General features: G+C 72.2%; 92 protein-coding genes and 5 pseudogenes (1 of these 97 only partly in view). 42 read left to right on the top strand and 55 right to left on the bottom strand.

All coding sequences use genetic code 11. The features are described 5' to 3' along the window. Together ACIP4Z_RS02090 and ACIP4Z_RS02095 are read left to right on the top strand one after the other, a co-directional pair. On the top strand, positions 1 to 1,824 hold the 3' portion of the coding sequence (locus ACIP4Z_RS02090) for an ABC transporter ATP-binding protein (RefSeq protein WP_401305024.1). 96 nt of this gene lie to the left of the window's left edge; only the last 1,824 of its 1,920 coding nucleotides appear in the window; the start codon falls outside the window, past its left edge; it ends in the stop codon at positions 1,822 to 1,824. 141 nt (positions 1,825 to 1,965) lie between these two features. Beyond that, entirely contained in the window at positions 1,966 to 3,843 is a 1,878-nt protein-coding gene (locus ACIP4Z_RS02095) for a phosphatidylglycerol lysyltransferase domain-containing protein (protein WP_401304325.1), read from the top strand. Positions 3,844 to 3,866: 23 nt separating this feature from the next. On the opposite strand, the gene ACIP4Z_RS02100 is transcribed toward ACIP4Z_RS02095, so the two are convergent. Next, entirely contained in the window at positions 3,867 to 5,045 is a 1,179-nt protein-coding gene (locus tag ACIP4Z_RS02100) for a sigma-70 family RNA polymerase sigma factor (protein ID WP_391160217.1), read from the bottom strand. 120 nt (positions 5,046 to 5,165) lie between these two features. After that, positions 5,166 to 7,109: a DNA primase gene (gene dnaG / locus ACIP4Z_RS02105; protein ID WP_355344725.1), complete on the bottom strand. Its 1,944-nt coding sequence runs from the start codon at positions 7,107 to 7,109 to the stop codon at positions 5,166 to 5,168. Positions 7,110 to 7,260: 151 nt separating this feature from the next. On the opposite strand from dnaG, the gene ACIP4Z_RS02110 reads away from it, so the two are divergent. After that, a complete protein-coding gene (locus ACIP4Z_RS02110) occupies positions 7,261 to 9,189 on the top strand; it encodes a glycoside hydrolase family 9 protein (protein WP_401304329.1) in 1,929 nt (642 codons plus the stop codon). A 36-nt stretch (positions 9,190 to 9,225) separates the two neighbouring features. Here ACIP4Z_RS02110 and ACIP4Z_RS02115 read toward each other — a convergent pair whose 3' ends face one another. The 4 genes from ACIP4Z_RS02115 to ACIP4Z_RS02130 all read right to left on the bottom strand — a co-directional run bounded on the left by ACIP4Z_RS02115 (position 9,226) and on the right by ACIP4Z_RS02130 (position 13,463). Then, positions 9,226 to 9,714 carry a GNAT family N-acetyltransferase gene (locus tag ACIP4Z_RS02115; protein WP_355344719.1) on the bottom strand — a complete coding sequence of 163 codons (489 nt, stop codon included), beginning with the start codon at positions 9,712 to 9,714 and terminating at the stop codon, positions 9,226 to 9,228. Between the two features lie 53 nt (positions 9,715 to 9,767). Then, positions 9,768 to 11,030, bottom strand: a complete 1,263-nt coding sequence (locus ACIP4Z_RS02120; RefSeq protein WP_355344716.1) for an FAD-dependent oxidoreductase — start codon at positions 11,028 to 11,030, stop codon at positions 9,768 to 9,770. Between the two features lie 315 nt (positions 11,031 to 11,345). Beyond that, the gene (locus ACIP4Z_RS02125; protein WP_391047653.1) at positions 11,346 to 12,596 is read right to left on the bottom strand and encodes a deoxyguanosinetriphosphate triphosphohydrolase; all 1,251 of its coding nucleotides are present in this window, start codon (positions 12,594 to 12,596) and stop codon (positions 11,346 to 11,348) included. 435 nt (positions 12,597 to 13,031) lie between these two features. Next, entirely contained in the window at positions 13,032 to 13,463 is a 432-nt protein-coding gene (locus tag ACIP4Z_RS02130) for a gamma-glutamylcyclotransferase (RefSeq protein WP_401304333.1), read from the bottom strand. Between the two features lie 140 nt (positions 13,464 to 13,603). On the opposite strand from ACIP4Z_RS02130, the gene ACIP4Z_RS02135 reads away from it, so the two are divergent. The 4 genes and pseudogenes from ACIP4Z_RS02135 (at position 13,604) to ACIP4Z_RS02150 (ending at position 15,744) form a co-directional block, all read left to right on the top strand. After that, a complete protein-coding gene (locus ACIP4Z_RS02135; protein WP_401305026.1) occupies positions 13,604 to 14,329 on the top strand; it encodes a vancomycin high temperature exclusion protein in 726 nt (241 codons plus the stop codon). Positions 14,330 to 14,336: 7 nt separating this feature from the next. Beyond that, positions 14,337 to 14,540 (top strand): annotated as a pseudogene (locus tag ACIP4Z_RS02140) (hypothetical protein); the annotation flags it as partial. Between the two features lie 62 nt (positions 14,541 to 14,602). Continuing rightward, entirely contained in the window at positions 14,603 to 15,238 is a 636-nt protein-coding gene (locus ACIP4Z_RS02145; protein ID WP_355344707.1) for a GntR family transcriptional regulator, read from the top strand. Positions 15,239 to 15,261: 23 nt separating this feature from the next. Further along, a complete protein-coding gene (locus tag ACIP4Z_RS02150; RefSeq protein WP_391047407.1) occupies positions 15,262 to 15,744 on the top strand; it encodes an OsmC family protein in 483 nt (160 codons plus the stop codon). An 8-nt stretch (positions 15,745 to 15,752) separates the two neighbouring features. On the opposite strand, the gene ACIP4Z_RS02155 is transcribed toward ACIP4Z_RS02150, so the two are convergent. Further along, positions 15,753 to 16,466, bottom strand: a complete 714-nt coding sequence (locus tag ACIP4Z_RS02155; RefSeq protein ID WP_401304337.1) for a hypothetical protein — start codon at positions 16,464 to 16,466, stop codon at positions 15,753 to 15,755. A 238-nt stretch (positions 16,467 to 16,704) separates the two neighbouring features. Here ACIP4Z_RS02155 and ACIP4Z_RS02160 point away from each other — a divergent pair, with 238 nt between their 5' ends. The 6 genes from ACIP4Z_RS02160 to ACIP4Z_RS02185 all read left to right on the top strand — a co-directional run bounded on the left by ACIP4Z_RS02160 (position 16,705) and on the right by ACIP4Z_RS02185 (position 23,425). Further along, the gene (locus ACIP4Z_RS02160) at positions 16,705 to 17,814 is read left to right on the top strand and encodes a LacI family DNA-binding transcriptional regulator (RefSeq protein WP_355344695.1); all 1,110 of its coding nucleotides are present in this window, start codon (positions 16,705 to 16,707) and stop codon (positions 17,812 to 17,814) included. Positions 17,815 to 18,110: 296 nt separating this feature from the next. Further along, complete coding sequence (locus ACIP4Z_RS02165) at positions 18,111 to 19,553, top strand: endo-1,4-beta-xylanase (RefSeq protein ID WP_401304341.1); 1,443 nt, start codon at positions 18,111 to 18,113, stop codon at positions 19,551 to 19,553. 243 nt (positions 19,554 to 19,796) lie between these two features. Beyond that, positions 19,797 to 20,405 carry an isochorismatase family protein gene (locus ACIP4Z_RS02170; protein ID WP_355344689.1) on the top strand — a complete coding sequence of 203 codons (609 nt, stop codon included), beginning with the start codon at positions 19,797 to 19,799 and terminating at the stop codon, positions 20,403 to 20,405. Further along, positions 20,402 to 21,328 carry a GlxA family transcriptional regulator gene (locus tag ACIP4Z_RS02175; protein WP_401304345.1) on the top strand — a complete coding sequence of 309 codons (927 nt, stop codon included), beginning with the start codon at positions 20,402 to 20,404 and terminating at the stop codon, positions 21,326 to 21,328. Before ACIP4Z_RS02170 ends, ACIP4Z_RS02175 begins: the two co-directional genes overlap by 4 nt. 344 nt (positions 21,329 to 21,672) lie before the next feature. Beyond that, a complete protein-coding gene (locus ACIP4Z_RS02180) occupies positions 21,673 to 22,590 on the top strand; it encodes an oxidoreductase (protein ID WP_401304348.1) in 918 nt (305 codons plus the stop codon). 112 nt (positions 22,591 to 22,702) lie between these two features. Further along, a complete protein-coding gene (locus ACIP4Z_RS02185; RefSeq protein ID WP_355344680.1) occupies positions 22,703 to 23,425 on the top strand; it encodes a DUF4230 domain-containing protein in 723 nt (240 codons plus the stop codon). Between the two features lie 272 nt (positions 23,426 to 23,697). Here the strand turns inward: ACIP4Z_RS02185 and ppdK are convergent, their stop codons facing one another. Continuing rightward, the gene (gene ppdK / locus ACIP4Z_RS02190; RefSeq protein ID WP_401304351.1) at positions 23,698 to 26,421 is read right to left on the bottom strand and encodes a pyruvate, phosphate dikinase; all 2,724 of its coding nucleotides are present in this window, start codon (positions 26,419 to 26,421) and stop codon (positions 23,698 to 23,700) included. Between the two features lie 412 nt (positions 26,422 to 26,833). After that, positions 26,834 to 27,991 carry a tRNA dihydrouridine synthase DusB gene (dusB, locus tag ACIP4Z_RS02195; RefSeq protein WP_391047420.1) on the bottom strand — a complete coding sequence of 386 codons (1,158 nt, stop codon included), beginning with the start codon at positions 27,989 to 27,991 and terminating at the stop codon, positions 26,834 to 26,836. 153 nt (positions 27,992 to 28,144) lie between these two features. On the opposite strand from dusB, the gene ACIP4Z_RS02200 reads away from it, so the two are divergent. The 3 genes from ACIP4Z_RS02200 to ACIP4Z_RS02210 all read left to right on the top strand — a co-directional run bounded on the left by ACIP4Z_RS02200 (position 28,145) and on the right by ACIP4Z_RS02210 (position 31,093). After that, a complete protein-coding gene (locus ACIP4Z_RS02200) occupies positions 28,145 to 29,566 on the top strand; it encodes a DHA2 family efflux MFS transporter permease subunit (protein ID WP_391047423.1) in 1,422 nt (473 codons plus the stop codon). After that, positions 29,563 to 30,156, top strand: a complete 594-nt coding sequence (locus tag ACIP4Z_RS02205) for a MarR family winged helix-turn-helix transcriptional regulator (protein WP_401304355.1) — start codon at positions 29,563 to 29,565, stop codon at positions 30,154 to 30,156. The genes ACIP4Z_RS02200 and ACIP4Z_RS02205 overlap by 4 nt, the downstream gene beginning before the upstream one ends. 121 nt (positions 30,157 to 30,277) lie before the next feature. Further along, on the top strand, positions 30,278 to 31,093 hold the full coding sequence (locus tag ACIP4Z_RS02210) for a DeoR family transcriptional regulator (RefSeq protein ID WP_391047428.1): 816 nt from the start codon (positions 30,278 to 30,280) through the stop codon (positions 31,091 to 31,093). 60 nt (positions 31,094 to 31,153) lie between these two features. On the opposite strand, the gene ACIP4Z_RS02215 is transcribed toward ACIP4Z_RS02210, so the two are convergent. The 13 genes from ACIP4Z_RS02215 to ACIP4Z_RS02275 form a co-directional block, all read right to left on the bottom strand. Then, positions 31,154 to 34,159, bottom strand: coding sequence for an FAD-binding and (Fe-S)-binding domain-containing protein (locus tag ACIP4Z_RS02215; protein ID WP_401304358.1), 3,006 nt, complete (start codon positions 34,157 to 34,159; stop codon positions 31,154 to 31,156). A gap of 171 nt (positions 34,160 to 34,330) precedes the next feature. Further along, complete coding sequence (locus tag ACIP4Z_RS02220; RefSeq protein WP_401304360.1) at positions 34,331 to 34,573, bottom strand: ferredoxin family protein; 243 nt, start codon at positions 34,571 to 34,573, stop codon at positions 34,331 to 34,333. Positions 34,574 to 34,734: 161 nt separating this feature from the next. After that, positions 34,735 to 36,195, bottom strand: coding sequence for an aldehyde dehydrogenase family protein (locus ACIP4Z_RS02225; protein WP_391047433.1), 1,461 nt, complete (start codon positions 36,193 to 36,195; stop codon positions 34,735 to 34,737). A gap of 166 nt (positions 36,196 to 36,361) precedes the next feature. Next, the gene (locus tag ACIP4Z_RS02230) at positions 36,362 to 37,414 is read right to left on the bottom strand and encodes a cyclase family protein (protein ID WP_401304364.1); all 1,053 of its coding nucleotides are present in this window, start codon (positions 37,412 to 37,414) and stop codon (positions 36,362 to 36,364) included. Then, on the bottom strand, positions 37,411 to 38,442 hold the full coding sequence (locus tag ACIP4Z_RS02235; protein ID WP_401304367.1) for an alcohol dehydrogenase catalytic domain-containing protein: 1,032 nt from the start codon (positions 38,440 to 38,442) through the stop codon (positions 37,411 to 37,413). The genes ACIP4Z_RS02230 and ACIP4Z_RS02235 overlap by 4 nt, the downstream gene beginning before the upstream one ends. Further along, a complete protein-coding gene (locus ACIP4Z_RS02240; RefSeq protein ID WP_391047439.1) occupies positions 38,442 to 39,329 on the bottom strand; it encodes a shikimate dehydrogenase family protein in 888 nt (295 codons plus the stop codon). The genes ACIP4Z_RS02235 and ACIP4Z_RS02240 overlap by 1 nt, the downstream gene beginning before the upstream one ends. Then, positions 39,326 to 40,783: an FGGY family carbohydrate kinase gene (locus tag ACIP4Z_RS02245; RefSeq protein ID WP_401304370.1), complete on the bottom strand. Its 1,458-nt coding sequence runs from the start codon at positions 40,781 to 40,783 to the stop codon at positions 39,326 to 39,328. The genes ACIP4Z_RS02240 and ACIP4Z_RS02245 overlap by 4 nt, the downstream gene beginning before the upstream one ends. 89 nt (positions 40,784 to 40,872) lie before the next feature. Further along, positions 40,873 to 41,817, bottom strand: coding sequence for a 2-deoxy-5-keto-D-gluconate 6-phosphate aldolase domain-containing protein (locus tag ACIP4Z_RS02250; RefSeq protein ID WP_401304372.1), 945 nt, complete (start codon positions 41,815 to 41,817; stop codon positions 40,873 to 40,875). 50 nt (positions 41,818 to 41,867) lie between these two features. Continuing rightward, positions 41,868 to 42,953 carry an ABC transporter permease gene (locus tag ACIP4Z_RS02255; RefSeq protein ID WP_401304375.1) on the bottom strand — a complete coding sequence of 362 codons (1,086 nt, stop codon included), beginning with the start codon at positions 42,951 to 42,953 and terminating at the stop codon, positions 41,868 to 41,870. After that, entirely contained in the window at positions 42,950 to 44,524 is a 1,575-nt protein-coding gene (locus tag ACIP4Z_RS02260) for a sugar ABC transporter ATP-binding protein (RefSeq protein ID WP_401304378.1), read from the bottom strand. The genes ACIP4Z_RS02255 and ACIP4Z_RS02260 overlap by 4 nt, the downstream gene beginning before the upstream one ends. Then, a complete protein-coding gene (locus ACIP4Z_RS02265) occupies positions 44,521 to 45,705 on the bottom strand; it encodes a sugar ABC transporter substrate-binding protein (protein WP_401304381.1) in 1,185 nt (394 codons plus the stop codon). Before ACIP4Z_RS02265 ends, ACIP4Z_RS02260 begins: the two co-directional genes overlap by 4 nt. Positions 45,706 to 45,764: 59 nt before the next feature. Beyond that, positions 45,765 to 46,559, bottom strand: coding sequence for a DeoR/GlpR family DNA-binding transcription regulator (locus ACIP4Z_RS02270; protein WP_401304383.1), 795 nt, complete (start codon positions 46,557 to 46,559; stop codon positions 45,765 to 45,767). 379 nt (positions 46,560 to 46,938) lie between these two features. Continuing rightward, entirely contained in the window at positions 46,939 to 47,877 is a 939-nt protein-coding gene (locus tag ACIP4Z_RS02275) for a helix-turn-helix transcriptional regulator (protein WP_401304386.1), read from the bottom strand. A gap of 245 nt (positions 47,878 to 48,122) precedes the next feature. Between ACIP4Z_RS02275 and ACIP4Z_RS02280 the strand changes: the two genes are divergently transcribed. The 3 genes from ACIP4Z_RS02280 to ACIP4Z_RS02290 all read left to right on the top strand — a co-directional run bounded on the left by ACIP4Z_RS02280 (position 48,123) and on the right by ACIP4Z_RS02290 (position 51,505). After that, a complete protein-coding gene (locus ACIP4Z_RS02280) occupies positions 48,123 to 49,601 on the top strand; it encodes an MFS transporter (protein ID WP_391160256.1) in 1,479 nt (492 codons plus the stop codon). A gap of 211 nt (positions 49,602 to 49,812) precedes the next feature. Then, positions 49,813 to 50,814 carry an aldo/keto reductase gene (locus ACIP4Z_RS02285; RefSeq protein WP_401304390.1) on the top strand — a complete coding sequence of 334 codons (1,002 nt, stop codon included), beginning with the start codon at positions 49,813 to 49,815 and terminating at the stop codon, positions 50,812 to 50,814. 106 nt (positions 50,815 to 50,920) lie between these two features. Beyond that, the gene (locus tag ACIP4Z_RS02290; protein WP_401304393.1) at positions 50,921 to 51,505 is read left to right on the top strand and encodes a TetR family transcriptional regulator; all 585 of its coding nucleotides are present in this window, start codon (positions 50,921 to 50,923) and stop codon (positions 51,503 to 51,505) included. Positions 51,506 to 51,581: 76 nt separating this feature from the next. Here ACIP4Z_RS02290 and ACIP4Z_RS02295 read toward each other — a convergent pair whose 3' ends face one another. Then, entirely contained in the window at positions 51,582 to 52,964 is a 1,383-nt protein-coding gene (locus tag ACIP4Z_RS02295; RefSeq protein ID WP_355344566.1) for a glycine--tRNA ligase, read from the bottom strand. Positions 52,965 to 53,136: 172 nt separating this feature from the next. Between ACIP4Z_RS02295 and ACIP4Z_RS02300 the strand changes: the two genes are divergently transcribed. From ACIP4Z_RS02300 to ACIP4Z_RS02315, 4 genes are all read left to right on the top strand, one after another. Beyond that, entirely contained in the window at positions 53,137 to 54,126 is a 990-nt protein-coding gene (locus ACIP4Z_RS02300) for a metal ABC transporter substrate-binding protein (protein WP_401304396.1), read from the top strand. A 14-nt stretch (positions 54,127 to 54,140) separates the two neighbouring features. Continuing rightward, positions 54,141 to 54,950, top strand: coding sequence for a metal ABC transporter ATP-binding protein (locus ACIP4Z_RS02305; protein WP_401304399.1), 810 nt, complete (start codon positions 54,141 to 54,143; stop codon positions 54,948 to 54,950). After that, complete coding sequence (locus ACIP4Z_RS02310; protein ID WP_401304402.1) at positions 54,950 to 55,849, top strand: metal ABC transporter permease; 900 nt, start codon at positions 54,950 to 54,952, stop codon at positions 55,847 to 55,849. The genes ACIP4Z_RS02305 and ACIP4Z_RS02310 overlap by 1 nt, the downstream gene beginning before the upstream one ends. Positions 55,850 to 55,914: 65 nt before the next feature. Then, positions 55,915 to 56,328: a Fur family transcriptional regulator gene (locus tag ACIP4Z_RS02315; protein ID WP_355344554.1), complete on the top strand. Its 414-nt coding sequence runs from the start codon at positions 55,915 to 55,917 to the stop codon at positions 56,326 to 56,328. Positions 56,329 to 56,709: 381 nt separating this feature from the next. Here ACIP4Z_RS02315 and ACIP4Z_RS02320 read toward each other — a convergent pair whose 3' ends face one another. From ACIP4Z_RS02320 to leuA, 6 genes are all read right to left on the bottom strand, one after another. After that, positions 56,710 to 57,540: an isoprenyl transferase gene (locus ACIP4Z_RS02320; RefSeq protein WP_188280782.1), complete on the bottom strand. Its 831-nt coding sequence runs from the start codon at positions 57,538 to 57,540 to the stop codon at positions 56,710 to 56,712. A 29-nt stretch (positions 57,541 to 57,569) separates the two neighbouring features. Next, complete coding sequence (gene recO / locus ACIP4Z_RS02325; protein ID WP_355344550.1) at positions 57,570 to 58,319, bottom strand: DNA repair protein RecO; 750 nt, start codon at positions 58,317 to 58,319, stop codon at positions 57,570 to 57,572. A 70-nt stretch (positions 58,320 to 58,389) separates the two neighbouring features. Next, positions 58,390 to 59,082, bottom strand: a complete 693-nt coding sequence (locus tag ACIP4Z_RS02330; protein ID WP_355344548.1) for a response regulator transcription factor — start codon at positions 59,080 to 59,082, stop codon at positions 58,390 to 58,392. Then, positions 59,079 to 60,302 (bottom strand): histidine kinase, encoded by a 1,224-nt coding sequence (locus ACIP4Z_RS02335; protein ID WP_391047656.1) that lies wholly within the window; start codon positions 60,300 to 60,302, stop codon positions 59,079 to 59,081. Before ACIP4Z_RS02335 ends, ACIP4Z_RS02330 begins: the two co-directional genes overlap by 4 nt. A 338-nt stretch (positions 60,303 to 60,640) precedes the next feature. Beyond that, the gene (locus tag ACIP4Z_RS02340; protein WP_401304409.1) at positions 60,641 to 61,357 is read right to left on the bottom strand and encodes a TerB family tellurite resistance protein; all 717 of its coding nucleotides are present in this window, start codon (positions 61,355 to 61,357) and stop codon (positions 60,641 to 60,643) included. A gap of 173 nt (positions 61,358 to 61,530) precedes the next feature. After that, positions 61,531 to 63,294, bottom strand: a complete 1,764-nt coding sequence (leuA, locus tag ACIP4Z_RS02345) for a 2-isopropylmalate synthase (RefSeq protein ID WP_401304412.1) — start codon at positions 63,292 to 63,294, stop codon at positions 61,531 to 61,533. A 303-nt stretch (positions 63,295 to 63,597) separates the two neighbouring features. Here leuA and ACIP4Z_RS02350 point away from each other — a divergent pair, with 303 nt between their 5' ends. Next, a complete protein-coding gene (locus ACIP4Z_RS02350) occupies positions 63,598 to 64,716 on the top strand; it encodes a M4 family metallopeptidase (RefSeq protein ID WP_391047474.1) in 1,119 nt (372 codons plus the stop codon). Positions 64,717 to 64,724: 8 nt separating this feature from the next. After that, positions 64,725 to 64,988, top strand: coding sequence for a protealysin inhibitor emfourin (locus ACIP4Z_RS02355; RefSeq protein ID WP_401305029.1), 264 nt, complete (start codon positions 64,725 to 64,727; stop codon positions 64,986 to 64,988). A 175-nt stretch (positions 64,989 to 65,163) separates the two neighbouring features. Here the strand turns inward: ACIP4Z_RS02355 and ACIP4Z_RS02360 are convergent, their stop codons facing one another. Continuing rightward, positions 65,164 to 65,979: a transglycosylase SLT domain-containing protein gene (locus ACIP4Z_RS02360; protein WP_355344534.1), complete on the bottom strand. Its 816-nt coding sequence runs from the start codon at positions 65,977 to 65,979 to the stop codon at positions 65,164 to 65,166. A gap of 300 nt (positions 65,980 to 66,279) precedes the next feature. Beyond that, entirely contained in the window at positions 66,280 to 67,755 is a 1,476-nt protein-coding gene (locus ACIP4Z_RS02365; RefSeq protein WP_391160267.1) for a DHA2 family efflux MFS transporter permease subunit, read from the bottom strand. 177 nt (positions 67,756 to 67,932) lie between these two features. Between ACIP4Z_RS02365 and ACIP4Z_RS02370 the strand changes: the two genes are divergently transcribed. Next, the gene (locus ACIP4Z_RS02370; RefSeq protein WP_391047478.1) at positions 67,933 to 68,976 is read left to right on the top strand and encodes an AsnC family transcriptional regulator; all 1,044 of its coding nucleotides are present in this window, start codon (positions 67,933 to 67,935) and stop codon (positions 68,974 to 68,976) included. 47 nt (positions 68,977 to 69,023) lie between these two features. Here ACIP4Z_RS02370 and era read toward each other — a convergent pair whose 3' ends face one another. Further along, positions 69,024 to 69,965, bottom strand: coding sequence for a GTPase Era (gene era, locus ACIP4Z_RS02375; protein WP_355344525.1), 942 nt, complete (start codon positions 69,963 to 69,965; stop codon positions 69,024 to 69,026). A 212-nt stretch (positions 69,966 to 70,177) separates the two neighbouring features. Here era and ACIP4Z_RS02380 point away from each other — a divergent pair, with 212 nt between their 5' ends. After that, positions 70,178 to 71,503, top strand: coding sequence for an ammonium transporter (locus ACIP4Z_RS02380; RefSeq protein WP_391047480.1), 1,326 nt, complete (start codon positions 70,178 to 70,180; stop codon positions 71,501 to 71,503). Further along, the gene (locus ACIP4Z_RS02385) at positions 71,500 to 71,838 is read left to right on the top strand and encodes a P-II family nitrogen regulator (RefSeq protein WP_355344523.1); all 339 of its coding nucleotides are present in this window, start codon (positions 71,500 to 71,502) and stop codon (positions 71,836 to 71,838) included. The genes ACIP4Z_RS02380 and ACIP4Z_RS02385 overlap by 4 nt, the downstream gene beginning before the upstream one ends. Positions 71,839 to 71,906: 68 nt before the next feature. Here ACIP4Z_RS02385 and ACIP4Z_RS02390 read toward each other — a convergent pair whose 3' ends face one another. Further along, a complete protein-coding gene (locus ACIP4Z_RS02390) occupies positions 71,907 to 72,257 on the bottom strand; it encodes a cytidine deaminase (protein ID WP_355344520.1) in 351 nt (116 codons plus the stop codon). A gap of 139 nt (positions 72,258 to 72,396) precedes the next feature. Here ACIP4Z_RS02390 and ACIP4Z_RS02395 point away from each other — a divergent pair, with 139 nt between their 5' ends. Further along, on the top strand, positions 72,397 to 72,591 hold the full coding sequence (locus ACIP4Z_RS02395) for a hypothetical protein (RefSeq protein ID WP_355344517.1): 195 nt from the start codon (positions 72,397 to 72,399) through the stop codon (positions 72,589 to 72,591). Between the two features lie 150 nt (positions 72,592 to 72,741). Here the strand turns inward: ACIP4Z_RS02395 and ACIP4Z_RS02400 are convergent, their stop codons facing one another. Then, on the bottom strand, positions 72,742 to 73,566 hold the full coding sequence (locus tag ACIP4Z_RS02400; protein WP_401305031.1) for a helix-turn-helix transcriptional regulator: 825 nt from the start codon (positions 73,564 to 73,566) through the stop codon (positions 72,742 to 72,744). Between the two features lie 163 nt (positions 73,567 to 73,729). Between ACIP4Z_RS02400 and ACIP4Z_RS02405 the strand changes: the two genes are divergently transcribed. Continuing rightward, on the top strand, positions 73,730 to 75,211 hold the full coding sequence (locus tag ACIP4Z_RS02405) for an MFS transporter (RefSeq protein ID WP_401304420.1): 1,482 nt from the start codon (positions 73,730 to 73,732) through the stop codon (positions 75,209 to 75,211). Positions 75,212 to 75,222: 11 nt separating this feature from the next. Here the strand turns inward: ACIP4Z_RS02405 and ACIP4Z_RS02410 are convergent, their stop codons facing one another. Then, positions 75,223 to 75,576 carry a YybH family protein gene (locus ACIP4Z_RS02410; protein WP_401304422.1) on the bottom strand — a complete coding sequence of 118 codons (354 nt, stop codon included), beginning with the start codon at positions 75,574 to 75,576 and terminating at the stop codon, positions 75,223 to 75,225. A 107-nt stretch (positions 75,577 to 75,683) separates the two neighbouring features. Here ACIP4Z_RS02410 and ACIP4Z_RS02415 point away from each other — a divergent pair, with 107 nt between their 5' ends. Continuing rightward, entirely contained in the window at positions 75,684 to 76,580 is an 897-nt protein-coding gene (locus ACIP4Z_RS02415) for a LysR family transcriptional regulator (protein WP_401304424.1), read from the top strand. A gap of 65 nt (positions 76,581 to 76,645) precedes the next feature. Here ACIP4Z_RS02415 and ACIP4Z_RS02420 read toward each other — a convergent pair whose 3' ends face one another. The 4 genes from ACIP4Z_RS02420 to ACIP4Z_RS02435 form a co-directional block, all read right to left on the bottom strand. Next, a complete protein-coding gene (locus ACIP4Z_RS02420) occupies positions 76,646 to 77,938 on the bottom strand; it encodes a CNNM domain-containing protein (protein WP_391047492.1) in 1,293 nt (430 codons plus the stop codon). Between the two features lie 19 nt (positions 77,939 to 77,957). After that, positions 77,958 to 78,452, bottom strand: coding sequence for an rRNA maturation RNase YbeY (gene ybeY / locus ACIP4Z_RS02425; protein ID WP_355344834.1), 495 nt, complete (start codon positions 78,450 to 78,452; stop codon positions 77,958 to 77,960). Between the two features lie 13 nt (positions 78,453 to 78,465). Beyond that, entirely contained in the window at positions 78,466 to 79,509 is a 1,044-nt protein-coding gene (locus ACIP4Z_RS02430; protein WP_188280805.1) for a PhoH family protein, read from the bottom strand. Positions 79,510 to 79,728: 219 nt separating this feature from the next. Then, positions 79,729 to 80,859, bottom strand: coding sequence for a carbohydrate kinase family protein (locus ACIP4Z_RS02435; RefSeq protein ID WP_401304429.1), 1,131 nt, complete (start codon positions 80,857 to 80,859; stop codon positions 79,729 to 79,731). A 153-nt stretch (positions 80,860 to 81,012) separates the two neighbouring features. Here ACIP4Z_RS02435 and ACIP4Z_RS02440 point away from each other — a divergent pair, with 153 nt between their 5' ends. Together ACIP4Z_RS02440 and ACIP4Z_RS02445 are read left to right on the top strand one after the other, a co-directional pair. Continuing rightward, the gene (locus tag ACIP4Z_RS02440; protein WP_401304432.1) at positions 81,013 to 82,326 is read left to right on the top strand and encodes a 6-phospho-beta-glucosidase; all 1,314 of its coding nucleotides are present in this window, start codon (positions 81,013 to 81,015) and stop codon (positions 82,324 to 82,326) included. Positions 82,327 to 82,547: 221 nt separating this feature from the next. Beyond that, positions 82,548 to 83,348: an HAD family acid phosphatase gene (locus ACIP4Z_RS02445; RefSeq protein WP_401304435.1), complete on the top strand. Its 801-nt coding sequence runs from the start codon at positions 82,548 to 82,550 to the stop codon at positions 83,346 to 83,348. A gap of 14 nt (positions 83,349 to 83,362) precedes the next feature. Here ACIP4Z_RS02445 and ACIP4Z_RS02450 read toward each other — a convergent pair whose 3' ends face one another. From ACIP4Z_RS02450 to ACIP4Z_RS02460, 3 genes are read right to left on the bottom strand one after another with little or no spacing between them, the layout of a single operon-like run. Continuing rightward, complete coding sequence (locus ACIP4Z_RS02450; RefSeq protein ID WP_401304438.1) at positions 83,363 to 84,376, bottom strand: adenosine deaminase; 1,014 nt, start codon at positions 84,374 to 84,376, stop codon at positions 83,363 to 83,365. A gap of 29 nt (positions 84,377 to 84,405) precedes the next feature. Beyond that, positions 84,406 to 85,311 (bottom strand): ribonuclease Z, encoded by a 906-nt coding sequence (locus ACIP4Z_RS02455; protein ID WP_391160282.1) that lies wholly within the window; start codon positions 85,309 to 85,311, stop codon positions 84,406 to 84,408. A gap of 10 nt (positions 85,312 to 85,321) precedes the next feature. Continuing rightward, positions 85,322 to 85,678 carry a histidine triad nucleotide-binding protein gene (locus ACIP4Z_RS02460; protein ID WP_355344491.1) on the bottom strand — a complete coding sequence of 119 codons (357 nt, stop codon included), beginning with the start codon at positions 85,676 to 85,678 and terminating at the stop codon, positions 85,322 to 85,324. 612 nt (positions 85,679 to 86,290) lie between these two features. Between ACIP4Z_RS02460 and ACIP4Z_RS02465 the strand changes: the two genes are divergently transcribed. Next, complete coding sequence (locus tag ACIP4Z_RS02465; protein WP_401304444.1) at positions 86,291 to 87,316, top strand: hypothetical protein; 1,026 nt, start codon at positions 86,291 to 86,293, stop codon at positions 87,314 to 87,316. Between the two features lie 669 nt (positions 87,317 to 87,985). Continuing rightward, a pseudogene (locus tag ACIP4Z_RS02470) lies at positions 87,986 to 88,332 on the top strand (transposase); the annotation flags it as partial. Between the two features lie 79 nt (positions 88,333 to 88,411). Here the strand turns inward: ACIP4Z_RS02470 and ACIP4Z_RS02475 are convergent. After that, the gene (locus tag ACIP4Z_RS02475) at positions 88,412 to 88,906 is read right to left on the bottom strand and encodes an HAD family hydrolase (protein ID WP_401304447.1); all 495 of its coding nucleotides are present in this window, start codon (positions 88,904 to 88,906) and stop codon (positions 88,412 to 88,414) included. A gap of 316 nt (positions 88,907 to 89,222) precedes the next feature. Between ACIP4Z_RS02475 and ACIP4Z_RS02480 the strand changes: the two are divergent. Further along, positions 89,223 to 90,701: pseudogene (locus tag ACIP4Z_RS02480) on the top strand (NF041680 family putative transposase). A gap of 9 nt (positions 90,702 to 90,710) precedes the next feature. Here the strand turns inward: ACIP4Z_RS02480 and ACIP4Z_RS02485 are convergent. After that, positions 90,711 to 91,265, bottom strand: a complete 555-nt coding sequence (locus ACIP4Z_RS02485; RefSeq protein ID WP_401304450.1) for a hypothetical protein — start codon at positions 91,263 to 91,265, stop codon at positions 90,711 to 90,713. 324 nt (positions 91,266 to 91,589) lie between these two features. Between ACIP4Z_RS02485 and ACIP4Z_RS02490 the strand changes: the two are divergent. The 3 genes and pseudogenes from ACIP4Z_RS02490 to ACIP4Z_RS02500 form a co-directional block, all read left to right on the top strand. Beyond that, positions 91,590 to 92,834, top strand: a pseudogene (locus tag ACIP4Z_RS02490) (transposase); the annotation flags it as partial. 533 nt (positions 92,835 to 93,367) lie between these two features. After that, positions 93,368 to 94,021 (top strand): hypothetical protein, encoded by a 654-nt coding sequence (locus tag ACIP4Z_RS02495; protein WP_401304453.1) that lies wholly within the window; start codon positions 93,368 to 93,370, stop codon positions 94,019 to 94,021. Between the two features lie 116 nt (positions 94,022 to 94,137). Beyond that, positions 94,138 to 94,883, top strand: a pseudogene (locus ACIP4Z_RS02500) (transposase); the annotation flags it as partial. 252 nt (positions 94,884 to 95,135) lie between these two features. Here ACIP4Z_RS02500 and ACIP4Z_RS02505 read toward each other — a convergent pair. The 7 genes from ACIP4Z_RS02505 to hrcA all read right to left on the bottom strand — a co-directional run bounded on the left by ACIP4Z_RS02505 (position 95,136) and on the right by hrcA (position 104,054). Then, on the bottom strand, positions 95,136 to 95,663 hold the full coding sequence (locus ACIP4Z_RS02505) for an NUDIX domain-containing protein (protein WP_401304456.1): 528 nt from the start codon (positions 95,661 to 95,663) through the stop codon (positions 95,136 to 95,138). Between the two features lie 322 nt (positions 95,664 to 95,985). After that, positions 95,986 to 99,324, bottom strand: coding sequence for a S41 family peptidase (locus ACIP4Z_RS02510; RefSeq protein ID WP_401304458.1), 3,339 nt, complete (start codon positions 99,322 to 99,324; stop codon positions 95,986 to 95,988). Positions 99,325 to 99,346: 22 nt separating this feature from the next. Continuing rightward, positions 99,347 to 99,691, bottom strand: coding sequence for a hypothetical protein (locus tag ACIP4Z_RS02515; protein WP_401304461.1), 345 nt, complete (start codon positions 99,689 to 99,691; stop codon positions 99,347 to 99,349). A 137-nt stretch (positions 99,692 to 99,828) separates the two neighbouring features. Then, positions 99,829 to 100,563, bottom strand: a complete 735-nt coding sequence (locus ACIP4Z_RS02520; protein WP_391047518.1) for a 16S rRNA (uracil(1498)-N(3))-methyltransferase — start codon at positions 100,561 to 100,563, stop codon at positions 99,829 to 99,831. Further along, a complete protein-coding gene (locus ACIP4Z_RS02525) occupies positions 100,560 to 101,633 on the bottom strand; it encodes a nitronate monooxygenase (protein ID WP_391047520.1) in 1,074 nt (357 codons plus the stop codon). Before ACIP4Z_RS02525 ends, ACIP4Z_RS02520 begins: the two co-directional genes overlap by 4 nt. Positions 101,634 to 101,903: 270 nt before the next feature. Then, positions 101,904 to 103,037, bottom strand: a complete 1,134-nt coding sequence (gene dnaJ, locus ACIP4Z_RS02530) for a molecular chaperone DnaJ (RefSeq protein WP_355348854.1) — start codon at positions 103,035 to 103,037, stop codon at positions 101,904 to 101,906. Then, entirely contained in the window at positions 103,038 to 104,054 is a 1,017-nt protein-coding gene (gene hrcA / locus ACIP4Z_RS02535; RefSeq protein ID WP_355348857.1) for a heat-inducible transcriptional repressor HrcA, read from the bottom strand. 263 nt (positions 104,055 to 104,317) lie between these two features. On the opposite strand from hrcA, the gene ACIP4Z_RS02540 reads away from it, so the two are divergent. Beyond that, positions 104,318 to 105,070: an MBL fold metallo-hydrolase gene (locus ACIP4Z_RS02540; RefSeq protein ID WP_391047523.1), complete on the top strand. Its 753-nt coding sequence runs from the start codon at positions 104,318 to 104,320 to the stop codon at positions 105,068 to 105,070. 23 nt (positions 105,071 to 105,093) lie between these two features. After that, positions 105,094 to 105,918 (top strand): DUF3097 domain-containing protein, encoded by an 825-nt coding sequence (locus ACIP4Z_RS02545; RefSeq protein ID WP_355348863.1) that lies wholly within the window; start codon positions 105,094 to 105,096, stop codon positions 105,916 to 105,918. A gap of 22 nt (positions 105,919 to 105,940) precedes the next feature. On the opposite strand, the gene hemW is transcribed toward ACIP4Z_RS02545, so the two are convergent. The 4 genes from hemW to lepA form a co-directional block, all read right to left on the bottom strand. Further along, the gene (gene hemW, locus ACIP4Z_RS02550; RefSeq protein WP_355348866.1) at positions 105,941 to 107,173 is read right to left on the bottom strand and encodes a radical SAM family heme chaperone HemW; all 1,233 of its coding nucleotides are present in this window, start codon (positions 107,171 to 107,173) and stop codon (positions 105,941 to 105,943) included. A gap of 124 nt (positions 107,174 to 107,297) precedes the next feature. Beyond that, positions 107,298 to 109,214, bottom strand: coding sequence for a SpoIIE family protein phosphatase (locus tag ACIP4Z_RS02555; protein ID WP_401304468.1), 1,917 nt, complete (start codon positions 109,212 to 109,214; stop codon positions 107,298 to 107,300). Between the two features lie 173 nt (positions 109,215 to 109,387). Beyond that, a complete protein-coding gene (locus ACIP4Z_RS02560; protein WP_401304471.1) occupies positions 109,388 to 111,271 on the bottom strand; it encodes an AMP-dependent synthetase/ligase in 1,884 nt (627 codons plus the stop codon). A 174-nt stretch (positions 111,272 to 111,445) separates the two neighbouring features. Then, on the bottom strand, positions 111,446 to 113,317 hold the full coding sequence (lepA, locus tag ACIP4Z_RS02565) for a translation elongation factor 4 (RefSeq protein WP_355348872.1): 1,872 nt from the start codon (positions 113,315 to 113,317) through the stop codon (positions 111,446 to 111,448). A 251-nt stretch (positions 113,318 to 113,568) separates the two neighbouring features. Here lepA and rpsT point away from each other — a divergent pair, with 251 nt between their 5' ends. Further along, on the top strand, positions 113,569 to 113,829 hold the full coding sequence (gene rpsT, locus ACIP4Z_RS02570; protein WP_188280821.1) for a 30S ribosomal protein S20: 261 nt from the start codon (positions 113,569 to 113,571) through the stop codon (positions 113,827 to 113,829). Positions 113,830 to 114,094 lie beyond the last annotated feature (265 nt).

A 114,094-nucleotide genomic window follows, 5' to 3' on the forward strand; every position in this document is an offset into this window, starting at 1 on the left:
GACCGTTTCCTGCTCTGCCTGGTGCTGGTCCTCGGCACGGCGAGCGTCGCGCTCGCGGTGACCGGGCCGCGCATCCTCGGTCACGCCACCGACCTGATCTTCGCCGGGGTGATCGGACGGCGGTTCCCCGGCGGCACCAAGCAGCAGGCGCTCGACGCGCTGCGCGCGCACGGTGACGGCCGGGTCGCCGACATGCTCAAGGGCATCGGTTTCACGCCGGGCCAGGGCATGGACTTCGACGCCATCGGCAAGGTGCTGCTGGTGGTCCTCGCGGTGTACGTGGCCGCGGCCGTCTTCAGCGTCTTCCAGATGCGCACCGCGACCAAGGTGATCAACCGGGCGATGTTCCGGATGCGCTCCGACGTCGAGGACAAGCTGGCGAAGCTGCCGCTGTCGTACTTCGACCGGCAGCCGCGCGGCGAGGTGCTGAGCCGGGCCACCAACGACATCGACAACATCGGCCAGACGATGCAGCAGACCATGGGCCAGCTGGTGAACTCGCTGCTGACCATCGTGGGCGTGCTGGCCATGATGTTCTGGATCTCCTGGCTGCTGGCGCTGATCGCGCTGGTCACCGTGCCGGTGACGCTGCTGGTGGCCACGCGGGTGGGCAAGCGCGCGCAGCCGCAGTTCATCCAGCAGTGGAAGACCACCGGCAAGCTCAACGCGCACATCGAGGAGATGTACACCGGCCACTCGCTGGTGAAGGTCTTCGGGCGCGCGGAGGAGTCGGCGGCGGCCTTCGAGGAGCAGAACGAGGCGCTGTACCGCTCGGGCTTCAAGGCGCAGTTCATCTCCGGCACGATCCAGCCGATGATGATGTTCATCGGCAATCTGAACTACGTGCTGGTGGCCGTCGTCGGTGGCCTGCGGGTCGCGTCGGGCGCGCTGTCCATCGGTGACGTCCAGGCGTTCGTGCAGTACTCGCGGCAGTTCAGCCAGCCGCTGACGCAGGTGGCGAGCATGTCGAACCTGATCCAGTCCGGCATCGCGTCGGCCGAGCGGGTCTTCGAACTCCTCGACGCCGAGGAGCAGTCGGCGGAGCCGGCGAAGCGGGACGTCCCCCGGGTGCCGGTGCGGGGCCGGGTAGCGCTGGAGGACGTGAGCTTCCGCTACGACCCGGACAAGCCGCTGATCGACCACCTGTCGCTGAAGGTGGAGCCGGGCCACACCGTCGCGATCGTCGGCCCGACCGGCGCGGGCAAGACCACGCTGGTCAATCTGCTGATGCGGTTCTACGAGGTGTCCGGCGGCCGGATCACCCTGGACGGCACCGATGTGGCCACGCTCTCCCGCGAGGAGCTGCGCTCCTCGATCGGCATGGTCCTCCAGGACACCTGGCTGTTCGGCGGCACGATCGCGGAGAACATCGGCTACGGCAGCGAGGGGGCGACCGCCGGGCAGATCGAGGAGGCGGCGCGCGCCGCGCACGCGGACCGCTTCATCCGCACGCTGCCCGAGGGCTACGACACGGTGATCGACGACGAGGGCGCGGGGGTCAGCGCGGGTGAGAAACAACTCATCACCATCGCGCGGGCGTTCCTGTCCGATCCGACGATCCTGGTACTGGACGAGGCGACCAGCTCCGTCGACACCCGTACCGAGGTGCTGATCCAGCGGGCGATGGCCAAGCTCAGCCACGGCCGTACCAGCTTCGTGATCGCGCACCGGCTGTCCACGATCCGCGACGCCGACGTCATCTTGGTGATGGAGTCCGGCGCGATCGTCGAACAGGGCACGCACGAGGAGCTGTTGGCGGCCAAGGGCGCGTACGCGCGGCTGTACGCGGCGCAGTTCGCGCAGGCCGTCGCGGAGGTCGACTGAGGTACGAGGGCCGGCCGGGACGGGTGTTCCGTCCCGGCCGACCGGCCGGAGCGGGGGGCCGGAAAACCCGAGGAGCCAGCGGGTACGGCGGCGCGGGGCGTTGGTAGCCTGTGCCGCCGTACCTCCGGAAGGGCAGAAGTGATGAGCAGCGCCACCACCGCGGCGTCGGTCGCGGGTACCGGCACGCGGGCGGGTACGAGTACCCGTATGGGTACGAGCACGGATTCGGGTACGGGTACGGGTACGAGTACGGCCGAGGGGCCGCGGCAGGGGCGACCGGGCGGTTCCGACCCGGTGCGCTGCCCCGCGCGGCGCGAGACCTCGACGCTGGCGCGGCGCAGCGCGCGGGTGCCGATCTGGTACCTGCGGGTGATCGGCGTCGTCGATCTGCTGTCCGCCGTATCCCTGACGATCCGTCAAGAGATGTCGAACCACAACACCGGTGAGCTGTTCACGCCGTTCATGCTCTTCGCGGGCTTCGGCTCGGCCGCCGCGACGCTCTTCATGGCCATGATGCTGGCCCGCCACAAGCGCGTGGCCTGGATCGTCTTCATGGCGCTGTGCGGCGGCTACGCGGCCCTGTCGGTGTGGGCGCTGTGCTACGACGACCTGCGGCGGCACCCGTTCAACTGGGTCTCCACCGCGCTCACTTTGACCGTGCTGTGCTTCGGCGCGCTCGGCCGCCGCGAATTCCACGGCAAGGGCGACCGCACCAACCCGCAGCTCGCGCTCGCCGTCCTCGGCGTCGGCGCGCTGCTGTCGGTCCTGGTCGGCACCACCCTGGTCACGGCCGTCGGCCCGGAGCGCGCCAGCGTCGGCGACCGCGTCTGGTACGTGGCGCTGCGGCTGACGACGCTGAGCCGCGACTCCGACATCGAGCCGAATCTGCACATCAGCCCGTGGGTCAGCAGCGGCCTCAACCTGGCGGGCCTCGGTCTGCTGCTCGCCGTGCTCTACGCGCTCTTCCGCTCCCCGCGCGGCCGGGACCTCCAGAGCCGCGACGACGAGGACCGGCTGCGCGAACTGCTCGCCCGGCACGGCGCCCGCGACTCGCTCGGCTACTTCGCGCTGCGCCGCGACAAGTCCGTCATCTTCTCGCCCAGCGGCAAGGCCGCCGTCGCCTACCGCGTGGTCGGCGGTGTGGCCCTGGCCTCCGGTGACCCGATCGGCGACGTCGAGGCATGGCCGGGCGCCATCGACGCCTGGCTGGTGGAGACCCGCGACCACGCCTGGATCCCCGCGGTGATGGGCGCCAGCGAGGAGGGGGGCACCGTCTACGCCCGGCACGGCCTGGACGCGCTGGAATTGGGCGACGAAGCCATCGTGGAGACCGACGAGTTCACCCTGGACGGCCGCGCGATGCGCGGCGTGCGGCAGGCGTACAACCGGGTGCGGCGCGCCGGTTACACCACCCGTATCCGGCGGCACCGCGACATCCCGGCCGACGAGACGGCCGCGCTGATCGAGGCGGCGGACCGCTGGCGGGACGGCGCCACGGAACGCGGCTTCTCGATGGCGCTCGGCAGGCTCGGCGACCCGGCCGACGGCGACTGCGTGATGATCGAATGCCTCGACGGCGAGGGCGAGTTGAAGGCGCTGCTCAGCTTCGTGCCGTGGGGCCCGAAGGGGCTGTCGCTGGACTTGATGCGGCGCGACCGGGACAGCGAGAACGGCCTGGTCGAGTTCATGGTCCTCGACCTGATCGAACGCGCCGCCGACGTCGGCGTGGAGCGGGTGTCGCTCAACTTCGCGATGTTCCGGTCGGTGTTCGAGGACGGCGCCCGGCTGGGCGCGGGCCCGGTGCTGCGGCTGTGGCGCTCGGCCCTGATGTTCTTCTCCCGCTGGTGGCAACTGGAGTCGCTGTACCGCGCGAACGCCAAGTACCGGCCCATCTGGGAGCCGCGCTTCCTGCTCTTCGCCAAGAGCGCGCATCTGCCGCGGATCGGGCTGGCGAGCGCGCGCGCCGAGGGGTTCGTGGTGGCGCCGAGGCCGCTGGCGCGGCTGCGCAGGGACGGCTAGGGCCCGGGGGGCTCCGGGGGGTCTCAGTCGAGGTAGCCGCGGAGCTGGTCGGCGAAGGCGTGGTCGCGGAGCTTGTTGAGGGTCTTGGACTCGATCTGGCGGATGCGTTCGCGGGTCACGCCGAAGATGCGGCCGATCTCCTCCAGGGTGCGGGGGCGGCCGTCGGCGAGGCCGTAGCGGAGCTGGACGACCTTGCGCTCGCGCTCGCCGAGCGTGGACAGCACCGCTTCCAGGTGCTCGCGCAGCAGCAGGAAGGCCGCGGACTCCACGGGCGAGGCGGCGTCGCCGTCCTCGATCAGGTCGCCGAGCGCGACGTCCTCCTCCTCGCCGACCGGCGCGTGCAGCGACACCGGCTCCTGGGCCAGCCGCAGCACCTCGCTGACCCGCTCCTCCGGCAGGTCGAGCTGGGCGGCGACCTCCTCGGTGCTCGGCTCGTAGCCGCGCTCCTGGAGCAGCCGCCGCTGCACCCGCACCACCCGGTTGATCAGCTCCACCACGTGCACGGGGACCCGTATCGTCCTGGCCTGGTCGGCCAGCGCCCGCGACATCGCCTGGCGGATCCACCAGGTCGCGTACGTCGAGAACTTGTAGCCGCGCGCGTAGTCGAACTTCTCCACCGCCCGGATCAGCCCGAGATTGCCCTCCTGGACCAGGTCGAGCATGGTCAGGCCGCGGCCGATGTACCGCTTGGCGACCGAGACGACCAGCCGCAGATTGGCCTCGATGAGGCGGCGCTTGGCCATCCGGCCGAGCACCACCAGGCGGTCGAGGTCGACGGCGAGCTGCGAGTCCAGGTCGGGGAAGGCGCCGAGCTTCTCCTCGGCGAAGAGTCCGGCCTCCACCCGGCGGGCCAGGTCCACCTCTTCGGCCGCCGTGAGCAGCGGGATACGGCCGATCTCGCGCAGATACTGCCGGAAGAGGTCGGCGGACGGGCCCGCGGACTCCTCGCGCGGCGGCCGTACCGGCACCGCGTCCTCGTCGTCCCGCTCGTCGGTGACCACGCGTTGCTCCGGCACCCGCGACCCCGTGAGGTTCCCTGGCGGTTCCGCCTGGGGCTCCATCGCCACCACCTCGGCCGCGGTCGTGAGGGTCTGGATCTGGGTGTGGATCTGGGTCTGGGTCTGCACGGAAGCGACCTCCAGAAGTGAGCGCGTCCTCGGGCTCGCAGCGCGTCTTGCCGGACAGGCCCTGGGCGCCGTCACCCAGTGTGGCCCACGACGCGGCTCCGCTACGAGGGGCGTGCGCTCCCTTTTTCACACAAGGTCACCGCTCAGGTCCGTGCGGTGACGCAAGGCATATGCCCGGGCGTACGCCCGCGGCGGCTACAGCCCCGCCGCGCCCTGTTCGCGCAGCCGCTGGCCGTACTGCTGGAGCGCCCACAGCTCGCCCAGCGACGCGGTGACCTCGGGCGAGTCCTGCGGGACGCCCTGGGCGGCGAACCGCGCCTGTGTGGCGTGCACCTGGGCCACGCGCCGCTCCACCGCGTTGATCCGCACCCGGACCAGCACCTCGCCCGCGTAGAACTCGGGCGACTTGTGCATCACCGGCTCGACGGCCAGTTCGGTGACCATCATCCGTACGGTGTCGTCGGGCGCGGCCTCGCGGACCCGTACGAGATAGTCGCCGTCGGCCGCCTCGACGCCGCCCGCCTCGGCGATCACCCGGCGCACGGCGGCGTAGGGCGGTCCGGTGAACTCGTCCTCGCCGTACGCGTCGAAGGCCGGGGAGACCAGCTTCGGGTACTGGAGGGCGAGCTTGAGCAGCTCGCGCTCGACGCGGTGGGCGGGGCTGCGCAGGTCCAGGCGGGGGCCGCGCGGCGCGTTCTGCGCGGGGACGCCGGAGGACTGCCGGTCGCCGCCCGCGTACGGACCGCCCTGGCCCTGGCGGCCGTACTGCGGGCGGTTGTCGGTGCTGCCGCCGCCCGCCGCGCGGGCCCTGGCCATCGCGCGGACCCGGCGGATGATCGACTGTTCCTCGGACTGCGTGCCGATCCCGGCCATGCCGACCAGCCGGATCGCGTAACGGTCGCGCAGCGCCTGGTTCTTGATCGCGGCGACCACGGCGACCCCCGCGTCCACGGCCGCCACCCGGCCCTCGTCGGTGTCCAGGTTGTAGCGGGACACGATGGAGCGCAGCGCGAAGGCGAACAGCGGGGTGCGGCCGTCGATCAGCCGCTGGATGGCCGCGTCGCCCTCGGCGAGCCGCAGTTCGCACGGGTCCATCCCGCCGGGCGTGATCGCGATCGACGTCTCGGCGGCGAATTTCTGGTCGTCCTCGAACGCCCGCAGCGCGGCCTTCTGGCCCGCCTCGTCGCCGTCGAAGGTGAAGACCACCTCGGCGGTCGAATTGTCCATCAGCAGCCGGCGCAGGATCTTGATGTGGTCGCCGCCGAAGGAGGTGCCGCAGGTGGCGATGGCCGTGGTGACCCCGGCGAGATGGCAGGCCATCACGTCGGTGTACCCCTCGACGACCACCGCCCGCCCGGTCTTGGCGATCTCCTTCTTGGCCAGGTCGATGCCGTACAGCACCTGGGACTTCTTGTAGAGCGGCGTCTCGGAGGTGTTCAGGTACTTCGGCCCCTGGTCGTCCTCGCGCAGCTTGCGCGCGCCGAAGCCGATGACCTCGCCGGTGATGTCCCGGATCGGCCAGATCAGCCGCCCCCTGAAGCGGTCGATCGCCCCGCCCCTGCGGCTCTCGGAGGCCAGTCCCGCGGTGATCAGCTCCTTGTCGGTGAAGCCCTTCCCCCGCAGATACCGCACCAGGTGGTCCCACCCGGCGGGCGCGTACCCCACCCCGAAGTGCTCCGCCGCCGCCTGGTCGAAGCCGCGCTCGGCCAGGAACCTCCGGCCGATCTCCGCCTCCGCCCCGCCCAGTTGCTCCACATAGAACTGCGCGGCGGCCTTGTGCGCCTCGACCAGCCGGATCCGCTCGCCCTGCTGCCGCCCGGGGACATGGCTGCCCTCCTCGTACCGCAGCGTGATCCCGGCCTGCCCGGCCAAGCGCTCGACGGCCTCGGTGAACGACAGATGGTCGAGCTTCATGACGAACGCGAGGGTGTCCCCGCCTTCCCCGCAGCCGAAGCAGTGGTAGAGGCCCTTGGAGGGGCTGACCTGGAAGGAGGGGGATTTCTCGTCGTGGAAGGGGCACAGGCCCTTGAGATTGCCGCCGCCGGCGTTCTTGAGCTGGAGGTATTCGGAGACGACGGCGTCGATCGGGACCGCGTCCCGTACCGCCTTCACGTCTTCGTCTCTGATCCTGCCCGCCACTCGCGCAAGTCTACGGCGCTGGTGGGACAGCGGAGCGCCGGGCGGTGGGTGGCGACGAAGGTCTTGACCCGGGCGGGGGTGAGGACTAGCTTCGCCAATCGTTAGGAACCTTTCCTATTGGGGTTCCGAAGTCGTGGGGAGACACAGCCGCATGCCCGAGCTTCGCAGAAGGCCGCTCCGCAGATGGACCACCGCCGCGGCGACGGCTGTCACCGCGACCGCCGTGCTGGCGGCGCTGTCGCTGGCGGGCGGCGCGGACACCGCCCAGGCCGCGACCACCGGCGAGGTCCGGGTGAACCAGGTCGGCTACGCGGGAAGCGGCGCCAAAGAAGCGTTCCTGCTGGCCAAAAGCGCGGTCGGCGAGGCGTCGTGGAAGCTGGTCGAGCGCGGCGGCCGGGTCGTCGCGCACGGCAGCACGGGGGCGAGCCTGGGCCGCTGGAACAGCGCGTATCCGGCCGTCTACTTGATCGACTTCAGCGCGGTGCGCACGCCCGGCACCTACCGGCTGGTGGTCGGCGGCACCGCCACCGCCTCCTCCCCCGCCTTCACCATCGGCTCGGCGAAGGCCGTCTTCGGCCGTCCCGCCGCCGACGCCACCGCCTTCTTCCAGGCCCAGCGCGACGGCGCGAGGACGATCCCCGGGCAGCTGCGGCGCAAGCCGTCGCATCTCAACGACGCGCACGCCGCCGTCTACGCGTGGCCGTCGTTCACCGACCCCGAAGGCGACACGATCAAGGCCGCGCCGAAGAAGATCGCGGGCGCGGCCCCGGTGGACGTCTCCGGCGGCTGGTTCGACGCGGGCGACTACCTGAAGTTCACCGAGACCACCTCGTACGCCGTCGCCGCGCTCCAGATCGCCGCCCGGCAGACCGGCGCGGGCCCCGCCTCGGCCCTCGGCGGCGAGGCGCAGCACGGCCTGGACTGGCTCGACAAGATGTGGGACGGCACAACGAAGACGCTGTACATCCAGGTCGGCCTCGGCTCCGGTACGGACAGCGGCAGCGTCGTCGGCGACCACGACGTGTGGCGGCTGCCGGAGAAGGACGACAAGGACTCCGCGCACCCGTTCCTGAAGAACCGCCCGGTGTTCAGGGCGGGCGCCCCCGGCGCGAAGCTCAGCCCCAACCAGGCGGGCCGGCTCGCCGCCGACTTCGCGCTCGCCGCCCAGCGGTACGCGGCCACCGCGCCCGCCAAGGCCCGCGCGTATCTCAACACCGCGGCGCAGATCTACGGCCTGGCCGACACCCGCCCTGGCACGCTCGTCACCACCGTGCCGTACGGCTACTACCCCGAGACGAGCTGGAAGGACGATCTGGCCTTCGGCGGGGCCGAGTTGGCGCTGGCGGCGCAGCGGCTGCACGACCGGCGCGGCGCGGACTGGCTGAAGCAGGCGGCGAGTTGGGCGAAGGCGCACCAGAGCGAGGCGGGCGCGGACACGCTGAACATGTACGACACCAGCGCGCTCGCCGACCTCGACCTGGCGCGGGCCATCAGCGCGGCCGGGCACCCGCGCGGACTCGCGGTGACGTACGCCGACCTGGTCGGTTACGTGAAGGGCCAGATCGCCGCCGGGCAACGGCGGGCGGCGGCTGACCCGTTCCACGCGGGCGCGGTCTACGACGACTTCGACGCGGACTCGCACACGCTGGGTCTCGCGGCCACCACGCGGCTGTACCGCTCGGTGACCGGCGACACCTCGTTCGACCGCTTCGCGGTGCAGCAACTCGACTGGCTGCTGGGGGCGAACGCCTGGGGCACGTCCTTCATGGTCGGCCAGGGGCAGACGTTCCCGCGCTGCACGGCGGGCGAGTTGGGCAACCTCGCGGGGAGCCCGACCGGTTCACGACCGCTGGAGGTGGGCGCGATCGTCAACGGGCCCAACGGCGCGGAGCAGTTCAGCGACGGCCTCGGCGACTACCTGGACGGCATGCGGCCGTGCCCGCCCGGCGGCGCGGACCCGTACAGCGCCTTCAACGGGCGCGGCAGCCGGTACGTGGACGACGTGCGGTCGTGGCAGAGCTCGGAGCCGGCGCTGGACATGGACGCGTCGGGGCTGCTGGCCTTCTACCTGTCGAAGTAGCGTTCGGGGACAGGCGGAGAGGCGCTGGGCGACGGCCTACGCGGGACCCCGCGCGAGGTCCTTGGTGACGAACACGTAGTGCGGGCCGATCGGTTCCACGACGAATTCCTCGCCGATCGCCGTGAAGCCGAAGTGCTCGTAGAAACCGGCGGCGGACGTACGGCCGTTGCACCAGGCCAGTTCGGCGCCGCGGGCCGCGGCCTCGCGCAGGCCCGCGATCAGGGCCGCGCCGCCGAACCCCTGGCCGCGGACCTCGGGCGCGCTGCCCATGCCGCGGAAGCGGTACGCGGACGCCCCGGCCGTATCCGCGTCCGCGAGGGCGTCGTCCCCCGACAGCGGCTCGGGGAAGAAGGTGGCGCAGCCCCGTACCGCGCCTTCCTCGTCGTAGGCGGCGATGTGGAACGTGCCGTCGCGCGAGTCCTCCGGATAGACGGCGGTCTCGCGCGGCAGGCCGGTCCGCAGCACCGCCCAGCGCAGGGCGAAGATCTCCTCGACGGGCACGACGGCGGTACGGGTGACGGGCACGGCGGGGTGTCCCTTCCTGGTCGGTCCGGCCGGTCCAGGAAGGAAGCTCCTGGTCAGTCCAGGAACGAGGTTAGTGGCACCGCCGGATCGGACAGCCGCTCGGGGTCGACCGCGCGGCCGGAGCGGATGAGCTGCTGGATCGGCTCGGTGACGTCCCACACATTGACGTTCATCCCCGCCAGCACCCGCCCCTCGTTCAGCCAGAAGGCGATGAACTGCCGCTTGCCCACATCGCCGCGGCACACCACCTGGTCGTACGAGCCGGGCGCCGCGTTCCCCGAGAACTCCATGCCCAGGTCGTACTGGTCGGAGAAGAAGTACGGAACCCGGTCGTACGACACCGGGCGGCCGAGCATGGCGCGGGCCGCGGCGGGGCCGCCGTTCAGCGCGTTCGCCCAGTGCTCGACGCGCAACCGGCCGCCGAGCAGCGGGTGTTCGGCGTTGGCGACATCGCCCGCGGCGAAGATGTCGGGGTTCGAGGTGCGCAGCGAGGCGTCCACGGCGATGCCGCCGCCCTCGGCCGGGTCGACCAGGTCGAGTCCCGCGCTCTCGGCCAGCGCGGTGCGCGGGGCGGCGCCGATCGCGGCGAGCACGTCGTGCGCCGGGTGCTCCTCGCCGTCGTCGGTGAGGGCGGCGAGCACCATGCCGTCCTGGCCGGTGATCTCGGTGAGCCGGGCGCCGAAGTGGAAGCGGACGCCGTGCTCGGCGTGCAGGTCGGTGAAGACCGCGCCCAGTTCGGGGCCGAGCACCGAGTGCAGCGGGGTCGGCGCGGACTCCACGACGGTGACCTCGGCGCCGTAGCCGCGGGCCGCGGCGGCGACCTCCAGGCCGATCCAGCCCGCGCCCGCCACCACCAGGTGGCCGTTCTCCCGGCCGAGGCTGGTCAGCACGTGCTTGAGCCGGTCGGCGTGCGCGAGCCTGCGCAGGTGGTGCACCCCGGCCAGGTCGGTGCCCGGGATGTCCAGGCGGCGCGGCTCGGAGCCGGTGGCGAGCAGCAGCTTGTCGTACATCAGCGTCGTGCCGTCGCCGAGGCGGACGAATTTGGCGGCCGGGTCCAGGTGCACGACCGGCTGGCCCAGGTGCAGCTCGATGTCGTGCTCGGCGTACCAGGAGGTGTTCTGCACGAAGACCGAGTCGCGCTCGTCGGCGCCGGTCAGATAGCCCTTGGACAGGGGCGGGCGTTCATAGGGGTGGTCGCGCTCGTCGCCGATCAGTATCACCCGGCCGGTGAAACCCTCGGCCCGGAGCGTTTCGGCCGCCTTCGCCCCGGCGAGCCCTGCTCCGACGATCACGAAGGTTTCGTGTGCGTCCACCACGGTGGCCCTCCAGGCGGGTCGGCGATCGGTACGTGTGCGAGCGTACGTGTACGTGTCGTGCGGTGCTGCGTGCGTGGTGCTTGTGCGTGGTGCTTGTGCGTGGTGCTTGTGCGTTCTGTTCGTGCGTCGTGCGGTGCGTCTGAGGGCGCGTCGTGCTCGTGCGTCCTGCTTGTGCGTACATACGAGCGTCCCGCACGTCAGGGCCGTCCGGAAGAGCGCCGCGCCGTCCATCCCCTCGTGCTTCTTCTGCCCAGTGGGCATCCGGCCATATGCCGGGCGGGTATCCCGGCGTACCGGACGCCCCGTTTCCGGCGGTTACGCGTGCAGCCGGGCGTGCAGGGCGGTGGCCGCCGCGTCGGTGAGGGAGGCGATCTGGTCGACGACGGCGCGGCGGCGGGCGCGGTCGTCGGGGGCGGCGTCGAAGATCCCGCGGAACTGCGGGTCAAGGCCCTCGGGGGCCCGCTCCAGCAGCCGCTGCGCCAGCTCGCCGATCACCACGCGCTGCTCGGCCCGGCGCTTGGCCTGCGCGGCGCGCTGCATGACGTACCGGTCGGCGACCGCCTTGAGAACGGCGCATTCGAGCCGCTGCTCGCGCGGCACGACGAGCTCCGCGCGGTAGCGGGTGAGGCGGCCGGTGCCGTAGCGCTCGCGGGTGGCGCTCTCGGCCGCCAGGCAGAAGCGGCCGATGAGCTGGGAGGCGGCGTCCTTGAGCCGCGCCTGGGCGAGGGCGGTGCCGTCGTAGCCGTGCGGCCACCAGGGCTGGTCGAGCAGCCGGTCGAGGGCCGCGGCCAGCTCGGCCGGGTCGGTGCCGGGCGGCACATAGCGGGCGGCGGCGCAGCCGAACACCTCGGCGCGCTCGGGGGCGGAGGTCAGCGCGCCGGGGTCGATGTGCCCGGCCTGGAGGCCGTCCTCCACGTCGTGCACCGAATACGCGACGTCGTCGGCCCAGTCCATGACCTGCGCCTCGAAGCACTGGCGGCCGTCGGGCGCGTCCTTCCGCAGCCAGCCGAAGACCGGCAGGTCGTCCTCGTACGCGCCGAATTTGGGGCTGCCGGGCGTGGTGGGGTGGCCGCCGCGCGCCCACGGGTACTTGGTCGCCGCGTCCAGCGCGGCGCGGGTGAGATTGAGGCCGACGCTGACCAGCGCGTCGCCGCCCGCCGGGTCCGGCACGAATTTCTTCGGCTCGATCCGGGTCAGCAGCCGCAGGCTCTGCGCGTTGCCCTCGAACCCGCCGCAGTCCTCGGCGAATTCGGCCAGGACCAGCTCGCCGTTGTGCCCGAACGGCGGGTGCCCGAGGTCGTGCGCCAGACACGCCGTCTCCACCAGGTCGGGGTCGCAGCCGAGCGCCGCGCCCAGTTCCCTGCCGACCTGCGCGCACTCCAGCGAGTGCGTCAGCCGGGTGCGCGGGCTGGTGTCGATCGCCGCCGCGCTGTTGACGCCCGGGTCCACGACCTGTGTCTTCCCGGCCAGCCTGCGCAGCGCCGCCGAGTGCAGCACCCGCGCCCGGTCACGCTGGAACGCGGTACGGCCCGGCCTCTTGTCCGGTTCCGTGACATACCGCTCCATATCGGCCTCGCCGTAGGGCCCGTACCGCTCGTACGGGCCCAGGTGCGCGGATGCCGCCCGCTGTGACCGGTCCTTCTCTTCCATACCCGTGACGGTAACCGGCCCCGGTGACCGGCGGCGTACGCGCGGGTGGCGGACCGGGCGCGCGACCGGCGGCCGGGCCGCCGTGGCCCGCGCTGACCTGCCCCGACGGCGGGCGTCGGCGCCCAGGAGCGTTCCGTCGTAGCGGAGGGCTTCGTCGTAGCGGAGGGCTTCGTCGTAGCGGAGGGCTTCGTCGTACCGGCGCAGTACGAGTTCGGCCATTGAGCGCGACCACGGCCTCGGCGACGGTCGGCGCGGCGGCGGAGGCGTACGCGGGCAGCACGGGCACCCCGTCGAGGCGCGCGCCGGATTGCCTCGTCGTTCGCGCGGGCGCGACAGCCGGTTGCGGTGCTCTCACCCGGCCGCGGGTCCGCTGTGAGGCCACCGGCCGCCGGAGACCCGCTCGCCGGAGAGCAGCAGCTCACGGGCGGTGCGGCCGGCCGCGAAGTACACCCAGGCGGGGGTCGGTCCGCCCGCCGTGCGCACGTGCGTACGGCGGCGCTCGTAGAGGTTGGCGGGGGCGCCCGGCGCGTACTCCTCCAGCCGGTCGAGGTCGGCGAGGACGTCCGCGTACGCCTCGGGGCCGACCGCCGTCAGCGCCCCGTGGACGACGCCCTCGCCCGCCGGGTCGGGGACGGCGTACGGGTAGCCGGGGCCGTGGAAGAGCAGCGCGCCGGGCAGTTCGGCCGGTGTCCAGGTCAGGGCCCGGCCGCGCAGCACGCCGTGGTTGCGCCCGCCGGGCAGCAGCGTGCCGTAGAGGAAGAAGGGGAGGCGGGGGTCGGTCACGCGGGCGCTCCGGGGGCGTTGTCAGTGGTGGGTCCTACTGTGATCCATGACGCAACCGGGCGGGGGTGTCCGGCGTCGGTCACGGAGGGGGCACGGGTCGGCGAGGGGCGGGTGCGATGGCGGGTCAGGGGGTGGACGGTATGACGTGGGCGCGGGCGTGGGGGGCGCGGGTCCGGGGGTGGAAGCCGTCATGGGCGCGGTTGCCGCGCACGCGGCGGGGGTGGCGGCGGCTGCTGCGGTGGAGCGTGGCCGGGTGCGTGCTGGCGCTGCTGCCCGCGACGTGGCTGCGGCTGGCCGACGGCGGGCGCGTCCGGACGCTTGCCGACGTGCCGAAGGAGCCGGTGGCCGTGGTCTTCGGCGCCGGGCTCTGGGACGGTAAGCCGTCGCCGTATCTGGCGCACCGGCTGGACGCGGCGGCGACGCTGTACCGGACGGGCCGGATACGCGTGGTGCTGGTCACCGGCGACAACAGCCGTACGTCGTACAACGAGCCGGGTGCCATGCGCACCTACCTGGCCGCGCACGGCGTGCCCGCCGACAAGGTCGTCCTGGACTACGCGGGCTTCGACACCTGGGACTCGTGCAGCCGCGCCAAGCGCGTCTTCGGGGTCGACCGGGCCGTCCTGGTCAGCCAGGACTTCCACATACGCAGGGCCCTGGCGCTCTGCGAGGCCGCCGGGATCGACGCCTACGGGATCGCCGTCGACGAGCCGCACGACGCCACCTGGTACGCGGGCGGCGTACGGGAGTTGCTGGCCGCGGGCAAGGCGGCGGCGGACGTGGTGATTCGCCCGAACCCGCACTTCCTGGGGCCGCGCGAGCCGGGGGTCGCACGCGCCCTCACCGCGGGCGGGGCCGTGCGCTGAGGCGGACGGGCCGGAGGTGGTGGAGCGGACGGCGTTCCCGGTGAACCGGGGGGCGTTGTGCGGCGAGGGCCGCGCCTCGACCGAGGTGCTGTCCACGGCGGTGCGGCTGACCGGGCCGCTGGTACGGGGCGCGGACGGCGAGTCGGCGCCCGCGAGCTGGGAGGAGGCGCTGGACCGGGTCGCGGCGGGGCCGCTGCGGGTCCGGGCGGAGGAGTACACCCCGGCCTTCTGCATGCATTGCATGCAATGCATGCAGAAGCTAGCCTCGGCCGTGTGCAGCAGACCGATGCCGCCCGCGCGCGGCTGCGTGACCTGATCCTGGACGGCGCTTACGCGCCGGGCCAGCGGCTCACCGAGACCGAGGTCGCGCTGTCGCTGGAGATGAGCAGGACGCCGGTGCGCGAGGCGTTCCGCGCGCTGGTCGCCGACGGGCTGGTCCACTCGGCGGGGCGCGGTGTGCGGGTGGTCGCGCTGGACGCGGAGGCGCTGCGCCACGCCTACCAGGTGCGGGCCGCCCTGGAGGCGCTCACCGCCGAGCTGGCCGCCGGGCGCCAGGCCGAGGGCCGGATCGCCCCCGCCGACCTGGCCGAGCTGGTCCGCGAGGCGGACCGTACGGAAGAGGCCACGCTGGCCGGGCGCCTCGCCGAGGCCGTCGCCCACAACCGCCGCTTCCACGGCCGGATTGCCGTACTCGCCGCGAACCCCGTGGCGCTCGCCTCGCTCGACCGGCTGTGGGACCAGATCCTCGTCTCCACCCGCGCCTCCCTCGACCCGCCCCACCGGCCCGCCCAGGTCAACGCCCAGCACCGGGAGCTGCTGGCCGCGATCACCGGGGGCCGGGCGCGCGAGGCGGCCGAGGCGGCCCGCCGCCATGTCCTGGACACCTGCGGCGCCCGATTCACCGACTGAGCGACCCGAAGGGACGTCGAGCCATGCCGTCAGCCCGTCAGCACTCCTACGAGACCGAGGTCGTCTGGACCGGCAACCGCGGCACGGGCACCAGCTCCTACCGCGACTACGACCGTACGCACGAGGTCACCGCGGCCGGACTCCCCGCCATCTCCGGCTCCGCCGACCGCGCCTTCCGCGGTGACGCCGACCGCTGGAACCCCGAGCAGCTGCTCCTCGCCGCGCTCTCCCAGTGCCACCTGCTGTCGTACCTCCACGTCTGCGCCGTCAACGGCGTGGTCGTCACCGGCTACACCGACCACGCGACCGGCACGATGCGGGAGACCGGCGACGGCGGCGGCCACTTCACCGAAGCCGTGCTCCGGCCCGCCGTCGAGGTCGCCTCCCCCGCGATGGCCGCCGCCGCCCAGGCCCTCCACGAGGAGGCCCAGCGGCTGTGCTTCATCGCCAACTCGGTGAACTTCCCGGTGCGGCACGAGCCGTCGGTGACGGTCTCGGCCCCATGAGCGTCCGGTTACGCGCCCGGTGCGGTGCCGGGTGCGGTCTCGGGATCCCCGTCCCCGTCCCCGTCCGCTTCGGCGTCGCCGACCGTCAGCGTCCTCGTCACGTAGCTGTAGCCGTCCTCGTCCTCGGGGTCCTCGTCCTGCGGCCACAGGCGGACCGCCCGGCCGCCCGCCGCCCGGATCGCCGCGCCGTCCAGTTCCACCGACGCTTCACGCACCCCGGCGTCGAGCCACGAGGTGAAGACGGTCACCGGGCCGTCCGGCGGCAGCGGATACGTCCAGAAGCTCGCCTCCCATGTCAGACCGCTGCCGCCGCCGCCCTGGCTGATCAGGCGGATCGCCTCCGTGTCGTCGTCGCCCGGCCAGGGCACCGGCATCCCGCCCTGCGTCGCGACGCGTCGGCCGTCCGCGTACCGCAGGCCGAGCCGCAGATTGCTCTGCGGCTCGGGCGGACGCAGCGGGTTGGACCGGCCGTCGAGGGGATTGCCCAGCCAGGCTCCGTTGGCCGGGGTCCTTCGCAGGACCGCGCGCAGGTGGAACACGAAGCCGTTGGGGTACGCCCGCAGCCCGCCGATCCAGACCGCCGCCCGGACCGAGCGCAGCAGCACCACGTCACCCGGCACCGACGCGGGAAGCACGTAGACGGACCGTTCCCACGGGGGACGCGGCCGGGGCTCCGGCTCCGGCGCGGTCGGCGGTTCTGGCACGTCCTGGAAGAAGCTCATCCCGTCACCGTCGCACTCTCGCTCCCCCTGCCGCCCGCCCGGAATCGGCCATGCCACCCCCGTTTCCGGCCGCGCGGCGTCACGGCTGGCCGTGCGGCTCCCCGCGCCCCGAGGGGCACAGGTAAGCAGTGAGGGACGACGCGGAGAATAATTCGAGTCGGTTACCGATTGTTGCCGGGGAAACAGGGGGCACCCCGGGGTCGGACGGATGGGGCGGCGGCGGGCTACGATCGCAGGCATGAGCGCCGCAGACGTACCGTCCAGGACAGCCGACCAGCCCGACACGCCGTCGAACGGCGCGGCGGGAGCGGCGGGCCGCGCGAGCGCGGGCGGAAACGCGGGCGGCAGCGCCGGCGCGGCCACCCTCGCCGAGATCGCCCGGGCCGCGGGCGTCTCGGCTCCGACTGTTTCGAAGGTGCTCAACGGCCGCGGCGATGTCGCGCCCGCCACGCGGAGCAGGGTGGAGGAGCTGCTGCGCCTCCACGGCTACCAGCGGCGGCGCGGCAACGCGCAGCCCGCGCCGCTGCTCGACCTGGTCTTCCACGAGCTGGAGAGCGCGTGGGCGATGGAGGTCATCCGGGGGGTGGAGAACGTGGCGCGGGTCGAGGGCCTGAGCGTGGTGCTCTCGGAGTCGGCGGGCCGCCTGAGCCCCGGTCAGACGTGGGTGGACGGGGTGCTGGCCCGGCGTCCGACCGGCGTCATCCTCGTACTGTCCGGGCTCGACCCGGCCCAGCGGGCGCAGCTCACCAGCCGGGACATCCCGTTCGTGGTGATGGACCCGGCGGGCGACCCCGGCGAGGACGTGCCCGCGATCGGGGCGACCAACTGGCAGGGCGGGGTGGCCGCCACCCGGCACCTGCTGGAGCTGGGGCACCGGCGGATCGGTGTGATCGGCGGCCCGGCGGGGATGATGTGCAGCCGGGCCAGGATCGACGGGTACCGCGCCGCGCTGGAGACCGCGGGGGTCGCCTTCGACCCGGCACTGGTCAGGGCGGGCGACTTCCACCACGAGGCCGGTTACACCGCGGGACTCGAACTGCTGCGGCTGCCGGAGCGGCCCACCGCCGTCTTCACCGGCAACGACCTCCAGGCGCTCGGACTGTACGAGGCGGCGCGCGAGCTGGGGCTGAGCATTCCGGGCGACGTGAGCGTGATCGGCTTCGACGACCTGCCGCTGTCGCGCTGGATCAGCCCGCCGCTGACCACGGTCAGGCAGCCGCTGACCGAGATGGCGGAGGCCGCCGCCCGGCTGGTGCTCGACCTGAGCCGCGGCAAGCAGCCGAGCACCCTGCGGGTGGATCTGGCGACCCGGCTGGTCGAGCGCAGCAGCACGCAGTCCCCCGCCTAGGCGTCCTCGCACCCCCGCGCGCTCACCCACCCGCGAGCCCGCACACTCACACGCCCGCATGCCCGCATGCACGCCCGCACGCCCGCACGCCGAGGCGTACGCACACCGCCCCCGTCCGAAGTGCGGTGATTGCCGGGGGTGTTGACGGCCGGGTGGGGTGCCCGTAGGGTCTGCGCCGCAGTCGGAATTCGTATCGAAACATTCGATGCGTTCCTCCCTCGTCCCACGCGCATCGCTCGCAACCACGCGTACCGAACTGCCTGCTCCAATCCCCCACTTGGAAGAGGTATTCACACATGTTCTCCAAGCGAGCCCTCAGATCCGCCATCGGCGGATCCGGCGCGGCGCTGCTGGCGGCGACGGCGGCGCTGATCGCCGTCACCGTGCCGTCGGCGCACGCCGCGGACCCGCCGCTGCGCGACCTGGCCGCGGCCAAGGGCATCTACATGGGCACCGCCCTGACCGCGAGCGAGGCCACAGGCACCAGCGGGCCCATCGCGGGCGCCCAGTTCGGCATGGTCACTCCCGGCAACGAGATGAAGTGGGACACCGTCGAGCCGAGCCGCGGCACGTACAACTGGGCGCCGGGCGACTCGATCGTCAACTTCGCGCAGGCGCACAACATGCAGGTCCGCGGCCACAATCTGGTGTGGCACAGCCAGCTCCCCAACTGGCTGACCTCCGGCAGCTTCAGCAACACCGAGCTGCACAACATCCTGATCAAGCACGTCACCGACGAAGCCACGCACTACAAGGGCAAGGTCGTCCACTGGGACGTGGTCAACGAGCCGTTCAACGAGGACGGCACCTTCCGCCAAGACCTCTGGTACAACCAGCTCGGCTCGTCGTACATCGCGGACGCGTTCACGGCCGCCCGCGCCGCCGACCCGGGCGCCAAGCTCTACCTCAACGACTACAACGTCGAGGGCACGGGCCCCAAGAGCGACGGCATGTACAACCTGGTCAAGTCGCTGAAGCAGCAGGGCGTTCCGATCGACGGCGTCGGCTTCCAGGCGCACCTGATCCTCGGCCAGGTGCCGTCGACCTTCAAGGCCAACCTCCAGCGCTTCGCCGACCTCGGCGTGGACGTGGCCATCACCGAGCTGGACATCCGGATGCAGACCCCGTCGGACGCCGCCAGGCTCCAGCAGCAGGCCAATGACTACACCTCGGTGGTCAACGCCTGCCTGGGCGTGTCGCGTTGTGTGGGCATCACGGTGTGGGGCGTCTCCGACGCGACCTCGTGGATCCCGGGTGTCTTCCCCGGCCAGGGCGCGGCTCTGCTGTACGACGACAACTACCAGCCCAAGCCCGCCTACACCGCGGTGCGTACGGCGCTCGGCGGCAGCACGACCACCACACCGCCGACCACACCGCCCACCACGCCCCCGACCACTCCGCCCACCACACCGCCCGGCGGTGGCGGCTGCGCGGTGTCATACGGGGTCAACCAGTGGAACACCGGCTTCACCGCGAATCTGACGGTGAAGAACAACGGCTCCGCGCCGGTCAACGGCTGGACGCTGAAGTGGACTTTCGCGCCGGGCCAGACGGTCACGCAGGCGTGGAACGCGACGGTCACCCAGAGCGGCACCGCGGCGACGGCCACGAATCTGTCCTACAACGGGACGATCGCGGCAGGCGGCACGGTGGACTTCGGCTTCAACGCCAACTGGTCGGGCAGTAACCCGAAGCCGACCGGCTTCACTCTCAACGGCGCCGCCTGCACGGTGAGTTGAGAGCCGGGCGAGCGGGCGGCTACTCCTCGACGACCTGATGCACCGGCACCGCCACCGCGTCGTCGTCGAGACACCGCCCGCTCGCCGAACGCGGCGATGTCGAGGGGCGGGGCGGCGTCGGGCGGTCCGCGGGCGAGTCCGACGCGGGGGCGTACCCCGGTGCCCCGCCGGGTGACCGGATCGTTCCGCAGCGGGGCATGATCGGGTCTACCCGCGGGCCCGCGCCGGAGGCACGATCGAGTCATGGCTGACAACACGAACCCCGCGAGCGCGACCGCGCTCATCGTCATCGACGTCCAGGAGTCCTTCCGGCAGCGGGAGAGCTGGCAGGCCGCGTCCGACCCCGAGGTGGCCACGCGGGTGGCGCGGCTGGTCGACCACGCCCGCGAGCAGGGGCACCCGGTGATCTGGGTGCTGCACTCCGAGCCGGGCTCGAACACGGTCTTCGACCCGGAGAGCGGCCACGTACGGCTGATCGACGGGCTGACCCGCGCCGAGGGCGAGCCGCTGCTCGTCAAGACCGCGCACAACGCCTTCACGACCACGAATCTCCAGCAGATCCTCACCGCGCGCGGCATCCGCTCGCTGATCACCTGCGGCATCCGCACCGAGCAGTGCGTGGAGACCACGACGCGGCTGGCCTCCGACCTCGGCTACGACGTCACCTTCGTGGTGGACGCGACCGCCACCGAGCCGATCGAGCACCGCGACGCGCCGGCGGGCCGCCCGCTCGCCGAGGTGCTGGCCGACCCGCGCACGCTGCTCCCGGCGGACATCATCGCGCGCACCGAGTACGCTCTCGCGGGCCGCTTCGCCACCGTCTCGACCGTCAAGGAGCTGACCGGATCGTGACCCGGGTCGTCTTCCTGCTCGTGCCCCACCTGCATCTGCTCGACCTCGCGGGTCCCGCCCAGGTGTTCTCGACGGCCGCCGACTACGGCCTCGGGTACCGGCTGGACTACGTCGCCGAGCGGGATGACGTCCCCACCGCCCAAGGGGTCGCGCTGCGCGCGGCCACCGAACCGCCCGCGCTGACGGCCGACGACCTGATCGTCGTACCGGGCTGGCGGGCCCACACGCTGCACGAGAACGGCGCGCTCACGCCCGCGACCCTGGAGTGGCTGCGCGCGCACCACGCGGGCGGCGGCACCGTCGCGAGCGTGTGCGCGGGGGCGGACGCGCTCGGCCGGGCCGGGCTGCTCGACGGCCGCCGCTGCACCACCCACCACGACGTGCAGGACGAACTCGCCCGCGACTATCCGCGGGCCACCGTCGTACGCGACGTCCTCTACGTCGTGGACGACCGCGTCGTCAGCTCCGCCGGGATCGCCAGCGGCATCGACCTCGCGCTGCACCTGGTCGCCGTCCGCCACGGGCCGGGCGCCGCTGCCCGCGTCGCCCGGCAGATGGTCGTCTACGCCCGGCGCAACGGCGACGAGCTCCAGACCAGCGCCATGCTCCGGCACCGCGGGCACCTCAGCGACGCCGTGCACCGGGCCCAGGATCTGATCGACGCCCGCTTCGCCCACCACCTCGCCCTCGCCGACCTCGCCGCCTCCACCGGGCTCAGCGAGCGCACCCTCACGCGGCGCTTCACCGCCTCCACCGGGCTCACGCCGCTCCGCTACCAACAGGAGCTGCGCATCGAGCGCGCCGAGCATCTCATCGGGCAGGGGGCCACGCTCGAAGCCGCGGCCCGCGCCGTCGGTTTCCAGGACGCCCGCATGCTCCGGCGCCTCCGCGCCCGTCGGCGCCCGGACCTCGCCTCCGCGTGAGGCCGTGGCCCCTTTCGCGCTCACCTTGCGCACGGCTCGTGCCCCGTCGGAGCGCGGGGAGCTGCGCGGCCCACCCCCACCCGCCGGTGGTCCGGGACCAACCGAACTGCCCCGCCGGGGCGGGTGGTGACCTGCGGGAGCGCGGTGGTTGGTCGCGCAGTTCCCCGCGCCCCTAAAGATCGGCCCACCGCCCGCAGCAGAGGAACCGTCCCGGGGCCGCGCCCCTGAAGACCGGCCCACCGCCCATCGCGAAAGAACCGTCCAGGACGGGACCCTTCGGGGGCACCGTACGCCGCCAAGGGTCCTACCCTGACGGGTAGTCAGGTGTGAGGGAGGGGGACGTCATGAGCTGGACGGCGGAGAGCGTTCCGGACCAGTCCGGAAGGACGGCCGTGGTGACGGGCGCGAACACCGGCATCGGTTACTGCACGGCCAGGGAACTGGCCCGCCGCGGCGCCCGCGTGACGCTGGCGTGCCGGGACGCGGAGCGCGCGACGGCGGCGCTGAAGCGCCTCCAGGCCGAAGTGCCCAACGCCCAGGCGGTGTTCAGGCCGCTGGACCTGGCCGACCTGGGAAGCGTGCGGGCGTTCGCGGAGGCGTACGAGGAGCCGTCGCTGGACCTGCTGGTCAACAACGCCGGGGTGATGGCACTGCCGTACGGCCTGACCTACGACGGCTTCGAGAAGCAGTTCGGGGTGAACCACCTGGGGCACTTCGCGCTGACGGGCCTGCTGCTGCCACGACTGCGGGCGGCGGACCGCGGGGCCCGGATCGTCGTGGTGTCGAGCGTGGCGCACGTGCTGGCCGGGGTGCGTCTCGGCGACCTCAACGCGACCCGCGGGTACCGCCGTTGGACGGCGTACGGCCAGTCGAAGAGCGCGAATCTGCTCTTCGTGCACGAGCTGTCGCGGCGGCTCGCGGCGGCCGGTTCGGGGATCGTGGCCGCGGCGGCGCACCCCGGTTACGCGGCGACGGACCTGCACACGCGTTGGGCGCTGATGGAGGGCCGCAGGGGCGTGGAGCGCGTCTACGTCTTCGGCAACCGACTGCTGGCGCAGTCGGCCGAGCGCGGGGCGCTGCCCACGCTCTACGCGGCGACGGCGCCCGGTGTCGCCCCCGACTCCTTCACCGGCCCGCGCGCGCCGGGCCTGCGCGGCGCGCCCGCCCGCGCCTGGCGGCTGCCCAGGACCCGTGACGACGTGACCGGCGAGCTGCTGTGGGAGGCGTCGGAGCGGCTGACGGGGGTCACGTACGCCCTGTGAGCCGCCGGGCGCGACCCCGGACCGGCCGTACCAACTCACCTATGTCGAGCGCACGTTCGGCTCATGGAATCGCCGAGCGCGGGTACCCGGCACTTCAGGAGGTGACGCGGTCATGGCGATCAGTGGTGCTGCGGGACGTATGCCCTGGTGGGCGCGGACAGCTATCGGAGTGGTCGTACTCGCGCTGCTGTTCCTGTTGCTCGGCAAGGCCAATCTGCTGCCCGGTATACCGAATCCGTTCGCGGAGAAGGACAAGGACCGCAGCGGTCCCGTCCTGTTGAAGTCCATCCAGGACATGAACCGCTTCGAGGGCGCGAGCGGCAACTTCGAGGTCGTCGTCGACCTGGAGAAGGACGCCAAATTCCTGCCGTCCGCGGTGCGCGGCAAGCGCACGCTGTACGTCGGCGCGGGCAGCGTCGACGCGTACGTCGATCTCGGTTCCGTCGGCAACGACGCGGTGAAGGTCTCCGCCGACCGCAAGTCCGCGACGATCCGCCTGCCGCACGCGGCACTTGAGCGGACCTCGCTGGACACCAAGCATTCCTACGTCGTCTCGCAGCAGCGCGGCTTCTTCGACCGGATCGGCGACTTCTTCGGCGACAATCCGGGCAACGCCCAGCAGCTCAACGAGCTGGCCGCGCAGAAGATCCAGGACGCCGCCAAGCAGACCGAGTTGGGCGCGCGGGCCGAGACCAACACCAAATTCATGCTGGAGCACCTGCTGACCTCGCTCGGCTTCGAGCACGTGAACGTCGTCTTCGGCCCGCCCCCGAAGACCGCCCCGACGCCCAGCGGCAGCGCGACTCCCACCACGGCCAGCCCCACGTCCTCCTGACCCCGTCTCAAACGGTCGCCAGGTCCGCACCGCTACGGTGCGGCCCTGGCGACCTTCTTTGTGCTCATCGCGGGTGCGCGCCTCGGATCGTGGGCGTGGGACGCCGCGGCGCCGGCATGGCCGGGCCGTGCCCCGGCGTACGTGAAAGCGCCGGGGGCGGCGCTTCCGCACGAAGCGTCGCCCCCGGCGGGGTGGGGTCGGGAACGGGTCGCCGGTCGGTGAGGGTGCCCCCAGGGCAAGGGGCGTCCGGCGGCGGTCCGGGCCCGGCCCGGTCAGGTGGTCGGCGTGGGGGGACGGGCGGCGGCGCGGCCGGCCTCCAGGCGGGCGACGGGGATGCGGAAGGGCGAGCAGGAGACGTAGTCGAGCCCGACGTCGTGGAAGAAGTGGACGGACTCGGGGTCGCCGCCGTGCTCGCCGCAGATGCCGAGCTTGAGGCCGGGGCGGGTGGCGCGGCCGGCCTCGCACGCGGAGCGGACCAGCGCGCCGACGCCGTCGCGGTCGATGGTCTCGAACGGGGAGACGCCGAAGATGCCCTTCTCCAGGTAGGCGGTGAAGAAGGACGCCTCGACGTCGTCGCGGGAGAAGCCCCACACGGTCTGGGTGAGGTCGTTGGTGCCGAAGGAGAAGAACTCGGCGGCCTCCGCGATCTGACCGGCCGTCAGCGCGGCGCGCGGCAGCTCGATCATCGTGCCGATGGCCATGCCGAGCGAGGCGCCGGTGGCCGCCTCGACCTCGGCGATGACGCGGTCCGCCTCCTCGCGGACGATCTCCAGTTCCTGCACGGTGCCGACCAGCGGGATCATCACCTCGGGGCGCGGGTCGCCCTTGACGGACTTGCGGTGCGCCGCCGCCTCCGCGATGGCCCGTACCTGCATGGCGAACAGGCCGGGGATGACCAGGCCGAGGCGTACGCCGCGCAGGCCCAGCATCGGGTTCTGCTCATGGAGCTTGTGAACGGCCTGGAGCAGCCGCAGGTCGTTCTCGTTGGCGTCCCTGCGGGACTCGGCGAGCGCGACCCGTACCGACAACTCCGTGATGTCGGGCAGGAATTCGTGCAGCGGCGGGTCCAGCAGCCTTACGGTCACCGGCAGTCCGTCCATCGACTCGAACAGCTCGATGAAGTCGGCCTTTTGCAGCGGCAGCAGCGCGCCGAGCGCCTCTTCCCGCTCGGTGTCGGTGTCGGCGAGGACCAGTCGCTCGACCAGCTCGCGGCGCTCGCCGAGGAACATGTGCTCGGTACGGCACAGGCCGATGCCCTGCGCGCCGAAGCGGCGGGCGCGGTTGGCGTCCTCGGCGTTGTCGGCGTTGGCGCGTACTCGCAGCCGGCGGACCCGGTCGGCGTACGCCATGATCCGGTGCACCGCCTGGACGAGTCCGTCGGCCTCGTCGGCCCCCGCGTGCATGCGGCCCTCGAAGTACTCGACCACCGGGGACGGTACGACGGGCACCTCGCCGACGTACACCTTGCCCGAGGAGCCGTCGATCGAGATGAGGTCGCCCTCCTCTATCACCACGCCCCCCGGCGCGGTCAGCCGTCGCCGCTTGGTGTCGACCTCCAGCTCCTCGGCGCCGCACACGCAGGTCTTGCCCATCCCGCGGGCGACGACGGCGGCGTGCGAGGTCTTGCCGCCGCGGCTGGTGAGGATGCCCTCGGCGGCGATCATGCCGTTGAGGTCGTCGGGGTTGGTCTCGCGGCGGATCAGGATGACCTTCTCGCCGGACCGCGACCACTTGACGGCGGTGTACGAGTCGAAGACCGCCTTGCCGACGGCGGCGCCGGGCGAGGCCGCGATGCCCCAGCCGATCCGGCGTACGTTCCCGCTGTCGGCGACCGTGTCGTCGAAGCGCGGGAACATGAGCTGCGCCAACTGCGCGCCGTTGACCCGTTGCAGCGCCTCCGCCTCGCTGATCAGGCCCTGGTCGACGAGCTGGGTGGCGATCCTGAAGGCCGCCGCCGCGGTCCGCTTGCCGACCCGGGTCTGGAGCATCCACAGCTTGCCGCGCTCGATGGTGAACTCGATGTCGCACAGGTCGCGGTAGTGCGTCTCCAGCGTCTCCATGATCGAGATGAGCTGGTCGTACGACGCCTTGTCGATGCCTTCGAGGTCGGCGAGCGGCACGGTGTTGCGGATACCGGCGACGACGTCCTCGCCCTGGGCGTTCTGCAAATAGTCGCCGTACGTGCCCTGGTGGCCGCTGGCCGGGTCGCGGGTGAAGGCGACGCCGGTGCCGGAGTCAGGGCCGAGGTTGCCGAAGACCATCGAGCAGACGGTGACGGCGGTGCCCAGGTCGCCGGGGATACGTTCCTGGCGGCGGTAGAGCTTGGCGCGCTCGGTGTTCCAGGAGTCGAAGACCGCGCGCACGGCGAGGTCCATCTGCTCGCGCGGCTCCTGCGGGAAGTCCCGGCCGGCCTCCTTGGCGACGATCGCCTTGAAGTCGTCCACGAGCTGTCGCAGATCGGCCGCGTCCAGACCGAGGTCGCTGTCCGCGCCCTTGTGCCGCTTGGCCTCGTCCAGCGCGTCCTCGAAGAGGTCGCCGTCCACACCGAGCACGGTCTTGCCGAACATCTGCACAAGACGCCGGTAGGAGTCCCACGCGAAGCGCTCGTTGCCCGCCTGCTGGGCGAGCCCGGCAACCGACGCGTCGGACAGGCCGATGTTGAGGACGGTGTCCATCATGCCGGGCATGGAGAACTTCGCGCCCGAGCGGACCGAGACCAGCAGCGGGTCGTCCGGCTGGCCGAGCCTCTTGCCCATCCGCTGTTCCAGCGCGTCGAGGTGCGCACTCACCTCGTCGCGCAGCGCGGAGGGTTCCGCGCCGGTTTCCAGATAGACCCTGCACGCCTCGGTGGTGATGGTGAAACCCGGAGGGACGGGCAGGCCGAGGTTGGTCATCTCGGCGAGGTTCGCTCCCTTGCCGCCGAGCAGGTCCTTGAGGTCTTTGTTGCCCTCAGTGAAGTCGTAGACGAACTTCTGCTTCTTCTGTCGTGCCGACACGGGACTCGACTCCTCGCGACCGGGATGCCCTGACGGCGGGGAGCGTACCCAGGTCGAAGGCGCCGCAGTGCGTCCATGACCTCGACACACGGCGGTAACCGCCCGTCTGCCGGTGTCTCCCGTGCGGGGGGCTCGCCGACCGGTGTTCGCGCTCCGTTCACGAGTCGAACGGACGGTTTCACTCCGGTGGTCGCTTCGGCGACGCGGTCTACGGAGCGTCACGTGGCGCCGTGCCGCGTGGACACAGCGGGGGTGGCACCGCGTGCCATGCCTTCGGAAGGTGCGACACCCCTCTTTGCGCTCGTTTGAGCGCGAGCCCTATCAACCGTGGCGCGAATCACGCCACGCGTCTCACATGCTGGACGGCGGCCAGGGCCCGCTCCGGCCGTGCGCGGCCGGCGTTACCGGACGGTTAGCCGCCCGAGGTGTCGGATTCGGCGTCCTCCGTGAGCACGGCGCAGTCGTACGGGTCGTTGAGCCAGCCGTCCGGGAGGACGACCCGCTTGCCGGGGGCGGTACGGCCGCGCGGGCCGTCGGCGTGCGCGGGCCAGGGCTGGGTGAGGTCGAGGCCGCCGAGGTGCTCGTCCATCTCGGCCAGCGACGAGGCCGTGGCCAGCGCCCGGCGCGCGTCCGAGCCGACCGAGAAGCCCTTGGTGTACCAGGGCACGTGCTTGCGGAAGTCGACGACACCGCGTGCCTCGTCCCCGATCCACTCCCCCAGCAGCTCCGCGTGCCGCCGCATCACCCGCGCGACCTGCCCGAAGTCGGGGGTGGCGGGCGCGGCGCCACCCTCGAAGGCGGCGACCAGGTCGCCGAAGAGCCAGGGCCGCCCGAGGCACCCCCGGCCGACCACGACACCGTCGCAGCCGGTCTCCCGCATCATCCGCACCGCGTCGTCCGCGCACCAGATGTCGCCGTTGCCGAGCACCGGGATCTCGGGCACGTGCTCCTTGAGCCGCGCGATGGCGTCCCAGTCGGCGGTGCCGCCGTAGTGCTGGGCGGCCGTGCGGCCGTGCAGCGCGACCGCCGTCACGCCCTCCTCCACCGCGATCCGGCCCGCGTCGAGATACGTGAGGTGGTCGTCGTCGATGCCCTTGCGCATCTTGATGGTGACCGGCAGGTCGCCCGCGTTGCCGACCGCCTCCCGCAGGATCGCCCGCAGCAGATTGCGCTTGAACGGCAGCGCGGACCCACCGCCCTTGCGGGTCACCTTCGGCACCGGGCAGCCGAAGTTGAGGTCGATGTGGTCGGCCAGGTCCTCGTCCACGATCATCCGCACGGCCTTGCCGACGGTCGCCGGGTCGACACCGTAGAGCTGGATGGAGCGCGGTGTCTCCGAGGCGTCGAAGTGGATGAGGTGCATGGTCTTCTCATTGCGCTCGACCAGCGCGCGCGTCGTGATCATCTCGCTGACGAACAGCCCCTTCCCGCCGCTGAACTCGCGGCAGAGCGTGCGGAAGGGCGCGTTGGTGATGCCCGCCATCGGGGCGAGCACGACCGGCGGCCACACGGCGTGCGGGCCGATCCGGAGGGTTTCCGGGCGGGTGAGCGTGGCGGCGTCAGCGGTCATGCCGTCCATTGTCGCGTACTCGCGCACGGCCCTCGGCCGAGATTGGTTGTACGATCAAAATGATTCTGGTCGTACAATCGTTGGTGTCAGCACCTATGACGCCGCCCCGTACCGGCGACGAGCGCCAAGAACCGACAAGAGGAGCCCGGACGCATGCCTGAGCTGACGCACCGGCGTCGGATGCTCATCCTGGGGATCTGCTGCATGAGCCTGCTGATCGTCAGCCTGGACAACACGATCCTGAACGTGGCGCTGCCGTCGATGAGGCGGGACTTCCACGCCTCCGTCTCCGGCCTCCAGTGGACGATCGACGCGTATCTGGTGGTGATCGCCTCACTGCTGCTGCTCTCCGGCTCCACGGCCGACCGACTCGGCCGGAAGAAGATCTTCCGGATCGGGCTGGTCTTCTTCACGCTCGGTTCGCTGCTGTGCAGCCTCGCGCCCGGTCTCGGCTGGCTGATCGCCTTCCGGATGATCCAGGCGGTCGGCGGCTCCATGCTCAACCCGGTGGCGATGTCGATCATCACCAACACCTTCACCGACGCCCGCGAACGGGCCCGCGCCATCGGCGTGTGGGGCGGTGTCGTCGGGATCAGCATGGCGGCCGGACCGATCGTCGGCGGCGCGCTGGTGGAGACCGTCGGCTGGCGGTCGATCTTCTGGATCAACCTGCCGGTGGGCGTGCTCGCCCTGATCCTCACCTCGCGCTACATCCCCGAGTCCCGCGCGCCCCGGCCGCGCCGCGTCGACCCGGTCGGCCAGGTGCTGGTCATCGCGCTGCTGGGCTCGCTCACCTACGGCATCATCGAGGGCTCGGGCGCGGGCTGGACCTCCCCGCTGATCGTCGGCTGCTTCGTCGTCACGGTGCTCGCGCTGCTCGGCCTGACGCGGTACGAGAAGCGGCGCACCGACCCGCTGATCGACGTGCGCTTCTTCCGCAGCGCGCCATTCAGCGGCGCGACCCTCATCGCGGTCAGCGGCTTCGCCGCGCTCGGCGGCTTCCTCTTCCTCAACACCCTCTACCTCCAGGACGACCGGGGCCTGTCCGCCCTCGACGCCGGGCTCTACATGCTGCCGATGGCCGTGATGTGCCTGGTCTTCGCGCCGCTGTCCGGGCGGCTGGTCGCCTCGCGCGGCCCGCGCCTGCCGCTGGTGCTCGCCGGTCTCACCATGACGGCCAGCGGCGTGATCTTCGCGGTGCTGGACGCCGAGTCGTCCAACGCCCTGCTGTTCACCTCCTACGTCCTGTTCGGCATCGGCTTCGGCCTGGTCAACGCCCCGATCACCAACACCGCCGTGTCCGGCATGCCCCGCGCCCAGGCCGGGGTCGCGGCGGCCGTGGCGTCCACCAGCCGCCAGATCGGCCAGTCGCTGGGCGTCGCCGTGATCGGCGCCGCGCTGGCCGCCGGAATGCAGACCACCGCCTGGTGGATCATCTCGGGCTGCGGCGCCTCCGTCCTGCTCATCGGTACGCTCACCACCGGACGCTGGGCCCGCGGTACGGCCGAACGCGCGGCCGATCTGCTCGTGCCCGAAGAAGACGACACCCCCCGAATCCCGGTGAGCACCTCATGACGACGACGCCAGAAGCCACGAGTTCCGTCGGTACGGTCTCCGGCCCTCCCGTCGGTACGGGCTCCGGTCCTACGGTCTCCGCCGGTCGTACGGCCTCCGTTGACGCTGTCTCCGTTGACGCTGTCTCCGGCGGCGGGGAAACCGGCCGTACGGACACGGTCGGCCCGGCGGACACGGCCGATGCCACCGCGGAGCGGATCTGGCGCAATCTGCGCACCTACGTACTGGAGCGCAACGAGCGCCGCAAGGAGACCTCGGAAGCGCTGGGCATGAGCTTCTTCCGGGTCAAGGTGCTGCGCCGGGTCGCCGCTTCTCCCGCCCGGCTCAGCGAGTTGGCGGCCGAGCTCTCCTCCGACCGCCCGTACACGACGCTGGTGGTGGACGACCTCGCCAAGCGCGGTCTGGTCGAGCGGCACGAACACCCCGCGGACCGGCGCTCCAAGATCGTGACGGCCACCGCCGAGGGCCACGCCGCCGCGGACCGCGCCAACGCCATCATGGGCGCCCCGCCGGAGTCGCTGAGCGCCCTGTCGGCCGCCGATCTGACGGCGCTCGACCGCATCGTGGCGGCCCTGGCGGCCCAGGACTGAGCCCGCCTCGACCACCGCTTCGACCACGGCTTCAGCCGCCGCCGCGACCACCGCTTCAGCCACCGCCGCGACCGGCCGGCTGTCCCCGTCCCCGAGGGGGTGATGGTCTAAGGTCTGGACGGTGACGCCAGAAGCCGATGACCGCGCTGCCGAGGAGGCCAGGCCCGCGTTCCCCACCGAGCGCCGACGGGCCCTGGTGGAACTGCTCAGGGAGCGGCGCAGGCTGACCGTCGTGGAGATCTCGGAGCGGTTCCAGGTCACCGCGGAGACGGTGCGCAGGGACCTGGTGGAGCTGGAGCAGACCGGCGCGCTGCGCAGGGTGCACGGCGGCGCGATCCTGCTGGACAACGAGCACGGCATCCCCGGTCTCGCCCAGCGCACCCGGATCATGGCCGAGGAGAAGACGGCGATCGGCGCGGCGGCGCTCGCGCACATGCCGACCGGCGGCGCGGTGCTCATCGACGCGGGCAGCACCACCGGACGGCTCGCCGATCTCTACGCAGGCGGGCCGCAGTTGGTGGTGATGACCAACTCACTGCCCATCGCCGTCACGATGACCGGCAAGCCGGGCGCGGCCGTCTACACGACCGGCGGGCGCGTCCGCAACGACACGCTCGCCGAGGTCGAGATGCTGACGCTGCGGGCGCTGGACGAGGTCAAGGTCGACGTCGCGTTCCTGGGCACCTCGGGGATAACGGTGGACCACGGCTTTTCCACCTCGGACGTCTCCGAGAGCGCCGTCAAGCGGACGATGATGGCCTCCGCCCGGCGGGTCGTGGTGCTGTGCGACCACTCGAAGATCGGCACCGCGCTGTTCTCCCGTTTCGCGCCCGTGGACGGCCCTGACCTGCTGATCACCGACTCGGGGATCAGCGCCACGCAGCTCGCGGAACTGCGCGGCGCCGGCCTTGAGGTGCAGGTGGCCGAGCCGGTCTGACGTCGTCACGGCGTCGCCCGCCGAACCGTTGCCCCCCCTGAGCGTCCCCCCTTAACCGTCTCAACCGTCGTCGCCGTCCTTCACCGCCCGGCCGTCGGACGCGTCGAGCGCGGACGCGAGCAGTTGGGCCAGGTGGACCGCTCCGGCGCCGGCCGCGAGGTCGTCGATCTGGGTGCGGCAGGAGAATCCGTCGGCCAGCACCGGTCCGGTGCGCTCCGCCGTCTCCAGCGCGGGCAGCAGGGCGGTCCGCGCGACGGCCACCGAGACGTCGTAATGGCCGCGCTCCACACCGAAGTTGCCCGCGAGTCCGCAGCAGCCGCCGACCGCCGTGACGTCGGCGCCCGCCGTGCGCAGCAGTTCCTCGTCCGCCCGCCAGCCCATCACCGCCCGCTGGTGGCAGTGCGGTTGGGCGACGGTCCGGACGCCCGACAGGTCCGGGGGGCTCCAGCCGGGCGTACGGCTCAGCAACTCGGCCAGGGTGACGGTGAGATCGGCCACCCGCCGCGCCCTGGGGTCGTCGGGCAGCAGCTCGACGCCGTCCCGGCGCAGCACGGACGTGCACGACGGTTCGAGGCCGACGATGGGCACACCGTCGGCGACGGCCGGCTCAAGTGCCGTGTACGTACGGCGCAGTTGTCGGCGTGCGCCGTCGAGCTGGCCGGTGGAGATCCAGGTCAGTCCGCAGCAGACCTGACGGCCGGTCAACTCAACGGCGTATCCGGCCTGTTCCAGTACGCGAACGGCCGCCGTGCCGACCTCGGGCGAGAACGACTGGGTGAAGCTGTCCACCCACAGCAGCACGCGGGGGCGGGACGGGCGCGGGCCGCGGTCGGCGCGGTCGGCGCGGGCGTCGCGGTCGGCGCGGTCGGCGCGGGCGTCGCGGTCGGCGCGGGCGTCGCGGGCGTCGCGGTCGGCGCGGGCGTCGCGGTCGGCGCGGTCGGCGCGGTCGGCGCGGTCGGCGCGGAAGGACGCCCGGAAGGTGTGGCGGGCGAAGCGGGGCAGCCCGCGCCGTCCGTCGATCCCGCCGAGCCGCTTGACCAGCGCGCCGACCCACCGGTTGCCGAGCAGCGCGTTGCTGACACCCGCGAGCCGGGTGGCGAGCCCGGCGGTGCGCGGCAGCCAGCCCAGCGAGTAGTGCGTCACCGGGCGGAGCCTGCGCCGGTAGCGCTGGTGCAGCACCTCCGCCTTGTACGTGGCCATGTCGACGCCCGCCGGGCAGTCGCTCGAACACGCCTTGCACGACAGGCACAGGTCCAGTGCCTCGTGCACCGCCGGGTCGGCCCAGCCGCCGTCCACCAGGTCGCCCCTGATCATCTCCTGGAGCAGCCGGGCCCGGCCGCGGGTGGAGTGCCGCTCCTCCCCCGTCGCGAGGTACGACGGGCACATCGCGCCGCCCGAGGTCGTGAGGTCGGCGCGGCACTTGCCGACCCCGACGCAGCGGTGGACGGCGCGGGTGAGGTCGCCGGAGTCGTGCGGGTAGGCGAACGCGCCGGTGACGACGGGCAGTTGGGGCCGGACCCGCAGGTCGGCGTCGAGCGGCGCCGGGTCGACCAGCACACCGGGGTTGAGCAGGGCGCCGGGGTCCCAGACCGCCTTGACCGCGGCGGCGGCGCCCAGCGCGGCGGGCGAGTACATCCGGGCGAGCAATTCGCCGCGGGCGCGGCCGTCGCCGTGCTCGCCCGACATCGAGCCGCCGTGCGCGGCCACCAGGTCGGCGGCGTCCTCGAGGAACGCCCGCATCCGGGCCGCGCCGCCCTCGTCCCGCAGACCGAAGTCGAAGCGGCCGTGCACACAGCCGTCGCCGAAGTGCCCGTACAGCAGGCCGTCGTAGTGGTGCTGCCCGAGCAGCGCGTCCAGGTCCCGCAGGTAGGCCCCGAGCCGTTCCGGCGGTACGGCGGCGTCCTCCCAGCCGGGCCAGGCGTCGGCCCCGCCGGGCGTGCGGCCCGCCAGGCCCACCCCGTCGGTACGAATCCGCCACAGCGCGGCGATCCGGCCGGGGTCGGTCACCACCTGGCCGTCCACCGCGCCGGACGCGGCCAGTACGGCGCGGGCCGCGTGCTCCGCCTCCGCGAGGCTCGCGCCGCCGGTCTCCACCAGCAGCCAGCCCGCGCCGCGAGGCAGCGCGGGCACGGCGGCGGCCCCCTTACGGCGGACCACGACCTCGACCAGCCGCCGGTCCATGCCCTCGACGGCCAGCGGGCCCAGGGCCACCAGCGCCGGGGTCGCGTCGGCGGCGGCGGGCATGTCGGGGAAGCCGAGCACCGCGAGCGCGCGGGCGGCGGGCCCGGGCACCAGCCGTACGGTGGCGTCGAGCACCAGCGCCAGGGTGCCTTCCGAGCCGACCAGCGAACTCATCACGTCGAAGCCGCGCTCGGGCAGCAGCGCGTCCAGCGCGTAGCCGGACGCCTGGCGCGGGAAGCGGCCGTACTCGGTCCGCAGGACGGCGAGGTGCGCGTCGGCCGTCTGCCGCAGCCGGGTGTTCAACTCCGCGTTCGACGTGCCGTGCTGATCGGCCGTAACCTGGCGGCCGTCGGCCAGCAGCAGCCGGGCGGACACCACATTGTCACGGGTGTTGCCCCAGGCCACGGCGTGCGCGCCGCAGGCGTTGTTGCCGATCATCCCGCCGATGGTGCAGCGGTCCGCGGTCGACGGGTCGGGCCCGAGCAGCAGGCCGTGCGGCGCGGCCTCGCGCTGGAGGCGGGCCTGGACGGTACCGGCGCCCACGGTCGCGATACGGCGCTCGGGGTCGATCTCGGCGACCGCGTCGAGCGCGGTGAGGTCGAGGACCACGCCGGGGCCGATCGCGTTGCCCGCGACCGAGGTTCCGGCGCCGCGTGCCACCACGGACAGCCCGAGCCGGTGGCAGTGGGCGACGGTGTCGACGGCATGCGCCGCCGACTCCGCGCGCACCACGGCGACCGGGGGCACCCGGTAGTTGGACGCGTCGGAGGAGTACAGCGCACGGGTGCCCGCGTCCAACCGCACGCTGGGGCCGAGCAGTTCACGCAGGCGGCGGGCGCCGCCCGCCGCGTCGCCCGGCCCGTGGGGTGCGTTCGGCTTGTCCATCGCGTTCGTTCCGTTCCTGTCGTCGCTTCCCCGCCGCGTCCGGACGGCGGGGCCACGAGGTCGTCGCCGCGAGGTCGTGTCCCGCCGCCGTCACCACGACGGCGGCACCCCGCGGCCGGCGGGGCGTCGGTACCGGTCCCGCCCACCTCTCCGGCGCCGCCCGCTGCCCCGTCACGCGGCGGAGTCCCGGTCGGCGGCGAGGTGCCCGCGCCGGTCGTCGGGCGGGCCGTCCTCGTAGTAGACCGCCTCGGCCGGGCAGACCGGCTCCCACGCGCCGCTGTCCACCCGCTCGTCCGGGTGGATGTACGGCGCCCGCGCGCCGTCGCCTGCGCGGTCGGCCGGGCGTTTTCGCCGGTGCGCGCCGTGTCGGGCGCGGCGGCGCACGCGCGTCCGGTCACTCGTCGGCCAGGACATTCGTCGGCCAGGACATTCGTCGGCCAGGACATTCGTCGGCCAGGTCATTCGTCGGCCAGGACATCGGGCCGACCGGCCGCTCCCCCCTTGGTGCGGCCGGTCGGCCTCCCCCCGGGCCCGCGGACGTGGCGGCTTCCCCTCCGCGTCCGCCCGCGGGCCGGTCATGACGCGCTGCCGGGCGCTGACGCCTGGTACACGCTCTTGGTCCAGGTGAAGAAGTCCACGGCGGTCTGTCCCTGCTCGCGGTAGGTGTTGGTGGAGGAGTCGCCGACCCCGCCGAAGGGGACGTTCAGCTCGACCCCGCTGGTCGGCCGGTTCACCTTGATCACTCCGGCCCGCACCTCGGAGCTGAACCGGTGCACGGTGTCCAGGTCGTTGGTGACCACACCGGCCGTCAGGCCGAAGCGGGAGTCGTTGACCAGGTCGATGGCCTGGTCGAGGCCCGTGGCGTCGAGCACCGCGACCACCGGGCCGAAGACCTCCTCCTGGGCGACGGTGTCGGCGGGCCGCACGCCGGTCAGCACCGTGGGGCCGAACAGCAGGCCGTCCGGGTCCGCGCCGCCGACCACGGTCCTGGCCCCCTCGGCCAGGGCCTTGTCCACGTAGCCCAGATCGGTGGCGAGTTGGGCGCCGCTGACCACAGGGCCCATCCGTACGCCGTCGGTCAGTCCGTCGCCGGGCCGGTAGGCCGCGGCCTCCTCCCGCAGGGCGTCGAGGAAGGCGTCCTTGACGCCCGGCAGGCAGATCACCCGGCTGGTCGCGGTGCACGCCTGGCCGGTGAGGCCGAAGCCGCCCGCGGCGACGATGCGCGCGGCCACCGCGGCGTCGGCGTCGTCGCAGACCACGACGGCGTTCTTGCCGCCGAGTTCGAGCTGCACCCGGATGCGGCGCGGCGCGGCGGCGGTGTAGATGCCCGCGCCGACGCCCACCGAGCCGGTGAAGGTGACCGCGTCGATCCGCGGCGACGCGACGAGTTGGGCGCCGATCCGGGCGCCGGAGCCGGTCAGCAGGGTGAACACCCCGTCGGGCAGGCCGGCTTCCTGGAGCACCCTGGCCAGGTGCCAGGCGCCCGCGGGGGCTATCTGGGCGGGTTTGAGCACCACCGCGTTGCCGCTGACCAGGGCGGGCGCGGACTTCCAGGCGGGGATGGCGATCGGGAAGTTCCAGGGAGTGATGACCGCGACCGCGCCCAGCGGTTCGCGTCGGCTGTAGACCAGGTCGGTGCCCGCGGCCGAGGGGTACGTCGTGCCGCCGATCCGCCAGCCCTCGCTGCCGTAGAAGCGGAGGATGTCGGCGGCCCGCGCGACCTCGCCGCGCGCCTCCGCGAGGGTCTTGCCCTCCTCGCGGGTGATGTCCCGGGCGGCCTCGTCCGCGCGGTCGTCGAGGAGCGCGGCGGCCCGCTCCAGAATCCGGCCGCGGGCGGGGGCCGGGGTGCGTCCCCAGTCGCGGGCGGCGGCGTGGGCGGCGTCCAGCGCGCGCTCCACGGTGGCGGCGTCGAGGTCCGCGCTGAGGCTGACCCGCTGACCGGGGACGGCCGGATTGTCCCGTACCGCCGTCGGGGCGCCGGTCCATCGCCCGCCCACCAGGGACTGAATCTCCAGGACGTCCATGCTGTCGGTCATCTCCTGTGGTTCTCAAGGCCGTTGGGGCCGTCGGAAGTCGTCGGTGGCATCGGGTCCTCGGTGGCGTCGGATCGTCGGTGGCGTCGGGTCCTCGGTGGCGTCGGGTCCCCGGTGGCCCCGGTGGCCCCGGCGCCGTCAGCTCCTTCGGGTCGTACGGGTCCCCGCGTCACTTCAGCGCGAGGGCGTTGGCGGTGGAGCCCGCCGCGCCGGTGAGGTGGAGCGGGGCCGCGGTGAACAGCCCCTCGTGGACGCCGTCCTGGGCGCAGTCCTCGGCCAGGGCCGCGAGGTCGAACAACTCGCCCACCGCGAGCCCCAGTTCGGCGATCAGCGTGTGGTGCAGGAAGGTCTCGGGCCCGCTCATGTCGAACGGCATGGCCTCCACCGCGGGGCAGTCGGCCGCGACCGCGGACAGCTCCAGGCCGCGCAGCCACCGTCTGGTCTCCTGATCGACGGCTAGGCCCGGCGAGGCGAAGAAGCCCTCCGCCGCCAGCGCCTCGCGCGCCGCCCGGTCCAGCCCCTCGTACCACCGGGTCCAGCCGAAGTGCAGCAACAGGACGTCGCCGGGCCGCGGTTGAGTGCCCTGCGCGGCGAGCGCGGCCGTCACGTCGGCCGCGGTGTAGGCGACCCCGCGGGAGCAGTCGCCGCCGTGCCGCCCATGTCCGACCAGGTCGGCCAGGACGAAGCGGCCCGCGATGCCGCGCCGCGCCCAGTGCTCGATGCCCAGCGGCCCCGCCGCCGCCGCGATGTCGGCGGCCCGGTGGCCGCCGTAATAGGTGCCCTCGGGGCCGCGCACGTGCGCCAGCCCGTCCCACTGCGAGGACCCCTGCGGGTAGAAGGAGTCGAGGCGGTCGTCGAAGCCGTTGCCGAGGTCGATACGGGTGTGCGTGTGGCGGCCCCTGCCGAGGATCGGCGGATCGGGCAGGGCCAGGTCCCAGTTGAGCGAGAAGACCCGGCCCCGGGTCACCAGCGCGGCGGCGTCCCTGACCCGCTCGGGCGTCTGCCGCGCCACGGCGCCCAGTTCGCCGACGACGGCCTCGGCGGTGCCTGTGGTGCCGGTGAGGGCCGCCGCACCCGAAGCCGAGTCGTACGCATCCGACGTACCCGAAGCCGAGTCGTACGCATCCGACGTACCGGAAACCCCGGCCGTCGAAGCCGAGGCCGCACCGGATGTCCCGTCCTCCCGGCCCCCGTCGGGCTCCTCGCCCCGCGTGCCGGTCATGACGCGTCCACCGAGATCATGGCCTTCATGGCCACCCTGCCCGCCGCCGCGTCGGCCAGCGCCTTCGGCCCCTCCTCCAGCGCGTAGTGGTCGGAGACCAGGTCGTCGACCTCGACCGCGCCGCTGGAGACCAGCTCGATGGCGCGCGGCCAGGTGTGGGCGTAGCGGTGGACGGTGGTGAGGGTGAGTTCGCGGTAGCGGATCAGGGTGGACGACAGCGTGATCGTCGGCGCGGCGGGCACTCCGACCAGTACGGCCCGGCCGCGCGGCCGCAGCCGTGTCATCCCGTCGTCCAGCGCGGTGGGCGCGCCCGAGCACTCCAGGTAGCAGTCGAGGTCGGCGGCCACGTCCTGGAAGGCGGTGCCGGGGTCGGCGCCGACGTGAGCGGTCTCCACGCCGGGCGTGGAGTGCGCGAGCCGGGCCAGTCGGCGCTCGTCGACGTCCGCGACGATCACCCGGCCCGCCTTCTCGGCCAGGGCCACCCGCGCCACCAGGGTGCCGATCGGGCCCGCGCCCGCGATGAGCACCTGCTCGCCGGGGAGTACGGCGGCCCGGCCGACGGCCCATACGGCCACCGACAGCGGTTCGAGCAGGGCCGCCCGCGTGGCGGTCATCGCGGCGGGGACGGCGTGCACCGCGCGGCGCGGCAGCACCACCCGCTCGCGCGCCAGCCCGGCGTGCGGCGGCATCCCGAGGAAGCGCATCCGCGCGCAGAGGTTGTACGTACCGGCCAGGCACTCGCGGCACCGGCCGCACCAGAGGCCGGGTTCGACGGCGACCAGGTCGCCGGGGGCGAGGTCGGTCATCCGGTCACCGGTCTCCAGGACGGTGCCGGACGCCTCGTGGCCGAGCACGTGCGGCCCGGTGAGCCGGAAGGCGCCGATCCGCCCGTGCGCGTAGAAGTGGGTGTCCGAGCCGCAGAGACCGACCCGCGCGACCGCGACGCGTACGTCATCGGCGCCGAGCGCTTCCTCGTCGGTCTCGCCGAGCGCCGCGTCATGGGCGCCCCGCAGGGTGAGAGCACGCATCACGCCACCTCCGCGGCATCGCTCGCGTGCGCGAGCGGATCGGCGAGGTCCGGCGGATCGGGTTCGCCGGAGGGTTCGAGGGTCGGTTCGAGGCCGAGGAAGTCCGCGGTCGGCCCGAGTTGGTGGAGGAGCATGTGGACGCCGGGCACGACCGTGCATCCCGCGCGCCGCGCGTGGTCGAGCAGCCGGGTCCTGGCGGGCTTCATGATGATGTCGCTGACGGCCGTGGCGGGGCTGAGCGCGGCGAGGTCGACGGGCAGCGGATCGGCGGCGCGCATGCCGACCGAGGTGGTGTTGACCAGGACGTCGACGTCGGCGGCGGAGTCCCGCTCGCGCACCTCGCAGCGCACGGCCGGGTAGTGGCGGCCGACCTGCTCGGCCAGGGCGACGGCGCGGGCGGTGGTCCGGTTGCGGACGGCCAGGTGCGAGACGCCCGCGGCGGCCAGCGCCATGGCGACGGCGCGCGCGCTGCCGCCCGCGCCGAGCAGCAGCACCCGCGCGCCCTCCAGCCGCACCCCGTGCGCGCGCAGCCCCGCGACCAGGCCGGGGCCGTCGTACTGCCCGCCGAGCAGCCGCCCGTCGGGCAGCCTGCGGATGACGTTGCTCGCCCCGGCCCTGACGGCATCCTCGGTGAGGTCGTCGAGCAGCCCGGCGATGTGCTCCTTGTGCGGCATGGTGACCCCGATGCCCGCCAGGTTCTTCCAGGCGCGCGCCGCGGCGACCGCCTGCGCCAGGTCCTCGACCCCGACCTGGTACGGCACCACGGCCGCGTCGATGCCGCGCTGGCGGAAGAAGCGGTTCATCACCTCGGGCGTGCGCACATGGGCCACCGGGTCGGCGAAGTGCGCGTAGATCCGGGTGTGCCCGGTGATGGGGTGGGACGTCATGATGCGGTGAACTCCGTCCAGTCGTCGATCCAGGTGCCGAGGTCGGGGATGAGTCCGCAGGCCAGCGCCGCCATCCGGGCGGCGCCGCAGGCGCCGGCCTCGGCGCCGACGGGCAGCCGGACCGAGCCGAGCACGCGGGCGCGGACGGCCCTGATGTAGCCGGACGTGTACCAGCCGCCCGCGGCGATCAGCGCGTTGCCGGGGCCGCCGAGCGCGTCGAGCAGGCCGATCGCGTCGCGGCAGCGCCAGGAGGTCAGTTCGACCAGGACGGCCCACGCCTCGGCGTCCGGCAGTCCGCGGAGGGCGGCCACCACGGCGGCCGGGTCGAGCTGGGCCATCGGCCGGGCCGCGCTGCCGAGGGTGACGGCGAATTCGGCCGCGCGGCCGGTCGCGGGCAGGCGGGCCGCGGCCCTGCCGAGCGCGTCGACGTCGGCGAGGGTCCGTTCGGCGCCGAGCCGGTCGTCGAGAAGGGCGCGCAGCAGGCGTCCGGTGCCGAGGACGCCGAAGAGGTAGTCGCGGCCGGGGACGATGTGCGGACCGCGCTCGAATCCGGCGGCCACCGCCCGGGTCAGCGGGCCGGGGTCCTTGGCGGCGGGCCGGGAGCGGATCAGCGCCTCCCCGGTGCCGAGGCTGTCGAAGCAGTCGTCGGGGTGTACGGCCCCGGCGCCGATCGCGCCCGCCAGGTGGTCGTGGCCCGCGACGGTGACGACCGCGCCGCCGACCAGCGGCAGACCGGCCCGCGCGGTGCCGGTGGGCGACCCGGCGGGCAGCAGTTCCGGCATCGCGGCGGGGTCGAGCCCCGCCCGGTCCACGCCGTGCTTCCACCACTCGCGGGCGGTGACGTCCATGAAGCCGCTGCGCGCGGCGAGCGACCACTCGGCGGTGGCCCGGCCGCCCGCCCAATGGGCGGCCCACTCCGGTACGTTCAGCCAGCTCACGGCCTTGCCGGTCGGGCCGGACCTCGTACCGGAAGCGGTGGACGTAACCGTCCGGGGCCCAGCGGACGACGCCGACCGTCCGTCCAGTCGGGGCAGCAGCCACGCCACCTTGACGGCCGAGGCGCGGGTGGTGGGCCGCAGGCCGGTGGTGGCGGTGAAGCCGTCGCCCTGTTCGGCGAGGAGAGCGGCCAGTTCGTCCGCCCCGCTGGTGTCGAACCAGGCCACGGCCGGTGCGACGGGTGTGCCGTCGGCGGCGAGCGCGTACCCTGCCTCGGCCATGCCCGCGAAGCCGACGGCGAGCGCGTGGCGGCCGGGCAGGCGGTCGGCGAGCTGCCGGAAGAGGCCGTCCAGCGCGCCGGACAGGTCCTCGTGCCCGAGCACCGTCGTCCCGGCGGCGAGCCGCCACGGGGTGTCGGCCCTGACCACCGCCAGCTCGTGGCCGCGCTCGTCGGTGGCGCACACCTTCACCGTGGTGGTGCCGATGTCCACGCCGACGACGCATGCCGTCCTTGCCATCACAGCCTCCTCAGCCGAAGATCCGGAATCCGCCGCTTTGTCCTGTCTACCGGTCGCGCGCCCGTCCGTACGGCCACGGCACGGTCCGGTCAGCGCGCCGCGCTCGGCACGTCCTCTCCGAGCGAGTACGCGGTGACCAGCCGTCGCAGCCGGCCTGCGATCGAGGCGACCACCTGCTCCTCGTCGAGGTCCCCGCGGAGATAGCCGTCGAAGGCGTCGATCCACAGGCTGCGGCCGATGGCGAAGCCGATGTAGCCGTCCACCCCGCGGATCTGCCGCACCCACTCCGCGACCGCGTCCATGTCCGCGCCGCCGCCGAGCAGCACCAGGGAGGTCGGGTACGGCGCCCCGGCCCGGCAGTGGTCGGCGACCACCGCGTAGTCGGCCTCGGCGGCCAGCGGCTCCAGCTTCCACACGTGCGGCCACACGCCCGCGTCCTGGTACTCCGAGACCGTCCGCAGCAGCAGTTCCGTGTGGTGCGCGCGCTGCCAGCGCTCCTTGTCGCCGCCTTCCGCGGCGAGTTGCGCGTCGGTCGGCGGGACCAGCATCTCCAGCATGAAGGGCCGCCGGTTGGCCAGGCACCAGTCGAGCACCTGGCGGGCGCGGGCGGTCTGCCGGGCCCTGCGCCCGGCGGGCAGTTCGGGGTTGTGCACGATGAGCGCCTTGACCATGTCCGGGCCGAGCGCGTCCAGGCGGGCGGCGAAGTCGTCGCCGCCGGTGAGGACGAACTCGCCGGTGTTGATGTCGAAGACCGGGGACCGGCTCTCCTCGACGGGCAGCACCAGGCAGCAACCGGCCTCCCGTACGCGGGGGATGGTCCGTTCGCCGTACTCCTCGTCTATCAGCACCCCGAGGTTGGCCGGGTCGGTGCCGCCTTCGGCGATCGTGCGGACCAGCGCGTCGAAGGCCAGGTCCTTCACCCGGCCGAACGCCTCCCGGCGTTCGGCGGCCGGCACCGCGTCACCGAACAGCCCGCGCATCACCGCCCGGTGGTCCATGGCCAGGACCAGGAGCGGATGGGGGACGTCAGTCATCGTGTGTCCTTTCGAGAGGGGGTGGGGCAGCGGCCGACCGGACGGGCGGGTCATGCCGGACCCCGGCGTTCACCGGTCCTGCGGCGGGCGACGAAGCGCGCGGCGAGGACGGCGACCAGCAGGGCGAGGCCGTTGAAGAGCGGCTGCACCCAGAACGGGACGCCGAGCAGGCTCAAGCCGTTGAAACCGACGGCGAGCAGCAGGATCGCGACGATCACACCGGGCACGTTGTAGAAGCCCGGACGGTAGGTGGTGACGCCCAGGAACGCGGCGGCGTAGGCGGGCAGCAGCAGGTCGGGGCCGAGACTGGGGGTCACGGAACCGGCCTGGCCGAGCTGGAGCACGGCGGCCAGCGAGACCAGCCCGCCGGCGCAGCCGAAGGCGAGGATCTTGTACCGGCCGGTGCGCACACCGGCCAGGAACGCCACGCGCTCGGAGCCGCCGATCGCGTACAGCCGGGCGCCGACCGGGGTGTGCTGGAGCAGGTAGAAGCAGATGACGGCCACGATCGCGACGATCCACACCGCCCAGGCGACCTGCACCGCGTAGCCGCGGCCGAGGGTCTTGGCCAGGCCGGGAACGGTCGTGAGGATGGCGCCGTTGCTGAGCATCAGGGTCATCGCGGAGAGCACGATTCCCATGCCCAGGGTCGCGATGAACGAGTTGATGCCGAACACCACGTTGAGCACACCGTTCCAGGCACCGGCCACCACCCCGCAGCCGGCCATCGCGAGGAACACCGCGGTCACCGGCCAGCCCTGGCCGGTCAGATAGGCGCCGAGCATCGCGCAGAAGCCGAGCAGATAGCCGACCGACAGGTCGAACTCGCCGACGATCAGCGGGAAGAGCACCGCCAGCGTCATCAGCGCGATCACGGACTGGCTGACCAGCAGCGAGGTCCAGTTCTGCCGGGTGGCGAAGTTGGGGGTGGCCATGCTGAACACCACGATCAGCACCACCAGCAGCACGATCTGGGCGTAGCGCTGGATGAGGGCTTCGCCGATCGTACGCAGGAGGCCGGCGCCGTGGGACCGCCCGGCAACCGGCTGCCGGTCGGCGGCCGGCTGCCGGTCGGCGGTCACGGCGCCCCCGGTCAGCGCGTCGGGCTTCGCTGTGTCGAGATCTTCTCTGCTCATCTCGGACCGTCCTCCTGTGGACTCGCCACGATCCTGGCCAGCTTGACGGGGTTGTCGGGGACGGGGATCTCCTGCGCCCCGGCGCCGGGGCGCAGCACCACCATCCGGTCGCAGTACGCGGTGAGCTGCTCGAACTCCGAGGAGAACAGGACCGCGCCCATGCCCTGGTCCACGCGTTTCCTGACCGCTTCGAACATCAGGAGCCGCGCGCCCGGGTCGACGCCGTTGGTCGGTTCGTCGAGCACCAGGACCTTCGGGTCGGTCGACAGCCACTTGCCGAGCAGCACCTTCTGCTGGTTGCCGCCGCTGAGGCTGCCGAGGGAGGCGGAGGGGTCGCGCGGCCGTACGTCGAGTTCGCGGATCACCCGGCCGATCGCCTCCCGCAGCGCCGACCCGCGGTGCCAGAACCGGCGCAGCGAGGGGAGCGCGATGTTGTCGGCGACGCTCAGGACGGCGACGCCGCCGTGCGAGAGCCGGTCCCTGGGCAGCAGCGCCACGCCCTGCCTGCGGGCGGTGGAAGCGGTCCAGGCGCGGGTGGGTTCGAACCCCCGCAAGCGGACGGTGCCCGAGCGGGGCGGCACGCCGCCCGCGAGGAGATACGGCAGTTCGTCCACGCCGGAGTCGGGCAGGCCGGTGACGCCGACGATCTCGCCCGCGCGGATGTCGAGGTCCAGCGGGTCGAGCCGGTGGCCGGTCAGCCCGCGGACCTCCATCAGAGTCCGGTCCGCGCCGTCCACGGGCGGCGCCCCCGCGCCGTACGCCTCGCGGGAGCCGGGGGCGGCGGGCTCCTTGCGGTGCCCGGCCCCGGCCGCCTGCTCGGCGGCCAGCCGCTGCTCAGGGAGCATGTACTCGATGATCCGGGCCGCGCTGACCTCGGCGGACGGTCCCTCGTACTGCGTACGACCGGCCGCCAGCACGGTGAGGCGGTCGGCGTACTGGGTGATCTCGCCGATCCGGTGGGTGACCATGAGGACCGCCGTGCCCCGGTCGGCGAGCCTGCGGACCAGGCCGAGGACCTGTTCCGCGTCGTCCTGCCGCAGCGAGGCGGTGACCTCGTCGAGGATGAGGATGCGGCTGCCCTGTCCGGTGGCGACGGCGAGGGACACCATCGCCCGTTCGGCGGGGCCGAGTTCGGCGCAGGTGGTACGGGCGTCGACCGGCACCTCGTGCTCGTCGAGCAGCCGCTGCGCGCGCCGTACCAGCGCCCGGTGGCTGAGCCCGAGGGCGGGGACGCCCTCGAAGCCGCCGAGCAGCGCGACGCAGTCCGCGACCCTGAGCGTGTCGACCAGCGGCGCCTCCTGGTGGACGACGCCGACGCCCGCCGCGCGGGAGTCCATCGGCGACGACCACTCCTGCGGGGCGCCGTCCACCAGCAGGTGGCCGCTGTCCGGGCCGAACACCCCGCTCATGATCTTGATCAGGGTGGACTTGCCCGAGCCGTTCGCCCCGGCCAGCGCGTGCACCGCGCCGGGGACCAGGCCGAGTGAGACGTCCCACAGGGCCTGGGTGGCACCGAAGGTCTTGCACAGCGAGCGCGCCGCCATGACCTCATCGGTTGCCCGGGTGGTCACTTCGTGCCCCAGAGTTTGTGGTACTCGGCGGCGACGTCGAACGGCAGCTTCCACTGGTCGTTGTTGCCGATCATGTTGTCCTTGGTGAGCAGGACCGTGATCGCGCCCTCGTTGGCCGGTTCGACGGCGGGCTGCTTCTGCACCGTGCGGATCATCTGGTCGACGGTCGCGTAGCCGTACAGCGAGGGGATCTCGATGACGGTCGCGCCCTGGATGTCGCCCTCGCGGATGAACTGCCGGTTGATCGGGTCGCCGACCGCGCTGACCAGCTTGACCTTGGCGCCGAGACCGGCCTGCCTGATCGCGTTGACCTCCGCCGCGGCGGCGGCGTCGAAGCCGGTGTAGACGTAGGTGGCGTTCGCGTGCTGCTGGAGGGTCGAGACGGTACGGGTGCCCAGGGCGCCCGAGGCGATCTCGTCGGTGGTGAAGTTGACCGGCTTGAGCACCTTGCACGCCGCGCACTTCTTCATCTCGGCGACGAAGGCGTTGTACGTGACCGTGTTGGACAGGTACTCGCTGGTGATGACCGGCTGGACCACGGCGGTGCCCTTGGAGTCGGCGATCACCCAGTCCGCCTGCATCCGGCCGTTGGCGCCGTAGTCGGGTGCCACGTCGAGGTCGAAGTCGATCTGGCCGGGCTCCAGTTGGGGCTTGGGGTTGGGGGAGCCGGTGCCGTTGTTCATCGAGATCACCGGAATCCCGGCCTTCTTGGCTGCCTCCAGGCCCTGCTGGACGAGCTTGGAGTCGATGGAGACCGTGGCGATCACATCGGCCCGGTTGGAGACGGCGTTGAGGATCATGTTGTTCTGGGTACGGGCGTTGGACTGGCCGTCGTAGATCGTGGGCTTCCAGCCGAGGGTCTTCACGATGCCCTTGACCGCTTCGGCGGGGGTGTTGCAGCCGCCGATGGCGACACCGCACGGGATGATCGCGACCTTGATGTCCTTGGGCACGGTGACCGGCTTGTCGGTCGGTCCCGCGAAGGACTCGGGACCCTTCTGCGCGGCCTGCACCGCGGTGACGAACTGGCTGACGTCCTGGCTCTGCCCGGAGTCGGCCGCGCCGCTGTCACCGCCGGAGCCGTCGTTGGAGGGCGCGCACGCGGTGGCGAGCCCGAGCCCGATGCACGCGGCAGCGATGACCGCTGCCCTCGCCCTTGACGTGAGGACTGTGGAAGGCATACCTCGCTCCTTTGCGGTGGTACACGTCGCCGTGGCGGCGGTGTCTGCGGGATCGCTTGTCATGGGATCGGAACCACTTCGATCGCCAGCCCGGAGATCTCCAGGGCCCGCAGCAGTTCCGGTGGGGCGTCGGCGTCGGTGATCAGGAGATCGGGCTGGGAGGTGTCGGCGAACCGGGCGAAGTGGTCCTTGCCGATCTTGCTGCTGTCGCAGAGGACGACGGTCCGCTTGGCGGCGCGGATCATCGCCTCCTTGACCGCGGCCTCGGCCGGGTCGGGGGTGGAGAAGCCGTGCCGGGGCGAGACCCCGTAGGTGCCGATGAAGGCGACGTCGACGTGGACGCGCGCGATGGCGCCGAGCGCGGGGGCGTCGACCTCGGCCAGGGTGTTGGCCCGGACGCGGCCGCCGAGGGTGTGGACGCTGAGTCCTTGTTTGCCCGCGAGCGCGATCGCCGCCTGGAGGCTGTTGGTCATGACGACCAGCGAGGGACCGCCGGGAAATATCTCGGCCATCCGGCCGGTGGTGGTCCCGGCGTCGATGATCACCGCGCCCTCGTCGGGCATGTGCTTGACCGCGGCGTGGGCGATCAGGTCCTTCGCCACCGCCATCAGCCGCCTGCGCGACTGGAGGTCGGGGACGAGGTGCTCACGGTCGAGGAGGATCGCTCCGCCGTGCACCCGCTGGACGAGACCGCGGCGCTCCAGCAGCACCAGATCGCGGCGGATCGTCTCCGACGTCACCTCCAGCCGGTCGGCCGCGGCGACGACTTCGAGCCGCCCGTTGGCCTTGAGCTGGTCGAGCAGCGCTCGCCGACGTTCCTCCGCGAAGTGCGCGGATGTGCCGTTAACGCTCATCGCGGGCCCTTCCGTGCCAACCTCACTTTTGCTTCGTGTGGAATTCATACCTGTATCCACGCAATGCCACAAGAGGCTGCGCGAGGAAGAGTGTCCGAATGAGACATTCCGTGGCCGATGAGCGACCAAATATGACCACAGCGTGACGAGTTGATCACCTAGAGGAGCAGGAAGCGGGCATTCCCTCCCATAGGCTCCCTATGGAAACGCCACACCTGTCATGGGTCTGTGTGGATATTCCAAATCCGCAGACGCGTCCGGCCCCCCGTGCCGAGGAGGCGCGGGGGGCCGGAGGGGGGCCGGAGGGGGCCGGAGGGGGGCCGGAGGGGGGCCGGAAAGCGGGTCCGCCGGCGGCCGGAAGCCGGGGCTCGCTCGCGGATCAGCCCGCGATCGGCTGCCGCTCCTGCGCGGAGACCAGCGCGTGCAGCCGGTTGAGGCGCTCGCGGGTGAGGTCGTCGGCCGGGGTGTACGTGGTCAGGCGGGGGCCCTGCTGCGGGCCGAGCCACAGGTGGGTGAAGTCGAAGGAGAGCAGGCCGACTTCGGGGTTCAGATAGCGCTTGATGTGGCCGTCGGGCTGGAGCACCTCGTGCCGTTCCCACATCTCGCGGAAGTCGGGCGAGCTCTGCTGGAGCCGCTTGAGCAGCTCGCGCCAGGCGGGCTCCGCCAGGTGCTGGGCCATCGAGACGCGGAATTTGGCGGCCATCAGCCGGATGCTCTCCTCGCGGTCGACCATCCGCTCGCGCCACAGCGGGTCGGTGAACGACAGCCACATGACGTTGCGGTCCTCGACGGGCAGCGCGTCCAGGTCGCTGACCAGCCGGCCGTAGGTGCGGTTGTACGCGATCACGTCGTACCGGCTGTTGACGACCGCGGCGGGCAGCGGCGCGAGCTGGTCGACCATGGCGAGCAGCGCGGGTGACATGCCGGGGCATTCCAGGTGCGGGTGCGGGTCGGCGGTCCCGGCGAGGGTGAACAGGTGCTTGCGCTCGTTGTGGTCGAGCATCAGGGCGCGCGCGATGGCGTCGGCGACCTGCCCGGAGACCTGGATCTCCCGCGCCTGCTCCAGCCACGTGTACCAGGTGACCCCGACGGCGGCGAGCTGTGCGACCTCCTCGCGGCGCAGTCCGGGCGTCCGGCGCCGACGGCCGGGCGGCAGCCCGACCTGGTCCGGTGAGATCCGCTCCCGGCGGCTGCGCAGAAAGGACGCCAGCTCCTGGCGGCGGCTCTCCGCGGCGGCGGCCTCGGGCACATCGGCCCCGGAGACGTCCAGCGAGACGTTCCCCTGACCCGACGGGGCGGCGGCCGAGTCCGGCGACACGGTCCCCGTCCCCGCGGGAACGGGGACCGAATCCGGGGAAACGGCGCCCGAATCCGGGGCGACAGTGCCCGGGCCCGGGGTCACGGTGCTCGGCGGGAAAGCGCTGGCGTCTGCGGTCATATTCCCAGAGTGCCCGATCCGGCAGCCGGTTGCCAGGTGGTGCGTATACCTGGATAAACGCTCTCTGGTACCACCCTGAGAACGGGTCCAGTGTGGACCATGTGACCGACCGAATGGAACCCACCATGACCTCCCGGGCTCAGGTGCTCCCCCGCGTGACCCGCATCGGGGCGCCCGCCCGGAACTCTTCCGTCCCCACCCGCTCGCACTCCCCCGCCCCGGCCCCCGGCCTGAGCTCCCTCGGCCTGCTGACCGTGCTGCTCGGCGCGGCGCTGCCGATGGTGGACTTCTTCATCGTCAACGTGGCCCTGCCCACCATCGACCGCGACCTGCACGCCGGACCCGCGGTCCTGGAGATGGTCGTCGCGGGCTACGGCGTCGCCTACGCGGTGCTGCTCGTGCTCGGCGGGCGGCTCGGCGACATGTTCGGCCGCCGCAATCTCTTCCTGTGGGGCCTCGGCCTGTTCGCCGTCACCTCGCTGGCCTGCGGTGTCGCCCCCTCCGCCTGGACCCTGGTGGCGGCCCGCGTCGCCCAGGGCGCCGCCTCCGCGCTGCTGCTCCCGCAGGCGCTGGCCACCATCCAGTCCGCGACCTCGGGCGGCGCCCGCGGCAAGGCGCTGAGCTACTACGGCGCGACCGCGGGCATCGCCAGCGTCGTCGGCCAGGTGCTCGGCGGGGTGCTGGTCTCCGCGGACATCGCGGGCAGCGGCTGGCGGGCGATCTTCCTGGTCAACGTGCCGGTGGCGGCCGTCGCGCTGGCGCTGGCGCTGAAGTCGGTGCCGGAGACGCGGTCCGCGCACCCGGCCCGTATCGACAAGCCCGGCACCGCACTGCTCGCGGTCACGCTGATCACCCTGCTGCTGCCGCTCACCGAGGGCCGGGCGGCCGGCTGGCCGCTGTGGTCGTGGGTGCTGCTCGCGGTCTTCCCGCTCGCCGCGGCGGCCTTCGTGGCGGTCGAGCGGCGCGGTGAGCGCGACGGCGGCAATCCGCTGATCCCGCCGTCGCTGCTGCGCGTCCACAGCGTGCGCAGCGGTCTGCTGCTCATCGTGCCCTTCTGCCTCGGCTTCGGCGGCTTCATGTTCGTCGTGGCGGTGGCCATGCAGGACGGGCTGCGCTTCGGGGCGCTGGAGGCGGGGGCCGCGCTGGCCCCGCTGTGCGCCGCCTTCTTCGCCGCCTCGCTGCTCGGTCCGCGGATGGTGGCCCGCTTCGGCCGCCGTGTGGTGACCGCGGGCTCGCTGGTCCAGGGCGTCGGCCTGGTGGCGCTGGCCGCGACCTTCCACTACGGCGGCACGGGTCTGAGCATCGCGGAGCTGGCGCCGAGCATGGCCGTGATCGGCTTCGGCCAGGGCTTCGTCCTGCCGGTGGTGCTCCGGATCGTGCTCAGCGAGGTGCCGGCCGCGCAGGCCGGGGTCGGCAGCGGCGCGATGGCGACCACCCAGCAGTCCAGCCTCGCGCTGGGCGTGGCCACTCTCGGCACGCTGTTCCTGACCCTGTCCGGTTCGATCGGTGTACGGGACGCCCTGGTCTGGGCGCTGGTCGCGCAGCTCGCGGCGGTGGTCGCAACGGTCGCGCTGAGCACCCGGCTGCCGCGCAGAATCGTCTAGCGACGGGCACCTCGGCCCGAAGTCCCCGCCCCGAACCGGCGCCGGGCCCCGCGCCCCCGAGAAGACCGGCCCACCGCCCCGGGCCGAGGACGGCCCCCAGGGGCACGGTCGCACGACATGTGGACTGACAGATGTTGATATCTGTCAGTCCACATGTGACGGTGGAGGCGCACACCCGTCCCGCCGACGACCCCGAAGGGGACCCCCACCGATGCGCACCCGCACCCTCGGCACCACAGGACCCGTCGTCTCCGCCCTCGGCCTCGGCTGCATGGGCATGTCCGGCGCGTACGGCGCCTCCGACGACGCCGAGTCCGTCGCCACCATCCACGCCGCGCTGGACGCGGGCGTGACCCTGCTCGACACCGGCGACTTCTACGGCATGGGCCTGAACGAACTGCTGATCCGCGACGCCCTGCGGGCCCGCCCCGGCAGCCGCGACCAGGCCGTCATCAGCGTCAAATTCGGCGCGCTGCGCGATGTCGAGGGCGGCTTCGGCGGCTACGACGGCCGCCCGGTCGCGATCCGCAACTTCCTCGCGTACTCCCTGAACCGGCTCGGCACCGACCACATCGACATCTACCGGATCGCCCGCGTCGACCCGGACGTGCCGATCGAGGAGACCGTCGGCGCCATCGCCGAGCTGGTCCAGGCCGGGCACGTCCGGCACATCGGGCTGTCCGAGGTCGGCGCGGAGACGCTGCGCAGGGCCGCCTCCGTCGCCCCGATCGCCGACCTCCAGATCGAGTACAGCCTCTTCTCGCGCGGCATCGAGGACCGGATTCTGCCCACCGCCCGCGATCTCGGCATCGGCGTGACGGCGTACGGCGTGCTCTCGCGCGGGCTGCTCAGCGGCCACTGGACCCGGGGCAGCGGCACGGAGGCGGGCGACTTCCGCAGCTACAACCCGCGCTTTTCCGGGGAGAATCTGGAGCGCAACCTCGGCCTGGTCGAGGCGCTGCGCGAGGTCGCGGACGGCAAGGGCGTCACGGTCGCGCAGGCCGCCATCGCCTGGGTGCTGTCCCGCGGCGACGACATCGTGCCGCTGATCGGCGCCCGCCGCAGGGACCGGCTCACCGAGGCGCTCTCCGCGCTCGACCTGACGCTGGCCGCCGCGGACATCGCCGACATCGAGCGGGCCGTCCCGGCCGCGGAGGTCGCGGGCACCCGCTACGACCCCCGGCAGATGACCCATCTGGACAGCGAGCGCTGAGCCGGCGGCGCCCTGCCGCACACTGGACGGCGACGGCCCCGGCGATCTCGGCGGCCGTCGCCGTCGCAGAAGCCGTGTCCCGACCCGCCGAAAGGCCGCCTCTCCCATGCCGCCGGAGCCCCTGACCCGTGACCGCGTCCTCGAAGCCACCGAGGACGTGCTGCGCCGCTACGGCCCCGCGAAGGCCACGGTGGTCGATGTGGCGCGGGCGCTCGGGGTCAGCCACGGCAGCGTCTACCGGCACTTCCGCAGCAAGGCGGAGCTGCGCGAGGCGGTCACCCAGAAGTGGCTGGCCGAGGCGCACGCGGCGCTCGCGGACATCGCCGCGGAGGACGGGCCGGCGCCCGAGCGGCTGCCGCGCTGGCTCGCCGAACTCTTCGCGGCCAAGCGGCGCAAGGCCGGGCTCGACCCGGAACTCTTCGCCACCTTCCAGGTGTTGGCGCGCGACAACAGCGGCGCCGTCAGCCGCCACGTGCAGGAGACGATCGACCAGCTCGCCGGGATCGTCGCGGACGGCGTCAGGCGCGGCGAGTTCGCCCCCTGCGACCGGGCGGCCACCGCCCGCGCCGTCTGGGACGCCACCTGCCGCTTCCACGACCCGGCGCACGCGGCCGAGTGGACCCTGCCGGGCGTCGACGCCGAGTTCACGGCGGTGTGCGAGCTGGTGCTGCGCGGACTGCGCGCGGACTGACGCACGGGACGACGAGGGCGGGGCCGCGCGATCCGGTCCGTCCGGCTCGCGCGGCCCCGCCCGTGTGCAACCGGCGTCAGCAGCCCAGCAGTCGGCTGCCCAGGTAGGTCTCCACCTGGTCGAGCGACACGCGCTCCTGCTTCATCGTGTCGCGCTCGCGGACCGTCACCGCGTTGTCCTCGAGCGTGTCGAAGTCGACGGTCACGCAGAACGGCGTGCCGATCTCGTCCTGGCGGCGGTAGCGGCGGCCGATGGCGCCCGCGTCGTCGAACTCGATGTTCCAGTTGGCGCGCAGGGCGGTGGCCAGGCCCTTGGCCTTCGGGGAAAGCTCGGGGTTGCGGGAGAGCGGCAGGACGGCGACCTTGACCGGCGCGAGGCGCGGGTCGAGCCGCATCACGGTGCGCTTCTCCATGACGCCCTTGGCGTTGGGCGCCTCGTCCTCGTTGTACGCGTCGAGCATGAAGGCCAGCATCGCGCGGTTGACACCCGCCGCGGGCTCGATGACGTACGGGAACCAGCGCTCGCCCGCCTCCTGGTCGAAGTAGGAGAGGTCCTGGCCGGACGCCTTGGAGTGCGAGGAGAGGTCGTAGTCGGTGCGGTTGGCGACGCCCTCCAGCTCACTGAACTCCTGGCCGCCGAAGTTGAAGCGGTACTCGATGTCGGCGGTGCGCTTGGAGTAGTGGGAGAGCTTCTCCTTGGGGTGGTCGAACCAGCGGATGTTCTCCTCCCGGATGCCCAGGCCCGTGTACCAGTTCCAGCGCTCCTGCATCCAGTACTCGTGCCACTTCTCGTCCTCGCCGGGCTTGACGAAGAACTCCATCTCCATCTGCTCGAACTCGCGGGTGCGGAAGATGAAGTTGCCCGGCGTGATCTCGTTGCGGAACGACTTGCCCATCTGGGCGATGCCGAACGGCGGCTTCTTGCGCGAAGTGGTCTGCACCTGGGCGAAGTTGGTGAAGATGCCCTGCGCGGTCTCGGGCCGCAGGTACGCCACCGAGCCCGCGTCCTGGGTCGGGCCGAGGTGGGTCTGGAGCATGCCGGAGAACTGCTTGGGCTCGGTGAAGGCGCCCTTGGTGCCGCAGTGCGGGCAGTTGATGTCGGCGAGGCCGTTGGCCGGGGGCTTGCCGTGCTTGGCCTCGTACGCCTCCTCCAGGTGGTCCGCGCGGTAGCGCTTGTGACAGGAGGTGCACTCGGTGAGCGGGTCGGAGAACGTGGCGACGTGGCCGGAGGCCACCCAGACCTCGGGGGCGAGGATCACCGACGAGTCGATTCCCACCACGTCCTCACGGGAGGTCACCATGGCGCGCCACCACTGGCGCTTGATGTTCTCCTTCAGCTCGACGCCCAGCGGCCCGTAGTCCCAGGCGGCCTTGGAGCCGCCGTAGATCTCACTGCTCGGGAAAACGAAGCCACGGCGCTTGCTCAGGCTGACGATGGTGTCGATCTTGTCGGCGGCCACGGTGCTCTCTTCAGTACGACGAAGCGGTCAGTTGCCTCAGATTACCGGCGGGTGCGGTCCCCTTATCAAATCCGTTCCGGAACCCGGCTCCAGGAACCCGGCCGGGAGCGGATCGCGGACCCCGCCCTACGGATATTGACAATCGTTTCCACATCAGATGAAAATGACAGTCATGAACATCCATCGCCGCCCGATATCCGCCGTCTCCGTCGCCGCCGCGGCCGTGCTCGGCCTGCTGGCACTGTCGGCCTGCTCCGGCGCCGACGCCTCCGAGAACACCTCGGGTGATTCCAAGAGCGGCGGAAAACTCAAGGTCACGGCCGCTTTCTACCCGCTGGAGTACCTGGCGGCGCAGATCGGCGCCGACCATGTCGCGGTGACCGACCTCACCAAGCCGGGCGTGGAGCCGCACGACCTGGAGCTGACGCCGAAGGAGACCGGCAGGCTCGGCCAGTCCGATGTGATCGTCTACCTCAAGGGCCTCCAGCCCGCCGTGGACGACGCCGTGAAGCTCTCCGGCGTCAAGCACAAGGTCGACGCCGCGTCGCTGACCACCCTGGAGTCCCACGGCACCGAGGTGGACGGCACGCACCACACGACCGGCGACAACGGCACCGGCGGCGGCAGCGAGGAAGGCGCGGGCGCCGACCCGCACATCTGGCTGGACCCGGTGAAGTACGCCGAGGTCGCCAAGGGCGTCGGCAAGGCGCTGGAGCAGGCCGACCCGGCGAACGCGGCGGCGTACGGCAAGAACACCGACGCGCTGGTCGCCCGGCTCACCGCCCTGGACACCGCATTCCGCGACGGCCTGAAGAACCGCGCCTCCGACACCTTCGTCACCACGCACGCCGCCTTCGGCTACCTCGCCGAGCGGTACGGGCTGGTCGAGGAGGCCATCAACGGCATCGACCCGGAGAGCGAGCCCAGCGCGGCGCGGGTCAAGGCGCTGCACGACCTGGTGAAGAGCAAGCACGTGTCGACCGTCTTCTTCGAGACGCTGGTCAGCGACGCCACCGCGAAGACCCTCGCGGGCGACCTGAGGCTGCGCACCGACGTCCTCGACCCGATCGAGGGCATCACCGACAAGTCCAAGGGCACCGACTACTTCCAGGTGCAGCGGAGCAATCTGACGGCCCTGCGCGCGGCGCTCGGCGCGAAGTGACGGAGGTCACCGCCATGGACCAGCAAGCCGTCGAAGCGGCCGGGGACACCGGCGCGGTCATGGACCCGGTCATCGCGCTCAGCGGCGCCACCGCCACCCTCGGCGCTCGCCCCGTACTGCGCGGCATCGACCTGACCGTCGGGCGCGGCGAGGTCGTGGCGCTCCTCGGCGCCAACGGCTCGGGCAAATCCACGGCGGTGCGCGCGGTCATCGGCCAGGTGCCGCTGACCGGCGGCTCGCTGGAGCTGTTCGGTACGCCGCTGCGCCGCTTCCGGCAGTGGGCGCGGATCGGGTACGTGCCGCAGCGCACCACGGCGGCCGGCGGCGTGCCCGCGACCGTACGCGAGGTGGTCTCGGCCGGGCGGCTGGCCCGTACCCGGCTGCGGCCGATGCGCCGCGCCGACCGGGCGGCCGTGGACCGGGCCATCGCCGTCGTCGACCTCACCGACCGCGCGGGCGACTCCGTGGACGCGCTCTCCGGCGGCCAGCACCAGCGGGTGCTGATCGCCCGCGCGCTGGCCGGGGAGCCGGATCTGCTCATCATGGACGAGCCGATGGCGGGCGTGGACCTCGACAGCCAGCGCATCCTCGCGGCGACCCTGCGCGCCCAGGTCGCGGCGGGCACCACCGTCCTGCTGGTCCTGCACGAACTGGGGCCGCTGGAACCGCTGATCGACCGCGCGGTCGTGCTGCGCGACGGCTGCGTGACGTACGAGGGCGCGCCGCCGCGAGCACTGGGACAGCACGCCCTGCCGGGCCACGACCACGTACACCCGCACGCGGACGCCTCGGCCGCGCCGGTCAGGACGGGACTGCTGAGCTGATGGAATTCCTCGACTACGCCTTCATGCAACGGGCCCTGATCGCCGCCGCGCTGGTCGGCCTCACCGCGCCGGCCATCGGGATCTACCTCGTGCAGCGACGGCAGGCCCTGATGGGCGACGGTATCGGCCATGTCGCGCTGACCGGCGTCGGCCTCGGCTTCCTCCTCCAGTCCAACCCGGTCTGGATGGCCACCGCCGTCTCGGTGGCGGGCGCCGTCGCGATGGAGCTGATCCGCTGGTACGGCAAGACGCGCGGCGACATCGCGCTGGCCATGCTCTTCTACGGCGGCATGGCGGGCGGTGTGATGCTGACCAGCCTCGCGCCGAACGGCTCCAACGCCAACCTGGAGACGTACCTGTTCGGTTCGATCACCACCGTCTCGCCGTCCGACATCACCACGATGTGCCTGCTGGCGGGCTTCGTCATGCTGGTGACCGTGGGCCTGCGGCGGCAGCTCTTCGCGGTGTCGCAGGACGAGGAGTTCGCGCGGGTCACCGGGCTGCCGGTGCGGCTGCTGAATCTGCTGGTCGCGGTCACGGCCGCGCTCACCGTCACGGTCGCGATGCGCGTGGTCGGGCTGCTGCTGGTCAGCGCGCTGATGGTGATCCCCGTCGCGGCGGCGCAGCAGGTCACCCGCAGCTTCCTGGTCACCTTCGTCAGTGCGGTGACCATCGGCGTCACCGTGACACTGTCCGGCACCGTCACCTCGTACTACGTGGACGTGCCGTCCGGTGCGACGATCGTCCTGATCACCATCGGGCTCTTCATCGTGCTCACCGCGCTCGCCACTCCGCTGGCCAGGAAACGCGCCAGGCGGGCCGCGGCGGAGCGGGAACGGTGCACCCTGGAGGTGGAGGTGCCCGCCGCCCGCGGCGCCGCCGACGAGGTACCCGCCTGAACGGAACGGCCTGGCACAATGGGCCGTCCGGACAGGTGCACGAAGCGACCCAGAAGGAGGCACCGGTGACCACCCATCCCGTACGTGGCCGCTCCACCCGGCAACGGGCCGCCGTGTCGGCCGCTCTCTCGGAGGTCGACGAATTCCGCAGCGCGCAGGATCTGCACGACATCCTGAAGCACCGCGGCGACTCCGTCGGGCTCACCACGGTCTACCGGACCCTTCAGTCGCTGGCCGACGCGGGCGAGATCGATGTCCTCCGGACCGGTGAGGGCGAGTCCGTCTACCGCCGCTGCTCCGGCGGCGGCCACCACCACCACCTCGTCTGCCGCGTCTGCGGCAAGGCCGTCGAGGTCGAGGGGCCCGCCGTCGAGAAGTGGGCCGACGCCGTCGCCGCCGAGCACGGCTTCGCCGATGTCGCCCACACCATGGAGATCTTCGGCACCTGCTCCGACTGCGTCGAGCACCCCCAGCCCTAGCCCACCCCCAAGGGCCTCCCCCGCCCTTCCCCGCCCCCGCCCGGACAGCTCTTCCACCGGGGCGGTAGGCCGGTCTTTCCCGGGCGCGACCCCCGGACGGCTCTTCCACCGGGGCGCCGGCAACGTGTCTTCAGGGGCGCGGGGAACTGCGCGCTCAGCCACCACCGGGCTTTCAGCCCGAAAACACACAGCAACTGCCCCGCTGGGGCCGGTTTTCAACGGCGCGCCACCGCCGTGGCTGGTCGCGCAGTTCCCCGCGCCCCTAAAAGCAGGCCCTGCGCAAGGGCACCGCGCGGCCGGGAAGGCCGGACCGCCGTCCAGGGCGGAGGAACCGTCCGGGGGCGGCCCCGGGAAGGATCGGGTCACCCCGCCCGGGAAGGGCTAGGCGCGTTGGTCGCCGGCGAGCTGGGCCTCGTTGGGGATGGCCCCGCCGAAGCGACGGTCGCGCGAGGCGTATTCGACGCAGGCCCGCCACAGATCGCGCCGGTCGAAATCGGGCCACAGCACGTCCTGGAAGACCATCTCGGCGTAACTGCTCTGCCAGAGCAGATAGTTGGAGGTGCGCTGCTCACCACTGGGACGCAGGAAGAGATCCACGTCGGGCATGTCGGCGTAGTAGAGATACTTGGCGAAGGTCTTCTCGTTGACCTTGGACGGGTCGAGCCGCCCGTCGGCGACATCACGGGCGATGGCCTGCGCCGCATCGGCGATCTCGGCGCGCCCCCCGTAGTTGACGCAGAAATACAGCGTCATCGCGTCATTGTCGACGGTCTGCTCCTGGGCGACCTGGAGCTCCTGCACGACGGACTTCCACATCTTGGGCATGCGCCCGACCCACCGGATGCGGATGCCGAGTTCGTCCATCTCGTCGCGGCGCCGCCGGATCACGTCCCGGTTGAAGTTCATCAGGAAGCGCACCTCCTCGGGCGAGCGCTTCCAGTTCTCGGTCGAGAAGGCGTACAGCGAGAGGTTCTTGACGCCGATCTCCAGGCAGCCCTTCAGCACGTCCAGGACGACGCCCTCGCCGACCCGGTGGCCCTCGGTGCGCGGCAGGCCGCGCTCCTTGGCCCAGCGGCCGTTGCCGTCCATGACGACGGCCACGTGCTTGGGCACCAGCTCGCTCTGGAGCTTCGGCGGACGCGCCCCCGACGGGTGCGGGTCGGGTGTCCGGTACGAGCTTCGGGAACGGGCCAGAATCCCGTGACGTGCCATGGTGGTACTTCTCCTCATGCCTTCTCGGCTCAGGTCTTCTCGACGAACCGCAGGGAGCGCAGTCCGCGCTCCAGGTGCCACTGGAGGTAGGCCGCCACCAACCCGCTGCCCTCACGGCAGTGGCGCGGCTCGCAGGCGTCCGCGGTCTCCCAGTCGCCGCCCAGCAGCGCGCCGAGCAGTTCCAGTGACTCCCGTGAGGGTACGACGCTTCCCGGCACCCGGCAGTCGCCGCAGACGACTCCTCCCGCCCCGACCGAAAAGAACCGGTTGGGACCGGTCATACCGCATTTGGCGCAGTCGTCGAAGCTGGGCGCGTATCCGTTGACGGCCAGCGACCGCAGCAGGAAGGCGTCGAGCACCAGCCGGGGCTCGTGGTCGCCCGCCGCGAGCGTCCGCAGCGCGCCGACCAGCAGCAGATACTGCTGCACGGCGGGCTCGCCCTCGTGGTCGGTGAAGCGCTCCGCGGTCTCCAGCATCGCGGTGCCCGCGGTGTAGCGGTCGTAGTCGGTGACGATCGAGCCGCCGTACGGCGCGATCGTCTCGCCCTGTGTGCACAGCGGCAGACCGCGGCCGACCAGTTCCCCGCCGCGGACGAAGAACTGCACGTCGACGTGGCTGAACGGCTCCAGGCGCGCGCCGAACTTCGACTTCGTCCTGCGCACACCGCGGGCCACCGCCCGTACCCGTCCGTGCCGCCGGGTGAGCAGCGTGATGATCCGGTCCGCCTCACCCAGCTTCTGGGTGCGCAGCACGATGCCGTCGTCGCGGAACAGACTCATGGGCCCATTCTCGCGTACGGCGGGAGCGGTACGGCGACGGACGGCCGACCGGCCGCCGCCGGGCCCCGGCTCAGCGGTCGGCGCCGGGCGCGACCAGGCCGGACTCGTAGGCGGTGATGACGAGTTGGGCGCGGTCGCGGGCGCCGAGCTTGCCCATGATCCGGCTCACGTGCGTCTTGGCGGTGAGCGGGCTCAGGCCCAGCGCCTCACCGGTCTCCGCGTTGTTCAGGCCGCGCGCGACCAGCGTGAGGACTTCGCGCTCGCGCTCGGACAGCCCGCCGAGCCCGGCCGGGGCCGGGGCGCTGACCAGCGGCCGGTCCGGCAGCCGCAGCACCCGGGCGATCAGCCGGGCGGTGGGGCCGGGCGACAGCAGCGAGTCCCCGGCCGCCACGGTACGGATCGCGTCCAGCAGCTCCGCGGGCCTGGTGTCCTTGACCAGGAAGCCGGACGCGCCCGCGCGCAGCGCCGACACCACGTGCTGGTCGTCGTCGTAGGTGGTCAGTACGAGGATGCGCACACCCGCCAGGTCGTCGTCGGCGGCGATCCGCCGGGTGGCCTCGATGCCGTCGAGCTCCGGCATGCGGATGTCCATCACGATGACGTCGGCGCGGGCGCTGCGGGCCTGCTCGACCGCCTCCAGGCCGTTCGCCGCCTGCCCGACCACCTCCATGTCGCGGGCGGACTCCACCAGCATCGCGAACGCGGCCCGCACCAGCGTCTGGTCGTCGGCGAGCAGCACGCGGATCGGCGGCGGCGAGGTCATCTGTGGTCTCCCTGGTGATCGACGGTGAGCGGCAGCACGGCGCTGACCGCGAAGCCCGTACGGTCCTGGCGCGGCCCCGCGGTGAGGGTGCCGCCGACGCTGCGGGCGCGCTCGCGCATCCCGGCGATGCCGAAGCCCTCGGTGCGCCCCTCGGCGCGGTTCGCGGGCGCGGGGCCGCCGCAGGAGCCGTCGTCCTCGATCAGCAGGTGCAGGGCCGTCTCCCGGCGGTCCACCCGTACGGTGATCAGCGGGCTCGGCACCCCCGCGTGCCGTACCGCGTTGGTGAGCGACTCCTGGACGATCCGGAAGGCCGCGGCGCCCACCGCGGGCGGCACCGGCGCGACGCCCACGGCGTCGCCCAGGTCCACCCGGGCCCCCGCCGCCTCGGCGGCCTTGGCGAGCGCCGGTATCCCCGCGAGGTCGGGCAGCGGGCCGTCGCCGTCCGCGCGCAGCACCCGCAGCGTCGTCCGCAGCTCGGCGCGGGCCTCCCGGCAGGTGTCGGCGATCGTGTCGAGCGCGGCGGCCACCGCCGTACGGTCGAGCCGGTCGGGGTCGGCGACCAGGATGTGCGCGGCCACCGACGTCTGCACGCCGATCAGGGTGATGCTGTGCGCGAGCAGGTCGTGCAGGTCGCGGGCGATCCGCAGCCGCTCCTCCGCGACCCGGCGGGCCGCCTCCTCCTCGCGGGTGCGCTCGGCGCGCTCGGCCCGCCCGACGATCGCGGCCACGTAGTTGCGGTGCATCCGCACCACCTCGCCCGCCACCGCGACCGCCACGATCCAGCCGGCGCTCTTGAGCATGTCGGTGCCCGCGTGCGGCGCGCTGATCGTCGACATGATGGCCGCCATCAGCGCGATCACCGTCGGCAGCAGCAGGAACGTACGCAGGGGCGGCCCCGCGACCGCCAGCGCGTACAGCGCCACCATGCTCGACGGGATCGGCGCCACCTGGATGTTCTCCAGGTAGTGGTACGGCGCCACGAACGCCAGCATCCCGAGCATGCACACCAGCGGCGAACGCCGCCGCCACACCAGCACCAGCGCGCTGCCCACCAGCAGCGCCCAGCCCGCCAGGTCCGGCCGCCCGCTGGCCGGCTCCTCCGGCAGACAGCACGCCAGGAACGCCTCCACGGCGAACACGAGCGCGGCGAACGCCACGTCGGCGGGGGCGACCCGCGGTCCCGGCGCCGCCGGGATGCGCGGGGCGCGCAGAAGGTCCATGGTGAGCGCCACGGACCCATCCTCCCGGACGCGGGGTGCGCCGAGCCAGGTCACGGGGTCGCGGCGGGGCGCAGACGGGCCAGCGGTACGGCCCTGAGCCGCGGTACCGCCCACGGACGTGTGGTGACGTTCATGGGCTCCTCCGAAAGCCGAGGTCTTCTCCTACCGTCAGCTTCCTCCGCCGGGCTCGGCTTCCTCGTCCCGCCCAGGACCGATCCGGGGGCTACTCCCCCAGGAGTACGCCCCCCTTCACGCAGGGCCTGTGCCCCGTCAGGGGCGCTGGGGGGCACCTTGAGAACAGGCCCTGCGCGCCAGGGCGACCGCGGGCGGACCGCAGGTCAGAGGGCCGCGGCGGCTCCGGCGAGGAGGCGGTCGATGTCGGTGAGGGGCAGGGAGAGACAGCGGCCGACGGCTTCGAGGACTTCGCGTTCCGCAGGAAGGTAGGGCCCGTCGGCGAGGGCGATGTGCGCGCCCTGGAGGAGAACCCGCTCGCGCCCGAGCGGGTCGAGGTGGTCGGCCAGGGGCTCGAGCGCCTCGTGGAGCTCGATGGACAGCCAGCTCCCGCACCCGTCGACCTCGTCGGCGAAGGAGTCGGGCCCGAGTGGGGCACCCCCCGAGCCGGAGGCGCCGTACCGGCCCTCGTCGGCGACGATGGCGGCGAGCAGCCCGAGCAACTGGTCCTCGGTGCAGTCGGAGAACCCGGCGGAGCGCACGGCGCCGACGGCGGCCTCGCGGGCCGGGCGGCCGGTGGCGCCGCCCGCGGTGAGGACGGCGAGCGCGATGGTGTGCACGGCGTCCCGCAGCATCGCGGAGAAGCGGGTGGTGGTGGGCCGCAGCAGGACGTCAGAGGCGTACTGCCGGTGGCAGGCGGTGCACTCGATGACGGTGCCCGCGGGGCCCCGGCGCAGGACCGGCACATTGAGCACGGTCAGTCTGCGGGTGCCGGTTCTGCGGTGGTAGGCACGGTCGCCGCCGCAATCAGGGCAGAAGAACTCACCGTCGTCCTCGGTGTGCCACGCCGTTCGCACACCCCAGAAACACAGCCTCAGCTTCATCACGCTGCACCCTCCGGCCGTTCGGCAACGCTGCCGCACTGCCGTGATGTTAGCCACAGTCGGCGGTCGCAGTCAGTACCGCGTAAGGGGCAATTGCCTTGCGAGGGTGCTCGAACCGGTCCGCCCGGGGGTTTTCGCCCCTCGGACGGACCGGGTGAACCGGGTCAATCCCGTCAGCGCGCGGCCCGGTTGACGGCCGAGACCAGCGCCTGCAACGACGCGCGGGTGGTGTTGGGGTCGACGCCGATCCCCCACAGCACCTTTCCGTCGATCGCGCACTCGATGTACGAGGCGGCCCGCGCGGAGGCGCCCTCGCTCATGGTGTGCTCGGAGTAGTCCAGGACGCGGGCGTCGATGCCCACCCCGGCCAGCGCGTCGACGAAGGCCGAGATCGGGCCGTTGCCCGTACCGCTCAGGGTGGTCTCGACGCCGTCGACCACGGCCTCGACGGTGAGGGCGTCGGTGCCGTCGCTGGAGGTGGACGTCTGGGCGGAGCGCAGGGCGACCCGGCCCCACGGGTTGTCGCTGGTGGGCAGGTACTCGTCCTGGAAGACCGACCAGATCTGCGCGGGGGTGACCTCGCCGCCCTCGCTGTCGGTCTTGGCCTGGATGATCCGGGAGAACTCGATCTGCATGCGCCGCGGCAGGTCCAGCTTGTGGCCGTTCTTCAGCACGTACGCGACGCCGCCCTTGCCGGACTGCGAGTTGACGCGGATGACGGCCTCGTAGGAGCGGCCGACGTCCTTGGGGTCGATCGGCAGGTACGGCACCGCCCACTCGATGTCGTCGACGGTCTTGCCCTCGGCGGCGGCGGTGGCCTCCATCGCCTCGAAGCCCTTCTTGATGGCGTCCTGGTGGGAGCCGGAGAAGGAGGTGTAGACCAGGTCGCCCGCGTAGGGGTGGCGCGGGTGGACCTCCATCTGGTTGCAGTACTCGGCGGTGCGACGGATCTCGTCGATCTGCGAGAAGTCGATCTGCGGGTCGACGCCCTGGCTGAACAGGTTCATGCCCAGCGTCACCAGGTCGACGTTGCCGGTGCGCTCGCCCTGCCCGAACAGGCAGCCCTCGACCCGGTCCGCGCCGGCCATGAGCGCCAGTTCGGCGGCGGCCACGGCCGTACCGCGGTCGTTGTGCGGGTGCGCGGACAGGCACACGTACTCGCGGCGGGACAGGTTCCGCGACATCCACTCGAAGCGGTCGGCGTGTGTGGAGGGGGTGGAACGCTCCACGGTGGCGGGCAGGTTGAGGATGATCTCGCGGCCCGGCTCGGGCTGCCAGACGTCCATCACGCCCTCGCAGACCTCCAGGGCGAAGTCCAGCTCGGTGTCGGTGAAGATCTCCGGGCTGTACTGGTAGCCGAAGACGGTGTCGTCGCCCAGGATCTTCTCGGCGTACTCCATCACCAGCCGGGTGCCGTCCACCGCGATCGCCTTGACCTGGTCACGGCTGCCGCGGAAGACGACGCGGCGGAAGACCGGCGCGGTCGCGTTGTACAGGTGGACGGTGGCGCGGGGTACGCCGCGCAGGGCCTCGACGGTGCGCTCGATCAGTTCCTCGCGCGCCTGGGTCAGGACGGAGACCGTCACGTCCTCGGGGATCGCGTCGCCCTCGATCAGGGAGCGTACGAAGTCGAAGTCGGTCTGGCCCGAGGACGGGAAGCCGATCTCGATCTCCTTGTAGCCCATGCGGACCAGCAGGTCGAACATCTCGCGCTTGCGGGTGGGCGACATGGGGTCGATCAGCGCCTGGTTGCCGTCGCGCAGGTCCGTGGAGAGCCAGCGGGGCGCCTGGGTGATGCGGGCGTTCGGCCAGGTGCGGTCGTCGATGTCCACGGCCTCGTAGTGGCCGTACTTGTGGACCGGCATCACGCTGGGGCGCTGGCGCGCGGTGGCCGTGGTGATGGGCGTGGGACGGCCGACGCGGTTGGGGGTTGTCATGGGGCTCTGGCTCCTCGGGGGTCCGGCTGAGTGTCGGCCGACGGCGATGGCACGCCTGAACTCCGCGGGGAGGGGGTCGGCCTACGACTACAGGCCCTCGCCGCGGCAGCTAAGGAGAAGCAGCCCGAAACGCATGATGGGACGACCATAACCGAGGCGGCCGGAATCACGTAGCCGGTACGAAGATCCTCTCAGCATGCAAGATGCACGGTTCTGTCCACTCAAACCATGATCCTTCGCTCCTTTTCGTCAATCATCGTCGCAACCCGTGACAGCGACTGTGACGCGTGCCACATTTCCGCCATGACTGCCACGCATGCGCCCAACGCCGTCTTCTGCACGATCGTGCCGCCGCACGTGCTCGATAAGCTGTCCCGTTCCGAGGACTCCGGGGTCTCGGGACCCGCCCGCCGCACCCTGGAGCAGGACGCGCTGCAACGCACCAGGCGCCGCCTGACCACGGTGATCGGCGCCACCGCCGTCACCGGGGCCGCCGCCTCCGACCAGCCGCGACGGACCGTTCACGACGCCAAGCACCAGGACACGCTGCCGGGGCGCAAGGTGCGCGCCGAGGGAGCCAAGCCGTCCAAGGACGCGAGCGTCAACCGGGCGTACGACGCGCTCGGCGCGACCTTCGAGACGTATCTGAAGGCGTACGGGCGTCACTCGATCGACGACGCGGGCCTGCCGCTGGTGGCCAGCGTCCACTACCTCCAGGGCTACAACAACGCCTTCTGGAACGGCCAGCAGATGGTCTTCGGGGACGGCGACGGCGAGATCTTCCTGGACTTCACCCTTCCGCTGGACGTGATCGGCCACGAGTTGACGCACGGCGTCACCCAGTACAGCGCCAACCTGGACTATTTCGGGCAGTCCGGCGCGCTCAACGAGTCCGTCTCCGATGTCTTCGGCAGCCTCATCAAGCAGTTCACGCTCGGGCAGAGCGCGGAGCAGGCCGACTGGCTGATCGGCGCCGGGCTGCTCGCACCGGGCGTCGACGGCCACGCGCTGCGCTCGATGAAGGAGCCCGGCACCGCCTACGACGACCCGCGGCTCGGCAAGGACCCGCAACCCGGCACGATGGACGGCTACGTCACCACCTCGCGCGACAACGGCGGCGTGCACATCAACTCGGGCATCCCCAACCACGCCTTCTACCTCCTGGCGGCCGAGCTGGGCGGCAACGCCTGGGAGCAGGCCGGGCAGATCTGGTACGACACCCTCACCGGCGGCTCGCTGTCGCCGCACGCCCAGTTCGCGGACTTCGCCGCGGCCACCGCCGCGGCGGCCAAGGCCCGCTACGGTGAAGGCGAGCAGCACCAGGCGGTGCTCTCGTCCTGGTCCCGGGTGGGCGTCGCTCCGGCCGCCGCCCCCGCGGCCGAGGTCCCCCGCCAGCAGCCCGGCCAGCCGCAGGAGGCGTGACACAGCCCATGCGTATCGAGGTGGTCCGCTCCGGCGGCTTCGCGGGCATCCCCCGCCACGCCGCCATCGACACGGCGGGCCGCCCCGACGCGGCCCGCCTCACCTCCCTGGCCGAGGCCGTCCTGGCCGCTCCCCCGCCCTCGGGCCCCCCGGTCCCCGACGGCTTCACCTACGCCATCACCGCCGACGGCCGCACCGCCCACTGCGCCGACCCCCACCTGACCCCCGCCCAACGCGAACTGATCGAGGCGGTCCTGGGCGAGGGCGCGTAGGCCGCCCCCGTCCGAAGACCTGGAATCCCGGTGACCGACCCGCTGCTTCCCGCGGGCGTCGGGGCGCCGGGACACCTGGCCGACCGGACCGGCGGGCGCCGCTGACGCCGGAAGGGCGGCGGGGCCGTGGGGCCTCGCCGCCCTTCCGGGGTGCGGTGGGTGGTGAAGTGCGCGATCAGTACGCGGAATTCACGTTGTCCATCGAGCCGTAGCGGTCGGCCGCGTAGTTGCAGGCGGCGGTGATGTTGGCGACCGGGTCGTAGATGTCCCACGAAGTACCGGACACGTGGTAGGTCTTGAAGGTCGGGTCGATCACCTGGAGCAGGCCCTTGGAGGGAATGCCGTTCCGGGCATTGATGTCCCAGTTGTTGATGGCCTTCGGGTTACCGCTGGACTCGCGGATGATGTTCTTGTGAATCCCGTTGTAGCTGGCGGGAATTCCCTTGGAGTGCAGGATGTCCAGCGACTGCTTGATCCAGCCGTCGAGGTTGTTCGAGTAGGACTTGGCGGCGGCCTTCACGGGCGTGGCGGCGGCGGCCTTCTTCGGCGCGGCGACGGGGGCGCGCTTGGTCGAGCGGTTCGCGGCGGACTTCTGCTTCGCGCGGTCGGCGGCGTCGGCCGCGGCCTTCTTCTTGGCGGCCTCGGCGTCCGCCTTCTTCTTCGCGGCGTCGGCCTGCTTGGCGGCCTCGGCCTTCTTCGCCGCGTTGGCCTGGTCGGTCTTCTTCTGCGCGGCGTCCCTGATGGACTTCTGCGACGCGAGGCCGGTCTGCGCGTTCAGGTCCTTGACCTGCGTACCGGTGGAGACCGAGAACCCGGCCGGGTTGCTCGCCGCGGTCGCCGAACCGGCACCTGCGGTCGCTTCCAGACCGGTCACGGTCAGCACGACCGCGGCAGCGGCGACAGCGCCGGCGGCCGTGATCTTGTGCTTCTTCGGCATCCGGTTGAACGCGGTGAACGTAGGGAGCTTCTTCGGGATCGTGGGGAGCTGCATTCGGGAATTACCTCTTCCTCCGTAGCGGACCAGTGAATTGTTAGAGGCGGGCAATTCAGAGGTCAAAGACCCCGTCTACGGATTGCATTCGTAGACGGGGTCGGGAGGAGGCGTTTTCCCGTCAATACGGGAGGCGCGGTGTACTAAGCGGCTTCGTATGTGACCTGCGTCCTATCGAGGGGATCACAAAGGGGTGCCCCCTCTGTCGCGGTGCGTGAAAGAGGGGGCACTTTGTGTCTCCGTCATATGTGGCGCCGGTCACTCAAAAGCGGGTGAATCGGGTGAAGCGGTCGTCGGCCGTCATTTCAGGCCGGTGGCGACCTCCTCCACCGCGCTGACCTGGGGCTTTCCCTCAGCCTCGGCCGAGGCGTCACCGTCGGCGGCCGGAGCGGGAGCAGAGGCGGCAGCGGCGGGGCGGAGCGTGGCCAGGACGAGCACGGCTCCGGCCAGCGCGGCGACCGCCGCGTAAAGGGAAATGCGGTCCAGGCCCGAGGCGTATCCGGCCCGCAGCGAGCCGCCGCCCGCGGTCGTGTCGCGCAGCCGCGAGGTGAAGACGGCGCCGAATACCGCGATGCCGAGCGTCATTCCGAGCTGGCGGAAGGTGTTGACGGCGGCGCCCGCCATGCCCGCGCGCTGCGGGGGCACGGCCTCCACGGCGGCCGAGACCAGGACGGGGGTGGCCAGCCCCGCGCCCACCCCGACGACCGCCAGGCCCGCGAAGAGGGCGGACTGCCCGGACGAGGCGTGCACGGACAGCCACAGCACCGCGCAGCCCGCCGCGATCAGGACGAGACCGCCGGCGATCGGCAGCCGGGGCGCGACGCGGTGCATGTGCCGGCCCGCCACGGCGGCTGCCAGGAAGGACGCCCCGGCCAGCGGCATCAGGGCCAGACCGCCGCGGATCGGGCTGAGGCCGAGGACGTTCTGGAGCCACAGCGAGAGGTAGACCAGGCCGCTGAAGGCCGCCGCCTGGTAGAGCAGGGCGCCGCCGAGCAGGCCGGAGAAGCTGGCGCGGCGCAGCAGCGCCAGGTCGAGCATGGGGTGCGCGGACCTGGCCTCGGCGACGACGAAGCCGACGACGGCCAGGGCGGCGACCGCGAAGGCGGTCAGGGTCAGCGACTCGGTCCAGCCGTGCTCGCCGCCGCGGATCAGCGCGTACGTGAGCGAGGCCGCCGCGAGGGTGAAGGCGGCGGCGCCCGGCAGGTCCAGGCGTCCGGCGCCGCGCCGCCCGGCGGGCAGCACCTTCAGCGTGAGCGCGACGGCGACGACCGCGATCGGCAGGTTGACCAGGAAGATCGCCTGCCAGCCGAAGCCCTGGGTGAGCAGGCCGCCGAGGATGGGCCCGGCAGCGGCGGCGGCGCCGTTGACCGCGCCCCAGACGCCGAAGGCGGTGCCGCGGTCACGGCCGTGGTAGGTCGCGGACACCAGCGCGGCCGAGGTGGCGAACATCGCGGCGCCGCCCACGCCCTGCACGGCCCGCGCGGTGATCAGCGCGGCGGTGTTCGGCGACAGGGCCGCCGCCAGCGAGGCGAGGGCGAAGACGACGAGCCCGGCCGCGTAGATCCGCCGGTGTCCGAAGAGGTCGGCGAGCGAGCCCGCCACCATCAGCAGGGCGGCGAGGGCGAGCGCGTAGATGTCCATCACCCACTGCAAGGAGGTGAAGGACGCGTCGAGGTCGGACGCCATGCTCGGCAGGGCGACGTTCACGATGGTGACGTCGACCAGCAGGATGAAGGCGCCCAGGCAGATCGCCACGAGGGGCAGCCATTTGCGCATGGGTGGAACTCCGTTCGGGAGCGGACCTCGCGGGCCTGACGGACCTCATGGGGTCCGCGAGTCCGGCGGATCGTGCGGATCGTGGGGTGTAGCGGTTCCCACGATCCGTGACGCCCGGTCCGCGCCACAGTCAGCGACGCTGTGGCGGCGGAATCCGACATCCCCTAGCCTTGCCCGATGGAATCCGACACGACATGGGACATGCTGGAGGGACTCGACGAGCTGGACCACCGGGTCGTGCACGCCCTCCAGATCGACGGCCGGGCGCCGTTCCGCCGGATCGGCGAGGTGCTCGGCGTCTCCGACCAGACCGTGGCCCGCCGCTACGGCCGCCTCCGCTCCAGCGGACTGCTGCGGGTGGTGGGCCTGACCGACCCGCACCGGATCGGTGTGACGCCGTGGTTCGTACGGGTGCGGTGCACCCCGGACGCGGCGGCCTCGGTCAGCGAGGCGCTGGCCCGGCGTACCGACACCCGCTGGGTCAGCCTCATCTCGGGCGGCACCGAGATCTTCTGCCTGGTGCAGGCCGCGCTCCCCCAGGGGGACGACTCGCTGCTGCTCCAGAAGCTGCCGCGCACACCGCGCGTGGTGCAGGTGACCGCGCAGGCGATGCTGCACGTCTTCTTCGGGCAGGATCTGAGCCCGGTGACCAAGGCGGGCTGGCTGAGCGCGGACGAGGCGCGGGCGCTGGTCGTGGCTGACGCGCAGGCCCCGGCCCCGGAGAGCACGGCGCCGTATCCGCTGGCCTCCGACGACCAGCCGCTGCTCGACGCGCTCGCGGTGGACGGCCGGACGCCCGCCGCCGAACTGGCCGAGGTCACCGGCTGGTCGCAGACGACGGTACGGCGGCGCATGTCGGAGCTGCGGGCGGCCGGGGTCCTCTACTACGACCTGGACTTCGACCGGCGCGCGCTCCAGCCCGCGCTGAGGACGGGGCTGTGGCTGGAGGTCGAGCCCGCCCGTCTGGCCGAGGTGGGGGCGGCGCTCGCCGCCCACCACGAGATCGCCTTCGCGGCGGCGACCACCGGCACGGCCAACGTCTACGCCTCCGTGAACTGCCAGGACGCCAGCGCGCTCTACCGCTATCTGACCGGGCCCGTCGCCGAGCTGCCCGGCATCCGGCGTACCGAGACCTCGCCCCTGCACCGCACGATCAAGGGCGCGAGCCCCCTGCCCGCCCCCAGCGCCAGGACCCGCCTGGCGGACGCCGACCGCACCTGACCCGCCGCGGGCGGCCTACGGTCGGCGAACCGCGAGCCGGCCGCGGGTCAGAAGCCGAGCTTGCGGAGCTGCTTCGGGTCGCGCTGCCAGTCCTTGGCGACCTTCACATGGAGGTCGAGGAAGACCGGGGTGCCCAGCAGGGCCTCGATCTGGGTGCGGGACTTCATGCCGACCTCCTTCAGGCGGGCGCCCTTGGGGCCGATGATGATGCCCTTCTGGCTGGGCCGCTCGATGTAGAGGTTGGCGTGGATGTCGAGCAGCGGCCGGTTCTCGGGGCGGCCCTCGCGCGGCAGCATCTCCTCGACGACGACCGCGATGGAGTGCGGCAGTTCGTCGCGTACGCCTTCGAGCGCGGCCTCGCGGATCAGCTCGGCGACCATGACCTGCTCGGGCTCGTCGGTGAGGTCGCCCTCGGGGTAGAGCAGCGGGCCCTCCGGCAGCAGCGGCACCAGCAGGTCGGCCAGCAGCTCGACCTGGTCGCCGCCGGTCGCGGAGACCGGCACGATCTCGGCCCACTCGATGCCGATGTCGCGGCCGAGCTTGTCCACGGCGAGCAGCTGCTCGCGCAGCGTCTGTCCGTCGACCAGGTCGGTCTTGGTGACGATGGCGACCTTCGGCGTCTTCTTGATCCCGGCCAGCTCGCGCGCGATGAAGGTGTCGCCGGGGCCGAGCTTCTGGTCGGCGGGCAGGCAGAAGCCGATCACGTCGACCTCCGACCAGGTGGTGCGCACCACGTCGTTGAGCCGCTCGCCGAGCAGCGTGCGCGGCTTGTGCAGCCCCGGGGTGTCGACCAGCACGAGCTGGGCGTCCGGCCGGTGCACGATGCCGCGCACGGTGTGCCGGGTGGTCTGCGGCCGGTTGGAGGTGATCGCCACCTTCTGGCCGACCAGAGCGTTCGTGAGGGTGGACTTCCCGGCGTTGGGGCGGCCGACGAAACAGGCGAAACCGGACCGGTGCGGGGTGTCTGCGGGCTGGGTACGAGCGCTCATGCGCCCATTCTCCCCGAAGACGGGGGTGCCTGAGCCCGCCCCCGCCCGTACGGCACCCGCCGGGGCCCTTCTCCGGCGGCCCGCGGGTGACGGCACGGTGATCCGCCGGAAACCCTCGCGCAACACGAAACACGGCGGAAACACGTATGCCCACAACCGGAAATACGCGCCCGTGACGCTCTTCCCCAGCCGTCCATGGAAGGGACTCCCCCGTGCTGCTCCTGTCCGCCGGTCAACCCGCGGTCGACGCGGGCGACACCGCCTGGCTGCTGGCCGCCACCGCGCTGGTCCTGCTGATGACCCCCGGCCTCGCGCTCTTCTACGGCGGCATGGTCCGCAGCAAGAGCGTCCTCAACATGTTCATGATGAGCTTTGTGTCGATCGCGCTGGTCACCGTGGTCTGGCTGACCGCCGGTTACACCCTCGCCTTCGGCCCCGACGCGGGCGGCCTCGGCCTGATCGGCGGCCTGGACCACCTCGGGATGCACGGCATCACCCCGACGACCGTCACCGGCCATGTGCCGACCCTGCTCTTCGCCGCCTTCCAGCTCACCTTCGCGATCGTCACCGCCGCGCTGATCAGCGGCGCCGTCGCGGACCGCGCGCGGTTCGGCGCGTGGGTGGTGTTCGTCCTGGTGTGGACGCTGGCCGTATACGTACCCGTCGCGCACTGGGTGTTCGGCACCGGCGGGTGGATCGTCGGCGAACTGGGCGCGCTGGACTTCGCGGGCGGCACCGTCGTGGAGGTGTGCTCGGGCTCCTCCGGGCTCGCGCTGGCGATCGTGCTCGGGCCCCGGCTCGGCTTCCGCAAGGACTCGATGCGCCCGCACAATCTGCCGCTGGTGCTGCTCGGCGCGGGCCTGCTCTGGTTCGGCTGGTTCGGCTTCAACGCCGGGTCCGCGCTCGGCGCCAACGGCCTGGCCGCCGCCGCCTTCGTCAACACCCAGGCGGCGGGCTGCGCCGGGCTGCTCGGCTGGCTGCTGGTCGAGAAGCGCAGGGACGGGCACGCCACCACCCTGGGCGCCGCGTCCGGCGCGGTCGCCGGTCTCGTCGCCATCACCCCGTCCTGCGGCAGCGTCGACATGGTGGGCGCGCTGGTCGTCGGGCTCTGCGCCGGGGTGCTCTGCTCGTACGCCGTGAGCTGGAAGTTCCGCTGGGGCGTGGACGATTCGCTCGACGTGGTCGGCGTCCACCTCGTCGGCGGCGTGGTCGGCACCCTGCTCATCGGCCTGCTCGCCACCGCCACCATGACCGGCGGCCCCGAGGGCCTGCTGTACGGCGGCGGCCTCGGCCAGCTCGGCAGACAGGCGGTCGCGGTCGCGGCGGTCGGGGCGTACGCCTTCGCCGTGACGTACGGCATCGGGCGGGCGATCGACCGGCTGATGGGCTTCCGGGCGAGCGAGGAGGAAGAACGGACCGGCCTCGACCTGACCGTGCACGCCGAGACCGCCTACGATCACGGCGTACTGACGCACGGCACGTCGCTCCCCGCGCACAAGGCCGCTGCTCACGTCCCGGACAGGAGCACCCTCGGATGAAGCTGGTCACCGCGGTCATCAAGCCGTTCAAACTGGACGACGTGAAGACCGCACTCCAGGAGATGGGCGTGCACGGCCTCACCGTCACCGAGGCCAGCGGCTACGGGCGCCAGCGCGGCCACACCGAGGTCTACCGCGGCGCCGAGTACCGGGTCGACCTCGTCCCCAAGGCCCGGGTGGAGGTGCTGGTCGAGGACGCCGACGTCGAGGCCGTCATCGAGACGCTCGTGGCCGCGGCCCGCACCGGCAAGATCGGTGACGGCAAGGTGTGGGCGGTGCCGGTCGAGACGGCCGTACGGGTCAGGACCGGGGAGCGCGGACCCGACGCGCTCTAGGGTGCGTCCCGCCGCGCCGGACAGCCCCTAGGGCCTGTCCGGCGGATCACGAACGGCCCCTTCGACTCCTAGCCCGCGGTGACCGTGCTTCGGACCGTGCCGTCCGGGGCCGCGAGGATCACCGGCGTGGCCGGGCCGCCCAGGTCCCCGACGACGGCGCGGTCCCGGTCCGCGGCGGCGGTCTCCGCCGTGACCACGACGGCCGCCTCCAGCGAGGTCGCCCCGCTCGCCACCGCCATCGCCACCGCCGTCTGGAGCGCGCTGAGATTCAGCGACGCCAGCGCCACGGGGCCCGCCACATAGGTCCGGCCCATCTCGTCCCGTACCGCCGCGCCTTCCGGCGCGCCGTTACGGGCACGGACCGACCGGGCCAACGTGATGAGTTTCCGGTCTTCCGGGTCCACGGTCGCATCGCTCATGCGCCGACCTTATCCGCCGCCCCGCACGCGCCTTCGCGGAGGTGGGCCCCGGTGTCGTCACCCTGGGTGGCCGAAGATGCGCGGACAGCGAACAACCCTTAGCGTGGGTCGTGCAGTCCTCCTCGTCTGAGGTGATTCGATGCTTCTGCACCTGCCCTTCGTCATCGTCCTCGCCGTCGCGGCCTTCTTCCTGAAGCGGAAGGGCTCGATGAAGGCGACCCACGCTCTCGTCTGCGGTGCCTTCGGGTTCTATCTGGCGGACACGAGCCTGGCCACGTCGATCCAGGCGGCCAGCGCCAACCTGGTCTCGATGATCGGCACCTTCGGCACCTGAGGTCCCGAGAGCCCGAGAGCCCGAGAGCCCGAGAGCCCGAGAGCCTGAGGTCCCGAGAGCCTGAGTGCCTGAGGTCCCGAGTGCCCGAGACCCGGCGATCCGGACCCCTCCGGGGGACCCGCGGGCCCGGAAATCCTCAGGCCCCCGCGGTCAGCTCGCCCGCTCGTCCACCGAGCGGAACGACCCGCGCCGCTGCTCCGGTGACGCCAGCCACTGGAGCTTGGCGGCCGTTTCGGTGTCCGGCAGCGGATTGTGCATCACGATGGTGAGGTCGGGGCGGGCCGGGATGCGCAGTTGGGTGCTCTCGAAGTGGAGGTCGCCCACGAGCGGGTGGCTCAGCTCCTTGACGAGCTGGCCGCTGGGCTGGACGTCGCCGAGCGCCCACAGCCCGGCGAATTCCGTGCTGACCGCCGCCAGTTCGGAGACGATCCGGTGGAAGCCCTCGTCGTCCGGGTACTCCGAGGCGGCGGCGCGGTACTGGGCGACGATGGTCGCCGCCAGCGTCGCGTGCCGGTCGGCGCGGCCCCGGTAGACGGGGTCGGTGAAGAAGCTGACCAGGCAGTTGGTGTCGCGCGCGGTGAAGGCGAAGGTCTGCCGGGCCGGCTCGTTGAACGCCAGGATGTTCCAGTAGGCGTCCATGATGTGCGCGGGGAACGGCGACCAGGACTCGATCAGCCGGTAGAGCCCCTCGCAGAAGTCGGCGTCGGGCACCGCTTCCGGCAGCGGCGGATTGAGCCCGGCGAGCACGTACAGATGGCGCCGCTCCGGACCGGTCAGGCGCAGCACGCGCGCGACCGCGTCGAGGACCTGCGGGGAGACGGTGATGTCGCGTCCCTGTTCGAGCCACTGGTACCAGGACGCGCCGACCCCGGCCAGCACGGCGACCTCCTCGCGGCGCAGCCCCGGTGTGCGGCGCCGGGCGCCGCCGTCCGGGAGTCCGGCCTGCGCGGGCGAGATCCGGGCCCTGCGGGCCATCAGGAAGTCCCGCAGTTCCCGGCGGCGGTGCGGCTTCGACGACAACGGCGCGGACACGGTCTGTTCCACTCGCTCCCCCTCGGCCTGCGGCCTGGCTGGTGGTCCGGCCACCAGCATAAAGGGCGGCTCCCCACCGGCCCGTGGATCGCCGGAAGGTGGTCGCATGGCAACCGACACCACCGCGTCCCCTTCGAGCACGTCCGCCTCGGGCCCCGGCACGGGCCCCGGCACGGGCCCCGCCTCGGGCACGACGGGCGCCCTGCGCGCCCCGGCTCCCCAACACCTCGGCATCCGCGCCAAGCTGGTGCTCCTCGTGCTCTGCGCCGCCCAGTTCATGATCTCCCTGGACTTCTCCATCCTGAACGTGTCGCTGCCCGTCCTCGGCTCCGACCTCGGTATGAGCAGGGCCAATCTCCAGTGGGCGGTGACCGCCTTCGCGCTGCCGTCCGGCGGATTCCTGCTGCTCTTCGGCCGGATCGCCGACCTGTACGGGCGGCGCCGGCTGTTCCTGACCGGTCTCGCGGTCTTCGCCGCCGCCTCGCTGCTGGCCACCCTCGCCTGGAACCCGGCGGCCTTCCTGGCCGCGCGGGCCGTGCAGGGCCTGGGCGCGGCGGCCGTGGTGCCGACCGGCATGTCGCTGCTGACCACGACCTTCCCCGAAGGGCCGCTGCGGGAGCGGGCGTTGGGGATCAGCGGCACACTGCTGTCGCTGGGCTTCACCATCGGCATGGTGATGGGCGGCACGCTCACCGACGCCTTCGGCTGGCGGTCCACGATGGCGTTGCTGGCCGCCGCGGGGGTCCTCGTCCTGGCCGCCGCGCCCGCGCTGCTCACCGAGTCGCGGCACCCGCGCCGCCCGCGGATCGACGTACCCGGCGCGGTCACCGTGACCGGCGGGCTGCTCGCGGTGATCTACGCGCTGTCCACGGCCGCGCAGCGCGGCTTCGGCGGCGCCGACGTGATCGCCGCCCTGGTGCTGGGCGTCGCGCTGCTGGCCGCCTTCGTGGCGGTGGAGTCGCGGGCCGCCGAGCCGCTGGTGTCGCTGCCGATGCTGCGCCGACGCACGGTGGCCTGGGGCAATCTGGCCGGGCTCGCCACGTTCTCGATGATGAGCACGGTGGTCTTCCTGCTCACCCTCTACCTCCAGGAGATCCGCGGCCTGTCGGCGTTCCGCACCGGCCTGGTCTTCGGTGTCCAGGGCGTGGCCGCGGCCGTCACGGGGATGACCGCGGCGCGGGTGATCGGCCGGATCGGCACCCGCGGCACGCTGCTGGCCGGTCTGGTCGTGCAGGGCGCGCTGACCGCCGTGCTGGTCCTGCTCGGCCCCGGCTCCTCCGGCACATGGCTGGCGATGGCCGGGGTCACGCTGGCGTGCGTCGGCCACCTGTGGGTGATCGTCTCGTACGGGATCACCGCGACGTCCGGACTGCCGGACCACGAACAGGGCCTGGCCACCGGACTGGTGACGAGCAGTCAGCAAATCGGTCTGACGGTCGGCATCCCGCTGCTCTCCGCGCTGGCGTCCAGCCGGGCGCACCTGCTGTCCGGTATCCACCTGGCGCTGGCGGTGGACGCGGCCGTACTGCTCGCGGTGGCGGTCATGGTCGCGGTGGGGCTCGGCCGCGGCCGTACAGCCGGGGTCTGAGCGGCCAGGGCTCAGCTCTCCGGGCGGTCCAGGACGCGCAGCCAGCGGCCGTCCGGCTGGCGGCGGGCGACCTGGACCCGGCCGCCCGTGCCGTCCTTCGGGCGGGTGGAGGTCAGCGCGAGGTCACCGCTGATCAGGGTGGGCAGCGGCTCCTCGACCTCGAAGACCGGCTTGGCGGCGAGCAGCCCCGCGTACAGCTCGCGCAGCGCCGCCGTGCCCCGCGACGGGCGGTCGATCGGGAAGGCGACCACCGCGTCCGGTTCGAAGAGCTCCAGAATCCCTTCCAGGTCACCGGAGTCGACCCGCTCCACGAACAGCCGGGCGATGTCCTCCGGGTGGGTGGCGTAAGCGCGGTTCTCGGTCATGGTGTGGCGCTCCCTCGTGTGCTCCTCGGTTCCCCCGCTGTCCATTCTCGACGGCCCCCGTCCATAAGTCCAAGATCTGGATCTTCTGCGAGCTAGCATGTCCGGTTATGGAACTGCGGCAGCTCGAATACTTCGTGACGGTGGCCGACGAGGCGGGATTCACCCGGGCGGCGACCGCCTTGCACGTGGCGCAGCCGGGGATCAGCGCGCAGGTCAGACAGCTCGAACGGGAGCTGGGGCAGCCGCTGTTCGACCGCTCGGGCCGTACCGTGCGGCTCACCGAGGCCGGGCGCGCGGTGCTGCCGTACGCGCGGGCCGCGCTCGACGCCGTCGCCGGGGCGCGGCTGGCGGCGCAGGAGCTGACCGGGCTGGTACGCGGCCGGGTCGCGATCGGCGCCGTCACCTCGCTGGGCGCCGACATGGACGTGCCGGGGATGCTCGCCGGTTTCCACGACGCGTATCCGGGCGTGGAGATCACGCTCGGCGAGGACACCTCGGACCGGCTGCTGGCCGGGCTGCGCGCCGGGCGCTACGACCTGGCCTTCGCCGGGATCGCCGGGGAACCGCCCGAGGGCATCGGGACGCAGACGGTCATCGACGACGCGCTGGTGGCGGCCGTCGCGCCCGGCGACCCGCTGGCCGGGCGCCGGACCATGCCCGTCAAGGCGCTCGACGGGCGGCCCCTGATCGTCCTGCCCACCGGCACCGGGCTGCGGGCCGCCGTCGACACCGCGTGCGCGGCGGCGGGCTTCACGCCCCGGATCGCCTTCGAGGCGGGCAACCCTGAAGTCCTCGCCGCCCTCGCGGAGCGCGGCCTCGGCGTCGCGCTCCTGCCGGCCGGTCTCGCCGCCTCACGCCCCGGCCTGCGCGTCCTGCCGCTGACCCGGCCCGCGGTCCGCTCCCGGCTGGCGCTGGCCTGGCGGGAGCACGCGGGCGCGTCCCCCGCCGCCAAGGCGTTCCTCGCCCACGCCCGCCGCTTCCTCGCCGAGCGCACCCGCCCCTGACCGGCCGACCGTCCTCAGAAGCCCAGGGGTCTCAGGAGGCCGGGGGTCTCAGGAGGCCGGGGGTCTCAGGAGGCCGGGACCTCCGCGACCGGGTCGACCCGGACGGTGTGGATACGGTTGCGGCGGCCCGCGGGCGCCTCGGCCGTCAGCCGCAGCGCGGCCGTACCGCGGTCGCCCGACCCGTCCTCCGGCAGCGGCACCACCGTGGTGGCACCGGGGATCGGGACCCGGCCGAGGGACTTGGCGAGCAGCCCGCCCACCGTCTCGACGTCGTCGTCGTCGAGTTCCACCCCGTACAGGTCACCGAGGTCGCCGATGTCCAGGCGGGCCGTGACGCGGTACGAGCCCTCGCCCAACTCCTCGACCGGGGGCGTCTCGCGGTCGTACTCGTCGGTGATCTCGCCGACGATCTCCTCCAGGATGTCCTCGATGGTGACGATCCCGGCGGTCCCGCCGTACTCGTCGATCACCACGGCCACGTGGTTGCGCTCCTGCTGCATCTCGCGCAGCAGGTCCCCGGCGTTCTTGGTGTCGGGCACGAAGGACGCGGGCCTGATCAGCGTCGAGACCGGCTCGGACTCCGACTCCCGGTTGATGTGCACCCGGCGCGCCAGGTCCTTGAGGTAGACGAAGCCGACGACGTCGTCCTCGCTCTCCCCGGTCACCGGGATACGGGAGAAGCCGCTGCGCAGCGCCAGCGTCATGGCCTGACGGATCGTCTTGAACCGTTCGATCATGACCAGTTCGGGCCGCGGCACCATCACCTCGCGGACGATGGTGTCACCCAGTTCGAAGACCGAGTGCACCATCCGGCGCTCCTCGTCCTCGATCAGCGACTCGGACTCCGCGAGGTCCACCATCGCGCGCAGCTCGGCCTCGCTCGCGAACGGGCCGCGCTTGAAGCCCTTGCCGGGCGTCACCGCGTTGCCCAGCAGGATCAGCAGCCCCGGCACCGGGCCCATGACGCGGGCCAGCGGCAGCAGGACGTACGAGGCGGCGGTCGCGGTGTTCATCGGGTGCTGGCGGCCGATGGTGCGCGGCGAGACGCCGACGGCCACGTACGACACGAGCACCATGACGCCGATCGCGACGGCGAGGACTTCCCAGGTGCTGTCGAAGTGCCGGTCGCACACGACGGTGATCAGGACGGCCGCGGCCGTCTCGCAGCCGACCCGCAGCAGCAGGGCGACATTGAGGTAGCGGGTCGGGTCGGAGGCCACGGCCAGCAGATTGGCGGCGCCCTTGCGGCCGGAACGCAGCGCGTCCTCGGCGCGGAAGCGGGACACGCGGGCGATGGCGGTCTCGGCGCAGGCGGCGAGCCAGGCGACGACGACCAGGACAACAGCGGAGACGATCATGCGGAAGTCACCGTCGGCGTCAGTGGGTGGTGGGCGCGGGCGACGGGCCCTCGGCCCCTTGCTCGTCGCGCCAGCCGTCCAGAATGGCCTTCTGCAGACCGAACATCTCGGCCTTCTCGTCGGCTTCCTCGTGGTCGTAGCCCAGCAGGTGGAGGACGCCGTGGACGGTGAGCAGTTGCAGCTCCTCGTCCATGGAGTGCTTCGTCGGCGCCTCCTCCGCCTGCTTCTTGGCGACCTCGGGGCAGAGCACGATGTCGCCGAGCAGCCCCTGCGACGGCTCCTCGTCCTCTTTCCCCGGACGCAGCTCGTCCATCGGGAAGGACATGACATCCGTCGGCCCCGGCAGGTCCATCCACTGCATGTGGAGCTGCTCCATGGCGTCGGCGTCCACCACGATCACCGACAGTTCAGAGAGCGGGTGGATTCGCATGCGCTGAAGGGCGTAGCGGGCGGCGTCCAGGACCGCCCGCTCGTCGATCTCCCAGCCGGACTCGTTGTTGACGTCGATCGCCATGATGGTGAAGTGGTTACTTTCCGTTGGCACCGGTCGCGCCGGCGATGCTGTCGTCGTAGCGCTCGTAGGCGTCCACGATGCGTCCGACCAGCTTATGGCGCACCACGTCCGTGCTCGTCAGCCGGGAGAAGTGGATGTCCTCGATATCGGTGAGGATGTCCTGGATCTGCCGCAGCCCGCTCTTCGTCCCGTTCGGCAGGTCGACCTGCGTCACGTCACCGGTGATGACGATCTTCGAGTCGAAGCCGAGCCGGGTGAGGAACATCTTCATCTGCTCGGCGCTGGTGTTCTGCGCCTCGTCGAGGATGATGAACGCGTCATTGAGCGTGCGACCGCGCATGTATGCCAGCGGGGCGACCTCGATCGTGCCCGCTGCCATCAGGCGGGGGATGGAGTCGGCGTCGAGCATGTCGTGCAGGGCGTCGTAGAGCGGGCGCAGGTACGGGTCGATCTTCTCGTAGAGGGTGCCGGGCAGGAAGCCGAGGCGTTCGCCGGCCTCGACCGCGGGGCGGGTGAGGATGATCCGGCTGACCTGCTTGGACTGGAGGGCCTGGACGGCCTTGGCCATGGCCAGGTAGGTCTTGCCGGTGCCCGCGGGGCCGATGCCGAAGACGATGGTGTGGGTGTCGATCGCGTCCACGTACCGCTTCTGGTTGAGCGTCTTGGGGCGGATCGTGCGGCCGCGGCTGGACAGGATGTTCTGCGTGAGGACCTGGGCGGGCGTCTCCGCGTCCGGGTCGACCGCCGTGCCGTTGGCCCTGAGCATGGCGATGGAGCGTTCCACCCCGTCCTCGGTCATCGGCTGGCCGGTGCGCAGCACCAGCATCATCTCGTCGAAGAGCCGCTGGACCAGGGCCACCTCGGGGGCTTCGCCGACGGCGCTGATCTCGTTGCCTCGGACGTGGATGTCGACGGCCGGGAACGCCTGCTCGATCACGCGGAGGAGAGCGTCTCCCGATCCCAGGACGGTCACCATGGGGTGCTTGGCCGGTACGACGAAGTGGGCGCGCGCCTGCTGCGGCGGCTGCGGCTGCTGCTTGGTCGGTGTCTGAGTCATGGGCCGGCGCTAGGGCCTGCTCATCCCGCTTTCTGCTGATCGGCAGGCCCGGAGGGGCCTGGGGGTTCCAAGCGTACGACGCCGCGCCGCGCCCGCCGAGGGGATTTGGCGGTGTGCCCGCGGCGGAAGGGGCACGGGGAGCCACGCGGGGAGCCGCGTGGGCAGGGGCGCGGGCGAGGGTGCGGGCGGGGGTGCGGGGAGCGGCTCGCGGGCCGGGGCTCAGGCGGGGCGGAAGCCGACGGTGGGGACCGCGCGGCGCAGCGGCCAGGGCCGGGGGTCGGTGGGCAGCAGGGCGTCGAGGAAGGCGTAGCGGCCGAGCGGGGAGGCGGGGTCGCAGGGGCCCGGGTCCGCGGCGGCCCGCGCCCGCGCCTTCGTCTGCTGCCACCAGGCGGCAATCTCGGCCCAGCCGGGCGCGGACAGCGAGCCGCCGAACTCCTGCACGGACAGCGCCGCGCACAGCGACGCGAAGGCCAGCCGGTCGGCCAGCGGCCAGGCGGCGAGCGTGCCGGTCACGAATCCGGCGACGAAGACGTCGCCCGCGCCCGTGGGGTCCAGGGCCTCCACGATCAGGGCGGGCACCTCGGCCGTCTCTCCGCTGCCGGAGTCCACGGCGAAGGCGCCCTCGGAGCCGAGGGTCACCACCGCGAGCGGCACCCGTTCGGCCAGAGCCCTGGCGGCCTCGCGCGGGCAGGCCGTCCGGGTGTACCGCATGGCCTCCTCGGCGTTCGGCAGAAACGCGGCGCAGTGCCGTAGCCCATCCAGGTCTGCCGGGTCCCAGCGGCCGGTCTCGTCCCAGCCGACGTCCGCGAAGACCTTCGTCCCCGAGGCGGCGGCGGCCCCGATCCACTCCTGGTCCCGCTCCTGGTCGCCCGCCCTGCCGTGGTGCCCGAGCGACGCCACCGCCGCCCGCGCGGGCGGCGGGCAGGCGGGCACCGACTCCTGCGCGGGCGGCGCCTCGTGCCCGTGGCTGACCATCGTCCGCTCGCCCTCGTACGCCATCGACACCGTCACGGGCGAGTGCCAGCCGGGGATGCGCCGCGACGGCTTCAGGTCGATGCCCTCGCCCGACGACAGGCTGTCCCAGCAGTAGTCGCCGTACACGTCGTCCCCGAACGCCGCCGCCAGCGTCGTCCGCAGCCCGAGCCTCGCCAGCGCCGTCGCCATGTTCGCGATCCCGCCGGGGCTCGAACCCATCCCCCGCGCCCACGACTCGGTGCCGCGTACGGGCGCGCTGTCCAGTCCCGTGAAGATGATGTCCAGGAACACGGTGCCGGTCAGGTAGACGTCGGTCGCCGGGTCGCCCGCCGCGCGGAGCGTGCCGAGGGGGTCGAGAACGGGCATGTCGTCCATCCCGTCACTGTGCCACGGCGTCCGCGCCCGGGGCTGCACGTACCGCCACCTGATGTCGGTTGCCGCACCGCGGGGCCGGTGGGCGCGGCGAGCCCCCGCCGGGGGAAGATCCGGGGGACGACATCAGCCAGGCAGGACGGAAGGTCACCGCGCATGCGCCTGACGATTCTGGGAGGCGGCGGCTTCCGCGTCCCCCTCGTGTACCGAGCCCTGCTCGACGACCCCACGGTCAGTGACGTCGTGCTGTACGACACGGACCCGCGGCGGCTGCGGGTGATCACGGCGGTGCTGGCGACGATGCCGGGCGGCCCGCCGGTGCGGGCGACGACGGACCTGGACGACGCCCTGCGCGGAGCGCGGTTCGTCTTCTCGGCGATCCGCGTCGGCGGCACCGCGGGCCGCGTCTCGGACGAGCGGGCGCCGCTGGCCGAGGGCGTGCTGGGCCAGGAGACGGTCGGCGCGGGCGGGGTACTGTACGGGCTGCGGACGCTGCCGGTCGCGACGGCGGTGGCGGAACGGGTCAAGGCGGTGGCGCCGGACGCGTGGGTCATCAACTTCACGAATCCGGCCGGGATGGTGACCGAGGCGATGAGCCGGGTGCTGGGCCCGCGGGTGATCGGGATCTGCGACTCGCCGGTGGGGCTGGTGCGGCGGGCGGCGCGGGCGGCGGGCGCGGACCCGGACGGACCGGGCTTCGGCTACGACTACGTGGGCCTCAACCACCTCGGCTGGCTGCGGAAGTTGACGGTCGACGGTACGGACCTGCTGCCGGGTCTGCTGGCCGACCCGGCGGCGCTCGGCACCTTCGAGGAGGGCCGGCTCTTCGGCCCCGAGTGGCTGGGCGCGCTGGGCTCGCTGCCCAACGAGTACCTGCACTACTACTACTTCCGGCGCGAGTCGCTGGCCGCGGTGCGCGCCACGGACGCCACGCGCGGTGAGTTCCTGGACCGGCAGCAGGGCGCGTTCTTCGTCGCGGCCGATGAACAGCCGGGCCGGGCACAGGAGTTGTGGGAGCGGACCCGGCGGGAGCGCGAGGAGACGTACATGGCGGACAGCCGTGCCGCGTCCGGCGGTTGGGAGCGCGACCCGCACGATCTGGACGGCGGCGGTTACGACCGGGTGGCGCTCGCGCTGATGCGGGCCATCGCGCGGGACGAGCGGACGACGCTGATCCTCAATGTGCCGGGCGGCGGGGCGGTGCCGTTCCTCGACCCGGAGGCCGTGGTCGAAGTGCCGTGCGAGGTCGGGGCGTTCGGGGCGAGGCCGCTGCCGGTGGCGGCGCCGGACGAGCACCAGGCGGGGCTGATGCTGGAGCTGAAGGCCGTGGAGCGGGCGGCGATCGAGGCGGCGGCCACCGGTTCGCGCCGGGCCGCGCTGCGGGCGCTCGCGCTGCACCCGCTGGTGGACTCCCCGGCGGTCGCGGCGCGAATCCTGGCGGCGGCGCTCCCCGACGACGTCCGACGCTGACGGGCGGGCGCCCGGCCGGCCCCATCCGGGCCGCCCGGCCCATCCGGCCCGCCCGGCGCAACGGCCCGCCCGGCGCAACGGCCTCTGAACTGCGGGTTAACTCAAGGGAAACGAGTTGACGGACCCCGCACTCGGTGCCACGCGCGTAGACCTCCCTTGACCAGCCAGGATCGACGGGTCTAGGTTCACCGGCACCAACCGAGCGTTGAAGGAGCACCGTCATGCCCCGAGCCCGACTCTCCGCCCGCACCCGCACCTTGGCCGTCGCCGTGGTCGCGGCGTCGCTGGGCGCCACGGTCTACGGAGTCGGCGTCGCCGGCGCCCACGATTCCGTGCCGCGCAGCGACAAGCAGATCCCCAACCTCACCGACGTGGTCAGTGAGATCAAGGCGTACTACGGCGACACCGTGGACGCCTCGGGCGAGCACTTCGCGTCGCCGAGCAGCAACTACGCCAAGCAGGTCGCGGGCATCGAGGCCAAGGCCAAGCAGTATCTGGCCCACGAGGTCGGCCACGGAGGCCACGGCGGCCACGCGGCCAAGCCCGCCATCGTGCTGGACGTCGACGACACCAGCCTGAACACGTACAACTACGAGCTGGAGGTGGGCTTCGCCTACACGCCCGCCAGCAACTCGGCGTACATCGCGAACAAGAACATGGACGCCGTCTTCGGCATGGAGAAGCTGACCAACTGGGCGGCGGACCAGGGCATCACGGTCTTCTGGGTCACCGGCCGCCCGGAGGCCCAGCGCGCCGACACCGTACGGAATCTGGCCGCCGTCGGCTACAAGCCGGCCGCCGACGCCGCGCACCTCTACCTGAAGAACGCGGCCAGCCCGCCGTCGTACCTGCCGTGCGGCTCGACGTGCACGACCATCGAGTACAAGTCCGGTACCCGCAAGCACATCGAGTCGCTCGGCTACAACATCGTCGGCAACTTCGGCGACCAGTACAGCGACCTGACCGGCGGCTACGCGGACAAGTCCTTCAAGCTGCCGAACCCGATGTACTTCCTGCCGTAGGACGCGAAGAGGCGTCAGCCGAACGCGTACGCCTCCACCTCGGCCAGGCACTCCGCCCTGCGCGGCTCGTCGTGGTCGAGGAAGGCGGCGAGGAACGAATTGCGGGCCAGGGTGCGCTCGTCCTCCTCGGTGAGAGCGAGGGCGGCGCGCACCGCCGCGAAGTTGTCGTCCGCGTAGCCGCCGAAGTAGGCGGGGTCGTCGGAGTTGACGGTGACGCGCAGGCCCTCCGCGAGCATGCGCGGCAGCGGGTGGGCGGCCAGTGAACCGACGCAGCGCAGGCGGACGTTGGACAGCGGGCAGACCGTCAGCGGCACCTGCTCGCGGACCAGCCTGGCCACCAGCGCCGGGTCCTCAAGGCAGCGGATGCCGTGGTCGATCCGCTCCACGCCCAGCACGTCGAGGGCCTCGCCGATGTACGCGGGCGGCCCCTCCTCCCCCGCGTGCGCGACCCGCCGCAGCCCGGCCGCCGCAGCCCGCTCGTACACCTCGCGGAACTTCGCGGGCGGGTGCCCGACCTCCGCCGAGTCCAGGCCGACGCCGGTGATGAGGCCGGGGCCGGCGCCCGAGCCGAAGTACGGGCGCGCCGCCTCGAAGGTGTCCAGCGCCGACCGTTCGGACTCGTCCCGCAGGAAGCACATGATCAGGCCGCCGCTGATCCCGTGCCGCCGCCCCTCGCGCTCCAGCGCCCCGGCCAGGCCCTCCACGACCGTCCCGATCGGCACACCGCGCGCGATGTGCGCCTGCGGGTCGAAGAACACCTCCGCGTGCCGTACGCCCTGCTCCGCCGCCCGCGCCAGATACGCGCCCATCAGCTCGGCGAAGTCCTCCTCGGTGCGCAGGACGGCCATCAGCGCGTAGTACAGGTCGAGGAAGGACTGGAGGTCGGTGAAGGAGTACGCCTGCCGCAGCGCCTGGGCCGTCGGGTACGGCAGCGCGACCCGGTTGCGCGCGGCGAGCTCGAAGGCCAGCTCGGGCTCCAGGGTGCCCTCGATGTGCAGGTGCAGTTTGGCCTTGGGGATGGGGGGCATGGCGGGGTTCGCTTTCAGGGGGTTCGGGCTCAGCGGCGGCGCGGGACCGGGACGCGGATCAGGTCGTGGGCGACGGTCAGCTCGCCCTGGTAACCGGCCGTCCTCGCCTGCCGTTCGAAGACGGCGGGATCGCCGTAGCGCTGCGAGAAGTGGGTGAGGACGAGGTGCCGTACGCCCGCGTCCCGTGCGACGGCGGCGGCCTGACCGGCCGTCAGATGGCCGTAGTCGGCGGCCAGTCCCGCGTCCTCGTCCAGGAAGGTCGACTCGATGACCAGCAGGTCGCAGCCCTCGGCGAGGGCGTGGACCCCGTCGCACAGCCGGGTGTCCATGACGAAGGCGAAGCGCTGGCCGCGCCGCACCTCGCTGACCTGGTCGAGCGTGACGCCGTTGAGACCGCCGTCGCGTTGCAGCCGGGCGATGTCGGGACCCGCGACGCCGTGCTCGGCCAGCCGCTCGGGGAGCATCCGGCGGCCGTCGGGTTCGACGAGCCGGTAGCCGTACGACTCGACCGGGTGGGAGAGCCGGCGCGCCTCCAGCGTGAAGGCGGGGGTCGTCGCGAGCACCCCGTCGGCCGCGACCGGCGCCTCGCGCAGGTCGGCGGCCTCGTGGTAGGCGGTGGCGTACCGCAGCCGCTCGAAGAAGCGCTGCCCACTGGCCGGGTAGTGCGCGGTGACCGGGTGCGGGACGCGGTCGAGGCTGATCCGCTGGAGCACACCCGCCAGGCCCAGCGAGTGGTCGCCGTGGAAGTGCGTGACGCAGATCCGGGTGAGGTCGTGCGCCGCGACGCCCGCGTGCAGCATCTGCCGCTGGGTGCCCTCGCCGGGATCGAAGAGGATCGCCTCGCCGTCCCAGCGCAGGACGTACCCGTTGTGATTGCGGTGCCGGGTCGGCACCTGGCTGGCGGTGCCGAGGACGACCAGTTCGCGTACCGACAAAGGCCGGACCTCAGACCAGCCGCTGGAGGTCGCGCCCGCCGAGCACGTGGGCGTGCGCGTGGAAGACGGTCTGTCCGGCGCCGGGGCCGGTGTTGAAGACGATCCGGTAGCCCGTCGTGTCGACCTTCTCCTGCGCCGCGACCTCGCCCGCCTCGCGCAGCACGTCGGCGGCCACCAGGGGTTCGGCCGCCGCCAGGGCGGCGCCGTCCGGGTAGTGCACGCGGGGGATCACCAGGACGTGGGTCGGGGCCTGGGGGCTGATGTCGCGGAAGGCGACGGTGGTCTCGGTCTCACGCACGATCGTCGCGGGGATTTCGCCGGCCACGATCTTGCAGAACAGGCAGTTGGCCTGCGGCTCTCCCGCCATGGTGGCGGCCCCCTTTTCGTACGGATACGGGTCGTGTGCATGCTATCCGCCGCTTGCGGGTCGCCGCTGTGCGGCTTGTCTTTCCCGCCCGCCCGCCCACCCGTGCGGGTGCTTTCTTCGTCTGCGGGTGCCGCTTGTGCCTGGTCGGTGCCGGGCCGGGGCACCTCCTCGGGCGACGAACCTGCGGGCACCTGCGCCTGCTTCTGGCCTTGTCCGTTCGTCCCCCTGCGGGGGCACCCCGGCCCGTCCCCTCCCGGTACGTCGGCGTCCGCCTGTCCGGTGGGGGTGGCCGGGGAAGGGGGGTGGGCGGGCTCGGGTACGTCGGCGCCCGACAATCCGGTGGGGGTGGGTGGGATCCCGAGCTCTGTGGATGCAGCTCCCGGCCGGGTTTGCGGCGCGCCAAGGTATCTCATAGCACCCGAATGGAAGTGGTACGTGGCGACGAATCACGCGCGTGGACGGACAGCCACGCGGCGATCGTGGACCTGTTCGCGGGCCATCTTCCGGCGGCGGACCGGTGGTAGGGCTTCTCCCGGGTGGCGCCCGTGCCGGAGCTCTTCGTGGGGCGGGCCACGAAGGCCGTTGTCAGAGGAGATTGGCAAGATTGCGGCCATGAATGTCACTCCCGTCACTCCGCCACGGCCGATCGACGTTGTCGCGGTCTTTCCCGAACTGGCCCCACTGGCCCGCACGGCGACCCGCCTGCACCCGCGTCCCGGTGCGCCGACGCGGCACGACAGCTCGATCGGCGGGCCGCTGCTGTGGCCCGCCGACGAGCCGTGGCCGTACTGCGAGGAACCGCATGTGGTGGACGGCGTCAACCCGGTCCGGTCCCCGGCGGAGCTGCGGCAGGAACGCCGGATCTTCGCCGGCGCGTACGGCCGGGACCTGAACGCCGAGGAACGGGAAGCCCTTGAACGGATCCGGCCCCCTCGGACGCGTCCAGTGTGGCTGGCGGTTCAGTCGTACGACGGCCCCATAGAGATGCTGCCCGTCGCGCAACTGTACGCACGCGATGTGCCCGATCTGCGGCCGCCGGAGGGCAAGGACCTTCTGCAGGTGCTGTGGTGCCCCTTCGATCATCCGATCATGCCCAGGACCCTGCTCGTCTGGCGTTCGGCAGCCGCTGTCACCGACGTCCTCGACACGCCCCCCGAGCCGCCCGCAGTGCAGTTCGACGGCTATCTGCCGGAGCCGTGCGTGCTCGAACCGGAGCAGATCACCGAGTATCCCGACCATCTGGAGCTGAGCGAAGAACTGCGGGAGCGGATCAGGCAGTGGGACGTGCCGCAGGCGGCGGAGGAGGACATGGACCCGGACACGTACTACGACTGCGCGCTGTCCAACGCACCCGGCTGGAAGGTCGGCGGCTGGCCCGCCTGGGACTCCACCGACCCCGACCCGGAACGCTGCTCCGAGTGCGGTACCCGTATGGAGGTCCTGATGACCGTCGCCACGTTCGAGGAAGGGGACGACGCCGGGAACAGCTGGTCTCCGCACCCCCACCCCGGTGCCGGACCGTACCCGGGCCACCGCGGCTACAACGCGACCGGGGTCCAGATAGGCAGCGGCTACCGGCAGCATCTGTTCGTCTGCACGGCGAATGCCGAACATCCGCACATCGAGTTGATGACGTAGCCCGCCCGCAGCGTGCTGCCGGTGCGTCACCGTGGGGGCATGCCGCGATGCAGGATGTCCGCGAAGCTCGCGGTCCCGGACACCCGACAGATTTGTTGACCTGCAGGGACGTGACCTCCGACGCATGGAGTTCCGCGCAGGTGAGCGCTTGTGTCTGAGCCTCGGTTTTGGGTAGCTCTGGGTCCTGGGCTGGGGCTGCGGGAGACGGTTGCCGTCGGTGGCTCCAGCTTGGACGAGGTTCCGTTCGTCGGCCTGCCGCGGTAGGAAGTGGCGGCAGGATCAGCGGTTTCGGAAGCGTGTGGCCGCGGAGTTGAGCGGGGCCGACCGGGCTGAGTGCGTGGAGGGCGGGGCGACGTGGGTCGTGGGGGTGGATCGCCGTTCGAACGCGATCTACTGCTCGCGGCGGTGTGTGACCCGAACCTGGGGGGGCGTGAAAGGAACCGTTCGGCGAACGGTCCTAGTGGCCGCGTCGCGAACGCGCCTGAATGGCCTCTTCGGCCAGAACTCGGTCACTTGCGGTCGCTCGTTGTGATGTTCGTATGTACGGTCTGACGCTCGGTCGGAGAAGCGGGCCGGGTCTTTCCACGGCCGCGGGGCCGCGCCGGCTCTGCGGTGGGTGGTGGATGCCTGCCCGAGGAGATCGAAGTCGCCGACACCGTCTGCCGCGGCTCCCGCGGTTACGACGCGGGACGAAGATCAATGGCCGCAAGCGGCACCTGGTCGGGGACACCAAGGGCCTGCCGCTGTTCGTGATGGCCACCCCGGCCGACATGACCGACCGCAACGCGGCCAAGGAAGTCCTCTCTCGGCTGCGGCTCATGCGTCCCGAGATCACCATCGTCGGGGCCGACGGAATCGCTGATCACCTGGGCCGCGATCACGCTCATGACCAGGCGCATCACCCGCCGAAGCTCCCAAGGAAGCGGACAGCCAGCTTCTCGCAAAGCCTCACGCGACTGATCATCTTCAACACGCCGGTCGGCGTGTTGACCACTACCTCGCCGGAGCCCGGCTGATCCCACTGTTCCACCGCGGGCGCTGGGCTGGCTCACATTCGCAGTCGCCGCGCGCGGCAGGGTTACATCACCATCTCGATCACAGCCCGCAGCCCCTCGGGTCGACTCCCAGCCGGTCGCAGGCGAGCTGGAAGATCCGCGGATCGGGCTTGTCCACGCCCACCTCGTACGAGAAGACGTTTGCGTCGATGTCCGGCGTGAGGCCGAGCGCGTCGAAGACCGGCCGCCGGTCCCAGCCGACGTTGCTGACGACCGCGATCCGTACACCCTGTTCACGCAGGCGCCGCACCACGTCGAGTGCATCCGGACAGAGCCGCCACGCGGCGGCCTGGAACGTCCGCCCGTACAGCGCGTCGTACAGACCCACCCAGGGCAGCTCTGCCTGCCGCGCCAGACCGGTGAACGCGGCGCGATGCGCCTCCTCGCTGCGGTCGCGCGCCTGCCACACCGCGGCCAGCTGATCCGGCACCGCCCGAGGCGGAGTGCCGCCAGGTACAGCCCCTGCTACGTCGAGCCGCTCCCCGTACAGGCGCACCTCCGTGTCGGAAGCCTCGATGCCACGGTCGTCGAGCACACCACGAAGCCAGCTCTACGCCGACTCGATCCGTAGCAGGGTCCCGGACGCGTCGAACAGCGCACCTTTTATTGTCGTGATCGCGACCCTACTCGCAGTGAGACTTCGAGTCCTCGCCACAGGTCACCGCTGAGCCTCAGGACCGGGCAGCCGAACCCGGGATCGGAAACAGGCTCTGAGCTTGTCGTTTAACGTCCGGCTTCGAACAAGCGGGTCCGGTGATCACTCGTTCGGGTGTTCCCGGGACGGCGGTGCGGCCTTCGCATGATCCTGAACTCGACCAAGAGGTACAGGACTTGATGCGAAGGCCGCAGTGATGAGTGTGGTGCAGCAGGGTGTGCGGGGCGAGCCGTTCGCGGAACTGTCACGCTTCCGGGGGTCTTCTACGACTGCCTGACCGGGCGGCGCGACGCGCTCTTCGAGCTGACCGACGCGGTGCTGTGCAGCGACGGGCCTGTGCGGACGATGGTGGACCTGGCGCTGGTACCCGAGCACCGACGCGGGCACGGCGCCTTGTACGCCGCGCTGAACCGGGGCCGGGTGGACGTCGACCGGCTGCGGTCGGAGCTGGCCTGCCGCTGCCCCGCGCTGCGGACGGCCGCCTGGTGCTGGCGGTGGACGTCTCGCCGTGGCTGCGGCAGGACGCCGGGACCTGCCCGGACCGCTCGTTCTGCCACACCTTCGGCCGCGGCGACGCCAAGCACCAGATGATCCCGGGCTGGCCGTACTCGTTCGTCGTCGCGCTGGAGACCGGCCGGACATCGTGGACGGCGGTGCTCGACGCGGTGCGGCTGGAGCCCGGCGCCGACGTCGCGGCTGTCACCGCCGCCCAACTCCGCGACGTGGTAGCCCGGTTGATCGGCGCTTGGCAGTGGACGGCGGGCGATCCGGAGGTGCTGGTGGTGATGGACGCCGGCTACGACGCCCCGCGGATCGCCCACCTGCTCGGCGACCTGCCGGTGCAGATCCTTGGCCGGCTCCGCTCGGACCGGGTGATGCGCCGTCCGGCGCCCAGCCGCGCGGAGTTCGCGGCGGCGAACCCGGCCGGCGGTCGGCCGCCCAAGCACGGTGGAGAGTTCGTCTTCGGCGACCCCGCAACCTGGGGTGATGAGCAAGCGGTCACCACCACCTCCACCCGCCGCTACGGCACGGCCATCGCCCGGGCCTGCGACCGCCTCCACCCGCGCCTGACCCGCCGTGCGGCCTGGCTGGACCACGACGGCGAGCTGCCGCTCCTCGAAGGCACGGTGATCCGGCTGGCCGTCGAGGAGCTGCCCAGCGGCGGGGTGAACCGGCCGGTCTGGCTCTGGTGGTCGCGCACCGGCGCCGCCCGAACGACGTGGACCGCTGCTGGCAGTCGTTCCTGCGGAGGTTCGACCTGGAGCACACGTTCCGCCTGCTCAAGCAGACGCTGGGCTGGACGCGTCCGCGCCTGCGCGACTCGGCGGCGGCCGACCGCTGGACCTGGCTGGTGATCGCCGCCCACACCCAGCTCCGCCTCGCCCGCCCGCTCGTCGCCGACCTCCGCCACCCCTGGGAGAAGCCGGCGGAACCGAACAAGCTCACCCCCGCCCGCGTCCGACGCGGGTTCCGGAACCTCCACACGAAGTCCCCCTCGCCAGCGCGGGCGCCGAAACCCACCCGCCCCGGGCACGGCCGGCCTCTGGGATCGAAGAACCAGCGGCCCGCCGCCCGCTACGAGGTGGGCAGATTCCTGGCTACCGGCGAGGCGTACGCCCGCCCTGCCCACCACGAGAAGGGCACCAAACGGAGAAGGACCGCGGCGAAATGCTGAACTCAACGCTCAGCGCACTGGAGCAGGTGTCTCCGCAAGAACACCGACGCCGTGCACGCGCATCGACTCAGTCAGCGTGAGCGGATTGACGCCCAGGGCCGAGGCGATCTCGTCGGCCATGTCGAAGGCACGCCACTTCCACTTCTCCTCGGCATCACCGTTGCGCGCGCTCTCCTCCCAGACGGGCGGCAGACCCATCCGCTCCCGCTCCGCCCGTTCCTGCAGAAGCGGTTCCCCCAGTGTGAGGAGTCCGTCGTCGACCTGGCCGGTCTCGCAGTAGCGCCGCACCACCACCCCGTGCTCTGCGATCAGCCAGGCCGAGCCGTCGTTCTGTGTACCGCAGTAGTACGCCTGCGCGACTCCGTAGCGGGAGCTGAGGTCGACGCACAGGCGCAGGACCTCGTCACTTCTGTCGGTGTTGCACGGATCGCACCACGGGCCGATCACCAGAGTCCATCCCTCGATCTCGGGGCTCACGTACACCTGGGCCAGTCCGTCCGGATTGTCCTCGGCCTCTCCGTGGCCGTCCTCGTCGATGACAGCCTCGGCCTCGGCGAACGTCACGGGTACGGGCCGGGTGAGGCCCAGGGACGCAATGACTCCCGCTTGGTCCCCGGTCGGTACGGCGATCCAGTAGAGCCAGCATGTCGACAGCGGCCTTGGCTGGTCGTCTCTCGCGATTCTCACGACCACAGCCTGCCATTACGGGGCCCGCTTGTTCGAAGCCGGACGTTAAACGACAAGCTGAGCTTGTTCTTTATGGTCTGACCTCGAACAGTGCCCCGAACGTGATCACTCATACAGGGATTCTGGGGATGTGAACACGGCCTCCGTCTGATCATGTGCTCCGACCAAAGAGGCACTTGACCAGTAAGAAGGCCATGGGGAATGAGTCTGTTGCATCACGATGTCCGGCGCGAAGCGTACGCGGTGGCATCACACTTCCGGAACGACTTCTTCGACTGTCTGACCGCGCGCGGGGCCGACCGATCGACGCGGTGCTGTGCGCGGACGGGCCGGTGACCACGCCGGTGAATCTGACGCTGACGGCCGAACACCGGCGTGGGACGGTCCTCGGACCAGTTCATCCCCGGCTGGCCGTACTCCTTCGTCGCCGCCCTCGAATCGGGCCGGACGTCTTGGTGCCAGCTCCTGGACGCCGTCCGTCTCGGACCCGAGGACAACGTCGCCGAGGTCACCGCCGCCCAACTCCGCCGGGTCGTCACGGACCTGATCGAGATAAGCCGCTGGCACTTCGGCGATCGCGACATCCTCATCGTCTTCGACGCCGCTTACGACGCCCCGCGCATGGCCCACCTCCTGGCCGGCCTCCCGGTCGAGGTGCTGGGGCGGATGCGCTCCGACCGCGTCATGCGACGGCCGACGCCCTCGCTCAAGAAGTACGCCCTGTCCTACCCCCATGGCGGGCGACCGCCGAAGCACGGCAAGGAGCTCCGTTTCGCCAAGCCGGAGACCTGGGGCGAGCCGGACGCGGCAACCGAGCAGGTCACCGACCGGTACGGCACCGCCCGCGCGATGGCCTGGGACCGCATCCACCCCCGTCTGACCACCCGCTCCGCCTGGATCGACTACACCGGCGAACTCCCCGTCATCGAAGGCACATTGATCCGCCTCCAGGTCGACCGCCTGCCCGGCGGAGGCGACCCACTCCCGCTCTGGCTCTGGTCGTCCGCCACTGGCCTGAACAGCGAGGACGTCGACGTGCGCTGGCAGGCGTTCTTGAGGAGGTTCGACATCGAGCACCTCCTCAGGCTGATGAAACAGACCCTCGGGTGGACCCGTCCGAAGCTGCGAACCCCCGAGGCCGACGAGCGCTGGACCTGGCTGATCATCGCCGCCCACACCCAGATCCGCCTCCTGCGCGAGGCCGCCGCCGACTTACGCCACCCCTGGGAGAAGCCCGCCGGGCCCGGCCGACTCACCCCGGCCCAAGTCCGCCGGGGGTTCAGGAACCTCCGCCCGAACCTGCCTTGCCCGGCGCATGCACCCAAACCAAGCCAGCCGGGCCCCGGCAGGCCACCCGGCTCGAAAAACCGGCACCCCACCACCCGCTACGACGTGGGCAAGACCACCAGACGCCCCGAAAGCATCATCGAACGCGATCAGCTCAGAGACGGAGTACAACGTCAGAATGGAACAGCCAGCCCGGCCTCGCGCAATCGAAGCAGTGCCACGTCCATGCACTCGGCGACCGAGGCCCCGTCCGCCCTCATCCCACCGCCCAGCGGCCCACCTGAAGCAGCGAACGTCCACGCCGGCTGACCGTCACGCATGCGCTCCGCGTCGACCCGGATCATGGCACCGACTCCCTGCTCGCCAAGCCACTCCAGGATGGACAGCGTCACGTCCTCGATGCCGCTGTCCAGATCCGCCTTGGGCCGCCGCCCCATCCCCTTGGCCATGACCACAACCCTACTCAGCAGCTGAACGAGTCGTGTCACGCACTCTCAAAGCGGCTCAGACCATAAAGAACAAGCTGAGCTTGCCATTTAATGTCCGGGGGATCATCGAGTCGGTGTCCCGGAAGCTCGGACCGGTATTGCGGTGTGCCCGAGAGTGTTGTGGTCACGCCAGTGGGCATCGCTACTGCTGGCGGGCGGGCCCTGGGCCCGGATCCTGTATCGCGGCTCGGTAGCGTCACCCTGGTGGACCTTAATCTTTTCAACAGCGTGCCCAATGGCCTGACGCCACGCGCCCGGTCGTTCGTCAGCTCGCACGGCGTCAAAGTAGACCTCCGATCCGTCGAGGTGCACAGGCAGTGGTGGCTGGAGCGAGCTATTCCAGCAGCGACGATCGAACGGATGGCGGCGTGTCAAGAACGTTGGGGCGGTCTGCTCCTGCCGCCTGCATCGCAGTACGACGGCGGCCCCAAGTTCTTCGATCCGGACTCGCCGGAAGGCTCTGCCTCCGAAGGGTGGTGGTTCGAAGCCGGACCGCAGCGTACCGCCGTCCCTTACTCGTTCATGATCGGACCAAATGATGAGTTCGGCATCCATGCGGACCGTTGGACGCCACTCCACGCGACCGTCGAGGGCTGGGTGGAGTCGCTCGCGCTGACTCACCACGCATCCATGTGGGCAAAGCAGATCACCAAGGTCACGGGCGATGATGTCGACGGCATCGACCTGGACGCCTACGAGCCGGTAGTAGAGGTGCGGGGCCTGGCCGACACGTGGTGGCGGGGAAGCGAATCGTTGGTGGCGATGTACACGGGTGAGGCTGAATCCCTCTCCTTTCCCAGAGCACGCACCGCGCTGATCTATTCGGGCCTGGACGACTGGGGACTGCGAGGTGGTTGAGGACGTCAGTGCCTGAGCGCTTCAAGAGGGGCGGCTTCCACCCAAACGGGGATTCTCCGGACGAAGGGTCGGCCTTCGCATAATCCTGAACTCAGCTACGGGGAACAGGGTTCGACATGGAGGCCGCAGTGCCGGGTTTGCTCCACCAGGACGCCCGCCAGCAGGCATTCGCGAGACTGTCACGCTTTCGGGGCGATTTCTACGACTCCCTCACCGCGCGGGGTGACGCGCTGTTCGAGCTGGCGGACGCGTTGCTGTGCACGGACGGACCGGTCAAGACCTTGGTGGACCTGTCATTGGCGCCCGAGCACCGACGCGGACACGGCTCCCTCTATGTCGCGCTGAACAACGGTGCAGTCGACGGGACCGGCTGCGACGGCGGTTGGCCGAGCTGCCGCGGGCGGCCGACGGCCGCCTGATCTTGGCGGTGGCAGTGAGCCCGTGGCTGCGGCCGGTCGCCGGCACCGCGCCGGACCGTTCGTTCTGCCACACCTACGGACGGGACAAGGACGAGCACCGGATGATCCCAGGCTGGCCCTACTCGATCGTCGTCGCCCTGGAGAGCGGCCGGACCTCGTGGACCGCACCTCTGGACGCGGTCCGCCTCGAACCCGGCGCCGACGTCTGCGCCGTCACGGTCGCCCAGCTCCGCCGAGTCGTGGAGGAACTGGTCACAGCCGGGCGACCGCCCAAATATGGTGGTGAGTTCGTCTTCGGACAGCCCGACACCTGGAGCCAGGAACACGCGGTGACCGTCACCGAGACCCGACTCTACGGGAAGGCCACCGCCCGGGCCTGGGACCGGCTCCATCCCCGCCTCACGAAACGGGCGGCCTGGCTCGACCACGACGGCGAGCTGCCCCGTGCACCCAAACCGACCCGACCAGGACCAGGACGCCCTCCTGCCTCGAAGAACAGCACCATCGCCACCCGCCACGACGTGGGAAGAGTCCTCGCAACCGGCGAGCCGCACCAACGACCGGCCCATGCCTGCGTTTCGTCACTCGGTAAGGCCCATTTCGTCGGTACCTCTGGGTGGGGTCCGGGCCCTGCGCGACTGGCCGTCCGCCCAGGGCAGGCGAGGGGTGCGGGCCGGGCGGGGAGGGGTGGAGGGTTATGAGGGAGGACGGGGATCGGGTGAGGGTGCCGGGGGCCAGCCGTGGAGGGAGATGGCCAGGCCGCCGTCGAGGTAGGAGCGGAGGGCGAGGTCGGTGGACGGGACCATGGGGGTGGGGAGGTCGGTGACGGGCGTCCAGCGGACCTGGCTGTGCTTGCCGGGCTCGCGGTTCTCCGGCTGGCCGTGCCAGGTGCGGGTGGCGAAGACCACGGTGAGGAACCCGGCCGGGGACTCCACGCCCCACGCGCCGTGCACGACGTGAGCGAGAGCCAGATCGCCGGGGTCGACGGTGAGGCCGGTCTCCTCGTACAGCTCGCGCACGGCCGTGGCGGTGACCGGCTCCCCCGGGTCGCTCTTGCCGACCGGGAGGTCCCACATGCCCTGGCCGAATTTGGACCGCTCACCGCGCTGGAGCAGCAGGACCCGGTCGGCAACGGTGTCGTGGACGATGACGGCCGCGACGAGCAACGTCATGGAGTCGACAGCGGGCGGCAGCGCCGGGGGTCGGTCGCCAGGCTGAGACATCGGGGCTCCCTTCATACGGACCGGCACGGACAGATGAGGCATGCGGGGACCTCGGGTCCTCCCCTCCTGGCCCCCCTCCCCCGGCCACCCCCACCGGACAGGCGGACGCCGACGTACCGGAAGGGGACGGGCCGGGGTGCCCCCGCAGAAATGCGGTGACAGGAAGGGTGCCGGATACAGGAGACCAGGCAGCCGCATTTCGAGGAGGTGCCCCGGACCGGCACCGACCAGGCACAAGCGGCACCCGCAGACGAAGAAAACACCCGCACGGGTGGGCGGGCGGGAAAAACCAGGCCCGAAGGGCCAACCACCGCCGACCCGATCAACCGCCCATACCCGGCAGCTCCGGCGGCCTCTTGGCCGGAGACTCCTCCAGGGCGGCAAGCGCCATGCCCACGGCAGTGTCAAGCTGCGGATCCCGCCCGCCAACCGAATCCTGCGGAGCGTGAACAACCTCGACGTCCGGATCAACCCCATGGTTCTCGACGCCCCAGCCGTACCCCTCCAACCAGAAGGCGTACTTCGGCTGCGTGACAGCCGTCCCGTCGACCAGGTGGTACCGGTTGTCGATGCCGATGACCCCGCCCCAGGTGCGGGTACCGACCACAGGCCCGATGCCGAGAGCCCGAATCGCGGCGTTGACGATATCCCCGTCGGACCCGGAGAACTCGTTGGCGACAGCCACAATCGGCCCCCGCGGGGCATCCTGCGGATAGCTGACCGGGTGCGCGTCGCGCGGCAGGTCCCAGCCGACGACCCGACGCGCCAGCTTCTCCACGACGAGCTGCGACGTATGGCCGCCGCGGTTCTCGCGGACATCCACGACCAGGCCCTCGCGGGCGACCTCGACGCGCAGGTCGCGGTGGAGCTGCGCCCAGCCGCTGCCGACCATGTCGGGCACGTGCAGATAGCCCAGCCGCCCGCCGGACGCGCGGTGGACGTGGGCGCGGCGGCCGGCGACCCAGTCGTGGTAGCGCAGCGGTTCCTCGTCGGCGAGCGGTACGGCCACGACATGGCGTACGGGGCCGCCCGCGGCGGGGGCGACGGTCAGTTCCACCGGCTTGCCCGCGGTGCCGACCAGCAGCGGTCCCGGTCCCGTCACCGGGTCGACGCGGTGGCCGTCCACCGCCAGCAGGAGGTCGCCCGCGCGGACGGCGACGCCCGGCGCGGCCAGCGGGGAGCGGGCGTACGGGTCGGAGGACTCGCCGGGCAGCACCCGGTCGATCCGCCAACCGCCGTCCTCCGTACGGGAGATGTCCGCGCCGAGCAGACCCTGCCGGTGCAGCGGGTCGAAGTGGCCGCCGGACGGGATGACGTAGGCGTGCGAGGTGCCCAGCTCGCCGTGCAGCTCCCACAGCAGGTCGATCAGGTCGTCGTGGGTGGCGATTCGGTCGAGCAGCGGCCGGTAGCGCTCGCCCGCCGCCGCCCAGTCGACGCCGCCCATGTCGGCGCGCCAGAAGTTGTCGCGCATGAGCCGGTGCGTCTCGTCGTACATCTGCCGCCACTCGTCCTGCGGGCGGACGGTGACCCGGACCCGGGTCAGGTCGACGGTGACGGAGCCGCCGGACTCGTCGTCCGCGTCGGACTTGCTGTCGGCGGGCGTGATCCGCAGCCGCGATCCGTTGGTGAGCAGCACCTTGGCGCCGTCGCCGGTGACCGCGAAGGCGTCGGCGTCGTCGGCGATCTCCTCGATACGGAGCTGCGCCAGGTCGTACCGCTCCAGCACGGTGTTGGGCGGCTGGGCGTCCGGGGTGGCCAGGGCCGCGCCGAGCGCGCCGACCAGCGGGTGGCGCAGCCACAGCACACCGCCCTTGGCGGCGCGCAGCCCCGAGTAGTGCCCGGCCTCGACGGGGAAGGGCACGATCCGGTCGGCCAGGCCCTCCAGGTCGACGCGGGTGACGGGCGTACGCGGCCGGTCGTCCTTCTTGCCCTCGCCGCCGCTCTCCTTCCCCGCGCCGTCCTGCTCCTCCTTGGCCGGGCCGTCCTGGTCGTCCTCGTCGGCGTCGTACGGGCGGCCGTGGCGCTGCGGGCCGAACGGCGAGGGCGTCGTCGCGCACAGCGTGATCAGGTGCGGGCGGCAGGCGTTGGGGAAGGACAGGTCGAAGACGTGCGCGTCGTAGACCGGGTCGAAGGCGCGCTCGGACAGGAACGCCAGGTGGCGGCCGTCGGTGGTGAAGGCGGGCGCGAAGTCGTTGAACCGCAGCGGGGTCGCGTCGGCCACCGACAGGTCGGCGGTGGCGGCGATCTTCAACTGCCGCAGTTCGCCGGGGCCCGGCTGCGACCAGGCGAGCCAGGCCGAGTCGGGTGAGAAGGCGAGGCCGGACGCGTCGCCCGAGTCGCCCGCGATCACCTCGCGCACCTCGCCGGTCTGCGTCTCGACCAGCAGCACCCGGCCGTCGTGCGAGGCGACGGCGATGCGGTGGCCGTCCGGCGAGACCTCCATGTGCAGCACCCGGCCCAGGCGGCCCGCGGCGAGCCTGCGCGGCGCGGTGCCGGCCGGCAGGCCGACGGCGGGGGCGACCTCCAGGGCGTCCTCGCCGTCCGCGTCGGTGACCCACACCACCTGCTGCTCGCCGTCGGCGCCGCCCTGCCCGAACACCCGCGGCAGCCGGGTACGGACGCCGGGGTCGGCCGCCAACGCCCGTGCCGGGCCGCCGCGGTGGGTCAGCCAGTGCGTGGTGCCGCGGATCTCCAGGGCGCTGCCCCGGCCGGTGTGGTCGGGGCGCGCGTCCCCGAGGTACCGGGCGGCGCGTACGGGGTACGGCCGCAGGTCGGCGCGCTGGCCGCCGAGGCGTACCTCGATCTCGCGCGGTGCCGCGTCGGCGTCGGTCAGGTCGTCCAGCAGGTGGACGCGGCCCCCGGCCATGTACGCCACGCGGGCGCCGTCGGTGGCGGCCTGCCGGGCGTAGAAGCCGTCGATGCCGTCCGCGGGGGTGTGGCGGCGCAGGCCGGTGCCGTCGGGCAGGCTCGAATAGAGCGCTCCGGCGCCCTCGTGGTCGGACAGGAACGCGATGCGGTCGCCGACCCACATCGGGCACTCGATGTTGCCGTCGAGGTCCTGGTGCACCCGCTCGAAGGCGCCGTCGCCCGCGCGGTCGATCCACAACTTGCCCGCCGTGCCGCCGCGGTAGCGCTTCCAGTGCGCGGCTTCCCTGCTCATCGTCGGCGACTGGATCAGCACCGCGCCGTCCGGGCCGTACGCGAGATCGCCGACCGGACCGTACGGCAGGGTCCGCGCGGGCCCGCCGTCCAGCGGCACCGCCCGCGCCCATGTCCGCCGCGAGGACGCCTCGCCGTACGGCGTGACCGCGACCAGCTCGCCGTCCGGCGTCCACGTCCGCACGGCCGTCCGTACGTTGCCCCAGTACGTCAACCGGCTGGCCTGGCCGCCCTCCAGGGGCGCGGCGTGCACCTCGGGCGCCCCGTCCCTGGTCGACGTCCACGCCACCCACTCGCCGTCGGGCGAGACCCTGGGCCGTCCGACCGGCATGTTGTCCGCGCTCACCCGCCACGCCCGGCCGCCGTCCAGCGGCGCGACCCACACATCGTCCTCGGCGGCGAACGCGAGGAAGTCGCCGTGCGGGTGCGGGTGTCGGAGGTAGGAGGGCTGCGGCGCGCTCGGGCGCGGCTGCCGCGTCACGTGCTGGTCGTGGTCGGTCACCACGCCAGCCTAGCGACGGCGATCATGTCTTCGCCGAGCAGTTTCCGAGACCTCGTACGTCGAAGACGGTCTTCTTTCCGACCACCGCGGTCAGGTGGCCCTGGACGCACTTGTCGTCCAACTGCTTGGTCACCGTGCCCTTTACGGTGATCTTCTCGTCGTGGTCGGTCCGGCCGAGGCAGTCGACGTCGTCCTCGGTCCTGCCCGTCGTCGCGCTGCACGACAGCCAACTCACGTCAATGTTGTCCTTCTTGAGCGCCCGCGTCGCCAACTGGTCGGTCGTCGCCGACACCGCGCTCGCCCCCAGCCCGTCCGCCGGGTCGCATCCGCTGATCGTCATCGCCATGAGGGCGGCCGTCACGGCCATCCCCCCGGCTCCCCATGTCCCCATTCGTCCCATCCCCCCAACCTCCGCCCGCGACCGCCCTCCCGTAAATCCCCCGAAGGCAGGACCTTCCCCTTACGGGTGGCTGCCCCGCCCGTAAGGCCGGGTGGGTCGGAAGGTCAGGACCAGCGGCCGGTGCGGGCGAGGAGGACGGAGGCGGCGGCCACCCCGGCGGTGGAGGTGCGCAGGACGGTGGGGCCCAGGCGGTAGGCGGTGGCGGCGAGCGTGGCGATCTCCTCGGCGGAGACCCCGCCTTCCGGCCCGACGACGAGTACGACGGACCCGGACGCGGGCAGCGCGGCGGAGGCCAGCGCGGCCGAGCCCTCCTCATGGAGGACCCCGGCGAATTCGGCGCCGGCCAACAGCCCGGCGACCTGACGGGTCGTCATCAGGTCCGCCACGGAGGGAAACCGCAGGCGCCGCGCCTGCTTGGCGGCCTCCCGCGCGGTGGACCGCCACTTCGCCAGGGCCTTGGCGCCCCGGTCACCGCGCCACTGGGTGACACAGCGGGCCGCCGCCCAGGGAACGACGGCGTCGACCCCGGCCTCCGTCATGGTCTCGACGGCCAGCTCCCCGCGGTCCCCCTTGGGCAGCGCCTGGACGACGGTGATCCGCACGGCGGGCTCGGGTTCGACCCGCGTCTCGCGTACCTCGACGTCGAGCACGTCCTTGCCGGAGACGGCGGCGACCACCCCGTACGCCCCGCGCCCGCCCCCGTCCGTGAGGACGATCGCCTCGCCGGGCGTGAGGCGGCGCACGGAGACCGCGTGCCGCCCCTCGGGCCCGGTGAGGGTGACGGTGGACGGGGAGCCGTCCAGCGCGGCGGGTTCGACCAGGAAGACGGGGGCCGTCATGCGAGCGCCTCCCGGGCGGCGTGGAGTTCTTCGACGAGGAGTTCGACCAGGCGCCCGGCGGAGACGTCACGGGCCAGCCGGTGACCCTGACCGGCCCACAGGGCCATGCCCTGCGGATCGCCCGCCGCGGCGGCGGCCTTGCGCAGCCCGGAGGTGAGGTGGTGGATCTGCGGGTATCCGGGCGGCGCGTACGGCCCGTGCTCGCGGATGAAGCGGTTGAGCAGCCCGCGCGCGGGCCGCCCGGAGAAGGCGCGGGTCAGTTCGGTGCGGGCGAAGACCGGATCGGTGACGGCCCGCTTGTGCAGCGGACTCGCCCCGGACTCCGGGCAGACCAGGAACGCCGTGCCGAGCTGCGCCGCGTCCGCGCCCGCCGCGAGCACCGCCGCGACCTGCCCGCCGCGCATCAGCCCGCCCGCCGCGATCAGCGGCAGCTGCACGGCCTCGCGTACCTGCGGCACCAGCGACAGCAGCCCGAAACCCGCGCCGTCGAGCTGCGGGTCGTCGCGGTGGGTGCCCTGGTGGCCGCCCGCCTCCACACCCTGGACGCACACCGCGTCCGCCCCCGACCACTGCGCGGCCAGCGCCTCGGACGGCGAGGTGACCGTCACGACCGTGTACGTACCGGCCTTCGCGAAGGCGTCGAGCACCGAGCGCTCCGGACACCCGAAGGTGAAGCTCACCATCGGCACCGGGTCCTCCAGCAGGATCGCGACCTTCGCGTCGTACGCGTCGTCGGTCCCGCTGTCCGGGTCGCCCAGCGGCGTCCCGTACCAGGCGGACTCCCCCGCCAGCTGCTCGGCGTACACCGCGACCGCGGACGGATCGGCCGTCGCGGGCTGCGGCATGAACAGATTCACCCCGAACGGGTGCGAGCTGAGATGCCGGACCTGCCGGATCTCCTCGTACATCGCCTCGGAGGTCTTGTACCCGGCGGCCAGGAAGCCCAGGCCGCCCGCCGCCCCCACGGCCGCGGCGAGCTGCGGATTCGACGCGCCTCCGGCCATCGGCGCCTGAATGATCGGATACGCCGAGAACGACGAGAGATCGGTCAACGCGGACATGACGTTCATCGTGCCATGCCGCCTCCCGGCGAGGTGCGGTACCCCGTGCGGGGCGCGGCCCCCGCGTCCGCCTCACGTGAGGCGGTGCCTCGTTTTTCAGGGGCGCGGGCAACCGCGCGACATGCCCCCGCCGGGCCGGTGGTCCGAGGACATACCGATCCGCCCCTCTGGGGCCGCTGTTGACCCGCGGGAGCCATTCGGCCGGTCCGCGGTTCCCCGCGCCCCTGAAAAGACCGGCTCACCCCCCGCAGGGGAATCCTCGTGCGGAGCGCGGGCGCGCTACCGCCCGTTGAAGGCGTCCTTGAGACGGGAGAAGAGGCCCTGCTGGCCCGGCGCGAACTGCCCCAGGGGCCGCTCCTCGCCGCGCAGCACGGCGAGCTGCCGCAGCAGATTCTCCTGCTCGGCGTCGAGCTTGCTGGGGGTGAGGACTTCGACGTGCACGACGAGGTCGCCGCGCCCGCCGCCGCGCAGGTGCGTGACACCGCGCTGGTGGAGCGGGATGGACTGGCCGGACTGCGTGCCGGGCCTGATGTCGATCTCCTCCAGGCCGTCCAGCGTCTCCAGCGGGCACTTGGTGCCGAGGGACGCGGCCGTCATCGGGATGGTGACCGTGCAGTGCAGGTCGTCGCCACGCCGCTGGAAGACCGGGTGCGGGACCTCGCGGATCTCGACGTAGAGGTCACCGGCCGGGCCGCCGCCGGGGCCGACCTCGCCCTCGCCCGCGAGCTGGATACGTGTGCCATTGTCGACACCCGCGGGGATCTTGACGGTGAGCGTACGGCGGGAGCGGACCCGGCCGTCGCCCGCGCACTCGGGGCAGGGGGTGGGCACGACGGTGCCGAAGCCCTGGCACTGCGGGCAGGGCCTGGACGTCATGACCTGGCCAAGGAAGGACCGGGTGACCTGGGAGACCTCGCCGCGACCGCGGCACATGTCGCAGGTCTGCGCGGCGGTGCCGGGCGCGGCCCCCTCGCCGTTGCAGGTGCCGCAGGTCACGGCGGTGTCGACCTGGATGTCCTTGGTGGTGCCGAACGCGGCCTCGTCCAGCTCGATCTCCAGCCGGATCATCGCGTCCTGGCCGCGCCGGGTGCGCGAGCGCGGCCCGCGCTGCTGCGACTGCCCGAAGAAGGCGTCCATGATGTCGCTGAAGTTGCCGAAGCCCGCGCCGAAGCCGCCCGCGCCGCCTCCGCCACCGGCGGCCAGCGGATCGCCGCCGAGGTCGTAGACCTGCTTCTTCTGCGGGTCGGAGAGCACCTCGTAGGCGGCGTTGATCTCCTTGAACCGCTCCTGCGTCTTGGGGTCCGGATTGACGTCCGGGTGCAGCTCACGGGCGAGCCGGCGGAACGCCTTCTTGATCTCGTCCGGGCCTGCGTCGCGGCGCACGCCGAGAACGGCGTAGTAGTCCGTGGCCACTTACGACTCCGCCAGGATCTGTCCGACGTAACGTGCCACTGCGCGTACCGCTCCCATCGTTCCGGGGTAGTCCATGCGGGTCGGTCCGACCACGCCGAGTTTGGCGACTGCCTCGTCGCCCGAACCGTAGCCGACCGCCACCACCGAAGTGGAATTGAGCCCCTCGTGAAAATTCTCATGACCGATCCGTACGGTCATGCCCGAATCCTTGGCCTCGCCGAGCAGTTTGAGGAGCACCATCTGCTCTTCGAGTGCTTCGAGCACCGGCCGGATCGTCAGCGGGAAGTCGTGGTTGAACCGGGTGAGATTCGCCGCGCCGCCGAGCATGATCCGCTCCTCGGTCTCCTCGACGAGCGTTTCGAGGAGCGTGGCGAGCACGGCGGTGACCGCGGGGCGGTCGTCCGGGTCGAAGCCGTCCGGCAGGTCCTGGACCAGCGGGGGCACGTCCGCGAAGCGGCGGCCGACGACCCGGCTGTTGAGCCGGGCGCGCAGGTCGCCGAGCACGGTCTCGCCGATCGGCGCGGAGCAGTCGATGAGCCGCTGTTCGACCCGGCCGGTGTCGGTGATCAGCACGAGCATCACGCGGGCGGGCGCCAGCGGCAGCAGTTCCACGTGCCGGACCGACGAGCGGGTCAGCGACGGGTACTGCACGACGGCGACCTGCCGGGTGAGCTGCGCGAGCAGCCGTACCGTACGGCCGACCACGTCATCGAGGTCGACCGCGCCGTCCAGGAAGTTCTGGATCGCGCGGCGCTCGGCCGACGACAGCGGTTTGACGCCCGCGAGCTTGTCGACGAAGAGCCGGTAGCCCTTGTCGGTGGGAATGCGGCCAGCGCTGGTGTGCGGCTGGGCGATGTATCCCTCGTCCTCCAGGACCGCCATGTCGTTGCGCACGGTGGCGGGCGAGACGCCCAGCCGGTGCCGTTCGGTGAGCGCCTTGGAGCCGACCGGCTCCTCGGTCCCGACATAGTCCTGGACGATGGCACGCAGCACTTCGAGCCTGCGTTCGCTCAGCATCGCGCACCTCCAGCCGTATGGCCTCGTCCGTCTACCGGTCCTTAAAACCGCCCTGGCCTGGCACTCCTGCGTTTCGAGTGCCAGCCGCCCCGCAGCAAGTGTACGGCGAGGTAGCGAGGGCGAGGCAAGGGCACCGTACGGGTGGGCGAAGTGTGGCGGGATGGGCGGCGGTACGAGGCGACGGAGCGGCGGTCGGCGACGGGCGGCAGGGGACGGCGGAGGACGACGGGCGGCGCGGGCGCGGCGGCGATAGCGTCGGTCACGTGAGATCTGCGGAACCGGCGGAGCCGGTGGAGGGCACGGGGTGGGAGCAGCTGGCTCCCGGTGTCGCGCGGCGGCGGCTGCCGCATCTGGATGTGACCATCGGACTGGTGGTCGGCGACGACGGTGTGCTGCTGGTCGACACCGGCTCCACGCTGCGGGAGGGCGCCGAGCTGCGGGCCCAGGTCGAGGCGCTGACCGGCCGGACCGTCACCCATGTCGCGCTCACCCACGGCCACTTCGACCACGTCTTCGGCACGGCGGCCTTCCCCGGCGCCGAGGTGTACGGGCAGACGTCGCTGGCCGCGCTGCTGCGGCGCGAGCGGGAGGCGCTGCGCGAGTCGGCGGTCGCCTTCGGCACCGACCCGGCGGAGGCGGCGCGGGCCGCCGAGGCCCTGGTGCTGCCCGGCCACCCGGTCAGCGGTGAGTACGCCCTGGACCTGGGCCGCGACCGTCCGGTGCTGCTGGTCCACCCCGGCCCCGGCCACACCCGCAACGACCTGGTGGTGGTCGTGCCGGGCGCCACCCCGAGCGATCCCGCCGTGGTCTTCTGCGGCGACCTGGTCGAGGAGTCGGGCGAGCCGCAGGCCGACGACGACGCGGCGCCCGACCGCTGGCCTGGCACCCTGGACGCGCTGCTCGCCCTCGGCGGCGAGACGGCCCGTTACGTGCCCGGCCACGGCGCGGTGGTCGACGCCCGCTTCGTACGGGCCCAGCGCGACGCGCTGGCGGCCCGCTTCGGGTCCGTCGCGTAGCCGCCCTGGTTACGATCTCCCTCATGCGCAGCAGGAGTTACGACGACCCCGACCTCACTCCCCCGTGGAAGCGGAGTACGCCCGCGCCCGAGGTGGCCGCGGAGCGGGATCTGGTGGTCGAGGAGGTCGGCACCGGTTTCTGCGGGGCCGTGGTGCGGGTGGAGAAGACCGCCGAGGGGCTGACGGTCACGCTGGAGGACCGCTTCGGCAAGCACCGCGTCTTCCCGATGGAGCCGCGCGGCTTCCTCATCGACGGCAAGCAGGTCACCCTCGTCCGCCCGCAGGCGCCGGGCCCGCGCGGGCCCCTGCTGTCCGCCTCCGGCTCGATCGCGGTCACCGGCGCGAAGGCGCGGGTGGCGCGCGCCGGACGGATCTACGTCGAGGGCCGGCACGACGCCGAGCTGGTCGAACGCGTCTGGGGGCACGACCTGCGCGTCGAGGGCGTCGTGGTCGAGTACCTGGAGGGGGTGGACGACCTCCCGGCCATCGTCGAGTCCTTCTCGCCGGGGCCCGACGCCCGCCTGGGCGTTCTGGTCGACCACCTGGTGCCGGGTTCCAAGGAGTCCCGTATCGCGGCGGCGGTCACCGGGGCGGACGTCCTGATCGTCGGCCACCCCTATATCGACGTGTGGGAGGCCGTGAAGCCGTCCTCCGTCGGCATCCGGGAGTGGCCGCGCGTCCCGCGCGGCGAGGACTGGAAGACGGGGGTCTGCCGCAGCCTCGGCTGGAACATGACGACGGGTGAGGCGTGGCAGCGGATCCTGGCCTCGGTCCACACCTACAAGGACCTCCAGCCGGAGCTGCTGGGCGCGGTGGAGCACTTGATCGACTTCGTGACGGCGCCGTAGGGAAGCCGCCCCGGGGCGGCTCCTAGTCGACCAGGTCCCTGACGACGGCGTCGGCCAGGAGTCGGCCGCGCAGGGTGAGGACGGCGCGGCCGTCCGCGTAAGGACCGGCCTCCAGGAGGCCGTCCGTTACCGCGCGGGCGGCGGCGCGGGCGCCCTCCTCGGCGAGGAGGTCGAGGGGGCAGCCGTCGGCGAGGCGCAGTTCCAGCAGGACGCGCTCGACGCGGCGGTCCTCCGCGGTGAGGATCTCCCGCCCGGCGCCGGGTGAGCGTCCTTCGCCGAGGGCCTGCGCGTAGGCGCCGGGGTGCTTGACGTTCCACCAGCGCACGCCGCCGACGTGGCTGTGGGCGCCGGGTCCCGCGCCCCACCAGTCGGCGCCGGTCCAGTACAGCTCGTTGTGGGTGCAGCGCCCGGCGGGGGTGGTGGCCCAGTTGGAGACCTCGTACCAGGTGAAGCCCGCGGCGGCCAGCCGCTCGTCCGCGATGAGGTAGCGGTCGGCGTGCACGTCGTCGTCGGTCATGGGCACCTCGCCGCGCCGGATCCGCCGGGCGAGCTGCGTGCCCTCCTCGACGATCAGCGCGTACGCGGACACGTGGTCGGGCCCCGCGGCGACGGCCGCGTCCAGGGAGGCGCGCCAGTCGTCGTCGGACTCCCCCGGCGTGCCGTAGATCAGGTCGAGGTTGACGTGCTCGAATCCGGCGGCGCGCGCCTCGGCGACGCATGCCTCGGGCCGCCCCGGGGTATGGGTGCGGTCCAGCACCTTCAGTACGTGCTGCCGCGCGCTCTGCATCCCGAACGACACCCGGTTGAAGCCGCCCGCGCGCAGTTCCGCGAGGTAGCCGGGGTCGACGGACTCCGGGTTGGCCTCGGTGGTGATCTCGGCGCCGTCGGCGAGGCCGAATTCGTCGCGGATCGCGGCCAGGGCGCGGACGAGGTCGGCGGCGGGCAGCAGCGTCGGGGTGCCGCCGCCGACGAAGACCGTCTCGACCGGACGCGGGTCGTCGCCCAGGACCTTCCTGGCCAGCCGGATCTCGTCGGTGAGCACGTCCGCGTAGTTCTCGCGGGAGGCGAGGGCGCCGCCCGAGCCGCGCAATTCGGTGGCGGTGTAGGTGTTGAAGTCGCAGTAGCCGCAGCGCGTCGCGCAGTACGGCACGTGCAGGTAGAAGCCGAGCGGCCGGTCCGCCGCCCCGTCGAGCGCGTGCGCGGGCAGCGTCCCGTCCGCGGGCACGGGCTCACCATCAGGCAGTACGGAAGGCATCTGTCCAGTATCCGGTACGCGCGAGGTGCCCGAATCCGCGCGGTCGCCGGCCTCGCTCGGGTCGCGGTCCCGGTCCCGGTCGGATGCCGGTCCCGGTCGCGGTCGGATGCCGGTCCTGGCGCGCTCACCTCGCCTGGAGGACCAGCAGCGCCAGGTCGTCGGCGGGCGGCGCGTCGTCGTACTCGTGGACCGCGCGCCGGATGCGTTCCGCGACGGCGACGGCGTTGAGCCCCACGCAGCCGCCGAGCGCCGCCGCCAGGCCGTCGTCGTCGTCGAACTGCCGGTGCCCGCGGCGGCGTTCGGTGACGCCGTCGGTGACGCACAGCAGTGTCTCGCCGGGGGTGAGGTCGAAGGACTCGCAGTCGTACCGTGTGTCGTCGCCGATGCCGAGCAGCATCTGCGGGCTCGCGGCCTCGCGTACCCGCCCGTCCGGGGTGAGGACCAGCGGCAGCGGGTGGCCGGCCGAGGCGAGCGTGCAGCGGGCGCCGCGGCCGGTGGCGTACGGCACGATCTCGCCGTAGAGCAGCGACAGGAAGCGGGCCTGGCCGCCCTCCCAGTCGCCGGTCTCGCCGATCAGGGCGGTGGCGGCCTCGTCGGCGAGCGCCTTGTTGAGGCGGTCGAGGACGTCGGGGACGCCGTAGCCCTCGCGGGCCAGCAGCCGCAGGACCGGGCGGGCGATACCGGTGAGCGAGGCGGCCTCGGGGCCGTTGCCGCAGACGTCGCCGAGGGCGAAGCACCAGCGGCCGTCGCCCGCGGGGAACAGGTCGTAGAAGTCGCCGCCGACCCAGTCGCCGGCCGTGGGCTCGTACACCACGGCGTGGTCGACGCCGGGGATGCGGCCCGCGGCGGGCGGCAGCAGGCCGCGTTGCAGGACGGTGCTGATCATCGCCTGGCGGGCGTACTGCCGCGCGGTGTCCACGGCGAGCGCGACCCGGCGCCCGAAGTCCTCGACCAGGCCGACCACCTCGCCCGGCAGACCGAGCAGGCCGGTGCGGCCGAGCAGCAGCGTGCCGTGCCAGCGCCCGGCGGCGACCAGTGGTACGGCCAGCGCGCCGCCGTGCTCCCACATGTCGTCGGTGGCCGGCCAGGGCCACGGCATGGCGCCGCCGAGGCGGGTGCCGGAGCGCAGGCCCGGCGGGGGCGGGGTTTTCTCCAGTACGGCGCGCAGGCCGTCGATACGGTGCTCCGCGCCGTGCCAGACGCTGGACAGCCGTGGCCGGCCGCCGGTCCCGTAGAGCCAGACCGCGCACCAGTCCGCGAGCCGCGGCACGAGGAGCTGGGTCGCCAGCACGGCCACGTTGTCCTCGTCGAGCTGGCCCGCGAGCAGGTCGGACGCCTCGGCGAGGAAGGACAGGGAGCCGCGGTTGATCCAGTCGGAGTCCGCTTTCCGGGCGGAGCCGGAGGGCGCGGGCGCCAGGATCTCGGCGGCCCGCAGGCCGCGCCGGAGCGGCTCCTCGCTCTCGTCTTCGCTCTCTTCGCTTCCTGCGGCCGGGGGCGGGCCGGTGAGGTCGAGGCGGCACCAGACGGTTTTACGGTCGCGGCGGTAGCTGATGCCCCAGGCGTCGGACAGGGCGGCGACGAGTTGCAGGCCGCGACCGCCTTCCCTGTGGTCGCCGGGGTCCGGCCGGTCGTCGCCGCGCAGCACCCGTGCCGGGTACTGGTCGGACACCTCGATCACCAGACCGGGCTCCCGCGCCCCGCTGTCCCCGAACGCCTCCGCCGCCGCCTGCGCTCTCGTCTCCAGTCGGCACAGGACGTCCACGGTGGTGCCCGCGTGGATCACCGCGTTGGTCACCAGCTCGCTGACCAGCAGGATCGCGTCGTCCACGACCTGTTCGGTGAACGCGGCGGCCTCCGGCAGGCCCTGGCTCGTCCAGTCGGCGAGCGCGGCCCGCAGGAAGCGCCGGGCGGCGCCCGCCGCGAGCTGATTGCCGGGCAGCGTGGTGCCGGAAGCGGTGCCGGTGCTGATACCGGCGCCGGTACGGGTGCTGGCGGTACGGGTGCCGGTGCCCTCGCGGGGGCGTGGCGGGTCGAGCCTCACAGGCGGCTCCCGAGGATGCGGCGACAACGCACCCACCGTGACACACCGAACCCGTCCGAACGCGCCGCGTGACCCCCGGGGTCCCCCGAATCGGTCCCCGCCCGGCCAACTCCGGGCGCGGCGCGCCCGCGAGGGGTACCCTGCGCGCCGCTCGCGGAGGCTCTCGCGGAGGCTTACGCCTCGCGCGCTCCGGCGTACATCTCCTCGATCAGCGGGGCGAATTCGCGCTCGACGACCGGGCGCTTGAGCTTCAGGCTCGGGGTGAGGTCGCCGTGCTCGATGTCGAGGTCGCGGGGCAGGACGCGGAATTCGCGGATCTGCTGCCAGCGCTGGAGGTTGTCGTTGACGCGCTGGACGTAGCTGGCGATGAGTTCGCGGACCTCGTCGGTGCCGACGACCTCGGCGTAGGAGCGGCCTTCGAGGCCGTGCTCCGCGGCCCAGACGAGGATGGTGGGCTCGTCGAGGGCGAGCAGCGCCGTACAGAAATTCCGGCCGCCGCCGACGACCAGGACGTTGCTGACGAAGGGGCACACCGCCTTGAACTGTCCCTCGACCTCGGCGGGCGCGATGTACTTGCCGCCCGAGGTCTTGATCAGGTCCTTCTTGCGGTCGGTGATCTTCAGGAAGCCGTCGGGCGACAGTTCGCCGATGTCGCCGGTGTGGAACCAGCCGTCGGACTCCAGCACCTCGGCGGTCTTCTCGGGCAGCCCGTGGTAGCCCTGCATGATGCCGGGGCCGCGCAGCAGGATCTCGCCGTCCTCGGCGATCCGGACCTCCAGGCCGGGCAGCGCCTTGCCGACGGTGCCGGTGCGGTAGGACTCGCCGGGGTTGACGAAGCTGGCGGCGCTGGACTCGGTGAGGCCGTAGCCCTCCAGGATGTGGATTCCGGCGCCGGAGAAGAAGTAGCCGATCTCGGGGGCGAGCGCGGCCGAGCCGGACACGCAGGCGCGCAGCTTCCCGCCGAACGCCTCGCGGATCTTGGCGTAGACGAGCTTGTCGGCGATCGCGTGCTTGGTGCGCAGGCCGACCGGCACGGTCGGGACGCCGGTCAGCCGCATGCTGTTCTGCGCGGCCTTGGCGTACTCGCGGGCGACCTCGGCCGCCCACAGGAAGATCTTGTACTTGGCGCCGCCGCCCGCCCTGGCCTTGGCGGCGACCCCGTTGTAGACCTTCTCGAAGATCCTCGGCACGGCGGCCATGTAGGTCGGCTGGACGACCGGCAGATTCTCGATGATCTTGTCGACGCGGCCGTCGACGGCGGTGACGTGGCCGACGGTGATGTGCCCGGCGGTCAGCACCTTGCCGAAGACGTGCGCGAGGGGCAGCCACAGGTACTGCACGTCGTTCTCGTCGAGCAGCCCGATCGCCTCGATGGCACGCGCCATGTACGCCCAGCAGTCCTGCGGCAGCCGGACGCCCTTGGGGCGGCCCGTGGTGCCGGAGGTGTAGATGAGCGTGGCGAGCTGGTCCTTGGTGATGGCGGCGACGGCGTCGGTGACGGCGGCCGGGTGCCGCTCCAGGTAGGCGGCGCCGCGCTTGATCAGCTCGTCGAGCGACAGCACCCAGCCGTCGCCGTCCGTGTCGGCCGCCCCGGCCGCGTCCATGACCACGACATGCGTCAGCTCGGGCAGCTCCGCGCGGCGCTCGCGGGCCTTGGCGAGCTGCGCCGCGTTCTCCGCGATCAGGACGCGGCTGCCGGAGTCGGCGAGGATGAACGCGGTCTCGTCGGCGTTGGTGCTCGGGTAGACGGTGGTGGTGGCCGCGCCCGCGCACAGGATGCCCAGGTCGGCGAGGATCCAGTCGACCGAGGTGTTGGACGAGATCGCCACCCGCTCCTCGGGCCGGATGCCGAGGTCCATCAGGCCGGCGGCGATGGCGTAGACCCGCTCGGCGGCGGCGCCCCAGGTGAGCGCCTGCCAGGTGTCGGGGCCCTGGCCGCTCTCGGACGGGACGGGGAAGCGGTACGCCTCCGCGTCGGGGGTCGCCGTCACGCGCTCCAGAAAGAGCGTCGCCACGGAGGGCGGCCGATTCTCGATCAACGTCTGTGTGTCGGTCACGACAACCTCCGGGCCCGCGCCTGTGTTCTTAACTCACCAGTAACCTACGTCGGATCAGGGTAGAGGGCCGACGCCCGGCGCGTAAGAGGGGAAGGCCCGCCGGTTGCCCCGGATGCCCCGTTCGCCTCATCCCCTGCCGCTTCGGCCCCGGACCCCGCCCCTCACCTGCTTCTTCTACTTCTTCGCCTTCGACTCGCCCTCGGAGTCGGTCGACAGGACGGCGATGAACGCCTCCTGCGGCACCTCCACGTTGCCGACCATCTTCATCCGCTTCTTGCCTTCCTTCTGCTTCTCCAGCAGCTTGCGCTTACGCGAGATGTCACCGCCGTAGCACTTGGCCAGCACGTCCTTGCGGATGGCGCGGACGGTCTCGCGGGCGATCACGCGGGCGCCGATGGCGGCCTGGATCGGCACCTCGAAGTTCTGCCGCGGGATCAGCTCGCGCAGCTTGGCCACCAGCCGGACGCCGTACGCGTACGCCTTGTCCTTGTGGGTGATCGCGGAGAAGGCGTCCACCTTGTCGCCGTGCAGCAGGATGTCGACCTTGACCAGGTCGGCGCTCTGCTCGCCGGTGGGCTCGTAGTCGAGCGAGGCGTAGCCGCGGGTCTTGGACTTCAGGTTGTCGAAGAAGTCGAAGACGATCTCGGCCAGCGGCAGGGTGTAGCGGATCTCGACCCGGTCCTCGGAGAGGTAGTCCATGCCGAGCAGCGAGCCGCGCCGGTTCTGGCACAGCTCCATGATCGCGCCGATGAACTCGGTGGGCGCCAGCACCGTCGCCCTGACCACCGGCTCGTAGACCTCGGCGATCTTGCCCTCGGGGAACTCGCTGGGGTTGGTGACCGTGTGCTCGGTGCGGTCCTCCATGACGACGCGGTAGACCACGTTGGGCGCGGTCGCGATCAGGTCGAGGCCGAATTCGCGCTCCAGGCGCTCGCGGATCACGTCGAGGTGCAGCAGGCCGAGGAAGCCGACGCGGAAGCCGAAGCCGAGGGCGGCGGACGTCTCCGGCTCGTAGACCAGCGCCGCGTCGTTGAGCTGGAGCTTGTCCAGCGCCTCGCGCAGCTCGGGGTAGTCGGAGCCGTCCAGCGGGTAGAGGCCGGAGAACACCATGGGCTTGGGGTCCTTGTAGCCGCCCAGCGCCTCGGTCGCGCCGCGGTTCAAGGTGGTGATGGTGTCACCGACCTTGGACTGCCGTACGTCCTTCACACCCGTGATCAGATAGCCGACCTCGCCGACGCCGAGGCCGTCGTGCGGCTTCATCTCGGGCGACGAGACGCCGATCTCCAGCAGTTCGTGGGTGGCGCCGGTGGACATCATCTTGATCCGCTCACGCTTGGTGAGCTGGCCGTCGATGACCCGGACGTAGGTGACCACGCCCCGGTAGGAGTCGTAGACCGAGTCGAAGATCATCGCGCGGGCGGGCGCGTCGGCGACGCCGACCGGCGGCGGCACGTCCTGGACCACCCGGTCGAGCAGCGCGTCCACGCCGACGCCGGTCTTCGCCGAGACCTTGAGCACATCGGAGGGGTCGCAGCCGATGAGGTTGGCCAGCTCCTCGGAGAACTTCTCCGGCTGGGCGGCCGGCAGGTCGATCTTGTTCAGGACGGGAACGATCGTCAGGTCGTTCTCCATCGCCAGGTAGAGGTTGGCGAGGGTCTGCGCCTCGATGCCCTGCGCCGCGTCGACCAGCAGGACCGTGCCCTCGCAGGCGGCCAGCGACCGCGAGACCTCGTAGGTGAAGTCGACGTGGCCCGGGGTGTCGATCATGTTCAGGATGTGCGTGCTGCCGGTGCCGTCGCCCGTGGTCGGCGCCCAGGGCAGCCGGACGGCCTGCGACTTGATCGTGATGCCCCGCTCGCGCTCGATGTCCATCCGGTCGAGGTACTGGGCGCGCATCTGGCGTGCGTCGACGACGCCGGTGAGCTGGAGCATCCGGTCGGCGAGGGTGGACTTGCCGTGGTCGATGTGCGCGATGATGCAGAAGTTGCGGATCAACGCCGGGTCGGTACGGCTCGGCTCCGGCACATGGGAAGGGGTCGCGGGCACGCAGGGTCCATTTTCTCGGGTCGGGCGGGCTGGTTGCTCGGGGCGAGCGGGGCTGGCGTAAGGGCTATCGTCCCATGGTTGCGGCACCGGCACCGGTTTGGGCCGTCCTGTGAACGGCTGGTAGCCTGGAGCACTGTGCCTCGTGCCCTCTAACCCGAGGCATCTGCTCGTTTCAGTACCAAGCGGCAAACCCCGAGCAGCACACCCCAAGCAGCAACCCAAGTATCAATCGAACCTGAGAAGGCTCTTTCGTGGCGAACATCAAGTCCCAGATCAAGCGGAACAAGACCAACGAGAAGGCGCGCCTGCGCAACAAGGCCGTCAAGTCCGAGCTGAAGACCGCGATCCGTCGCACCCGCGAGGCCGTGGCCGCCGGTGACGCCGAGAAGGCCACCGAGGCCGCTCGTCTCGCCGCCAAGAAGCTCGACAAGGCCGTCAGCAAGGGCGTCATCCACAAGAACCAGGCCGCCAACAAGAAGTCGGCGCTGGCTCAGTCGGTCTCCGCTCTCTGATCTCCGCTCTTTCGATTCATCGCGGGCAACCGGACCCAGCGGCCCCTCTACCGCCCGGACCCGCACTTCGCACCACCGCGGTCGCGCACGATCTGCGTTCGCCACGCGGGCGCGACCGCACCCAGTGAGAGCACTGACGTGAACCGCCCGTCCGGGAGTCCCGGACGGGCGGTTCTGTTGTCCGAGGGCCGCTGTCGGAGGGGTGCTGCCGCTGCACGGGGGGCTCTGTACGAGGGCCGCTGTCCGAGGGCCGCGCGGTCCGGTC

The organism is Streptomyces sp. NPDC088910, from assembly GCF_044749865.1.
Lineage (GTDB): Bacteria > Actinomycetota > Actinomycetes > Streptomycetales > Streptomycetaceae > Actinacidiphila.

Bases quoted from the DNA above. Each gene is read 5' to 3' on its own strand.
- ACIP4Z_RS02235 (WP_401304367.1), bottom strand. From the start codon at position 38,442: ATGCGTGCTCTCACCCTGCGGGGCGCCCATGACGCGGCGCTCGGCGAG.
- ACIP4Z_RS02465 (WP_401304444.1), top strand. From the start codon at position 86,291: ATGAATGTCACTCCCGTCACTCCGCCACGGCCGATCGACGTTGTCGCG.
- ACIP4Z_RS02445 (WP_401304435.1), top strand. From the start codon at position 82,548: ATGCCCCGAGCCCGACTCTCCGCCCGCACCCGCACCTTGGCCGTCGCC.
- ACIP4Z_RS02280 (WP_391160256.1), top strand. From the start codon at position 48,123: ATGACCTCCCGGGCTCAGGTGCTCCCCCGCGTGACCCGCATCGGGGCG.
- ACIP4Z_RS02360 (WP_355344534.1), bottom strand. From the start codon at position 65,979: ATGCAGCTCCCCACGATCCCGAAGAAGCTCCCTACGTTCACCGCGTTC.
- ACIP4Z_RS02420 (WP_391047492.1), bottom strand. From the start codon at position 77,938: ATGATCGTCTCCGCTGTTGTCCTGGTCGTCGTCGCCTGGCTCGCCGCC.
- ACIP4Z_RS02150 (WP_391047407.1), top strand. From the start codon at position 15,262: ATGCCGTCAGCCCGTCAGCACTCCTACGAGACCGAGGTCGTCTGGACC.
- ACIP4Z_RS02165 (WP_401304341.1), top strand. From the start codon at position 18,111: ATGTTCTCCAAGCGAGCCCTCAGATCCGCCATCGGCGGATCCGGCGCG.
- ACIP4Z_RS02505 (WP_401304456.1), bottom strand. From the start codon at position 95,663: ATGTCTCAGCCTGGCGACCGACCCCCGGCGCTGCCGCCCGCTGTCGAC.
- ACIP4Z_RS02415 (WP_401304424.1), top strand. From the start codon at position 75,684: ATGGAACTGCGGCAGCTCGAATACTTCGTGACGGTGGCCGACGAGGCG.
- ACIP4Z_RS02110 (WP_401304329.1), top strand. From the start codon at position 7,261: ATGCCCGAGCTTCGCAGAAGGCCGCTCCGCAGATGGACCACCGCCGCG.
- ACIP4Z_RS02290 (WP_401304393.1), top strand. From the start codon at position 50,921: ATGCCGCCGGAGCCCCTGACCCGTGACCGCGTCCTCGAAGCCACCGAG.
- ACIP4Z_RS02250 (WP_401304372.1), bottom strand. From the start codon at position 41,817: ATGACTGACGTCCCCCATCCGCTCCTGGTCCTGGCCATGGACCACCGG.
- ACIP4Z_RS02515 (WP_401304461.1), bottom strand. From the start codon at position 99,691: ATGGCCGTGACGGCCGCCCTCATGGCGATGACGATCAGCGGATGCGAC.
- ACIP4Z_RS02265 (WP_401304381.1), bottom strand. From the start codon at position 45,705: ATGCCTTCCACAGTCCTCACGTCAAGGGCGAGGGCAGCGGTCATCGCT.
- ACIP4Z_RS02135 (WP_401305026.1), top strand. From the start codon at position 13,604: ATGACGTGGGCGCGGGCGTGGGGGGCGCGGGTCCGGGGGTGGAAGCCG.
- ACIP4Z_RS02125 (WP_391047653.1), bottom strand. From the start codon at position 12,596: ATGGAGCGGTATGTCACGGAACCGGACAAGAGGCCGGGCCGTACCGCG.
- hrcA (WP_355348857.1), bottom strand. From the start codon at position 104,054: ATGCTGAGCGAACGCAGGCTCGAAGTGCTGCGTGCCATCGTCCAGGAC.
- ACIP4Z_RS02350 (WP_391047474.1), top strand. From the start codon at position 63,598: ATGACTGCCACGCATGCGCCCAACGCCGTCTTCTGCACGATCGTGCCG.
- ACIP4Z_RS02285 (WP_401304390.1), top strand. From the start codon at position 49,813: ATGCGCACCCGCACCCTCGGCACCACAGGACCCGTCGTCTCCGCCCTC.
- ACIP4Z_RS02370 (WP_391047478.1), top strand. From the start codon at position 67,933: ATGGAATCCGACACGACATGGGACATGCTGGAGGGACTCGACGAGCTG.
- ACIP4Z_RS02255 (WP_401304375.1), bottom strand. From the start codon at position 42,953: ATGAGCAGAGAAGATCTCGACACAGCGAAGCCCGACGCGCTGACCGGG.
- ACIP4Z_RS02220 (WP_401304360.1), bottom strand. From the start codon at position 34,573: ATGTCCTGGCCGACGAGTGACCGGACGCGCGTGCGCCGCCGCGCCCGA.
- ACIP4Z_RS02460 (WP_355344491.1), bottom strand. From the start codon at position 85,678: ATGGCGGGAGAGCCGCAGGCCAACTGCCTGTTCTGCAAGATCGTGGCC.
- ybeY (WP_355344834.1), bottom strand. From the start codon at position 78,452: ATGGCGATCGACGTCAACAACGAGTCCGGCTGGGAGATCGACGAGCGG.
- ACIP4Z_RS02245 (WP_401304370.1), bottom strand. From the start codon at position 40,783: ATGGCAAGGACGGCATGCGTCGTCGGCGTGGACATCGGCACCACCACG.
- ACIP4Z_RS02405 (WP_401304420.1), top strand. From the start codon at position 73,730: ATGGCAACCGACACCACCGCGTCCCCTTCGAGCACGTCCGCCTCGGGC.
- leuA (WP_401304412.1), bottom strand. From the start codon at position 63,294: ATGACAACCCCCAACCGCGTCGGCCGTCCCACGCCCATCACCACGGCC.
- ACIP4Z_RS02160 (WP_355344695.1), top strand. From the start codon at position 16,705: ATGAGCGCCGCAGACGTACCGTCCAGGACAGCCGACCAGCCCGACACG.
- ACIP4Z_RS02435 (WP_401304429.1), bottom strand. From the start codon at position 80,859: ATGGACGACATGCCCGTTCTCGACCCCCTCGGCACGCTCCGCGCGGCG.
- ACIP4Z_RS02155 (WP_401304337.1), bottom strand. From the start codon at position 16,466: ATGAGCTTCTTCCAGGACGTGCCAGAACCGCCGACCGCGCCGGAGCCG.
- ACIP4Z_RS02395 (WP_355344517.1), top strand. From the start codon at position 72,397: ATGCTTCTGCACCTGCCCTTCGTCATCGTCCTCGCCGTCGCGGCCTTC.
- ACIP4Z_RS02545 (WP_355348863.1), top strand. From the start codon at position 105,094: ATGCGCAGCAGGAGTTACGACGACCCCGACCTCACTCCCCCGTGGAAG.
- ACIP4Z_RS02305 (WP_401304399.1), top strand. From the start codon at position 54,141: ATGGACCAGCAAGCCGTCGAAGCGGCCGGGGACACCGGCGCGGTCATG.
- ACIP4Z_RS02450 (WP_401304438.1), bottom strand. From the start codon at position 84,376: ATGCCCCCCATCCCCAAGGCCAAACTGCACCTGCACATCGAGGGCACC.
- era (WP_355344525.1), bottom strand. From the start codon at position 69,965: ATGAGCGCTCGTACCCAGCCCGCAGACACCCCGCACCGGTCCGGTTTC.
- ACIP4Z_RS02185 (WP_355344680.1), top strand. From the start codon at position 22,703: ATGGCGATCAGTGGTGCTGCGGGACGTATGCCCTGGTGGGCGCGGACA.
- ACIP4Z_RS02410 (WP_401304422.1), bottom strand. From the start codon at position 75,576: ATGACCGAGAACCGCGCTTACGCCACCCACCCGGAGGACATCGCCCGG.
- ACIP4Z_RS02240 (WP_391047439.1), bottom strand. From the start codon at position 39,329: ATGACGTCCCACCCCATCACCGGGCACACCCGGATCTACGCGCACTTC.
- ACIP4Z_RS02310 (WP_401304402.1), top strand. From the start codon at position 54,950: ATGGAATTCCTCGACTACGCCTTCATGCAACGGGCCCTGATCGCCGCC.
- recO (WP_355344550.1), bottom strand. From the start codon at position 58,319: ATGAGTCTGTTCCGCGACGACGGCATCGTGCTGCGCACCCAGAAGCTG.
- ACIP4Z_RS02355 (WP_401305029.1), top strand. From the start codon at position 64,725: ATGCGTATCGAGGTGGTCCGCTCCGGCGGCTTCGCGGGCATCCCCCGC.
- dusB (WP_391047420.1), bottom strand. From the start codon at position 27,991: ATGACCGCTGACGCCGCCACGCTCACCCGCCCGGAAACCCTCCGGATC.
- ACIP4Z_RS02215 (WP_401304358.1), bottom strand. From the start codon at position 34,159: ATGGACAAGCCGAACGCACCCCACGGGCCGGGCGACGCGGCGGGCGGC.
- ACIP4Z_RS02340 (WP_401304409.1), bottom strand. From the start codon at position 61,357: ATGAAGCTGAGGCTGTGTTTCTGGGGTGTGCGAACGGCGTGGCACACC.
- ACIP4Z_RS02320 (WP_188280782.1), bottom strand. From the start codon at position 57,540: ATGGCACGTCACGGGATTCTGGCCCGTTCCCGAAGCTCGTACCGGACA.
- ACIP4Z_RS02335 (WP_391047656.1), bottom strand. From the start codon at position 60,302: ATGGACCTTCTGCGCGCCCCGCGCATCCCGGCGGCGCCGGGACCGCGG.
- ACIP4Z_RS02180 (WP_401304348.1), top strand. From the start codon at position 21,673: ATGAGCTGGACGGCGGAGAGCGTTCCGGACCAGTCCGGAAGGACGGCC.
- ACIP4Z_RS02225 (WP_391047433.1), bottom strand. From the start codon at position 36,195: ATGACCGACAGCATGGACGTCCTGGAGATTCAGTCCCTGGTGGGCGGG.
- hemW (WP_355348866.1), bottom strand. From the start codon at position 107,173: ATGCCTTCCGTACTGCCTGATGGTGAGCCCGTGCCCGCGGACGGGACG.
- ACIP4Z_RS02095 (WP_401304325.1), top strand. From the start codon at position 1,966: ATGAGCAGCGCCACCACCGCGGCGTCGGTCGCGGGTACCGGCACGCGG.
- ACIP4Z_RS02330 (WP_355344548.1), bottom strand. From the start codon at position 59,082: ATGACCTCGCCGCCGCCGATCCGCGTGCTGCTCGCCGACGACCAGACG.
- ACIP4Z_RS02385 (WP_355344523.1), top strand. From the start codon at position 71,500: ATGAAGCTGGTCACCGCGGTCATCAAGCCGTTCAAACTGGACGACGTG.
- ACIP4Z_RS02300 (WP_401304396.1), top strand. From the start codon at position 53,137: ATGAACATCCATCGCCGCCCGATATCCGCCGTCTCCGTCGCCGCCGCG.
- ACIP4Z_RS02365 (WP_391160267.1), bottom strand. From the start codon at position 67,755: ATGCGCAAATGGCTGCCCCTCGTGGCGATCTGCCTGGGCGCCTTCATC.
- ACIP4Z_RS02440 (WP_401304432.1), top strand. From the start codon at position 81,013: ATGCGCCTGACGATTCTGGGAGGCGGCGGCTTCCGCGTCCCCCTCGTG.
- ACIP4Z_RS02525 (WP_391047520.1), bottom strand. From the start codon at position 101,633: ATGAACGTCATGTCCGCGTTGACCGATCTCTCGTCGTTCTCGGCGTAT.
- ACIP4Z_RS02170 (WP_355344689.1), top strand. From the start codon at position 19,797: ATGGCTGACAACACGAACCCCGCGAGCGCGACCGCGCTCATCGTCATC.
- ACIP4Z_RS02230 (WP_401304364.1), bottom strand. From the start codon at position 37,414: ATGACCGGCACGCGGGGCGAGGAGCCCGACGGGGGCCGGGAGGACGGG.
- ACIP4Z_RS02200 (WP_391047423.1), top strand. From the start codon at position 28,145: ATGCCTGAGCTGACGCACCGGCGTCGGATGCTCATCCTGGGGATCTGC.
- ACIP4Z_RS02430 (WP_188280805.1), bottom strand. From the start codon at position 79,509: ATGACTCAGACACCGACCAAGCAGCAGCCGCAGCCGCCGCAGCAGGCG.
- ACIP4Z_RS02205 (WP_401304355.1), top strand. From the start codon at position 29,563: ATGACGACGACGCCAGAAGCCACGAGTTCCGTCGGTACGGTCTCCGGC.
- ACIP4Z_RS02520 (WP_391047518.1), bottom strand. From the start codon at position 100,563: ATGACGGCCCCCGTCTTCCTGGTCGAACCCGCCGCGCTGGACGGCTCC.
- ACIP4Z_RS02400 (WP_401305031.1), bottom strand. From the start codon at position 73,566: ATGGCCCGCAGGGCCCGGATCTCGCCCGCGCAGGCCGGACTCCCGGAC.
- ACIP4Z_RS02270 (WP_401304383.1), bottom strand. From the start codon at position 46,559: ATGAGCGTTAACGGCACATCCGCGCACTTCGCGGAGGAACGTCGGCGA.
- ACIP4Z_RS02390 (WP_355344520.1), bottom strand. From the start codon at position 72,257: ATGAGCGATGCGACCGTGGACCCGGAAGACCGGAAACTCATCACGTTG.